The organism is Vibrio sp. D417a (assembly GCF_030248595.1).
Taxonomy (GTDB): Bacteria; Pseudomonadota; Gammaproteobacteria; order Enterobacterales; family Vibrionaceae; genus Vibrio; species Vibrio alginolyticus.
In genome coordinates this window covers 57,672-169,312 of sequence record NZ_JAHGAM010000009.1, presented here as the reverse complement: position 1 = coordinate 169,312, position 111,641 = coordinate 57,672, and the positions used below count along the sequence as shown (strand labels likewise).

Genomic DNA, 111,641 nt, shown 5'->3' with positions numbered 1-111,641 from the left:
AAGAAGCCAGCTCATTGAGCTGGCTTTTTTCGTTTCAGGATCTTGATAGCATAGTCCTACTACAACGAACCTTTCACTCCTAACCGAAACTCTGCTCGATTGAATACCTATCACAGTAAATAAGTGATCAGAAATAGCGTAGGGAAAATGCTTGAGAACAAGGCGCAGTTATCGAGTATTTTAACAAGCTAGAATGACCAGTTATTTACTACGATTGGTATAACCTATACTCAATCTCACTAAAGCAACCAACCCCATGTGAAACTCCACAAACAAAAGGCTGAGGAGCAGATCTTTACCCTACAAACAATGTACTAGCTATTTTGATTTTGTTAGTTCGTATGGCCTTAATATGAATGTTCAATATAAATAGGAAAACACTTGAGGACTTACTAGAAAAAGTGGGCTCGCAAAATTACCAAACGGACTCAATTAGTGATGTTTGTATAAAAACACGTACAAGAAATATAAATGATAGATACAAAAAATCCCGCAGGGGATGCGGGATTTTTACTAGTGACTAAATTGGTTTAAAGGTGACTAGCCTTGAATACCAACGATTAACCATGGCGCATTAGGCGCAGTCAAGTCACGCTCTAGGTGCCAGATATCTTCGATTTCTTCTTCAACACCTTCTACTGTGTCACGGTAACGACCGCTAAACTGCAGACTAAGCTGTGCTTTATTTGCATCGTAATCAGCACGGACGATCTCCGCATCAACGTACATTACGTCAGTATGCTGCTCACCGTCGAGCTTCGCGCGCTCTGCTTTTAGGTCTTCAAACAAGCTTGGAGAAACATATTCTTCAATAGTTTCTAGCTGGTTGTGATTCCACGCACCTTGCAGGATTCGATAGTGTTCACGAGAACCATTAATGAACGCTGCTTGGTCAAAACCCGGTGGGTAGTTATGTGGTACGTCTGTTTGAGCGCCAAAACCACCAAAGCCACCATTATTTGTGTTTGGTTGTTGCTCAAAGTTTTGCATGTTTGGTTGCTCAAACTTAGATGCGTTGCCACCAAATGCAGGCTGTTGACGATGCTGGTTCATACTGCCCTGCTTCGCACCTAGCATACCGCGCATTAGTTTAAAGATGACAAAGGCAATCAAACCAATAATTAGGATATCCATAAACTGGATACCTTCAAAAGCACCGCCAAAGAATGCAGCAAGTAGACCACCAGCAAGAAGTCCGCCTAGCAGACCACCCATAAGGCCTTTCTTACTTGAAGACTTTGTCGTCTGATCTTTGCCGACCGTATTGGTGTTTTGTTGCTGTTGTTTCGGTGCTGGTGCAGTTTTGTAGCTCTTACCGAAAGACTTACTGCCACCAAACTTCTTCGCTTCCGCGATAGGCGTTACAGCAACAGTAAACATCAATAAAGCAACAATAGAAAATAAACGTTTCATCGTTATCCTTAAAGTTAGCTATCTAAGATAGTGCCCCATTTTCAAGACGAAACAATCGTTGTTTCAAACAGTAGCACGCCAAAGATGATTTTTAAGTCATCATACTCTGTATACCGATTGATGAAAATAGCTTATAGAAGCTGACATGTATCAGAATATTGCCAAAAATGCAGACTGCTCACACTGCTTACAATTCAGCTGAAGGCGCTTGATCAATGTAAAAAAAGTATGGAATAAGTTCACTAATACTCCAGATTGTTTTACTTGAATTAGAATCAGTGACACAGCTCAGAATCCTACACCTTGAGGGCACTTGGACACATTGCCTTGTTGACGGTTAATAGGTAGCTGACTATCATATTGAACGATGTTCAATAAAGTAGTTTGAGAGTATGGCGCGCAGAAACGATCACACCCGAGAAGAGTTAGTGAATTTGACGTTAACAACGGTCAAAAACTTTTTAGATGAGAATTCTTACCACGAACTCAGTCTTCGTAAAATCGCTAACATGATTGGTTACGTGCCAAGCACATTGGTAAATGTTTTTGGTAATTATAATTTGTTGTTGCTTCATGTTGTCGCTCAAACTTTAGATGAGTTATCTCAAGAAGCACGCAAAGCGACTAATGACAGCAAAGACTCCCATCAAGCGCTTTTTGAACTCGCTTATTGCTACCACGATTTTGCTCAAAAACACCCATACCGTTGGCAGTTAGTGTTCGAACACAACATGAATGGAGCAGAACTTCCGGAATGGCATGCCAAACGTATCGATGGTATGACGGGAATGCTAGAGTCACTATTGGCTCAAATCGCACCACATCGTACTGAATCCGAAGTGATTCAAGCGAGTCGAGTCCTTTGGTCTGGCGTACATGGCATTACTTTACTCAGTGTCGATGATAAGTTTTTCTCTAGTGAACCGATTGATGGCAAAGAGTTGATCAGTAATCTTCTTTCCAACTACCTCACGAACTGGTAACAAAGGATTATACATGTCATCCGACAGACAGCCGTCCTTACTTACGCAGAGAAAATTCCTGCCCTATTTCATTACTCAATTTTTTGGCGCTTTCAACGACAATATTTTTAAAAACGTTTTGCTGTTGTTTGTCGCATTCGCTGGCTCCAGTGCACTGCCTATTTCGAGCAATTTGTTCATCAACCTTGCGGCAGGCTTGTTCATTCTACCGTTCTTTCTGTTCTCTGCTTCCGCTGGCGTATTAGCCGACAAATATGAAAAGTCATGGTTTATTCGTAAGGTCAAACTATTTGAAATAGCCATCATGCTGTTAGGTGCCATCGGATTCATAACCGAAAGTTATGGTGTGCTTTTATTGCTACTGTTTTTAATGGGCACACAGTCAGCATTTTTTGGCCCAGTTAAATATGCCCTTTTGCCTCAAAAGTTAAATGCTAAAGAGTTAGTGCCCGGCAATGCTCTTGTTGAAGCTGGTACCTTTATCGCCATCCTTATTGGCACCTTAGGCGCTGGGATTATAGCCTCTGCAGACAACGCAAAATACCTCGCCGCATTTTGTGTCGTGATCTTCGCATTGTTAGGCTACTTGTCGAGCCGCTCAATCCCCTTTGCTGCAGCCAGCGCGCCCAATCTCTCTTTTCGTTGGCAACCATACAAGCAAACCAAACACACGCTCTCTATCGCCAAATCCGATCGAGTTGTTTTTCAATGCATAATGGCAATAAGCTGGTTTTGGTTTTTAGGCGCCGCATATCTAACACAATTTCCGAATTTCACTAAGATTTACCTAAATGGCACCGAGAGTGCGGTGTCTTTCTTGCTCGCTCTATTTTCCATTGGTATCGCGCTAGGGTCGCTACTTTGCAATTGGATCTCAAACCATCGTATCGAAGTCGGTATTGTGCCAATTGGTGCCTTTGGCATTACGGTATTTGGGTACCTAATGGCCACTTCCATTCCCAATGATCTACCTACTTTCCATAACTTTGTAGACTTCTTTAGATATGAGCCTTTTTGGCCATTATTTTTCTACCTATTGATGATTGGCGCTTCGGGCGGTTTGTTTATCGTGCCTCTTTACGCATTAATGCAGCATCGAGCAAAGGAAACCGAACGTGCTCAAGTCATCGCAGGGCTCAACATTTTTAACTCTCTGTTTATGGTCGGCAGCGCTGTCTTAGGTATTGTGTGCCTAAGTGTAATCAAGATGACAATTCCTCAACTGTTTGCATTGTTAGCCATTTTAAATTTCTTAGTCGCCGCTTACATCTTTTTGCAAATTCCTATTTTTGTTGTTCGCTTTGTCATGTGGATGCTTACGCACACCATCTATCGAGTTAAGCATAAGAATCTACACAACCTACCCGAGCATGGTGGGGCATTGATTGTATGTAATCATGTAAGCTACATGGATGCATTGCTACTTAGTGCGGTATGCCCAAGGTTGATTCGTTTTGTGATGGAGGAAGATTACGCCAACCTACCTCCACTAAGGCGCTTTTTACGTCGAACTGGGGTAATTCCAATTTCAGCGAGTAACAGAAGCTCTATCAGACGTGCATTTAACGATGTGGAAGCTGCGCTAAGCGAAGGTCATATCGTCTGTATTTTCCCTGAAGGAAGATTAACTTCAGATGGTGAAATGAATGAATTCATGCGAGGTATTGATATCATTCTACGTCGTAGCCCAGTACCCGTCATACCTGTTGCACTTAAAGGCTTATGGGGAAGCTATTTCAGCCGCGCAAAAGGTCGCGCATGCTGTGGCTTACCGACTCGATTTTGGTCAAAGCTAGAAATTGAGGCAGGACAACCGGTGCCACCAAATGAAGCAACGGCAAAAACAATGTTCGATAAAGTGCATCAACTTAGAGGCGACTGGCGATAAATACACTTGAACACATGTTTAGGATAACTGAACATGTGTTCAAATCATTAAGACAAACTGACCACACCCAGTGCGATATACTCTCCCTTTCATTCACAACAGCGAATAAAAAACCTTGAATAGAAACTACCTCCTGTTTGGATTGGCGTTACTTTTTTGTCTAACCCCTCTTGCCTCCTCTCCCATTGCTCTAGTTATCGGTTTTCTACTCGCAAGTTTTGGTTTTGTGCCTTCCGAGCTGCCCATCGCTTCTTTTACTAAAAAGCTGCTGTCTTACTCGATTATTGGCTTAGGCTTTGGCATCAACTTTGAGCAAGCACTTGCAGTCACATCGGATGGTATCGGCCTGATCATCGCCACTATTACAGGCACACTGATCATGGGCACTCTCATTGCCAGGGTAATTAAATTGGAGCGAGTAACCGCTTACTTAATCTCATCAGGTACTGCAATTTGTGGTGGTAGCGCAATTGCTGCTGTGGCACCGGCGATTAAAGCGAAAGACGAGCAGATTGGATTAGCACTGGCAACGGTATTTGTCCTGAACTCCATTGCACTCTTTGTGTTTCCTGTGATTGGACATGCTTTAGGGCTAGATCAACACACGTTTGGCACATGGGCTGCGATTGCCATTCATGACACATCTTCTGTTGTCGGGGCTGCCTCGGCCTATGGGGAAGAAGCGCTAACTACGGCAACAACATTGAAACTCGCGCGCGCTTTATGGATCATTCCTGTTGCTTTGATCAGTGCCGTCATCTTTTCAAGAGGCCAAAAAGAGAATGGAAAGAAAAAACTAGCTATCCCTTATTTCATTTTTTGGTACTGTGCAGCTATCGCGTTTAGCGACTTCTTTCCTCAATTTGAAATGGTCTATCACGGCATTTTCATTGGAGCAAAGCAAGCGTTGGTTGTATGTCTGTTCTTGATAGGTTGCAGCATTTCAATTTCAAAACTAAAGTCAGCTGGAGCTAAGCCGCTGTTGTTTGGTGTGACTCTGTGGGTGCTAATTTCTACCACTTCTCTAAGTTGGTTACTGTTTTAGATATTGGTGGTCTGCTTATCGCGTTGAGGGGGCGGTATTTCCCGTTTGCTATTTTTGTATATAACGACCAACGCAATAGCGATCAAAAATGCCGTCAGCTCTGCAAGAGAGCGGGCTAGCCCTTCACTACTTATCGCGATACCAATTTGTAGTGCTACTGCCGCAATTAAAACTAGCTTTGCCATCCTGAACCTTATGCATTTTCTCTCCACTAAGAAGCATAATTATGATTCAGAGTTATAAGGATACGAAATTCTCTTTATGACTAATACATAGCAAAATTGACTAATGCTGAAGTGATGACAACAGCCACTCTTTCACGGCCTTACGTGAAATTTTGATCCCACCTTCTAGTAGAGTTTCTGGCATTACATGGTATTCCACTGGCCATTTAAACTTCTCTAACTTTGATTGCAAGTGCTGGTCATACTCCGACTTGCTGCGCAATCCATTGGTCTGAATCACAGCTACTGGTCTATGACCAAACTCCGCGTCTTCGACTGGAACCACTATACTCTGCACTACACCATCAATTTGGTTCAAAGCGGCTTCAATCTCTTCACAATGGATATTCTCACCACCAGAGATAAACTGATTGTCGGCACGGCCGATTATCTTTAATTCATCACCTTGCCACTCGCCAAGATCTTTGCTGTCAAACCAGCCTTTCTCATCCAGAAATGGGGTAACATGTCCTTGATGGAAATACCCTGCCGCTAATGTCTTACCGCCAACAAAAATGCGTTGGTCAACTAATTTTATCTTACGGTGCTTCAATACATGCCCAGCATTACTGGTGCAGTCAATTCTCTTTGCGGTAACGGTAGAGGCCGCCTCCGTCATCCCATAACCTAACCATGTCTCAATGCCTTGCCCTGTTGCTCGTAGTGCCAACTCGTGATCAACGTGGCTGCCGCCCAGTAGCACATGTGTCAATGACAAATGTGCATCATCATCCAATAACCGTTTTAGCTGAGTCGCAACCAAAGAAGCGTGTGATACGCCCTGAACATCATCAACAAGTTTCCCTGAACCGACCTTTAGTGTTGCTCCGACATATAGCCAACGATAGACAATCGCTAATCCAGAGACGTGATACAGCGGAAGCGATAATAGCCAAGCATCTTGCTGAGTGAAAATGAACTCCTGCAACAAGCCCTCTGCAGACGCAAGATGCTGTCGATGTGTATGAACCACAGCTTTAGGCTCCCCTGTAGAGCCAGAAGTAAATACTACTGAAGCTAGCCGGTCATGATGATAGCTATCTTCAGTCAACGAATCACTCTCTTGCTGTGATACTACAGGCGGTGAAAGCAATGTTGCCTTGAGTTTTTGTATATCATGTTCAGAAAAGGTCGAAGCGCACTCCTGAGAAAACCAGATAAACCGAGTTTGATCAGGCCTGTAAAGTGCAGCAAGCTTACCCTGCAACTTATCTAGTGGTTGTTCCATGGTCAGCGCAGCGAGCGCGCCTAACTGTTTGGAGGCAAGATAAAACAACAGTGTTTCTACTTGGTTCTTGCCAACCAAAGTCAGCACATCCCCCCGAGTTACACCCAAGTCATTCAAATAGTGAGTGTATTGGTCAATACGCTTCGAGAGTTGTTGCCAGTTTAATACTTCTGTTGATGTCTTGAGTGCAATAGAAAAAGGGCTCGTTTGAGCCCAATATTTCCATGGTGCCTTCGCAATATTGTCTACGCAGAATGCCACACAATCTCCTGGTCTTTTAGAGGAAGAACGGGAAGTTCACACTTAGGCCAGCCCTGCTCTAGTTGAGCTTTGAATAAGCCAATCGTATCCAAACCTGGAACTTCATCAGGCAGCTGCCATTGGGCAAAGCGCGCTAATTGAGTTAAACCGAGACTGGATTCAATGCTAGAGCTAATCACTGCTTTCATCCCCAGTGACTTTGCTTTCTCTATCAGTGTAATACAAAAATCCACCGAACCAATGAGTGTGGGTTTGATGATGATCGTTTTCACACCAGTTAGATCTTCAAGACGGAAATCTTCACGACGAACCGCATCTTGCAATGTTTCATCCCAAGCGATAGCAATACCAGTATTAATCGCAAAAGAGAGACTATCGCCAGGAGAGCGGCACGGCTCTTCTAGAAACGTGATTCGTTGACGCAGAGACGGAGCAATGTACTTAGCGAACTGCTGCGCTTTTTCTGGTGTCCAAGCGCGATTGGCATCGAGTCGAAGCGTTAATTGAGGGATTGATTCAAGAAAAAGGTTCACAAGCATGCCATCGCGAATTGGCTCATAAAGTCCAACTTTCACCTTAGCGACTTTCTCACCTTCCATTTCGTTCAGCTTTGGAATGAGCTCATCTGGGTCGCCAGTGCATAGTGGCGCTGTTTGGTATTTACCTTGTTGTGGTAAGCCACCAGCTAATTCAAGCTGTGCCATCGATAAACCAAACGCAACCGACGGGTACATATTGGCATAATCCACATCCAACTCTGCTACCCAACGCTCCGCCTGTTCTTGTAGCTGAACACCCGCATCTTCGGTGCTCTCTAAGCTAAAACCAGGAAGAGGAGCGACTTCTCCAAACCCTGTTTTACCATCTTCGGAAAGCGCAACAATATAACCAACACGTTCGGTTAGCTTGTTGTCACGTAGGATGACACCACTATCCATGGGCAAGCTATAACGATAAATTTTCGCTTCACGCATAATTCAAGTCCTATGTAATGCCGTATATTTGAGCGTTCTGACGAGCAATCCCACCAGCCTCCCAGAGGGCGAGGCGCTCAGGAAAAAAGGAACAGAGGAGCTAACACGCTCCTCATTTAGACGGATTATGGGTTGCGAGGGAATTTATCGAAGTCTGGGCGACGCTTCTCGTTAAAGGCGTTACGACCTTCTTGGCCTTCATCAGTCATGTAGAACATCATCGTTGCGTTACCCGCTAGCTCTTGCAGACCCGCTTGACCATCACAATCTGCGTTTAATGCAGCTTTCAGGCAGCGCAATGCCATTGGGCTGTGCTGTAGTACTTCACGACACCAACGAACGGTTTCTTTCTCTAGATCCGCTAGTGGTACAACTGTGTTTACTAGGCCCATGTCTACCGCTTCTTGAGCATTGTAGAAACGACATAGGAACCAAATTTCGCGAGCTTTCTTTTGGCCTACGATGCGAGCCATGTAAGATGCACCCCAACCGCCATCAAATGAACCCACTTTAGGGCCTGTTTGACCAAATTGAGCGTTGTCAGCTGCAATCGTTAGGTCACACATCATGTGCAGAACGTGGCCACCGCCAACAGCCCAACCCGCTACCGATGCGATCACTGGTTTTGGACAAGTACGAATATCGCGTTGGAAGTCCAATACGTTTAGGTGATGCGTACCTTGGTCATCTTTATAGCCGCCATAGTCGCCACGGATCTTCTGGTCGCCGCCAGAACAGAATGCGTCTTCACCTAGACCTGTCAGAATGATCACGCCAACACCAGAGTCGTAACGCGCACCTGCCAACGCATCAATCATCTCTTTTACCGTTTGAGGACGAAACGCGTTACGCACTTGAGGACGCGCAATGGTGATTTTCGCGATACCATCTTCAGACTTATGGTAATGAATGTCCTCGTATTTCTCGCCGCAATCTTTCCATTGAACCGGAGCGTAAAGTTCTTCTTCAGAAATGCCTACTGTTTTAGCCATGGTGATTCCCATTGTTCTCGTTACTCTCACCAAAGTGAGACTGAATTATTTGCTTGGTATGTATCGCAAACTGTTTGGGCTGCTCTTGATGGACGTTATGACCAGCGCCTTCAACTTGTCGATACGCCAACCCGCTATGTTGTGCCAGTTGGCTAAATTTTTGGTCTTTCTCACCACACAAGTAATACACTGGTATGTTCTGCTTTTGCAGTGAGGGCAACAAATATGCCTGTTTGGCTAACGATGTCGCCATCAACATATTCGCCACCGCTGAGCCAAGATTATCACTTCGCTTCGCAATGAATGTTTGTCTTTGCTCATGGTTTAGTGAAGAAAACACCGCTTGTTGGTACCAATCGTTCAAAACACGTTCAAGTGGTTCAGTTTTGAAACGCATTGCCCAACGAGCATCATTCTCTAATCTCACCTGTTTCTCTGACTCAGTTTGAAGCCCGAAGTTTCCCCCTTCAACAATCGCGCCCGCAATATTGAGATCTGGAAAGCATTGATGGGCAATACCATGCATCGCAATGCGGCCGCCCATAGAGTAACCAATCAAAATAAGTGGTTGTTGTGAGGGAAATAATAAAGATAGTGTGGAACCAAGAAGTTTGCAGCAATCATTCAGATCGCTGCAAGAAATAGATTGGCTATGCCCATGACCAGGGAGGTCAACCGTAACACGTTCATACTCGGGTAACGCGTTGATACACGATTGCCAATCTTCACCGCTACCAAGCAAACCATGCAAAAACACCAGAGTAGGCAAAGTAATACTTTGGTGCTTTTCTAATACAGGGAAACGTTCAAAGTAAAGCATTCAGACTCTTATTAAATGCCTTGAGTGTCTCAGCAGCTTGGTTAGATGGGGTTTGAACCTCGACCAGCAACGTTCCTTGGCGGTGACATAAATGCTCTTTTACAGATGATTGGAATTGCTCCAGTGTAGAAACATGCAAATACGCCAAACCAAACTGCTTTGCCGCGTGTTCAAACTGATAACCATGAGGCATTTGATAATATGTCGTCCTGCGCTCTGGTGGTACTGGCAACATATCAAAAATCGCACCGCCGTCATTATTAGTAACAACAAGTACCGCCGGCAGTTTATTGTGAGAAAATAGCGCCAGAGAATTGAGATCATAAAGTGCTGCTGTGTCACCGATATACATTAGTAACGGATTACCTCTTGCCCGTTGCACGCCTGATGCCGCAGCAAACAAACCGTCAATCCCTGATGCGCCTCGATTAGTGAAAACCTCTACACCATCCAATTTTCCGTACATATCAACAAGCCGAACAAACAAGCTATTACCCAAGAAAACATCTACGTTCTTTGTGCGCTCGTTGATGTCTGCTGCCAACGCAATTTCGTCAATGGCAGACGCTGCATCAGATAGGAAGGCTTCTTCGATACGTTGATGAACTCGCTTAACGTCATTCGCTAACCTATCAGCCCACCCAGCAAATATTGACTTCTCAAAACTAATGCGAGAAACCCACGTTTTAGGAGGCTCAACCCAGTGCATTTGCGCCAGATGATTTTGGTTATTCCGGTCCATACAAGGTGAGACATACCAATACTGAACGTCTTTACTTTGTTGATTTTTCGATACTTGTTTATCAATCCATTGGTTCAAACGTTTGGAGATGATTCGGCTACCAAATTGGATAATAAGTTCACAAGATTCAAGCTCGTTTGCGAACTCGGGAAGTTGAAGCCATACATCGTAATACGCCCAATCCGAACTGAGACCACTTTGCGGGTCTGCAAGTACTGGCCATCCCATCTTTTGTGCAAATGCCTGCGCCGACTTCGCTTGTTCAAGCGGTAAGCTGCCAATCACAACCAAGCCTTTTTTGTCTGAAAAAGGCGGGATGTTCGCCTGTGACAAATGGCTAAAACGCTGAGTATAAGTGCCGCTTCCTTTTCGCCATCCGGCGACCGAATCTAAGTAGGTTTGATAATCCGCTTTTGCGCCGTTGGAATACAAAGGCTCTGGAAATGCACAATTAATATGAACAGCACTACCCTGCAATTGCTGAGTAAACATCACTTCGTCAACAGAGGTCAGCAACCAGTTAAGCGACGTTGCTAAATTTGGGCTTGGTAAATTCAAACTGGCCGAAACATGATGTGAAAAAATACCCAATTGATTTATCGCTTGGTTTGCACCACAGCCGACAAGTTCTACTGGACGATCTGCTGTCAGCAGCACCAGCTTTTCACCAGTAAGTTTGGCTTCGGCAACCGACGGTAGTAAGTTCGCCACTGCCGTACCAGAGGTAACGATAATTGCCACTGGCTCCTGAGTAGCTTTCGCTAAACCAAGAGCCATAAAGCCCAGTCCACGCTCATCAAAATGAGTATGAATGGAAAAGTCGGACTGTTCTGCCGCTTCTAAAGTTAAAGGAGTAGAACGAGATCCGGGAGCGATACAAACATGCTTAACGCCAAATCGCTGAAGCTCAATCAATATGGTTTCTGACCAAACTCGATTGAGCACCGCTTGGTCATGACTCATGATGCGACTCCCAATGGCGGATGATCAGAAATCAGCGTAAGTAACGTCGACATTTTCTTATCAAGTTCTGCCCACTCATGTTCTGCCACAGAACCAGGCACAATACCTGCGCCCGCAAACAGTTGTACTTGATCACCGAGCACAAGCGCGCTTCTGATTGCGACACAAAACTCTGCTCGTTCATGGCTTATGTAACCCATTGACCCCGCGTACCAGCCGCGTGCAAAGGGCTCATTATCAAGAATAAACTGCATGGACTCTTGTCGGGGTAAGCCAGCAACCGCCGCTGTTGGCTGAAGCGCCGATAACAACTGAACACCATTTATCCCCGCTCTTAGACTAGCGTGAATATTTCGCTTAAGGTGCTGCACTTTTCGTAGTCTGACCAAACTCGGTTCAGCTTCCACTTCAACCATTTCAGAATGCGGTGATAGACGGTCAATGATGTCGTCCACCACATACTGGTTTTCGTTGAGGTTCTTTTGGTCTTGGGATAACCAATTCGCCAACTCCATATCTTGAGTGGCATTGTCTCCCCGACCAATCGTACCTGCTAACGCTTCGGTATGTAGCTCATGCCCTACGCGAGAATACAAACGTTCTGGCGTAGACCCCATAAAACTGTGCTTACTGTCTAAGCTCAGCATGAAATGGAAGCTATGATGGTTATTTAAGTAACTTGCTTTAAGTAGCTGTGCAGCACTTAATGTGTTATCAAGCTGCACGGTAGAGCGACGCGCTAAAACCACTTTCTTAAAATCATCATTCTCTATACCAGTCAGAACCTTATGAACTAACTCATTCCATTGAGGCTGACTTGGCGTATGAACAATAGAGCGGATGTGAGACGAAATTGGAGCTAAGGTCGCGACCTCACAAACCAGTTTATTCAACCCAGCTAGAGTTCGCGCTTTGTCTTCTGAAATATTAACTGCGAGAGACCACTGTTGGTCAAAACGAATTAACTCAATTTGAGGCAAAAAGAAAAAAGAAGGCATACAGCGACGATTCTTCTCATGCTGTCCATCAAAAGAGCGCCCGCCCCAGACTCTTTGCCCTTCACCTAGAATGGTATAAGCAGGACCTGGCTCAACAAAAGCGTGCAATTGCCCTAGTGCAACGACCTCTTCACGTGTATCGCGGGACTGCCAATAAAACTTAGGGAAAAGTGGTTGTGCATCAAGCCAATCAATAAATGAGAAATTAGGTTTCTCGCTAAGGGGCTCGACCAGACGTGTTTGATTGCCTTCCGATTGCTGAACTCGCTCGATAATTCTCTTTACGGCTTGATGGAACTGTGACAAATCAACCTCGTTGTATGTGAGGATAAATGGTAACTGACGGCTACTCTAAGTTTAGACCCAAAGCAAATCAAGGTCGTATGCGATCTTTTGCAAAATCCTGTGATAGCAAGCGAGCAAAACTTAACCAGCAGACAGATTATTTACAGATATATATTCTAATAAAAAACAAATTATTGTATTTTAATAAAGAAATTAACGAATTTTTAGGAATTAAACAATGCAAAATATCGGGATGTCGTCAAAACTCGACAATGTCTGCTACGACATTAGGGGTCCTGTACTCAAACATGCTAAGCGCATGGAGGAAGAAGGGCATAAAATCCTAAAGCTAAACATTGGTAACCCTGCCCCATTTGGTTTTGACGCCCCTGATGAGATTTTAGTCGACGTGATTCGTAATCTGCCGACTTCTCAAGGCTATTGTGATTCCAAAGGTATTTACTCTGCTCGTAAAGCTGTGGTCCAACACTATCAGCGTAAAGGTATACGCTCGCTAGATGTCGAAGATGTGTATGTAGGTAACGGCGTGTCTGAGTTGATCGTAATGGCCATGCAAGCGCTATTAAACAATGGCGACGAAATGCTGATCCCAGCACCAGACTATCCGTTATGGACAGCTTCAGTTGCACTATCTGGTGGTAAGCCGGTTCATTATCTATGTGATGAAGAGGCTGACTGGTACCCAGACCTTGAAGACATCAAAAAGAAAATCACACCAAAGACACGTGGCATTGTTCTGATCAACCCGAACAACCCGACAGGTGCGGTATACAGCCGTGACTTCCTACTTGAAGTGATTGAGATAGCACGCCAGCACAAACTGATCATTTTCGCAGATGAGATCTACGACAAAGTGTTGTACGACGGTGCAACACATACCTCAGTCGCCACACTCACTGAAGACGTGCTAGTCATGACATTCAATGGCCTTTCAAAGGCCTACCGTGTTTGTGGTTTCCGTGGTGGCTGGATGTTCCTAACGGGGCCTAAACATCTGGCTCAAGGGTACGTGAATGGCTTGGAGCTGCTTTCATCGATGCGTTTATGTGCAAACGTACCAATGCAACATGCCATTCAAACCGCGTTAGGTGGATACCAGAGTATCAATGAACTGATTTTACCTGGCGGACGCTTGTTAGAGCAGCGCAACCGAGCGTATGAACTGATCAATCAGATTCCTGGCGTTTCTTGTGTCAAACCTAAGGGTGCGATGTACCTCTTCCCGAAAATCGACACTAAAATGTACAACATCAAGAACGATCAACAGATGGTTTTAGATTTCTTAAAACAAGAGAAAGTCTTACTGGTGCAAGGTTCCGGCTTTAACTGGCCAAAACCAGACCACTTCCGCATCGTGACACTACCGCACGTTGAAGATCTAGAAATCGCCATTGGACGTTTTGAAAGATTCCTATCAACCTACAGCCAGTAATGAATCACTGGTAGTAATTAGTGCTGATCTCTCATATGCTTAGAGGAACTCCTAGTGAGTTCCTTTTTTACACCAGAAACGGAGAAAGCCATGAAAGAAAGCCATTTTTTCGCCCACCTGGCTCGAATGAAGCTGATCCAACGCTGGCCTTTGATGCGGTCCGTCTCACCAGAAAACGTTTCAGAGCATAGCTTACAAGTTGCTTTTGTCGCTCATGCCCTTGCCCTAATTAAAAACAAAAAGTTCGGCGGCAACCTTAATCCAGAACGCATCGCGATTCTGGCCATGTACCATGACTCCAGTGAAGTATTAACGGGTGATCTTCCAACTCCAGTGAAGTATTACAACCCTGAAATTGCCAAAGAATATAAGAAGATAGAATCGGCAGCGGAACAAAAATTACTCTCAATGTTACCGGAAGAGTTCCACGATAATTTTGCCCCCTATCTTCTTTCTCACTCTGCACACGAAGAGGACGCAAAAATCGTTAAGCAAGCCGATTCCATCTGTGCCTATTTAAAATGTCTTGAAGAACTAAGCGCCGGCAACCATGAGTTCGCTCTGGCAAAAAAACGCTTAGACGTCACTTTGCAAGAACGCAAAACGCCTGAAATGGATTACTTTCTCAATACCTTTGCCCCAAGTTTCGAATTATCGTTAGATGAAATCAGTTAGCTTACGGAGATAATCGTGTCGTTTGAATTACACCCGCAATGGCAAGAGCGCCATGATGATGAGCATAAAATCCGTCGAGACGACCATCGGAGCCCGTACCAACGAGACCGAGCGCGCATTCTTCACTCGGCTGCATTTCGACGCCTACAAGCAAAAACCCAAGTACACGGCAATAGCTTGGAAGACTTTCACCGCAGCCGGTTAACACACTCCTTAGAAGCGTCGCAACTCGGGACCGGTATCGTCGCCCAGTTAAAGAAAAAACAGCCAGAGTTCCGCGATCTATTACCATCAGACAGCTTAATTGATTCATTATGTTTAGCGCACGACATCGGGCATCCTCCATACGGTCATGGGGGAGAAGTCGCTCTAAACTACGTAATGCGCGAACATGGCGGCTTCGAGGGGAACGCCCAAACCTTTCGTATCGTCACTAAGTTAGAGCCTTATACTGAGCATTTCGGAATGAATTTATCACGCCGCACACTGCTTGGTTTGATTAAGTACCCTGCCCTCATTAGTCAAACACGCTCCGTCAAGTTACCTCAACCAGCCGAGCATCAACGTAAACTAAAAGCAAAAGATTGGAGCCCAGCTAAAGGCATTTATGATTGTGATAAAGACTTATTTGATTGGGTAATTGCACCGCTTTCTGACAACGACAAGGCATTGCTTAGTCTGATGCGTTCAACGCCAGAATCGGAGTTTGAGCACAGTAAAACGCGTTTTAAATCACTCGATTGCTCAATCATGGAGCTAGCAGATGATATCGCCTACGGTGTTCATGATTTAGAAGATGCAATCGTACTTGGTATGGTGACACGTCAGCAATGGCAAGAAGGCGCAGCAAGTCAATTAGCGGACTGTGGCGACCCGTGGTTTGAAGCTCATATCGATTCCATCGGACAGATGCTATTTAGCGGTAAGCACCATGAGCGGAAAGATGCCATCGGTGGTATGGTTAACGCGCTACTGACCAGCATTTCAATCAAAACGGTGGATGAGCCGTTTAATAACCCGTTACTGTCTTGGAATGCGTGTTTAGAACCACAGATGGCACGTGCACTTGACGTACTCAAGCACTTTGTCAGCACCTTCGTTATCCAAGTCCCGCAGGTCCAGATCGTTGAGTATAAGGGTCAGCAAATTATTATGGATATTTTTGAAGCGTTAACAGCAGACCCAGAGCGATTACTACCCGTTCATACAAAAGATCTGTGGTGTCAGGCGAAGAGCGAGAGCAATAAAATGAGGGTCATCGCCGATTATATTTCTGCAATGACCGATGGTCACGCGCAAAAGCTACACCGCCAACTTTTCTCTTCCATCGTTCTTTAGTAACACTCAACCTTTCAAGTAATTCTTTTCAAAAACGCCCGGAGGCATCTGGGCGATTTGGAATTCGATCATATTTTCAAAGGCATGCATAAGCGGTGTAAAGTCGCGCTCGGGTTCAAGCAAGCGAAGCGAATGATAACCAGCCTCGACTGTCGATAAGCTATTCTCAGAGGGCGCCTTACGAATGGTGTAGTGCCCTTGTAGTTGCTTAGGCAACTGCACGGTTGGGAGTGGATGTAAGTTGCTTGAGAGTTGCCACATTTTGTACGCTTTTTTCCACGTACCATCGAGCAAAATCAAACGTATTTTCTTAGATACACTATGACTCGCTTGAGTGATTTCAGAAATGCATCGTGACTCTTCTGATGGGTAAAGAACAAAATGTTGATATGACTCATCCGCTAATAAGTGATTTAAGACATCATCACAAGAAAAGTCCTCTCCTATCAAACAAATACAGTTATCTAAACTCAAATTGAGAATCCGTGCCGTACCAAGCGGACGATGTTCTTCACTCGTGTGCTGAAGAATGATAAGTTCTACCTCGCTTGCCAGCGGTACAATCCATTGGCAAATACATGCTTTTTGCGATTTTCCACAACGAGAACAATAACGAGACATAGAGTGAACCTTTATACCTTGCTGAGTATTATCAGCGTGATCTGTTTGATACTTCAATTTGAACCAATGGCAAGCCTAACCGAGTGGCACAGCTACAATATACGCCATGGTGAATGGTGGCGAATCGTAACAGGAAATCTCACACATACCAACTTTGCGCACTTAGGAATGAACCTCGCCGGATTGTGGATCATTACTTTTATTTTTCGCCCAAGCACTCGTAACTTCCTTATCGTTTTTTCAATCTTATGTGCATGTGTTGGTGCGCTGAATTTGTTTACCAACATGTCGGTGTACGTGGGTTTATCCGGGGTATTACATGGATTGTTTGGATTTTGGGCGCTCAGAGAAGTCTTTGAAAGCAGAAGAAGCAGTGTGTTGTTAGTCGGAGGGCTAATCGCCAAAGTAGCATGGGAGCAGGTCTATGGCCCATCCAGCAGTACTGCTGAGCTTATCGGTGCAAACGTTGCTATTGATGCTCATATGTTTGGCGCACTCGGTGGGTTAGTAATGGCTTTAATGGAAAAAGGCCTTCGCCGTCGTTTATTCGGATAAAAAATCCCGAACCACGAAAGAGGGGCTGGTTCGGGAAAGCAGTAATAGGGAAACAGATATTGTTCTGAATTCAGACTCAATATCTGCAATACATCAAGCTACAGTAAAATGCGGTCTTCGTTTTTCTTAACTGTCGCTTCACCTATGCCTTTTACGCTCTTCAAATCTGCTGCCGTTTTAAAAGGGCCATGTTCCTCGCGGTAGTCCACTATACTCTGCGCTTTTTTCTCACCTATACCTTTCAACATGGTCGCAATTTCTTCAGCAGTGGCCGTGTTGATATTTACAGTAATTTCAATTCCTTCATATTTGTCAGTGGCTGAATCCGCAGCCATGCTAAAAGGTGCAAAAACAAATAAGCACAATGTCAAAATCCATTTCATATTGAACATACAATCTCCAAAATAGTAGGCTAAAAACAGTCATCGAGAGCGAGTCACTATCAAGTTTGCAATGGAAAGCAATATGGTTATGCATTTAACAAACTGAGATGACCCGGAATTCACAACGGCCGCTATCACTTAAACGCGCACTAATTTAAGTAATGCCTATTGATGATTGAAGTTCATAAAGACAAAAATAAAACGGACCGCTTATGCGGTCCGTTTTATTCAACATACAAATTACACTAATTGTGCTTAGTTGCTCACAACAAAGTACTCAATGTCAGTATTTGCACGCAGTACGGCTAGTACAGATGATAAGTCTTGCTGAGAAGATGCACGCTGCATTTGCATCGCAACTTGATCTTCTAACTCACTATCTAGCTCTGCGTTTACAGCATCAAGCTCGATGATAATGATGTTACCTTCAAGATCTTTAGACTGACCGTATACTGGTTTACCATCGACTGGTTTTGCCATCGCGAATACCGTTGTTGCCAACGGAGAACGACGATCTACTGTCTCTTGTTCACCAAAGGCAAGATTGTTTTCAGCAAGCACGTTCGTCTTACCTTCTTTCAATGCCGCAACGACTTGTGTTCCAAGCTCCATCGCTTCTTGCTCACCTTTAACACGAGATAGCTCTGCAACAACCTGATCTTTCACTTCTTCTAGTGGAAGAACTGTCTCGTCACGCGCATCTTCAACACGAACAACGATAATATGCTCAGGCGCAACTTCGATAGCTTCAGAGTTTAGGCCATCTTCTTTAACTTCAGGACTTAGGATAGCTTGCATTACAGCAGGGCTACGAAGCACTTCAGGTGCATCAACCTGAGAAATAAAGTCCGTTGTCTTCACTTCTTGGTTAACCGCTTGAGAAGCATCATACAATGAGTCTGGGTATTCAAACGCTACGCGCTCAAGCTCATTTTGCAACTCGTAGAATTGATCGATAGCTTGTTGGTCAACCATCTCTTGTTTGATTTCAGCAGCGACTTCTTCAAATGGCTTCGCCACAGAATCTTTTAGCTCTTCAAGCTTGATAATGTGATAGCCAAAGTCCGACTTTACTAGACCCGACGTATCGCCAGGATTCTTCAGTGCGAATGCCGCTTCTTCAAAAGCAGGGTCCATCACATCACGCTCGATCCAACCTAAGTCACCACCGTTTTCAGCGCTGCCAAAATCGTCAGATTTCTCTTGAGCAAGCGTCGCAAAATCTGCACCCGCGTTTAGATCATCTAGGATAGCTTGCGCTTTTGCTTCATCGTCCCCTTCTACAAGAATGTGAGCGACACGGCGTTGCTCTTCTGAAGAGTATTTGTTTAAGTGCTCGTCGTAGTACTTTTTCACCTCAGCATCAGAAACATTAACTTGTTCCTTTAGCGCTTCAGCTGACAGTTCGATGTAAGAAACTTTAACCTGCTCTGGGCGTGTAAAGTTGTCTGGGTTTGCTTTGTAGTACTCTTGAATTTCTTCGTCGGTCAATTCAATATTTTTCGCGAACTCCGCTAAGTCGATCTGAATCGTGCGAATATCACGAGTTTGAGTGAACAGCTTGCCTTCTGCTTGTACTTCACCCGGCAGAATAAATTCACTGTTTTGTAGCGCATTCAGCAGTTGCTCACGAACCAATTCACGACGCATGTACTCAGCAAAAGAGTCTGGCGAAAAGCCTGCACGACGCAAAGAAGCTTGATAGATCTCTTGATCAAACTGACCATTAGATTGGAACTGAGGCATGTCTAGAATCATGCTACGCACTTGAGTATCGCTGATTCGCAGACCCAAAGCTTCAGCTTGTTGGTCAAGCAACACGTCATTGATCATTCGATCTAAAACGGATTTGCGGAAAGATTCAACATATGCAGGGTCAGCCAGCATTTGAGAGAAGTAGTCACCCAACTGAGCTTGCATACGGTTACGCTCATTTTGGTATGCCATCTCGAACTCACCACGAGGAATCTCAGTGTTACCGACTTTCGCTGCAGAGTTGTTGCTACCACCAACGATGTAGCTACCTACACCTGCAAATACGAAAGACAGGATGATAAGTCCAAGGATAATTTTGACCGCGATGCTATTCACGCCTTCGCGTAGTCGATCCATCATAATTTAACTGCTCTCCACAATTGAAGCCTACTGCTTCTATCTAATAGAAATAATGGCGCAATAATATCAGAAAAAGAAATGCGCATCAGTATGATGCGCATAATTTAAGAAAGTTCGGCTCGAAGTTTGTAAATTTTTGTTCGAAACTTATTGTTTGAGCAAAAGTTAAGCAAATGGCCGGTTACAGAAATAACGCCGTGATTAGTTACAAGCGTCTTTCAGTGCTTTACCAGCTTTGAAAGCTGGTACTTTTGCTTCTGCGATTTGGATTTCTTCACCAGTTTTTGGGTTACGACCAGTACGTGCAGCACGAGTGCGAACGCTGAATGTACCAAAGCCAACTAGAGCGACTTGATCACCAGATTGAAGAGTTCCGCTTACTGCTTCGATGAATGCATCTAGAGCACGACCCGCTGACGCTTTAGAAATATCTGCATTTTCTGCGATTTGTTCTACTAACTGAGTTTTATTCACTGTAATTTCCCCTTTGTGTCATCTGTGATTATTTTTGTGATGACTTTCGTTCCATTGTTAAGAAAATATGCTCCACCCCTTATTCATCAAGGGCTGGCAGCTATCGAAACTAACTTAGCGCCCAAAAAAAACGCTGACAAGCCTTTTTGGGCTTATCAGCGTAAACTTTTACTTATTTTTGCTACACATCACTATTTTTGAGACTCAAACTCAACGCCCGTCGGGTCTCGCTCTAGTGCGACTTTCAGTACTTCATCAATCCACTGTACAGGGATAACTTCCAGATCCGCGATAACATTATCAGGAATCTCTTCCAAATCACGCTCGTTATCTTTTGGAATTAGCACTGTCTTAATGCCACCACGGTGTGCCGCAAGTAACTTCTCTTTTAGGCCGCCGATAGGTAGAACCTCACCACGCAGTGTGATTTCACCCGTCATCGCTACTTCTGCTTTCACAGGGTTGCCTGTTAGAGAAGAAACCAATGCTGTACACATTGCTGTACCCGCACTTGGGCCATCTTTTGGTGTCGCGCCTTCCGGGACGTGTACGTGAATATCTTTCTTCTCGTAGAAGTCAGTATTGATACCTAGCTTTTCTGCACGAGAGCGAACCACTGTCATTGCTGCTTGGATAGACTCTTGCATCACATCACCAAGAGAACCCGTTTGTGTCAGCTTACCTTTACCTGGCATTGATTGAGTTTCAATCGTTAATAGATCGCCACCCACTTCGGTCCAAGCTAGGCCAGTTACTTGACCAATTCGGTTACTTTCATCCGCTTTACCGTAATCGAAACGTTGAACACCTAAGTACTCTTTTAGGTTGTCCATCGTTACCGTTACTGACTTGATGTCCTTATCCAGCAAGATGTTCTTCACCGCTTTACGGCAGATCTTAGAAATCTCACGCTCTAAGTTACGGACACCCGCTTCACGCGTGTAGTAACGAATGATGCCAATAATCGCAGAATCTTCAATGACGATCTCATCCGCTTTCAAGCCATTACGCTTCACTTGTTTATCAACAAGGTGACGTTTTGCAATGTTCAGCTTCTCGTCTTCGGTGTAACCAGATAAACGAATAACTTCCATACGGTCTAACAATGGACCCGGGATGTTCATCGAGTTCGATGTCGCAACAAACATAACGTCAGAGAGATCGTAATCCACTTCTAGGTAGTGATCGTTGAACGAGTTATTCTGTTCAGGATCAAGTACTTCTAGTAGAGCCGATGCCGGATCACCACGCATATCGGAAGACATTTTGTCGATTTCGTCCAATAAGAACAGCGGGTTCTTCACACCAACCTTCGACATCTTCTGGATCAATTTGCCTGGTAATGAGCCGATGTAAGTACGACGGTGACCACGAATTTCCGCTTCATCACGCACACCACCCAACGCCATACGAACATACTTACGGCCTGTAGCTGAAGCAATTGAACGACCAAGAGACGTTTTACCTACACCAGGAGGACCAACAAGACAAAGGATAGGACCTTTTAGCTTGTTGATACGGTTTTGAACCGCCAGGTATTCAAGGATACGTTCTTTGACGCGTTCTAGACCGTAGTGATCTTCATTAAGAACCTCTTCTGCTTTCGCTAAGTTTTTCTTAACTTTTGAGCGCTTAGCCCAAGGAACGCTGACCATCCAATCGATGTAGCTACGAACCACTGTTGCTTCAGCAGACATTGGAGACATCATCTTAAGCTTTTGCAGCTCTTGCTCTGTCTTTTCACGTGCCTCTTGAGGCATTTTTGATTCGTCAATCTTCTTCTGTAGCGTTTCGAACTCGTCTGGTGCGTCTTCCATCTCACCAAGTTCTTTCTGAATCGCTTTCATTTGCTCATTCAGATAATACTCACGCTGAGATTTTTCCATTTGCTTTTTAACGCGACCACGAATTCGTTTTTCAACTTGCAGCAAGTCGATCTCTGATTCCATCTGGCCCATCAGGAATTCCAGGCGCTCAGTGACGTCAACAATTTCAAGCACTTGCTGCTTATCCACCAACTTTAACGGCATATGAGCCGCAATGGTATCCGCTAAGCGTGCGGCTTCGTCGATACCATTAAGTGACGTTAGCACTTCTGGTGGAATCTTCTTGTTTAGCTTAATGAACCCTTCAAACTGATTAATCGCGCTGCGAACAATCACTTCTTGCTCACGCTCATCCAATTCTGGCGTGACAACAAATTCAGCTTCCGCTAGGAAGAAGTCACTCTCTTTAAAGTGATTGATTTTTGCTCGCTGCTGGCCTTCGACCAATACTTTTACTGTGCCATCCGGAAGCTTCAAGAGCTGGAGAATGGTGGCTACCGTACCTACGTCAAATAGGTCGTCAACCGTAGGCTCGTCAGTATCCGCTTGCTTTTGTGCCACAAGAAGAACTTGTTTGTTGGTTTCCATCGCCGTTTCTAGACAGCTAATCGATTTCTCACGACCAACAAACAATGGAATAACCATGTGTGGGTAGACCACTACGTCACGTAGAGGTAGTACCGGGATCTCGATACGCTCGGAACGTTCCAAGTTCATATAATTCTCTCTTCCGCTTTCACGTTTAACGTATTACTTAAGGCAGTATATGGGGGCTAATTGTTTGGATTCAATAAGAGAAATAAAAAAAGGAGGTAATTACTTACCTCCTTTTTCATTATGGCTGAATTTACTCTGCTCCAGCTGCCTGATTGTCTGCGTTACTGTAAATAAGCAGTGGTTCTGACTCGCCATTAATGACGGACTCATCAATCACGACTTTACTAACGTCTGTTGCAGATGGTAATTCGTACATGGTTTCAAGTAGCACGCCTTCAAGAATCGAGCGTAAGCCACGAGCACCTGTTTTACGCTCCATTGCTTTTTTCGCGATAGCGCGCAGCGCATCTTCACGGAATTCAAGTTCAGCGTTTTCCAGCTCAAACAATGCTGCATATTGCTTGGTCAGTGCGTTCTTCGGTTCACATAGGATCTGAATCAACGCTTCTTCATCAAGCTCAGTCAGTGTTGTTGTTACAGGTAGACGACCAATGAATTCTGGAATGAGGCCGTACTTCACTAAGTCTTCAGGTTCAACTTGAGTAAACAGCTCACCTACCGTCTTCGATTCATTCTTCGAACGAACTTCAGCACCAAAGCCAATACCTGTACCTGTTGCAACACGCTGCTCAATCACTTTGTCTAAGCCAGCAAAAGCACCACCACAAATGAACAGGATCTTAGATGTGTCCACTTGTAGGAATTCTTGCTGAGGATGCTTACGACCACCTTGAGGTGGAACCGATGCAACCGTACCTTCGATAAGTTTTAGTAGCGCCTGCTGAACACCTTCACCAGATACGTCACGCGTAATAGATGGGTTTTCAGCTTTGCGTGAAATCTTATCAATTTCATCAATGTAAACGATGCCGCGTTCTGCTTTAGCTACATCGTAATCACATTTTTGCAGAAGCTTTTGGATGATGTTTTCAACGTCTTCACCTACGTAACCGGCTTCGGTTAGTGTCGTCGCGTCTGCCATTGTAAATGGCACATCCAAGAATCGAGCTAATGTCTCCGCAAGTAGTGTTTTACCGCTACCTGTAGGACCAATTAGAAGGATGTTACTCTTACCAAGCTCCACACCTTCGCTCGTTGTATCACCATTGCGTAAACGCTTGTAGTGGTTATATACCGCAACTGCGAGCACTTTTTTCGCGTAATCTTGCCCGATCACATAGTCATCAAGGTGTTCACGGATCTGTTTTGGCGTTGGTAACGCTTCAGATTCTTTCTTAGGGAGAACATCCTTGATTTCTTCGCGAATAATATCGTTACATAAGTCGACACATTCGTCGCAAATGTACACTGACGGACCTGCGATTAGCTTGCGAACTTCGTGCTGACTTTTGCCGCAGAAAGAACAGTACAGCAATTTACCGCTGCCACTTTCTTTGCTTTTATCTGTCATTCGCTAACCTCTTAGCCTTTACTCTTCATGAATGAGTGTATATCAATTTTTGCCAAAATGCGCTGGCTAATTACTCGCCACGGTGGCTTAACACTGCATCCACGATACCGTATTCCACAGCCTGCTCTGATGACATGAAGTTATCACGATCAGTATCGCGCTCAATGACTTCAAGAGGTTGGCCTGTATGTTCTGCTAACAACTTGTTTAGCTTCTGTTTAATCGTCAGGATTTCCTGAGCATGGATTTGGATATCAGAAGCTTGACCCTGGAAACCACCCAATGGTTGGTGGATCATTACACGAGAGTTAGGCAGTACGTAACGCTTACCTGGCGCACCACCTGCAAGCAGGAAGGCACCCATTGAACATGCTTGACCCATACATACTGTGCTCACATTTGGCTTAATGAACTGCATGGTATCGTAAATAGACATACCTGCTGTTACGCTACCGCCTGGAGAGTTGATGTATAAGAAAATATCTTTATCTGGATTTTCAGATTCTAGGAAAAGTAGCTGAGCCACGACAAGGTTTGCCATGTGGTCTTCCACTTGACCCGTTAAAAAAATCACGCGCTCTTTAAGCAGACGTGAGTAGATGTCGTAAGAGCGTTCGCCTCGGGAAGTTTGTTCAACCACCATTGGTACTAGCGCGTCCATAATTGGCGACATTGCATTTTTTTCTTGGTAGCTCATATTCTTATGTCCCTAAAATAAATGGCCCGGATGATGACTATCATACGGACCATTGTTAGCAGAATAGTTAACGTTAAGTCAACCTTCTACGCAAGATATTGCTTATTAAGCAGCAGGTTGTTGTTGGTTAAGTAGCTCGTTGAAGCCTACTTCTTTCTCAGAAACCTGTGCTTTAGCGATGATCGCGTCGATTGCTTGCTCTTCTAGAGCTACGTTGCGCATGTTGTTCATCATTTCTTCGTTTTGCTCGTAGTAAGCAATAACTTCTGATGGATCTTCGTATGCAGTAGCCATTTCTTCGATTAGAGCTTTAACTTTCTCGTCGTCCGCTTTTAGCTCTTCAGATTTGATTACTTCACCTAGTAGAAGACCAACAACTACGCGACGTTTAGCTTGTTCTTCGAACAGTTCACGTGGAAGCTGAGCAGCAGCTTCTGGGTTACCACCGAAGCGTTGTGCAGCTTGTTGACGCAGAACTTGGATTTCTTGCTCGATAAGCGCTGATGGTACGTTGATGTCGTTTTGCTCAACTAGACCGTCAATCGCTTGCTCTTTGATGCGGTTCTTAACAGCTTGCTTAAGTTCGCGTTCCATGTTCTTACGAACTTCAGCTTTAAGTGCTTCAACACCACCTTCAACAACACCGAACTTAGCAACGAACTCGTCGTTTAGTTCTGGTAGTTCACGAGCTTCAACTTTGTTCACTTTGATTGCAAACTTAGCTGCTTTACCTTTTAGGTTTTCAGCGTGGTAATCTTCTGGGAAAGTCACGTCGATGTCGAATTCCATACCAGCAGTTTTACCTGCGATACCGTCTTCGAAACCAGGGATCATGCGACCAGCACCCATTTCTAGAGGGAAGTTCTCAGCTTTACCACCTTCGAACTCTTCACCGTCGATAGAACCAACGAAGTCGATGCTTACGCGTTTGCCATCTTCTGCTGCTTCTTCAACTTCAACCCAAGTTGCTTGTTGCTTACGTAGAGTATCGATCATCTCTTCTACGTCTGCATCTTTAACTTCTGTTAGTGGTTTTTCAACAGTGATGCTCTCTAGGCCTTTAAGCTCAACTTCTGGGTAAACTTCAAAAGTTGCAGTGAAAACTAGGTCTGAACCTTCTTTGTTCTCTACAGGAGCGAAAGTTGGAGCGCCAGCTGGGTTGATTTTCTCTTTAACGATAGCTTCGATGAAGTGGCGTTGCATTACTTCACCAAGAACGTCTTGACGTACTGCTTTGCCGTACATCTTAGCAACCATTTTTAGAGGCACTTTACCCTTACGGAAACCATCGAAACGACGGTTTTTAGCGATGTTGCGTAGTTCAGCTGTTACAGCGTCTTCGATGTTTGCAGCTGGAACAGTAATGTTTAGACGGCGCTCTAGGCCCTCTAGCGTTTCAACAGTAACTTGCATTATATATAAACCTCTAAAGTGGCTCGGTTTTCCGAGCGTATGAGCGAAACTCAGAGGAGCTTACGCTTCATCCTTGTGTAGTGTTCTGTCCGAACACCTAATTTAAAATCGAGTATCGATACTGGTTGTCAGTACCGGACTAATCAGTGATATCTTCGATAAAATAACCAAAGGTATCTCCTATTAGCCTCAGGACAGAATTTTTAGACGCGACATTCTAGCGATCTGTCGCAACCCTGTCGAGCCAATAGCCACTATGTGGACATTGTCTGCGCTAAATTCTCGAATGCTGACCCATTTTTTCTTCAAAAATGCGATTCAGACACCGTCTAAGCATCGCCAGCATATCTAGAATGGGGACAATAGCGACTTTTTCAAGAGAATCGACCGGTTTTTTTATCGAAAAGCCTAAAAAGAGATCTTGCTCTTGTTTTACTCCACAGAGTTGAAAACTAAATCCCTAATCCTTCCTACAAACTATTAACATTTTCTTACGTGACCAAAGGAAGTTGTAAGGAGTGTAAGGATGTCGCAAAAAAAACGGATTCTGCCGACATTTTTTGCTTTCTATTTCCTGTGCGCAATTATCGGTGGCCATTGGGTTTGGCAGACCAGTTATCAATCTCTACTTGATAAACACCAATCACAGCTTGAGCAATTTTCTGGCCATATAAAAAATAAACTCGATAAGTACGCCCATATCCCAAATCTTCTAGCTAAAGATGATCCACTTTATCAAGCGCTTCTGCACCCCAACAACAGTGCGCAACTGGAAATCACTAATCGGTATTTAGAATCCGTTAATGGCGTGATTGAAGCAGCGGACACCTACTTAATCGATCAATGGGGTACAACGATCGCAGCCAGCAACTGGCGTAAAGAGCGCTCCTTTATCGGGCGAAATTTTGCATTTCGCCCTTATTTCAAACAAGCCATTGTAGGCAAAAGAAGCCAATACTACGCACTGGGCTCAACATCTGGTAAACGTGGCTACTACTATTCTTATCCCATCATATACGCTGGCGGTGTACTTGGTGTCGTCGTGGTGAAGATGGACCTAAGTAAGATAGAGGACAACTGGCAGCAACCAAACAGTGTTTTTGTCGCCAGCGACCCATACGGAATTGTTTTTATGAGTAGCCGAAGTGAATGGCTACTCAAAAGCTTACAGCCGCTGACAAAAAAAGAGAAAAAGCAAGTTTGGGCAAGCCAACAATATCTTGATGCGCCAATTGAAACGCTTGGATTAGTGGGTAGTTTGGACGAGGTGCACTCTGAGCTTAAACAAGGTTACCCATACAATAAAGGAACCTTCGTGGTCTCTTCGCTGCCCCTTCCCGAACTCAAACTGACAATTCGTGTGCTGTCTCCTAAACAGTCGATCGTTTGGTTCACCATGGGTTACATCTTTGTACTCACTCTAGCATTCATGGTTTTATTTTTAATTGGTCAGCTTATCTATCACCGTCAACAGCGTCACTTGCAAATTGAACGAATTCAACAAGAAGCCAATCAAAAGTTGGAATATCAAGTCATGGCACGGACTGCCGAGTTGCAAGCGGAGATCGCACAGCGTATCGATACCGAGCAAACTTTACGCGTTACTCAAGACGAATTGGTGCAAGCAGCGAAACTCGCGGTGTTAGGACAAATGTCGGCCAGTATCAGCCATGAACTGAATAATCCACTTGCGGCAATTCGTAGCTTTGCGGAGAACGGCAAGCTGTTTCTAAAAAAAGAAAAATATGAGCGAGTGGAAGATAATCTCACTCGCATTTCTGCTCTCACTGACCGTATGGCAAATATCAGTCAGCAACTTCGCTCCTTCGCAAAAAAAACCAGTGGTGACGAGTTGGCTCAATCTCGATTGTTCCCTGTGATTGCCTCTGTAAAAGAACTGATGAAGCCCGCATTTAAATCAGGGCGCGTCACGTTAGAAACAAATTTGCCAGAGCATGATGTTGAAGTGCAGATCAATATTATTCAACTGGAGCAAGTGTTGGTCAATTTACTGACTAATGCGATAGAAGCACTCAAAGAACAACAAGACAAACAGGTAGAATTATCTGTAGAACACGATGAGCACACTGATTTGGTTTGGATTCATGTTGATGATAATGGCCCAGGGCTTGGCTCTTTCTCACTTTCTGATTTATGTGAACCGTTTCTAACCACTAAACTGAACGGTTTAGGTTTGGGTCTCTCTATCTCGCAACAAATCTTAGCCAGTATGAATGGAAAATTATGTGCCCATAATCGAGAACAAGGCGGCGCTCGATTCTCATTGTGTTTACCTATCACTTCTTACAACACTGAACCATCAAAAGGATAAGATCATGTGTCAGGTGTTTTTTATTGATGATGAGGCCGATCTCAGAATCGCTATAGAACAGACCTTTGAACTTGCGGATATCGACGCCAAGTTTTTTGTGGATGCAGAATCGGCTTTAATAGCGATGCAGCAAGGGGAAGAAGCTGGCGTCGTGGTCACTGATATCTGTTTGCCGGGCATTTCTGGTATGGATATGCTGACAACTTTGACTCAACGCGATGCAAACTTACCCGTCATCATGATCACTGGACACGGTGATATTTCCATGGCTGTGCAAGCCCTTCATCAAGGCGCTTACGACTTTATTGAGAAACCTTTTGCGCCAGAACATTTGGTTGAAACGGTTAAGCGGGCGATTGAGAAGCGCAAACTAACCAATGAAAATGAAAAACTGCGCCTGTCACTTAAAGCCAGTAAAACCCTTGGTCCACGAGTTATTGGTGAAACCTCTAGCATCCAAATATTACGAGAGACCATCACCCAAATCGCCGATACCGACGCCGATATTTTATTGTTTGGTGAGACCGGTACAGGGAAAGAGTTAATCGCTCGCTCTTTACATGAGCAAAGCTCTCGCCGGAACCAAAACTTTGTTGCCGTAAATTGTGGAGCGGTTCCAGAGAACTTAATTGAGAGTGAACTCTACGGCCATGAAAAAGGCGCATTCACTGGCGCCGAAAGCCGTCGTATCGGTAAATTTGAGTTTGCACAAGGCGGCACACTTTTCTTGGATGAGATCGAGTCGATGCCTATCCAAGCCCAAATTCGTTTATTGAGGGTATTACAAGAGCGCGTGATTGAGCGTGTCGGTTCAAATGAATTATTGCCTTTAGATATTCGAGTGATTGCCGCAACAAAGGTCGATTTAAAACACGCAGCTGAACAAGGTACTTTCCGTCAGGATCTCTATTATCGGCTCAATGTCGTGACCTTGGATCTCCCGCCACTACGCGAACGAAAAGAAGACATTCCCGCCCTCTTTCACCACTTTCTGTTGGTAGCAGCTTCACGTTATGGCAAAAGCTCACCTAGCTTGTCACCCCAAGATCTAGCGCAACTGATGAGCCATGACTGGCCTGGCAATGTTCGAGAACTCAGAAATGCTGCAGAGCGTTTTGTGCTATTGGGTAAGTTAATTCAGTTGGGAGAATCGAACCCAGTTGCTAAGTCTTCCTCAAGCCTTGCAGAGCAAGTGGCGGAGTTTGAGAGAGCAGCCATTGAAGGCGCTTTATTAGAAAACAACGGTAGTATTAAACAGACAATGTGCCAATTGAATGTGCCAAGAAAAACCCTTTACGACAAGATGCAGCGCTACCAAATAAATAAAGACCTTTACAAATAAAACACGTTCAAATAGCTGGCATTATATTCAACTTGAATCATAATTTTTAACAACGGATTTATCATGGTTGTTATAGATATGAACGAAAAAGTGAGAATACCGATTGTTACAGATACCGTGCTCGTAGACGGTTGCTATCAAGAAGAGAGAAGATTCGGTGAAGAGCGTCGCAAAAATAAAAAGAGGTGGCGACACTATGAACGTCGAATTAATTCAGACCCGCGCAAAACTTGTTACAAGTCAATAGACGAAGAGGTGTGAATTCTCACACCTCTTTCTACTTTCTGGCTTCCATTACTTGGTAATGATCTCCGGCCCCATCAAGGTAGTAGGCAACCAAGTCGAAACCCATGGTACATATGTGACGATAATTAGGAATAAGAACATCACTCCAACCCAGGGTAATGCTGCCTTCACTACGTTCATCATCGACATTTTGGCAACACCAGCGGTCACAAATAAGTTAAGACCCACGGGCGGCGTTATCATTCCTATCTCCATATTCACCACCATCATTATGCCCAAATGAATTGGGTCTATACCTAATGCAATCGCAATTGGGAACACGAGCGGCGCAACAATGATCAATAAGCCTGATGGCTCCATGAACTGACCACCAATCAGCAACAAGACGTTCACTACAATCAAAAAAGTGATTGGTCCGAGACCAGCCGAGAGCATCGACTCGGTGATCATTTGCGGGATCCGTTCTTCCGTTAAAACATGCTTCAAAATTAAGGCATTAGCAATGATGAACAGCAGCATGATGGTGAGTTTGCCCGCTTCATACAGGGTGTGTTTCGTGTCTTTATGAACAAAGGTTTGGAAGATTTTAACGAGCGCAGGTTTAGTGTTTTTCTTGTCTGCAAATGGCCCCATGTCTTTGTATACAAAGTTAGCAATAAAGAATGAGTACACAGCAGCAACCGCAGCGGCTTCTGTCGGCGTAAAGATACCGCCATAGATACCACCAAGAATGATGACGACCAACAACAAGCCCCAGCTTGCATCCTTGGCGGCATCAAAGGTTTCTTTCCAACCGACAAAAGGTTGTTTTGGAAGGTTCTTGATTCTCGCGGCAATGTAAATCGCGATCATCAACATGACACCCGCCAGCAAACCGGGAATCACACCACCAAGGAACATACGTCCAACTGACACATCCGTTGCGGCTGCATACACCACCATCACAATCGAAGGTGGGATCAAAATCCCTAGCGTACCTGCGTTACAAATTACCCCAGAGGCAAACTCTTTTGAGTAACCGTTTTTGATCATACCTGCGATAACAATACTACCTATGGCAACAACCGTTGCAGGTGAGGAACCTGACAACGCGGCAAACATCATACACGCGACAACCGAAGCCATCGCCAAACCGCCGCGGAACCAGCCTACAATGGCAATGGCGAAACGAATGATCCGCTTTGCTACGCCACCCGTCGACATAAAGCTTGAAGCCAATATAAAGAATGGAATAGCCAATAGCGTGTAGTGGCCCGCGAATGCATTAAACAGCGTTTGAGCAACTGACGCTAAAGAGGCATCCGAATGCATTAAAAGGAAAAGAACACTGGAAAGGCCCAGCGAAATAGCAATTGGCACGCCAACCAGCATAAAGCCAATTACCATCAAAAATAGAAATAAGATATCCATGGCTTATTGCTCCTTGTTTTTAGCGTCTTGCGAGGCCTTTGGAGCCATTACGTCTTCAGCGTCACTCATCTCAGCTTTAAGAGATTCGAGCTCTTCCTCCGCTTCATGTCCTGCAATCAAGCGATCGAGCTTACCAGTAGCGATTTGCCACGTGACTTGAACAAATCTAAACGTTAGTAGCGCCATTCCAAGTGGCAAAGCGAAGTAAGGAATAAAACGTGGCAGCTTTTCATAACGCTCTCCCTCATTTAACCAGTCGGCCATGAACTGGAGCATTTCAGGCATTGGAATATCGTCCGTTTCATACCACGCTCGGTCAGTAGCGAACGGATACCAGTAGTTCCAAGCGCCAATTAACAGCAAAATAGAGAAGGCTAAGCAACACATTGCTGCAAAAAGCGCCAGGGCTTTTCGTTTACCTTCCGGAACGATGTTAATAATGACATCGACACCAATATGAAAGTGTTTTTTCACACCATAAGATGCGCCAACCAACACCATCCATGCGAACATGAAAACGGTGAGCTCAAGCGCCCAAAGAATATTGTCGTTAAAGACATAACGAAAGATGACATTGGCAAAGGTCAGCAAGGTCATGGCACCCAAGAAGAAAGCAATCAAAGTCTCTTCAATGGCATCGGTGATTCGTCCAGCCTTGGCAAAAAAAGTCTGTTCCATAATTACATCACGTCGTCTGTAGAGGGAAAGAGCCCCCTTAGTTTGAGAGGGCTAAATGTGTTAGGTGTTATTATTTTTGGTTAGACGCCAAAGCGGCTTCGATTAGGTCAGAACCAATGTCTTTTTCGAACTTCTTCCATACTGGTTGAAGTGCAGTGACCCATTCTTGACGCTGTTCTGGCGTTAGAGTACGAACCACACCACCGGCTTCGATGATATTGTTCTTATTCGCAAGGTTTACTTTGGTTGACTCAGCATTACGCTGCGCAGTTACCTCTTGAATAATGGTATTTAACTGCTCGCGCTGAGCATCTGGTAGGTTTTTCCAGAAGTCGTTTGACGTCACAACTAAGTAATCCAAAATTCCGTGGTTCGTTTCCGTAATGCCATCTTGAACTTCGAAGAATTTTTTGCCGTAAATGTTTGACCAAGTATTTTCTTGACCATCAATAACCTTAGTTTGCAAACCGCCGTAAACTTCTTTGAACGACATTTTTTGTGGGTTAGCACCTAGCTGCTCAAACTGAGCAACGAGTACATCAGAGGCTTGAACACGGAACTTAAGTCCTTCAGCATCAGTTGGAGAAATGAGCGGCTTGTTGGCTGACATTTGCTTCATGCCGTTATGCCAAAACGCAATGCCTTGTAGGCCACGACGTTTCATTGAATTTTTCAGCTTTTCACCCGCTTCCGAGTTTTGGAAACGGTCAACCGCGTCGACATCATCGAACAAGAAAGGAAGATCGAAAAGGCGGTACTTCTTGGTGAATTTCTCAAACTTAGAAAGAGAAGGAGCAGCGAGTTGAACATCACCATTCAGTAGCGCTTCCAACACTTTGTCATCATCATACAGTGTTGAGTTAGGAAACACCTGCATACAGACTTTACCGTTCATCTCTTCGTTGACGCGCTTTTCAAGTAACGAAGCCGCGATGCCTTTAGGGTGTTTGTCCGCGTTCGTTACATGGCTAAACTTGATGACCGTTTCACCTGGGTCACAATTTGCGGCAGCATTAAAACTGGTAACAGCAAGTGCAGAGACAGATAGTAGAGTTAGAGGCTTAAACATTATTATTCTCCTTGTTGAATCACATCCCATCCCGTCCATGAGTAACTAGGTGTTAGGCGATGGGTACGGATATTCAACAAAGAGCAATTAATGGACCATGTTAAAATTTATATGTATTTCAATAAATTAACATAGCCCATTAACATGAATCCGAAGTGTAACGAGTGAATTCCACCCAAGAAAAGATATAAATGGGTGGGAAATGACCCATTTATGAAGAACAGCTTATCTCCATTTTCTTCCCCCATTCCGGCGGCAATTTCGCATAATCATCAAACTCGGGTTGCTCATCAAATGGGCGTTTTAACAGTCCGGCCAATCGGTGTAATTCGCTAAAGTCCCCTTCTTCCGCTTTATCAATCGCCAACTGAGCCAAGTAGTTACGCAAGATGTATTTGGGATTGGCTTGACGCATCTGTTTGCAACGCTGTTCGGTTGAAATCTGGCCCCCTAGTTTATCAACCTCTAGCTCACACCGAGCTAAGTACAGATCAAGCCAAGCTCGCGCAGCTTCTCGGTCGAGAAATAAATCGATTACGGCTTGGGAAGGCGCATTATCAAGGTTTGAAAGTGTTCTGAAGAAGCGAGTGTAGTCCGTTTTGTTCTGGTGAAGAAGCTCAAACATAGCTTCAAACAAACGCCCGTCTTCCGCTATCTTAGTTTTTAAGCCCAACTTCTCACGCATGAGGCGGCTGAACTGCTGGCTTAAATGAACTTCAAATTGACTCAACGACGATTCTAAATCTTCTCGTTCAACGAGTGGCGATAGCGCATGCGCCAATGCTGACAAGTTCCAAAGCGCAATTCTAGGCTGTTGATCAAATGCGTAACGACCCTGGTAGTCTGAATGATTACAAATGTATCCCGGCTCATAATCATCAAGAAAGCCAAACGGACCATAATCAAAAGTTTGCCCAAGAATTGACATGTTATCGGTATTCATCACACCATGCGCAAAACCAAAAGCTTGCCAATATGCGATCATCTCGGCTGTTTTAGTCACGATGGCGTCAAACATCGCGGCATATGGTTTCTCCGCCGATGCACAATCAGCAAAGTGCCACTCAATCACCTTATCCGCCAACAGCTTCTGCTCTGCTAACTGGTTGGTGTAAAAGAAATGCTCAAAGTGACCAAATCGAACATGGGTTTCAGCCATTCGAAGTAACAAAGCGCCCGATTCCGTTTTTTCTCGATAAACAGGTGTATCACTGACCATCATACCGAGAGCACGTGTCGTCGGAACCCCAAGGCCCGCCATGGCTTCACTGCACAGGTACTCACGGATAGTTGAGCGTAATACCGCTCGCCCATCTCCCATTCGCGAGTAAGGCGTTAGCCCTGCACCTTTGAGGTGAAGATCAAACCAAGTACCATTCTGATGCTCAATTTCTGCCAACAGTAATCCACGTCCATCGCCCAAATCTGGGTTGTAAACGCCAAACTGATGGCCTGCATATTTCATCGCAAGAGGACGAAATTGTTCGAATTCACTTAGCCCAGAAAAAACCGCCAATAACTCATCGTTTTGCTCTGCTGGTAAACCAAACTGCTGTGCAAACTCACCATTCCAAGCGACCCAGCGAGTGTTGTCCAAGGGTTGTGGCTCGACCAACGTATAGAACGCTGACGGTAATTGACTAAAGCGATGGGTGAAATTGACCCGTTGCCAAATGGACATGTAGGGTTCCTTAACAAAAAGAAGTACTGTTGTGAGTATACGTGTGAATGTCCCTGTCATTCAGCCATGAAATGGGCATGGGTATTTTGCGTGAATAACGTGAAGGCGGCAGGAAGGTATCAACCTGCCGCAGACCGTCTCCTAAACGGAGGTAGCATGTAAAAACGATCAAAGGGTTAAGCGGAAAATTCTTCACCCGTTTTTGGTGGCTGTGATGGCGTATCAAAACGAGCGCGTTCGATATCCACTACCGTTTTATAGCTCAACGATAACAATGCCAGCTGGTACGCGCCAAAAATACCATAGGCCACACCGACGAGGCTCAACATAAAGAGATTCGTAAAGTGGCTAAAGATCAGCTGACTGAGCAAGCCCGCCCCCAATGGAATTAGTCCCATCAAAATGAATACTTGTTTGTTGTATGGTCTGCTCTGATTCCACGAACGACGCAAACTGCGCGGCTGATGATCCATTGCAGTCGCTGGCAACACAAATGACCATCGCGCCATTACCCAATAGCCGGGAATGCTTGCAATCGTTGTGATAATAGCCATAGCAACAAAGTCGGCTTCACCACTTTCTGCAATGTAGATAAACGACAACACAAAGATCGGGATACCAATAACGAGCATCATCATCAGTCCAAACAGTATCCACCAGCCTATGAAACGGAATTCTCGCGCTGACAAACGAAATACATCCAACGCAGAGTGCATGTAATCGCCGGCTAAATAAATTCGATGCACACGCACAGCCGCCATAGCGGCAACAAGTGGGTACAAATAATTGTGACGAAATAAAATCCTGCGACATTGCCTTCTTGAACGTTCGCTTGATCTTGCCCCGTCATTTCAGGATACATAAAAGCAAAAATTGAGTGCACGATAATCAACGGAATACAAGCAATAACAATTGCGAGTAGATTCCTTCTCACCATCACTGCCGCTTCTCGGCATATTTCCGAAACAGAAAAGCCCTCGGTAGACATATAACATCCTTAGTTCATAAAAATCGGCCCCTAGGGTAACCGCAGAGTAGAAAAATCGCTTTAAAAATAATGAGAAACACATCTCATAAGACAATGAGAACGAAACCAAAATAGATCAGGTAAAAAATAAGCCACTCAATGTGAGTGGCTTATACCGCAATTAATACCGTTTTAGACGCGACGTCGCCAGCCTAATGTTGCAAGCAACATCAAAGCCCAATAAGAAACACTGCCGCTACCTTCAGAGTTCTTGAATGTCGTTGTCTTCAAAGAAGCAACAACCGTCACGATAACTTCCCCCGTAGCAGTGGCACCATGACCATCTGAAACCGTATATTGCAGCTTGATGCCGTCAGTAGGGCTATCCGGTGCTTGAAAACGGATTTTGCCATTCTCTACACTCGCACTTCCCACACCCGTTACGTTCTGTACGCTTTCTACAACCAGTTTATCGCCGTTCACATCCGAATCGTTGCTCGCTGCATCAATCAGAATACTTTCACCAACGGCAACGGTCGCCGTATCTGCAAGCGTAACTGGCGCTGCGTTTTTCATGGTTAAATCGACGGTAGCACTGGACGTTTCATTACTAGGATCAGTCACGGTTAAACGGAATGTCAGAACCTCACCCGCTTTTGCACCTTGAGGCACCGTAAAGCTTGTGCTAACACTGGTTGCATTGCCAAGAGAAACTGAAGTGCCAGCCAACTGCTCCCATTTATAACTCAACACATCACCATCAGCATCCGTACTATTTAACGCAGACAACGTGACTCGCTGCCCAACCGTCATGTCTTTATTATCAACATCAATCACGGCCACTGGCGCTTCGTTGCTGCCAAGCACTTCCACCTGCACATTCACGATTGAAGATGAGTACGCACCATCAACCGACAACAAACGATATTGGAAAGTGTCCAGACCAACGAAGTTAGCTTCAGGTTGGTACTGGTTGCCAGAGATGGTGCCGTGCTCAGGCTTCTGCACAATGTCCACATTGAACTGATACCCTACCGCCATGAAATCATTGTCCATCAGGTTCAGTTTGATTGGCGTATTTTTATTGGTTTGTAACGAATCAGATTTCGCTTCAACCAAGTTGCTCGCATCCACATTTAATAATGCTGCAAACGGAATATAAGAGAACCCGGCTTTTTCTAGACCAAACGTGCCAATCTCACTGTAATCACCAGTCCACATTACAGGTAGGGAGGCTTTTTCAGTTTTTAGCAAGCGGCCGAAGTCAAAGTTTGCATCAAATTGACCGCCTTCCAATTCAACGACCAATAAGTGCTGACCCGCACTCAATTGGCTTGATTGGGGGAATAAAATTCGAGATGACTTTTGGAAGTTACCTTGCTGTAAAAGCTCAGCGTTGTTTTGATTCAATATTAATCGATAGCCAATGTTTCCAGAAAATGGGAATCGCCAAACTCGATAAGTCATGTCACTTTGAGCGCTATCTCTTTGCGCATAAAGTTGAAGGCCATCAAGCTCTGTATCACTATTCAAGTCCAGTGACACCGCCAGAGTGTTACTCCCACTCGCGTACACATAACCTTGATGAAGAGAGTTCAGCCATGCTGATTTATTTGGTTCGTTTGTATGCTCAAGAGAAAAGCTACCACCGTTGGTGTTGCTGGCAATGTTGGAAATACGAACCCCAGTATCAAACCCTGTGATCGTTCTCAGACCCGGGGTCGATGTATCTGAAATGACATTGCCACCATTAGGGTATAAATCGTCAGCGTCACTCCTACCATCATTTTCTAACTCATTCAGACCATCAGCCTGCATGATTTGAACCTGCATCGCGCCAACATCATTAAAGCGGTTCTGGACATTGACCGACGTCGCCAGGATACCTTCAGCCGCCAATGCTCGGTCGTAACCGCTAAAGGTGCGATTTTCCAAGTAAACACGTGGGCCAAACTCTTTCAAGTACGGGTCGAGATACACCAGCTTGACATCGTCGTTGTTCACAGAAATAGGCGCTGGACTTTCATGAGTTACCGTTGGTACAACAAAACCAGCAGCGTGTTTGCTCCATGCACTCATGTTCACCGGAGTGTCACCAGCGTATGAATCTCCCGGTTTCTGCGCCCATGAACCGCCACCCATCACGCCCCAAGAGCCGATCGAGGCATCACTGTTCCTTGCGTACAAATCCGGTAAGCCAAGCATTAAGTGGCCAAGCTCGTGTACGATCACGCCCAACGTCGCTTGATGATCAACTTGATAGTCAGCGAACACACAATAGTCTGTGATCTTTTTACCATCTAGTGTGACATCATCGTGAGAGAATTTGTGCGGCCAAATCGCAGGACGGTTGAGAACCCCTGTTGAACGATCTCCCCCCGCAAAAATAAACATGACAGAGAGTTCTGACGGTTCTACGGTACCATTTTGATTGCTGTCGTAGGCCGAAAGATTAAAGTATGGATCCAGTTTTTGATAAGCCTCGGTGAAAACCGCATTCAACTTGGCGGTGCATGTCTTATCAGTCGAACTAGAGTGACAGTTAGGGTGGCTTTGTGCCACAGTCACATCTATCACACCGTCATTGGCGGTGCCGTAACTCTCAAGTGCAGGAACAACTTTGAATTTACCTTGAGAGTTTTTATCAAAGTAATCCACAACGCTTTGACCATTGGTATTAAATACGCGTTGCTCAAAATCATGCACCATTGCTTGGTCATCAAACGAAACTTGCACAACCAATAGGGGCTGCTGCTTCACCGTTGAACTGCTCATCGCCTGGTAACCTTGCGCCGAACGCAGTAGGTTTTTTCGTGCCATCGGCTCAATGGTTTTTAGAGAAGATAATTGCGGTTTAACTTGTAAATCCGGGCGAAACTTCGCCGACTCAGGTGGCTCACTCGACTGCGTTTTCACCACACCTGTCGAGATCAATATTGGCGTGTCTGACTCGCGCTGAATCTGCGCGAAAAACCAAACGCCGTCTTCCTGAAGTAAGGCATTGCCCTGCTTATCTTCAAACCAGTGGAAATCTGCCGTTCCACGTAGAATTGCCTCACTGGAGCTACCATCGCTCAACGCAATAGTATGCCAAACCGGCGATGGCGGAGTAGTTGCCATGCTCTTCCCTGCAAGAAGCGCAGTTAGCATAGCCATGGCGAGTGTGTTGAATTTCAAAGTACGACTCCATCTTTTCGATTCGTTCATTCATACCAAGCACAACAAACACAAAGTAACCCTATGGGCATAGAGTAAGACTGAGTGACTATTGACGAAGGCTGGTATCAATTCGCTCAGATAACACGACGTAGTTTGGTGTCACACTACAAAAGCGTCGGATTCCAAAACGCTGTTATGAGCGTAGCTTCTGAGAATATAAATTGAGTGAATGAATAGTATCGAAACGAAAGGAAGAAGAAATGAACTTCTACGAATTTATAGGTAAAACTGGGCAACATTCCACATATTCTATAAATGTACGAGCACTGCTATTAATCAATGCTCGTAGTGGTCGCGCGGCCATTGTTTAACGCTATATTAACCTGTAAGAACGGCGTCTTCTGGGTATTTGACCAAGGTAGGTTCAGGACGTGCCAACATGTAGGCAAGCGTGAGCGGCCCAATACGACCAATGATCATCACCACGATCATAATGTATTTACCAGGTTCAGAAAGTTCCGCAGTCAAACCTGCGGTGAGCCCCACTGTGGCAAATGCGGAAATGGTTTCAAACATAACTTTATCAAAGCTGGCCTTCTCGGTAAGCATCAATAAAAACATTGCGCTTGTCAGGATGGCTCCGCTCACAACGATAATTGCCAATGACTTAGTCACAGTTTGCCAATTTATGGTTCGCTTAAACATAACCACATGTTTCTTTTGGCGTAAAAAGGTCCACGTAGCCATAAACGCAACAGCAAATGTGGAAACTTTAATACCGCCCCCCGTTGAGGTGGAACCCGCTCCAATTAACATCAGAACAATCATGACCAGTAAGGCTGGCTGAGTAAACAGCGCCAAGTCAACACTATTAAACCCTGCCGTTCGAGCACTCGCAGATTGAAAGAATGCCGCCAACCATTGCCCTGTTGCAGGTAAAGACGCCATTGTGTTTGGGTTGCTTCGCTCAAGTAACCAAAACAGCATCGTTCCGACTAAGAGCAATATCGGTGTCGCAATCAGCATGATTTTGGTGTGAAGATGCAAAAAGTGGAAACCTTTGCGCCAGTTTAGCCAGATGTCACCCACAACAGTAAAACCAAGCCCGCCAAAAATGAATAGCCCCGCCAGTGTAAAGATAACCAACGGATCATTCACAAAGCTCATCATACTGTCAGAAAACAGCGCGAACCCAGCGTTGTTAAATGCAGAAATTGCATGAAACAAGGCGTAAAACATACCAGTCTGCCAGCCCATTTCAGGGACCCAGCGGATAGAGAGAAAAATAAACCCGACCGTTTCTGCAACAAGCGCGAAAACAACAATCCGCTTTACTAGTCGGTTTAGATTGACTTGCCGATCTTGCCCTAATGCTTCTTTCGCCAGCGCTTGTTGACGCAAACTCAAACGCACGCCGAACATATAGAGTAAGACCGCCGACAACGTCATCTGCCCCAACCCACCGATTTGCATTAAAAACATCAGCAAGATTTTACCCGCAAGCGTAAAGTGTTGCCCAGTATCGACAACACCAAGCCCTGTCACACTAATAGCGGACGTTGCGGTAAACAAAGCATCCGTTATCGACAGGCCCGTAACAGAAAATACTGGCAAGGTTAGCAATACCGCAGAAGGCAGTAAAACACCGAGAAAACTGAGCAATATAATTCGCGGTTCATTGCCTTTCGCTTTCTCTTGTTTACCATCTGGTGCGTAAAAAACACCTTTCTGATGAAAATACGTCATAGCGATTTTAATTTATTTGCGAGCGCATCTTGAGGGCCGACCACAATAATTAGGTCACCAATTTCTAGTGTGGTATTAAGGTCAGGTGCCTTGGTAATTTCTGGGCCCCGTTTAAACCCTAGCACTTGCACGCCATCGACTTTGCACAGAGCCAAATCACTTAGTGTCTTACCCATCCAACGAGAGCCAATCACAAACTCCGTCATAGCTAAGCCACTGCCTAATGGGTGGAACTCAAGAACCCGTTTATCGAGCATTTTACGCGCGACACGTATCCCCATGTCACGCTCAGGCATGATAATGTGGTCTGCGCCAATTTTTTGCAGAACACGAGCTTGGAAGCGGTCGTTGGCTTTAACCCATACTGACTTTACTCCCGCCTCTTTAGCAATCAATGTCGCAAGAATACTGGCATTGACATCCGCTCCGATGGCAATCATCACCATGTCGTAATCATCAAGTTTGAGCTCAGCAACCGTCTCTTCGTGAGTACAGTTAGCCACAACCGCCTGACTAACAAAACTGGCGGCTTCTTTAACTCTGTCTTCGTTGATGTCAACGGCTAAAACTTGAGCGCCTGAATCTTGTAACTCTTTACACACTGCCAAACCAAATCGGCCAAGACCAATAACGGCGAATTGCTTATCACCTGTTTTCATTTGTGCCCCATCTTATTATGCATTCATTAGCAAGCAAAAAAGTTTGCGCCCATTCCTTACCTTGTGCAAACCTGCGGACAGATAATTGACAAAAGCTTAACGCACCTTGATTCACTTTACGTGTTAAGCGTATGACACTGATTAACTTTTTTCCTCATTACCGAATAGAAACCGTCGCGATGGCTACATAATTGGATGCCTTAAAACGCAAAAAGCCGCAAGAATGCGGCTTTTAGATCATGGGATAAACTGGCTATTTTGATTCGCGCTTATCGTGCGGTTTACGTTTATTCTTAGGCACGTAATTTAAAATTGAAATTGGTACTGGCTTTCTTGGCGCAAAACCTTCAATTTCCACTCGCTCTAGCAAGTGCCCTAAACGACTTTCAATCATGCAGAGGTTCTTAAAGTCGTCTTTTGAAACCAGTGATATCGCCTCACCTTTCGCGCCAGCACGACCTGTACGACCAATACGATGTACATACTCATCCGCTGGGTAAGGTAAATCGTAGTTGATGACAACTGGCAGATTATCAATATCAATACCGCGCGCAGCAACGCCGGTTGCGACTAAGTACTGGATTTCACCCGCTTTAAACTTTTCTATTAATTCCTGGCGAACACGCTGATTACGGCCACTGTGGAATGCTTCTGCCACAATGCCACGTTTCTCAAGTTGGCTTACCAGTTTGGCTGCGCCGTGTTTAGTTTCAATAAATACCAGTACTTGCGACCAGTCATTTTCTTTAAGCAAGTGACTTAACAGCGACGACTTCATGTCTTTATCGACGGTCGTGATCCACTGTTTAATATTTGATTTTGAGGCACTGTGCTTTGCAATCGTGATCTCTTCAGGATCAATAATCGCATTTTTCGCCAAGTCACGAACAGGGTTAGATAACGTCGCTGAGAACAGCAAACTTTGCACATGTTCTGGCATACAGTCGACGATTTTGTCGATCGCATCGATGAATCCCATATCCAACATTTTGTCGGCTTCATCAAGCACTAGCATTTCCACTTCATCAAAGTGAATCGCGCGTTGACCGTACAGATCAATCAAGCGCCCAGGCGTGCTTACCACAATATCGACCCCCTCGATCAAGGCTTGTTTTTGTGGTGCATAATCCACACCACCAAACATCGCCATTGAGCGTAATGGTAAGTTTTTACCATAAGCTTCAATACTTTGATGAACCTGAAGCGCAAGTTCGCGTGTTGGCGTTAGGATAATCGCACGAGCGCGTTTTTTACGTTGCGTTTCGCCTCGACTAAGCTTTTCTAAGATTGGCAGAACAAAACTGGCCGTTTTACCTGTGCCCGTTTGCGCTGCTGCAATTAAATTGCGGCCACGCAATACGATTGGAATGGCTTTTTGTTGGATAGAAGTGGGTTTTTCATAACCTAGCGCTTTTACTGCATCAGCAATCGATGCGCTTAAACCAAGCTTAGAAAATGGCATAGAAAGGTCTCAACAGAGGAAATGGGCGCGTAGTGTATCAGAATCCCCGTGAAGTAACAGAAGGATTCATGCGCGAAAAACTAGGAACATGACACAATCTTAGCCCATGAAATTGGGCTGCAAACCTTTTTCTAATTTTTGCCTCACTTTGTAGGAAACATCATTAAGCGTGATTTTCCCCGTGTTGTGGCGATCGATACCTGCATTCTGTCGATAGGCAATTGAGCCTTGTCTGAACAAAACGAAAGACGGCGGTTTACCAATCGCAGCAGGGTAGAGAATGGCCATGTAAGCATCTTCTAAGCTATTAATTTTATTTCGATAGGGCCAATAGTACGCTTTCACATAGTCAAGTTGTTCAAGCGCGCTCATTCTCGCAAGAGTCTTTGTGTTCACTCCTAATGATTCTGCGGTAGAGGGCATAAATTGAATTAACCCTGTAGCCCCGCTTCCGGAACCATTTTTGATGCTTGGACTGAAAGTTTCAGCAGTTTCAAATGCCATGCACGCCATAAGATGATTAGGATTGATCTTTAGCTCTTTACTAATACGAATGACTTTAGATTTGAACTCTGGAGAAACTTTACCTCCCCACGCTACCGCGTTCTCGGGATCTGCAATCGAAGAGACCGTTGATGCGTCATGTTCTTCGACAATTTTAGAAAGTAGAGGAAGCGTTTGGCGTAGTCGATGGCTCGAACTCACCAAGCGAATTGATTTGGTAAGAAACTTGTCTTTTTTTTGGTGTAGTTTTTGGAACTTTACTAACTTATACAGTTGCTTATAAACCGTTTTCACAACGAAGCCGGATGTAGGGAACACTCTCAGAATGTAATCCATTTCCTACAAATTTAATATAAATATCAGCAACAGGAATTCTAGATGTGATCAATGTCACCATAAAAATTCTCAAATTCGATACACACCGATGTAAGTGGTCAATGTGTCTCCAACACGCTAGAAGTAAAAGTAAAGAGGCATTAAAAAGGTCTTACCAATTTTTTGGTAAGACCTAGGTTTACTGATTCTCGGATAAGCGAATGTATATTCTTACAGTTCAGCTTCCCGAACCAGTTCTGCAAGCGTCGACAAACGCTGCTCACTTTGTTTTACGTAAGGATTATTCGTATCCCAAGCATATCCAGCCAAAATCGCACTAATCATCTGTTTAATACGTGGGTTCGGGTTTTGATAGAAAATCACATCTTGCAACGTGCCGTTGTACCAGCCTTCCACATAAGTGCGGAATGTGTTCACTCCCACCATTAAGCGTTGCGAGTACTCTTCTTGCCAATCAACCTTTTCACCATTCAGCTGACGAACCACGCAGTCCGCTGCAAAGTCTGCCGATTTCATGGCGATAGTGACACCCGATGAAAATACAGGATCAAGAAACTCACCTGCATTACCAAGCAACGCGTAGTGCTCTGTCGCTAAACGTTTGACGTTAGCAGAATAGCCACCCAACTCGCCTGCTGGATTCGGGTAATTCGCATTTCGCAACAAAGAAGCCAAACCCGGCTCTTCATTGGCTAACTGCTGCAACGCTGCAATCTTATCTTCTGGGTATTGTTCGAAAAATTCTGGCTCACCCACCACACCAAACGAACAAGTACCATTAGAGAATGGGATTAGCCAGTACCATACGTCGTGATTTTCAGGATGAACTGAAATTAAAATTTTGTTGCGATCGTATTCCGGCTCTTGGGGAGAGATATGATCTTCGATATGGGTAAAGATCGCTTTTCTAGGCGGAAGACAAGAAGGTTCTTCTAGCTCCAACAAGCGTGGCAAAACACGCCCAAAGCCACTTGCATCCAACACAAAATCTGCTTCGATTTGATAAGCCTTCTTATTTGAGTCGAGCACTTCTAATCGAGACTTTTTCCCTTCAAACACTAGGTTGAGCAGCTCATGCTGATAGCGAATCTCTACGCCTTGCTCTTCAGCGCTATCTGCCAATACTTTATCAAAGTTGGCACGTTGAACCTGAAACGTCGTGCCCGGTCCTGGCGTGTATTTGTTTGTAAAGTCGAACTGGGTGTATACGCCATTACGACGAAATGCAGCACCATCTTTATACTGGAAGCCAAACTGCTTTACTGCATTGGTCATTCCTGCTTGTTCAACAACTTCCATACATGCAGGGAGCAGGCTTTCTCCTATGGAAAAGCGTGGAAAAGTCGCTTTTTCTAAGACAACAACATCTATGCCACGCGATTTTAATAACGCAGAAACGGTTGAACCTGATGGCCCCGCTCCTACGACAACAACTTGCTTGAGCTCTGTTTTCATTCTGAATTTAGTTTGCTTGTAGTTTTAATAAGGTATGACCAAGGCCAATATTGTCGGTTCTTTCAACGACAGATAAACCTGCCGCTTCGACAATTTCTAAGAAATCATCACTGCGATAAAAGCGACTATTACCGTTAGCTAAACAGGTAAAATAAAGAGAAGTGGCATTAAGGCTATAGGAAGCTCCCGCGTATTTTTGAGCATCCCAAAACAGCTCCAATACGTAAATAGTATCTCCCTTCGTTAACTGGGCTTTAACTTTTTTAAGGATATTGAGGATCTCAATTGGGGAAAAGCAATCCAAGAACTGGCTCATCCACCAAACGTCAGCATGCTCCGGCAATGTTTGTGCTTTATCAAGCATGTTTGCAGGGTATGGACGTACACGCTCGACGAACTGATTTTTTGAAACATTCTTCATCGCTACTTCTAATTGCTGCGGTAAATCAACAATCGTCACTTGAACGTCAGGGTCATGTTTACAACACTGAATCGCCCATTTTCCCGTATTTCCGCCAATATCCACAAGATGCTTTGGCTTGCTTGCAAATACCTCTTTAAGCAGAAGCGGGAACGAGCGATCCGAATAGAAATGATCGAACTTAAACCAGCTCTGTTTGGCTTGTTCTGGTAACGTCGATAGACCTTGATAGATGGTCTCCCAATTGCCCAACTCTTTCAAACCAGACGGTTTACCTTCTTGAATTGCTTCCGTCAAATGCATCATCGCGGCGTAACAAACATCTGCCGTAAAATCCATGTTTGCATTCGTCATACCATCATGAAGAAGGTAAAAACCAAGGTTTGCAAGCGAATAGTTAGGTCGTTCCCATAAAACAATATGCGCACTAATCGCCATATCCAACAGTACTTTAACACCATATTCTGATACTCCCGTTTTCTCGGCAATATCTGTGGCACTCATGCCTTGAGCGCCAGCGCTGTCTAAAGCGGCTAAAATACCTAAATCTCGAAGCGTTTTGGCGGTCTGGAACACGATTGGTGCAAAAGATAACTTCTGAGCTTCTGTCTTCGCTTCAAAAGCATTAAAAGGGTCATTATTTTGATTTAACACGGAAAAACCTAACTGCAATTAATAGTTTTATTGTTGAGATTGATTGCCCAACAATGCAATAGCTCGCTGAATATCAACATTCAAGTTGTTTACCCAACGATTGTAATTGCGGTGGATTTTGCCATCACTTGCTTTGAGATTTACTGAGTTGAGATAAATAATTGAGTAATATTTATTATTGTATGGGATTTTTACTTCTGCAGAGTGTTTACGAACGTGGATTTTTGCAATAAGAACACCAGGGCTTACTTCTTCGATCGTCCAGCCTCGGTTAGTTGCTGATTGCACTATGGCCATTTTTACTTGTTTATTTTGAAGATCATAAGCAACTGGAGTATCCTCCACATTCATTACAGGTTGTACTCGTCCACAACCAACAAGAAGCAAAGTTAATAATAACGAGACATACAGCTTAAAACGCGACATGATAATTTCCTTTTTATTGTGAATTTGGGTCAACCCCAATTTGTATCGAGCTGTAAAATAAACAATTTAACCCAATATGCCAAACTCGAAGATCAACATTTCGTTCAATATTGATGCGTGGACAGCGAATTCATTCGGTTTATCCGAATCCAATGAATGGAAACAATGGGCAACAGAGATAAAATGGCCAGAAGATGGCAAAATCAATGTTGCAAATATTCCTGCGATGATGCGCAGAAGAATGAGCCCACTCAGTAAACTGGCGGTACAAACTGCAATCGAAATACTTAATCAACATCAAGTTGATTACCTTGTATTTTCAAGCCGTCATGGTGAACTGCATCGCAGCGTCGCACTAGTTGAAGATATAATTAATGGAGAAGAGGCGTCTCCGATGGCTTTTTCTCAATCGGTGCACAATACCGCCGCAGGGCTTGCCACTATCGCAACTAAACAACCCATTCCCCTAACTTCTATCGCTGCGGCAGAAAACACATTCCAAAGCGCAATATTAGAAGCATGGCTGTTTTTGTCCGACAATCCTGACAAAAAAGTACTGCTTGTTGATTTTGATGAGCCTATGCCTGACTCTTACTTAGAATATGAAAACCAACAATACAAAGGGTTTGGACTTGGCTTGATACTTTCTCATGGAGACAAGTTCGCGATACAAAGCTCCATAAACGCAGAACGTTCGGGTCATCCTCTTCCTCAAGGTTTAGTATTTTTGCAACAATACTTGTTAGATAAAAGCCAGTGGACTATTTTCGCTCCGCAACAAGCTTGGGAATGGCACAAAAAATGACTCGCTTAAATCAGTATTGGCGTGTGCTAGCAACAGGCTTTTGTTTTTCAGTATTTGGGTTAGGTGGTTTAGTACTGAGTTTCATTGTTATTCCGACCATTCGTATTTTTGTTTCAGACCAAACGGAACGCGAATATAAAGTTCAGGGTGCGATTCGATATTCATTCAACACATTTTGTAAATTGATGAAGCTAAGTGGCGCAATCGATTATCAAATTATTGGTGCCGATATTCTTCAACAAGATCGTAATTGTTTAATTGTTGCCAACCACCCTAGTTTAATCGATTACGTTCTCATTGCTTCACAATTAAATCGCTGCGACTGTTTAGTAAAATCGGCAATATGGTCGAATCCTTTTATGAAGCACATCGTAAAAGCAGCCGGATATATTCCCAATGAAGCACCGGATGATTTATTAGCACTCTGTGATGAACGATTTAACAAAGGCAACGTGTTGCTTATATTTCCTGAAGGAACAAGAACAACACCAGGTGTAGAGCCGAAATTACAACGCGGTGCAGCACAAATTGCGGTAAGAACAGAACGAGATTTAAGAGTTGTCCATATTACGGTAACGCCAAGTTTCCTCACAAAAGAGAAAAAATGGTATCAAGTACCGGCAACAAAGCCCTTTTTCAGGGTTGAAGTTAAGGATAAAGTTGAGATTACCCCCTTTATAAAGCAAACTACGTCGCCGACAATAGCGGCGCGACGCTTACAACAGCACCTAGCTGAAAACATTTTTCCAGAAAACTTTTATTAATAAGCAGGTCCCAGTGGAACAGTTACACAACGACATTAAGCAACTTATTATTGATGCTTTAAACCTTGAAGATTTAACCGTAGATGATATTGAAACGGATGCACCACTTTTTGGTGATGGACTTGGCTTAGATTCTATCGACGCGCTTGAGCTTGGACTCGCAATAAAAAAACAATACAACATCGTTATTGATGCCGACGACTCAAATACGCGCGAACACTTTGCGTCTGTAGCAAATCTAGCGAAATACGTTTCTTCTCAAACTAATGAATAAGTTGTAGGTATATTCATGACTGATGTAAATAAAGATCAAGTATTTGAACAAGTTAAAGATGCGCTTGTTGAGCTGTTCGAAATTGATGCAGCCGACATTCAATCAGATGCGCACTTATACCAAGATCTCGATCTTGATAGCATTGACGCCGTTGATTTGGTCGTACACCTACAGAATGTCACTGGCAAAAAAATCAAGCCGGCAGAGTTTAGTACAGTAAGAACCGTCGACGATGTGGTTAACGCTGTTACTGAGTTATTGAAGGAAAGTTAATGCGCCAATTGCTGACTGGTCTGTCTGCAATTGTACTGTTTGCCTACCCCTTCGCCGTCTATTTCGGTATAGATAAATTTGGCTTGAACTTAGTTGGGGGCTTGTTAATTGCTGCGTTACTTTTGCGTGTTTTCGTCGCAAATAAGACCCCACTAAAAGAGTTTAAGTTCTTGGCGCTCGTTACGGGCGCTGTTGGCATTGTCCTAATTACGCTTGGCATGGTGTTTAAACAACATGGGTGGCTTCAGTTTTACCCTGTCGTTGTCAATGTATGTATGCTGTGTGTATTTGGACTGAGCTTAAAACAGCCGCAATCGATCATAGAGAGGCTTGCTCGCTTGCAAGAACCCGACCTTCCGGCTAGTGGCGTGACTTACACTCGCAAAGTGACGATGGTTTGGTGCGCCTTTTTTACGCTCAACGCTGCTGTTGCACTCTATACCTGTTTCCTACCAGTAAAAATATGGACGCTTTATAACGGCCTCATCAGCTACTTACTTGCTGGTGGCTTGTTCGCTGGAGAATGGATCGTGCGTCAATTTGTTCGAAAGGAACACTAATCGTATGAATACAACGTATTCGAGCTTTACCTCCCTAGCGACCTTGTTCATCGCAGAGAGTTCTGAGCAATCCCCAGTCTCTTACGAGCGCGACACGGTTATCACGTGGGGTGATTTCCAGCAGCACGTCGCAACACTTGCTCAGCAGTTAGAAACCCAACCAACGCAAAACATTGCGTTGTGTTTTGGCAACAGCTACCTGTTTGCCGTTGGCTTTTTTGCTTGTTGTTATGCAGGAAAATCCATTGTATTACCTGGTAATTACCAACCAGAAGCACTCAAAGAGCTCAGTGAGCACTACGATTTGTTGCTGCATGATGCCGATGTCTCGGTTCCAGAACTGGTGAGCTCGCTTTTGATCGAAGCTCAATCATTGCTAGAAACCACCGTGATTAACGAGCCAGAGGCCAAACAACCTTATTTTTGGCGAGAATTAAACCTAGCGGAAATACCGATAACGCTATTCACTTCGGGTTCAAGCGGCACACCAAAAGCCATTGCAAAAACGCTTAAACAGCTCGATATCGAAGTTTCTATTCTAGATAACCTATGGGGCGACACAGTTGCCAACACACGCGTTGAAAGCACCGTTTCTCATCAACACATTTACGGCTTGCTGTTCCGCGTATTGTGGCCTTTGTGCTCTGCACGTCCATTTTCAGCACACAACCTAGAGTTCCCAGAGCAAATTGTCCATCACGCCGATGCTGACACCACGCTAGTAAGTAGCCCTGCGTTACTTAAACGACTCAGTGAAGAGCACGATCCGGTTGCGATTCGGTGTGTATTTTCTTCTGGTGGCCCCTTGCCAAACCAAGCGGCGCAGCACAGCCAGCAGTTGTTTGGGTCACTTCCTATTGAAGTTTTTGGCAGCACAGAAACCGGCGGCATTGCTTACCGTCAGCAGCACGAAGCCAGTACTCCCTGGACGTTATTCCCTGGTGTTGAAGCCGAGCTTAACCATGAAAATTGTTTAAAGCTCCGCTCGCCACACATTGATGAAAACACTTGGTACCAAACTGCGGATGAATGCTATTTCCATGATAGTATTTCTTTTGAATTGCGTGGACGCACTGACCGAATCGTCAAAGTCGAAGAAAAGCGTATTTCCCTTGTCGAAGTGGAAAAACGTTTAGAGCAATTGCCGTGGGTTCAAGAAAGCGTGGTGATCCCAATGGAAGAATCTGGTCGCCTCACGTTAGTCTCAATCATCGTACTTAACGATAAAGGCGGTGATGTGCTTGATGAACTTGGTAAAGGCAAGTTTTGGCTTGAACTTCGCAAGGCACTGCGCAATTGGTTAGAACCGATCGCTATCCCGAGAAAATTCCGAGTGGTCGACGAAATTCCATTGAACAGCCAAGGCAAACGCCAAGTTGCTGAAATTGAAAAACTATTCCAATAAAGCTAGTAACATGGAAAAAAGAAAACCAACTATTCAGAATATTGAAGTGAGTGACCATACCGCGGAGCTGTCGCTGCGAGTGGATGCTGACATCTTAGATTTCCAAGGTCATTTCAGTCACTTTCCTCTTTTACCCGGCGTCACTCAAATTGACTGGGCGTTGTTCTACGCCGTTCAATATTTGAATACTCCCAAGGTCTTTAAAGGAATGGAAGTCATCAAATTTCAAGAGCCGATTCTGCCAAACGCCGACGTTTGCCTCTCACTCTCTTGGGACAATGAGCGTGAGAAATTGACCTTTAAGTACACATCGAAAAACGGTGAAACCTTGGTGACTCACTCGTCAGGAAAAATGAAACTGGGTGAGTCACGTGAGTGATTATCGTCCCTGCTTTTTAATTCCTTGCTACAACCACGGCAGCACAATTGCAGACGTGGTTGCGTCGTTATCCTCTTTCGCTTTGCCAGTGCTGGCCGTTGACGACGGCAGCAATGAAGACACCAAACAAGCGCTTTCTGCTTTGAGCAAGCAAGGGCTGATAAAACTGATTAGTTTGAGAGAAAACCAAGGCAAAGGTGGCGCTGTGATGGCTGGCCTACATCAAGCTCACCAACTTGGTTTTACGCACGCCATTCAAATCGACGCAGATGGTCAGCACGACCTAGAAGCATTGCCGAAATTGCTCAGCGCCAGCGAAACAAAACCAGATAACCTGATTTCGGGCCAACCGATATACGACGAGAGCGTACCCAAATCCCGTTTGTATGGTCGCTACGCTACACACGTTTGGGTGTGGATAGAAACCTTGTCACTATCTATCAAAGACAGCATGTGCGGTTTTCGCGCCTACCCAGTGGCGAAAACGGTCGCCGTGTTGAACAAGTACAGCATCGGCAAACGCATGGATTTTGATATCGAAATTCTAGTGCGAATGTATTGGGAAGGCGTCGACATTGATTTTGTTCCAACGCGCGTGATCTACCCTGAAGGTGGCATTTCCCACTTCGACGCATTGTGGGACAACGTCAAGATAAGCTGGATGCACACTCGCCTATTTTTTGGCATGTTGCCGCGCATTCCTTCGCTACTCGCCAGAAAGCACAGTCACACAGACGACAGCAATGCCCACTGGTCGAAACGAAAAGAACAAGGCACGATTTTAGGCATCAAAACCTTGCTCGCGGTTTACCGCTTGTTCGGTAGAAAAGCGTTCGACCTGATTTTAAAGCTAGTCATGCGCTACTACCACTTCACGGGTAAATCTGCCCGTGAAGCGTCTGAGGTTTACCTGAACAACTTACAGCACTACGCAGCGCAGCAGAACATCGCACTGCCAAAGCAGTTGGACAGCTATCATCATCTGCTTTCCTTTGGGCGTACCATGCTCGACAAACTGGCAGCATGGCAAGGTGACTTTAACGTCGATAACCTAACCATTCACGGCCAGCATCATTTCGAAGAGATGGCGCAGAAAAAACAAGGCGTACTCATTTTAGGCTCGCACCTTGGCAATATCGAACTCTGCCGTGCGCTTGGTCGTCGACACTCTCATGTCAAAATCAATGCCTTGGTATTTACCCAACACGCTGAACAATTTAATGCGGTAATGAAGGCGGTAAACCCAAATTCGGAACTGAATCTGATTCAAGTCAGCTCAATGGGACCAGACACCGCGATTCTGCTTCAACAAAAAATCGAGCAAGGCGAATGGGTGGTGATCGTTGGCGATCGCACTTCCACCAGCAAAGAAAATCGTGTCGTTTGGGCAGATTTTCTTGGTAAACCTGCACCATTCCCGCAAGGCCCATTCATGCTAGCCTCGGTATTAAAAGCGCCGGTTTACTTACTCTTCGGCCTACGCGACGATGAAGCGAACACTCCGCATTTTAATGTGTACTTTGAACACTTTAGTGACCAAGTCACGCTACCACGCAAGGAGCGTCAGCAGGCACTAGAACGCGTTGTTCAACAGTACGCACAAAGATTAGAACACCACACACTGCAAGCACCGTTACAGTGGTACAACTTTTTTAACTTCTGGACTTTAAGTAATCAGCCACATGACAAACAACAATAATCACAACATCACTTTTGGTGCCCAATCTTTAACCATCGAAGATGTCGTTGCCATTGCTCAAGGTGCAAAGGCAAACATGAACACCTCGCCAGAATTTACCGCGAAGATTGATCGTGGCGTGGCGTTTCTGGAACGGTTACTGAAAGAAGAAGGCGTTATTTACGGCGTAACCACGGGTTATGGTGATTCATGCACCGTGGCGATTCCACCCGCTCTTGTGGATGAACTTCCGTTGCACCTTACGCGCTTCCATGGCTGTGGCTTAGGTCAAATCCTTTCTCATGAGCAAGCTCGTGCGGTGCTAGCAACACGTTTATGTTCATTGTCGCAAGGCGTATCTGGCGTGTCTCACGATCTGTTGAACCAAATCGTTACGCTTATCAACCACGACATTGCGCCGCGTATTCCACAGGAAGGCTCGGTGGGCGCAAGTGGCGATTTAACGCCTCTGTCGTACCTAGCGGCGACCTTGATTGGCGAGCGTGAAGTACTTTACAAAGGCGATGTGCGATCAACACAAGAAGTGTTTTCAGAACTGGGCATTGAGCCAATTCGCCTAAAACCAAAAGAAGGTTTGGCGTTAATGAACGGTACATCCGTGATGACTGCTCTCGCCTGTCTTGCCTACAAACGCGTAGAATACCTAGCGCAGCTGTGCACCAAGATTACCGCAATGGTCTCTGTGGGTATGCAAGGTAACGATTTCCACTTTGATGAAGCGTTGTTTGCGGTAAAACCTCACCCAGGTCAACAGCAAGTTGCGGCTTGGCTGCGTGATGATCTCAATGCTGAACGTCCGCCACGCAATAGCGACCGACTGCAAGATCGTTACTCGCTGCGTTGTGCGCCACACGTAATTGGCATGGTGCAAGACTCACTGCCTTGGCTACGTCAATTGATTGAGAATGAACTAAATAGTGCCAACGACAATCCAATTATCGATGGCGACAACGAGCGCGTTCTCCACGGCGGTCACTTCTACGGTGGTCATATCGCAATGGCGATGGATACGTTGAAAGTGAACATTGCCAACTTGGCTGATTTGCTGGACCGTCAGATGGCGCAACTGATGGATTACAAGTTCAATAACGGCCTGCCGTTTAACTTAACCGGTGCAGAAGGCGAGCGTAAACCGATCAACCACGGCTTTAAAGCGGTTCAGATTGGTATCTCAGCTTGGACGGCAGAAGCGTTGAAAAACACCATGCCAGCGAGCGTTTTTTCTCGCTCAACCGAATGTCACAACCAAGACAAAGTGAGCATGGGCACCATTGCGGCTCGTGATTGCTTACGCGTACTTGAGTTAACAGAGCAAGTTGCTGCGGCTTCACTCCTAGCAAGCGTTCAAGCGGTTGAGATTCGTCGTCGTCATAACGAATTGGACGAACACCACATGAGTCAGAGTTTGCGAGTAATTCGTGACGCCGTGCTGAGCGAGTTTGAGTTTGTGATTGAAGATCGCCCATTGGAACAAGATTTGCGTCATTTCATTGAACGCATTCAGCAACGTCATTGGCCACTCTACGCGGAGGTATAATGCAAGAGCAGGTTCTCTACCCATTAGAAGCGGAGGTGACTATGGTCACCTCATTCCAAGATGCTGACCCGATGGGCGTGATATATCACGGCAACTTCTTTCGGTATTTTGAAGAAGCGCGTCGTGTGCTGATGGAGAAGATCCAATACAGCTATCGCGATATGCAAGACTCTGGGTACATGTGGCCGATCATCGACACGCGCGTTAAATACGTCAAGGCGATTCCGTTTAATCACACCATTCGCATTACCGCGCAACTCACTGAGTGGGAAAACCGCTTACGTGTGGATTACGTGATTTACGACGCCGAAACGAATCAACGTATGTGCAAAGCGCATACAACGCAAGTCGCCGTATCCATTGAAAAGCAAGAGATGTGCTTTGTGTCTCCAGCAGTCTTTTTAGATAAAGTAGAGCAATGGCACAACCATGGGAGCCGGAACTAATGCAAAAGTGGTTACTCTCTTTTTTGTTGATATTTTCTGTTCCAGCACTGGCCACACCGACAGCAAACGTAACGGATTTGGCATCGCTTCAACAGCAGTTGTCTCAGCATGAAATCGTACGCGGAGATTTTACGCAGCAGCGTCATCTGGAAATGTTTAGTCAACCTTTAACCTCTAAAGGTCAGTTCACACTGAGCAAAACACATGGCTTGTTGTGGCAACAAACAGAACCTTTCGCAGTCAATTTGGTATTGACGGAAAACAAACTTCGTCAGACTTTTGCCGACCAAGCTCCGAAAACGATCTCTGCAGAAGAAAACCCAATGGCGTTCTACTTTAGCCATGTGTTTTTATCCGTGTTCCACGGGGATACTTCTGCACTGCAAGAACAATTCACACTCGATTTTTCAGTTGAGAACAATCAGTGGCAGCTCGTTTTAGTGCCCAAACAGTCGCCATTAAATGCGGTGTTTAAAGCCATCACCCTTTCCGGTAAAACGCATATTGATCGCCTAACCCTGCAAGAGCTGCGCGGCGATAAGACCGAAATCACGTTTACAAACCAGACCTCTCTACCTCAGGAACTCACGGATGCCGAAGACGCTCAATTCCGTTTCTAAACTCAGTCTTGGCACTCATACCTTTGCTCTGGTTTGGCTCAATCTCGTTGTTTTAGCGGGCGCGTTGCTACTCAAACAATGGGTTTGGAGTGCAGAATCTCCGATTGAGACCAACATTTTAAAACTGTTGCCGAAGAACCAACAAAACCCAGTGGCTGAGCAAGCCTTTGAGTCGGTCTCGGCAAGTATGAGCGACAAAGTCATTTTCGTGATCACAGCGCCGGACAAAAATGCCCTTTTTGCAGCGGCCACTGAATTTGATAAGGGGTTACGACAAAGTAATCATTTTCGCGATGTGGTGGGAAAAATCTCACCTCAAGAGCAGCAAGCTTGGGCGAGTTACTACTTTAAGCACCGTTTCCAATTGCTGACGCCTGAACAACGAGAGCGTTTAAGCAAAAATCCAGAGCAGCAAGTGCAGAATGTGATTCAGTCTCTGTACAACCCGTTTTCTGGAGTGACTGGGCAAGAGTTACAAAATGATCCTTTCTTGCTATTTCGTGATTATTTAAGCCAAGTTACCCAGCAATCGTCCTCTTTCCGATTGGATAACGGCTATCTGTTCGTCGAAAAAGACGGTGCTCAATACTTGCTTATTACTGCTGAGCTAAAAGACTCGCCTTATAGCCTAACTGGGCAGCTTGCCGTCCCTGACATTCAAGCGCTAGAGCAAAGCGTCGCGCAGAAATATGGCGCTAAAGTGGCACATACTGGCGTTCTATTTTACGCCAACTTTGGTACGCAAAGTGCCAAATCGGAGATCAGTACCATCGGTGTGTTCTCTCTGCTCGGTATCATTGCATTGCTCGTGTTGGTCTTTCGTAGTGTGATGCCACTGTCTCTGGCACTGCTTTCCATCACCATTGGTTTGCTCGTTGCTTTGTCCGTTACGACGTGGATTTTTGGAAAAGTCCATCTGTTCAGCTTAGTGTTTGGTGCAAGTTTAATCGGCGTGTCTATCGACTACGCATTCCACTACCTAACCGAACGTCTTGCGGCGGGAAATGAATGGGATAGCGAGCAAGGATTAAAGCATATTTTCATAGCTATCACACTTGGCTTAATCACCAGTTTGATCGGCTATTTGGGCATGTTAGTGGCACCGTTTCCAGGTTTGCAGCAGCTTGCGCTGTTTTCATCCATTGGTCTGATTGCTGCTTACATCACCGTGGTGGCTTGGTATCCGATACTGGCTCGTAACCCATCGCGATCCATTTCGAACTTACCAGGACAATCACTGTTGGCGAAATGGTTAACGCTTTGGAATCAACCTCGAATTAAAGTCGGATTACCGATGTTATGTGTGGTTGCGAGTGGCTTTTTCTTGCTGCAATTGAACTACGATGACGACATTCGTCTGCTGCAAACGATGCCGAAAGATCTCAAGCAGCAAGAAACCTTGATTACGACGCTCAGTGGCATGCAATCTTCGCAGCAAATGTTGGTCGTTACCGCCGACGATGACGAAAGCCTAATGAAAAAGCTGGAGTCTTTGACACCAACTTTAGAAGCGTGGAAAGCGGACAGCACCATCGAAAGCTACCAGAGCCTGAGCCGCTACTTGAGCTCAGTGGAACGTCAGCAACAAGACTATCAATTGATTCGCGATCTTTACGCGACACAATCCAGCCCACTTACTTCCGGGCTGGGCTTAAGTAAAAAGCCCAAAATGGACGCCGACTTTATCCCTGTTACGGTTGAACAGTACTTGCAAAACCCGGTATCAGCGCCTGTACGTTTTCTTCATTTGGGTAAGATCAAAGGAAAATCGGCAACGGTAGTGGTGTTAAACCAATTGCAAGACTCCGCTGTTGTTAAGGCATTTGCCAAATCACAGTCTGATGTTGTTTACCTAAACAAAGCTGAAGAAATATCCGCCCTATTTGGTGAATACCGAATCAAAATCATGGAGCTATTGGCAGCCGCCAGTGCTTTGATCTTTCTGGTATTAATCAAGCGGTACGGTCTGCAACACAGTTGGCGAGTTATACTGCCATCATTGATTGCTTGCGCCTGCGGTCTTGCAACTGCTGTCGCGATGGGAACAACATTAAACCTGTTCAACTTGCTTGGCTTGGTGCTCATTCTTGGTATCGGGATCGATTACACTCTGTTCTTTGCCGAGAAAGCCCGCAGTGTGAGCACACTATTGGCGATCACCCTTTCGGCAATGACCACTGTGTTGTCATTTGGGTTGCTGTCACTCAGCCAAACTCACGCGATTCACAGTTTCGGCATTACGGTGTTAAGTGGTATTTTTGTCGCTTGGCTGCTCTCTCCGATTGCAATTAAAACAGAGGAAACGACGTCATGATTTTCAATCACGCCTTTCGCTGCGCGACGTTATTCGCACTGAGCCTGTTTTTAAGTGCATGCAGCGTGGTCCCTCACCAATCGACGCCTCAGGTCGACATTGCCGAGCACACCCAAGTTAGCTTACCCACTCCCGCAAGCTTGGGCTATCAGTTGTCTGCCAGTCAGTTAATTACGGCTTCTTGGGCAATAGATGGTAAAACCACATCTGAGCAACTTCCGGTACAACTGCAAGTGACCAACAACGAAGTGGTGCTGGCAGGCTTCTCATCCTGGGGGACAAGAGTACTCTCACTGTCTTACGATGGAGAACAAATTCAAACCGAAGTGCTCAATGGTTTACAAGGTTCGCTACCGCAGCCAGAACAGGTATTATTTAACCTGATGATCACGCTCTGGCCGAGTTCCGCTTGGGAAGGATCGTTAAATGAGGTAAGGTGGCGAATTATTGATAAAAATAATTCTCGCGCCATCTTTGATAGCGACGGTGAAAAGATCATTGAGATTCAATACAGCTCTTCTAACAAGTTAGAGGGTAAGATTGATTTTCATCACCTCAAACATCAGTTTTCAATTTCTATTCAAACACTGCAACATCAGATTAATTAAGAACAATTTAGAATAACAATATGCCTATTCGCTCTTCTCAACCTTTGTATATTCAGGCCTGTGGCTTTCACTCTGCCATGGGACAAGATGATGCGCTCATCCACCAGTGTTTATCGGGAGCGAAGCCATCCAACATGGTGGTTGACCAAGATATTTTAAATTCAGGCCGCCAAACAGTAATCGGTCGAATTGCACAGACGTTACCGCAATTACCACCCGCACTCAGCCAGTTTGATACGAGAAACAACCGCCTCGCACTTTCGGCTTTGCAGCAAATCGAAGGCGACGTGCGTGACGCCATTGCTAAATATGGTCGTGACCGTATCGCGGTCGTGATCGGCACCAGCACATCTGGCATTTCAGATGGCGAAATCGCATTTGGTGAAAAGCTGGCAAACGGTAATTTTCCTGTCGACTACCATTACACCAAACAAGAGCTTGGCAACTGCAGCGATTTTATTGCCGCCTACTTTGATTTGAGCGGCCCACATTACTCAGTTTCAACCGCCTGTTCTTCTAGTGGTCGTGTCTTTTTAACCGCGCAACGCCTGATTCGCTCTGGCATTGTTGATGCGGTCATTGTGGGTGGTGTGGATAGCATTTGTCGCCTCACACTAAACGGCTTTAACGGTTTAGAAGCTCTATCCGATACTCTTTGCAAACCGTTTGACCAACATCGTAACGGCATCAATATCGGCGAAGCCGCAGCATTAATGTTGCTAAGCAAAACACCTGCGCCCGTTGCTCTTCTCGGTGCTGGCGACAGCTCAGACGCACACCATATTTCCGCACCACATCCAGAAGGGTTGGGCGCAGAAGAAGCGATGAAAAAAGCGTTGGCCAATGCAGGACTTACAGCGCAAGACATTGGTTACATCAACGCGCATGGCACAGCAACGCCGTTAAACGATGCGATGGAAAGCAAAGCCATTCATCGCTGCTTTGGTGACTCCGTTCCCGTCAGCTCGACAAAGCCACTTACCGGACACACATTAGGCGCAGCAAGTGCAACGGAAGCCGCGATCGCTTGGCATATTCTCAAGTACAACCTTGATTTGCCAATACAGCACTGCGAAACCAAAGCAGACGATATCCATATATCGTTAGTTGAGACGCCAACCAAACTCGGTAACAAAGCGATTCTCAGCAACTCTTTTGCTTTTGGTGGCAATAATATTAGTCTTATTTTTGGTTACTCTCATGACTAAACTTCCTCCCATCGAACAACTTTTGCCACACGACAAACCAATGATCTTGGTCGATCGTGCTTTGGATGTTCAACAAGATACGATTCACTGCCAGGTTGATATCGCAGAACACAACCCGTTCTTCGACTCGACCTCTCAAACCGTGCCAGCTTACGTTGGCATTGAGTTTATGGCGCAATCTGTCGCGGCGTGGTCTGGTTACCACGCATTAATGAAAGAACAAGCGCCACCGATTGGCTTTTTGCTTGGTAGCCGTCGATACACGTCTGAATGCGATACGTTTTCTCGCGGACAGGTGCTCGATGTGTATGCTGAAAAAGTTATGGAAGATAACGGTATGGCGGTTTTTTCAGCCCGTATTGAGCTACAAGGAACTGTTGTAGCGACTTGCCAATTGAACGTTTACGTTCCATCAGAAGAAAAATTACAAGAAATGAAAATCAGGAGTCAACAATGACCCGACAAGTCCTCGTTACAGGTGCCAGCAAAGGCATCGGTAAAGCCATTGCCGTTCAATTAGCCAAAGATGGTTTCCAAGTCATTGTCCATTACATGGGCGATCAACAAGGCGCGCAAGACACCCTAAACACCATCGAACAGCATGGTGGTAGCGGTCGTCTTATCCAATTCGACATCAGTGACCGTGCAGATTGTCGTGAGAAGCTAGAAGCCGATATCGCCGAACACGGCGCTTACTATGGCGTCGTAAACAACGCTGGCATCACAAAAGATACCGCTTTCCCTGCGATGACCGAAGAAGAATGGGATGGTGTGATTCATACCAACTTAGATAGCTTCTACAACGTTCTTCACCCTTGTGTTATGCCAATGGTGCAAAAGCGCAAAGGCGGCCGAATTGTTACGCTTGCATCAGTCTCTGGCCTAATGGGGAATCGTGGTCAAACTAACTACAGCGCAGCGAAAGCGGGCGTAATTGGTGCAACAAAATCACTCGCGCTTGAACTGGCAAAACGCAAAATCACCGTCAACTGCGTTGCTCCAGGGCTTATCGACACAGGCATGGTAGACGAACACGTGAAAGAACATGCGATGCCGCAAATTCCTTTGCGCCGCATGGGAGAGCCAGAAGAAGTTGCTGGTTTAGTCAGTTACCTTATGTCTGACATCGCAGGCTATGTAACTCGCCAAGTCATTTCGGTAAACGGAGGCCTAGTATGAACCGTCGAGTCGTTGTAACCGGAATGTCGGGCGTGACTGCGTTTGGTAACAATTGGCAATCTGTCGAGCCAAAACTGCGTGACTGCCAGAACGCGACGCAATACATGCCTTCTTACGAACAGTATGATGGTTTGAACACCAAGCTCGCGGCACCAATTTTAGATTTTGAACTGCCAAAGCACTACAAGCGCAAGCAAGTACGCGGCATGGGGCGTGTTTCTAAATTGGCGACCGTCGCAACAGAAAACGCACTGAGCCAAGCAGGTTTGATTGGTAACGACGTACTCACCAATGGTCAAACGGGTATCGCATACGGCTCATCAACAGGCAGTACTGACGCAATCGGCGCATTTGGTGTCATGCTGAATGAGAAAACCACTAAAGCGATCACCGCAACGACTTACGTGCAGATGATGCCGCATACCACGGCAGTGAACGTTGGTCTATTTTTCGGTTTGAAAGGCCGAGTGATCCCAACCAGCAGTGCATGTACCTCTGGCAGCCAAGCAATCGGCTACGCCTACGAAGCGATCAAGCACGGCTACCAAACGGTCATGGTTGCTGGTGGCGCTGAAGAATTGTGCCCAACGGAATCCGCTGTCTTCGATACCCTTTTTGCCACCAGTCTAAAGAATGAAGACCCGAAAAGCACACCAAGACCTTATGACTCCGATCGCGATGGTTTGGTGATTGGTGAAGGTGCGGGAACGCTAGTTCTGGAAGAGTACGAACACGCCGTCGCTCGTGGCGCGAAAATCTATGCAGAAATCATCGGTTTTGCCAGCAACTGTGATGCCGCACACGTCACTCAACCACAGATGGAAACCATGCAAATCTGTATGGAAATGGCTTTGCAAAACGCGGGGATTCCTGCTGAGAAGATCGACTATGTATCTGCTCACGGCACTGCCACCGACCGCGGCGATATTGCGGAAAGCAACGCAACAGCGAATGCTCTGGGCAAAGTGCCAATAAGTTCACTCAAGAGCTACTTTGGCCACACACTAGGCGCCTGTGGCGCGATTGAAGCGTGGCTAGGTTTAGAAATGATGCACACAGGCTGGTTCAACCCAACGCTCAACCTAAAAAACCTCGACGAGCAATGTGGTGATTTAGACTACATCGCCGGACAAGGCCGAGAGCTGGACGTGAAATATTTGATGAGTAACAACTTCGCCTTTGGCGGCATCAACACCTCCATCATCTTTAAAAAGATGTAATGCCCTTAGTAAATGCAAAAGCGCTGGTTAACCAGCGCTTTTTTGTTGGTTGCCTATCAGGTTCATATATCACGCTGTAACGGCAAACAAGACATTACCATTCCGCGATACAAAGGCGACTTTTAACACCACGAATTTGTAATCCCATCGCTTCAAAGACATGCTCAAAATCTTGACAAGATGCAGGCACATTAGGTAGCGACAATGAAGCCTCGGTAAAAAACGTCCGACTCAAATTATCCGTCTCTCCCCAAGCTAACTGCCACCAATCCAAAATTCGCGGCTTGGATGCGTTTAATCGATAGCTAGCAGGAATACGATCACGCTTGTTTAGGTTTTCAACCTTAGATGTTGGTAGTAAGTTCCACTTATCATTGTTGGGCCAATAAGCAAATGGCAAACAGTGATCAACGTGATACTCATTTCGTAATTTGCTTCCACTCCATACACTGACAATGTCGCAATGGCTGAGCTTCAACTGTTCAATTCTCTTTCGCACGACTCGCGTATCATGGTCTTTATCAATCCAGACCAAACAATCATGATACGTTTGCAGTGGAATACCCCGCTCTTGATTAGACCGAAATCGTTGCATTTCCATAATCCATTGGTTGACCACCAGCGGCTCAATCCAAGAGTTATACAATCGAAAACAATCCCAAAGGCTTTCATCCAACACAAACAGCCCATAACCTTCGAGGAACTCGCTATCCACAACAATTGAACGTTTTGGCTTCTTAGCTGAACGAATCATTTCAAAGTAAGGGTTTGATTTATCACCTTGATAGGTAAAAGTGACGGGACCATCTTTTATGGTTTTTAAGCTGTCTTTTATCGCTTTATCAAGCGCCACTGCATCTTCACCAAAAAATGTCGTGCCTATAGCAAGATCATCAGGACTTAAATGGGAAAGTCTGCCCCAGCCATCGGGCTTTATAAAACCTAGCCCTTTAGACGAGTTCGAGCTTTGCTGGATGTTCTCTTTATCGATTAAACGCTTAAATTGACGAATCCAATATAAGCCAACTAATCCTAATGGGATTGCAACTTTACCTTCGCTGCGATCAACCACTGCACCAGAATGAGCGTCTGCAATACGTAGTAAAGTACGTAGTAGTGCGAGCTTATAGGTAGCCGATTTGGAATCATTGACGATAATGTGGCGAACCTTATTCAGATCACCGGAACCATCATCAGGCAAAGACATCACTACAGTTTGCCAAGATACACCCGTTCGCTTTAACTGATCGTCATCGAGAGATACGTTTCTCACCATTAAAGCGCTATTCTTTGCAAACTTTTCGAGCTCTTCAACCGATACGGGATAAGCTTTACGACCGTCAGAAAAGTCACCGTGACGAAGGCTAATCACCAATCGACCATTAGGCGCTAACAAATTTGCAAGTTTGCGAAATGCACGTTCACGGTGCGTAGGCGCAAGATGCATCCATACCGCACTGACAAGAATTAAATCGAAGCGAAAGCCAAGATTAATGGTTTTCTCAAGCTTAGGTAATGCATCTTCAAGCCAAGTAACGGAATCGCCACAGTAAGACTTACCAAGCCTTAGAAGTGCTTGAGCAGGCTCAATCGCAACAACTTCACACCCATGCTCAGCCATCCATTTCGCGTCTCGACCAGAGCCCGCGCCAACATCTAACACACGATCTCCAGCCTGGGGCCAGAAGACTCTCCAACTCGCGTGGACATCCTCAAACTGGATCGATGTGTATTGCTTCGCGAAAGAGTCGGCGTGTCGGTCATAAAAGTTAGAAGTGGCAGGCATAAAGGTTAACGAAAGGTAATTAATATGCGTCCATATTAATTGCTAGAAATTGCAATGGCTAGAATGCCATTCAAAAGTTGTAGATAGAGTGGCAATTACAGCCAAAAACCTAAAAACGACAAAGCCCCGACAACTCAAAGAGTTATCGAGGCTTTTGAATAAATGGCACGCCCTATTGGATTCGAACCAATGACCACATCCTTAGAAGGGACGTGCTCTATCCAGCTGAGCTAAGGGCGCGCTACAGGGACAGGATTATACGAGTTCAAACGGGTAAATCAACGGGTTTTCATAACATTCTGATCTGAATGCCTAAAAAAAGTCCATTAAAACGCTTAATGTTCAAAAACACCACAAAGCAAACGTTTGCGTATGGATGTTGATAAGAAATTCTGCGACAATGCGCCGCAGATAATCTGCCTTCTTAATTTATAAGGAAAGTCATGACTGCTCAAAATATAGACGGAACTCTCATTTCCCAAACTGTTCGATCTGAAGTGGCTGCACGTGTTAAAGCACGTGTTGAAGCTGGGCTACGTGCTCCTGGTTTAGCAGTGGTTCTAGTTGGTGAAGATCCTGCTTCTCAGGTTTATGTCGGTAGCAAACGCCGCGCATGTGAAGAAGTTGGGTTTGTTTCTAAGTCTTTTGACCTTCCTGCGTCTAGCTCAGAAGAAGAGTTACTAGCGCTGATTGATGAATTAAACAACGATGATGAAATTGACGGCATTCTAGTGCAATTACCCCTTCCTGCGGGCATAGACACAACACATGTTTTAGAGCGCATTCACCCAGAGAAGGACGTGGATGGCTTCCACCCTTATAACGTTGGCCGTCTTGCGCAACGTATTCCAAAGCTTCGCTCTTGCACGCCAAAGGGCATAATTACCCTACTCGACCGTTACAACATTGAGCTACGTGGTAAACATGCGGTTGTGGTTGGCGCATCAAACATTGTTGGTCGTCCAATGACACTTGAGCTGCTGCTTGCGGGCTGCACAACAACAACATGTCACCGTTTTACCAAAGACCTAGAGAGTCATGTGCGTCAAGCTGACGTTGTCGTGGTTGCGGTTGGTAAGCCTAACTTCATCCCTGGTGAGTGGATTAAAAAAGGCGCAGTGGTGGTCGATGTCGGTATTAACCGTCTTGATTCAGGCAAACTAGTTGGTGACGTGGAATACGACAAAGCACGTGAAAGTGCGAGCTTTATTACTCCTGTTCCTGGTGGTGTTGGCCCAATGACCGTCGCAAGTTTAATTGAGAACACAATGCTCGCTTGCGAACAGTTCCACACAGACAAATAGCGTAAAACTTCAGATACGAAAAAGGCTCCGCAAGGAGCCTTTTTGCTAATTGTTGATATCTATTTCAATTACAGACTTAAAATCACGCCCGCAATCGAAGCGCTCATTAAGTTCGCCATGACACCAGCGATAATCGCACGGAAACCATGCTTAGAAACAAATGCACGCTTTTCTGGTACCAAAGAGCCCAACCCACCAATCAGCATCGCCATGCTTGAGATGTTTGCAAAGCCACACAAAGCAAACGTCACGATTGCTTGTGAGTGTTCACTAAGTTGAGACTTCACTTCTGCAAGCTGGATGAAAGCGACGAACTCATTCACCACAATCTTGTTACCAATCAGCGAGCCTGCTGTGGTTGCCTCTTGCCATGGTATACCCAACAACCAAGCGACTGGCGCAAACACAAAACCTAGGATGAGCTCAAAACTTAAGGGGGTCCCAATCAGATCACCTATCCAGCCTAACATTCCGTTTAGCATTGCAATGACACTAATAAACGCCAGTAACGTACCACCGACCGATACCGCAATGCGTACTCCCGCCATGGCACCATCGGCTAATGCTTCTACTACGTTGGTTGCACGTGGAATTTCAACTTGGCTAATGTCGATATCTGCTGCTTTATCCGTATCTTCTGGCATTAAAATTTTTGCCATCAACAAGCCGGCAGGTGCAGACATAAATGCAGCAGCAATAAGATAGTTGAGGTCGACACCCAGTGATGCGTAACCAACCAACGTTCCGCCAGCAACTGACGCTAAACCACCTGTCATAACTGCAAAGAACTGCGAGTCAGTCATGTGTTTTAGGTAAGGCTTTACCATCAATGGTGCTTCAATAGTGCCAACAAAGATATTCGCCGTAGCAGACAAAGACTCAGCACGACCGATACCAAGCAGCTTTTGAATACCACCACCGATAAAGTTAATGATTTTTGGCATCACACCTATGTGATAAAGACCTGAGATAAGAGAGGAGAAGAAAACGATGATACCCAGAACATTGATCGCAAAGGTGAAGCCCCCTGTCGCCAAATTACCGAATAAAAACGCAATGCCCTCTTGACCATAGTTGATCAAATTCGACACAACGCTGCTCACTGAATTCAGCGCATCTCGTCCTGCTGGTACATATAAAACCAACAACGCAAACAGTACCTGCAAAGCAAACGCAAACGACACCGTTCTCAGCTTTATATTTTTTCTATTTGTAGAAAGTAGCCATGCTAGGAATAGTATGGCTACGATACCAATAATTGAGTTCATAAAATGAATCCGACAGAAGGGGGATATGGAAGGCACCGGATTGTATAGCGGACTCAAAATGCTGCAAGTTGAGGATGTTAACAGTGTGAAAAGTTTAAGCGACCAATAACTGACCAACAAAATAACCAATTGAATTTATTGAAGATAAACGTTTGCCTATTTTAATTATTTCCATATGGAAAATATGTTTCTGATTCAGGAAAAATTTTTGTGAAGTGAATCACCTTATGTGTCGTTCTACAACGTCATTGATCCTGTTATTTAGGAATAGAGATGTAAGGCGCCAAACGTTGGTCCCAATGACAAGGGTTGCCGATCTTCTGTTTGATAAAGTTAATCACTGCGGATATTTTTTTTGGCATATGCTGGCGGCTTGGGTATACCGCATAAAACGGCATCGACTGGCTGGCTTTCCAATCAGGTAACAGCTGTATTAACTTACCCGTTCTGAACTCATCACCCAGCAAGTAAGTGGCAAGGTAGGCAATACCCCAACCTGCAATAGCAGCATCCCGGACGGCTTCTGCCAGATCCACTGAATAGTTACCCGAGACTTTTACATTCAATTCTTGCTGATCTTTGGTAAACGCCCACCCCGTATAGTCACGCTCCCAGCTTCTGTATATGAGGCAGTTGTGAGCAGATAGGTCATCCGGTTCTGTTGGCGTGTCATGTTTCAATAAGTAATCTGGCGATGCCGCAACAACAAACTGGCAATCCGTCAAACGCTGCGCAATGTAACCTTCAGGCAAATGCTCGTTGTTGGTTACCCATAAATCGAGCCCTTCGGCTAACATATCGACCTTATAGTCAAACAGATGTACTTCCACTTGAAGTTGAGGATACAGTTCGCGTAACTCTTGAATCGCTGGAATAATGTGTAAGGTACCAAATGATTGCGACAACCCAAGACGTACCAAACCTGCTACTTCATCCCGCTGGGTTTCCATCTCTAATGTGGCGCTGCTCACCGCTTGTACCACTTGCTCACAGTGATGAAAAAAGGTTTTCCCTGCCTCAGTCGGCGTAAAGCTTCGCGTAGTGCGTTGAACAAGCTTGATACCAAGAGACGCTTCTAACTGACTTAACTGTTTACTCACATGAGACACCGACACGCCTAAGCTCTTTGCAGCAGCTGTGAAGCTTTTGTGTTTAAGAAGAGCGGAGAAAATCACCATTTGTGCGGCACGTTCAGATAACACGCTTTACCTCGATTTGGTTATAGAAAAAACAAAGGGCTCCGAAGAGCCCTTGTATTGAAGACTGGATGCCAAATTGTTTGATGGCAGATCAGTATTTAATGCGGTCAGCCAAGTGACTCACAGCAAGTGCGAAGTAGTAAGAGCGGTTCCACTTCATCAATACGTTATAGTTATTGTAAACCAGATACGTACGACCATTCTCGTCGTCCGGCATGATCAACCATGCTTTGATGTCTTCATCCAGTTTTGGCAACGGGCTACCGTCATATTTTGTGATACCTAATTGGCTCCACTCTTGAAGGTATTTGCCTTTTTCAGCCGTGCGCCCTTCTAGGCTGCGATCAATATTTTTAGGAACCTTAACTTGGCGACCCCAGGTATATTTATCATCCCAACCAGACTTGCTCAAATAGTTAGCGGTTGATGCAAACACGTCCGCTTCAGATTGCCATATGTCTTTTTTACCATCCCCGTTGCCGTCAGCAGCAAAACGAAGGAAAGAGCTTGGCATAAACTGGCATTGACCCATAGCACCAGCCCATGAGCCTTTAAAGTTCTCTAGCTCAATATGGCCTTGATCGAGGATCTGCAGTGCCGACATAGTCTCTTTACGGAAAAACTCTTCACGACGGCCTTCAAATGCCATTGTGGATAGTGCATCAATCACTTTAAAGTTGCCGGTAAACTTACCAAAGTTACTTTCAACTCCCCAAAGTGCCACAATAAAGCGCGGGTGGACACCGTACTCATCGCCTATACGCTTTAGCTCGGTGTAATGCTCTTTGTAGAGTTGTCTGGCTTGCTTCACCTTCCATTCAGGCACCGCGCGAGGAATGTACTCATCCAATGTCAGTTTCTTTTCTGGTTGGTTTCGGTCCGCTTTTACTGCTCGGGGCTTGTACTCAACATTAGCAAAAGCAGCACTAATGACCTGCTCTGAGATACCTTTATCACGAGCTTCAGCACGCAGCTTATTCAAGTATTCATCAAAACCCTCGCTACTTGCAAAAGCCGAGGTACACATACCAACGCTAAGCATGGTAGCCAGTATCTTTTTCATATTGCCCTCCTTGAGCAAGGCAGAAATCCCAGATGAAAAACGATGACGTTATTCGCCTTTCTGCTGGGCTTTTTGTTCTTTGTACTTTTCTAATAGGTTCTCCGGCGGCGGTGGAACCTGAAGAAAGAAGCCATCATTTTGTAATGAAGCCTTCACTTTTTCGATATCAACTTGTGCCAATTTACGGCCATCAAGTTTAATCGTCATGACAGCGATAGGCTTACCGAACATCTGCATTAAGGTGTCAGGAACCTGTGAAAAATCATCCTTTTTCGGAATATAGAGATAAGTACCTTCTTTTTTCGAGCTTTTATAAATAGAACAAAGCATGACACGCCTTTTATGCTGATTTAGCCGCGTTGAGTGCGGATTAGGTTGAAAACGTCAAATTCTCGCAAACTTAATAGCAAATTTGAGATTAATTCACCTATTTGCCCACGAGAGAACTTGCTGCGTCAAAGGATGAAATATAACATGACATACCTAGTTTAAGGCAACGCTCTTTCAATAAAGGCAAGAAGTCCACGATGACCCATTCACCAGACCTTAAAGGTAGCAGTTTTACATTGTCAGTTTTACACCTTTCTGACAATGAGATCGCAAAGACTGTCGAATTTTTGCAAGAAAAAGTTTCTCAAGCACCTTCTTTTTTTGCATCCGCGCCTTTGGTAATCAATATAGCAAAAGTACAAGGCGACATTGATTTCCCTAAGCTTAAACAAGGCATCTCAGATGCCGGTTTTATTCCGGTCGGTGTAACGGGCTGTAAAGACAAGCGTGTACAAAACCTTGCTTCCGAAGCTGGCTTCGCCATTATGTCGGCGAGCAAATCGCCAAGCCAAGCACCTGCCAAAATGGCACCAACGAAAGTAGTTCGTACGCCTGTCCGCTCAGGACAACAGATCTACGCAAAAGATGGTGATTTGGTGGTGCTAGCGCACGTAAGTGCAGGTGCTGAAGTCATTGCTGACGGCTCTATTCATATCCATGGCACACTTCGAGGTCGTGCGATTGCAGGAGCAAGTGGTCAGCAGGAAGCGCGTATTATTTGCCACGATTTACAAGCAGAACTGGTATCCATTGCGGGTGACTACTGGTTAAGCGATCAAATTGAAAGCGAGTACTGGCAAAAGAAAGTAATGATCAGTAAAGCCGATGAATCATTACATTTAGAAGTTCTCGCGATTTAATCTAAAAAGGAAAAAAAATGGCACGCATTATTGTAGTAACGTCTGGTAAAGGTGGCGTTGGTAAAACCACTTCAAGCGCAGCCATCGCCTCTGGTCTAGCTCTTAAGGGAAAAAAGACCGCGGTGATCGATTTTGACATCGGTTTGCGTAACCTCGATCTAATCATGGGCTGTGAGCGCCGCGTCGTGTATGACTTTGTGAACGTCATTAACGGTGAAGCGACATTAAACCAAGCGCTGATCAAAGATAAGCGCACGGACAACCTATTTATTCTTCCTGCTTCTCAAACTCGTGATAAAGACGCACTGACAAAAGATGGTGTTCAGCGCGTATTCGGCGAACTTGATGAAATGGGCTTTGATTTCATTATTTGTGATTCACCAGCAGGTATCGAGCAAGGCGCGTTAATGGCCTTGTACTATGCCGATGAAGCCATTGTCACAACGAACCCAGAAGTCTCTTCTGTGCGTGACTCTGACCGCATTCTCGGTATTTTAGATTCCAAGTCACTGCGTGCAGAACAAGGGCTAGAGCCAGTAAAACAGCACCTTCTACTGACTCGCTACAACCCATCTCGCGTCACTCAAGGCGAAATGCTAAGCGTTGAAGACGTTGAGGAGATCTTACATATTCCACTTCTGGGCGTGATTCCAGAAAGCCAAGCCGTGCTTAACGCGTCAAACAAAGGTGTGCCAGTCACTTTTGACGATAACACCGATGCGGGTATGGCTTATTCTGACACCGTTGATCGCTTATTAGGCAATCAGGTTGAATTTCGTTTCCTTACTGAGGAGAAGAAAGGACTCTTTAAACGACTCTTTGGAGGCTAGACATGTCATTATTAGAATTTTTCCGTCCACAGAAGAAAACTTCTGCGAATCTAGCTAAAGAGCGTTTGCAAATCATTGTCGCAGAGCGCCGCAGCCAAAATGATCCTGCGCCGTCTTACTTGCCTCAATTAAAAGAAGACATCTTGAAGGTGATCAGCAAGTACGTGGCAATTGATCCAAATATGGTTGACTTAACATTTGAGCACAAAGACGACGATATCTCAGTTCTTGAGCTGAATGTGAAGCTACCAGACGAAGAAAAGTAATCAGTTTCTCTCGCAAGACGAATGCTCTAATTAGAACGAAAAAGGTTGGCATCGAGGCCAACCTTTTTCATCTTTCATTACTTTAATGCTTTGTTCATCTTGTCGCCGAGTAAATCCAAACGCCACCCTTGCATCAAATCAGGCAATACTTCTGGGTCACGATCTTTTTTCCAAACCCAACTGATCAACTGATTGATCTGCTTTTTAGAGGCAAGGAACTCCGTGGCTAAACCTGACTTCTGCGAAGCCGATTTCACCAAGTCTTTCATATTTTTGAAGACCTGCTTGTAACCCGGATAGTCCATTAAACGCTCAATTTTCGCAGGATACTCTTCAGAAGGTGTTTGCTTCGCTTGTTTAACAATCGCGGCAATCTTCGCGCCATGGCGGTTAATCGCTCGGATATCAATATCTTCTGCTTCCATCTTCTTAAAGTTCGTTAAACCAAGACGAGCGACCGTTAATAGATCACCTTCTTTGAAGATAAAGTTCAGCGCTAAATCTCGTTTGATTGCTTCACGATAACGCCACGTCGCCAATGGCTTTAAAATCGCCAGCTCAGAAGGTTTTAATTGCCAAGCGCCCTTAATATCAAGGTAGGCATTCTCTTCATTGGTTACGCGAATACGTTTCGAAACGAGTAAATCACTTTCTTGCTGTACAGCTTCCCACCAACCTGCTTGCGTCACCTTATCGAACAGCTTTTCGTATAACGGTAACAAGTAATGAACATCTGCGGCAGCATAATCTAATTGCTTTTGTGTCAGTGGACGAGCCATCCAGTCGGTACGTGATTCACTTTTGTCGAGCTCTACGCCTAAATATTCTTCCACCAGCGATGCGAAGCCTGTCGATAGGCCGTGACCGAGAAAAGCGGCCATCAGCTGCGTATCCACCATAGGGAATGGTGTACAACCAAAAGCGTTTTGGAAAACTTCTAAATCTTCACCACATGCGTGCAGCACTTTTAGCACAGAAGTATCTTTTAATAGCGCTACAAACGGCGTCATATCCGTTAATTCAGTCGGATCAATCAGCGAGAGGCGATTACCATCGAAAAGCTGAATCAGACCTAACTGCGGGTAGAAAGTGCGAATACGAACGAATTCGGTATCCAGCATCACTACGTCTGCCTCTCGGGCATGAGTGCAAACCTCTTCTAGGTCTTTGTTTTTAGTAATAATTTGATAGTTCACATACTTCTCGCTATAAAAAATGCCAGCAAAACGCTGGCATTCTATCATTTTTTAAATCTCTCGACTCGACGAAATCGGCTTATGCGCTTTTCTTCGCAAGTTCAGCGTCATTCTCTTCGCGTAAAACACGACGCAAGATCTTACCGACATTGGTTTTAGGTAAGTCTTCGCGGAACTCAACCAACTTCGGAACTTTGTAGCCAGTTAAGTGTTCTCGACAATGCGCGATCACTTCGTCTTTGGTCAAGCTCGGATCGCGTTTCACGACATAAATCTTCACTAATTCACCAGACACTTCATGCGGCTGACCAATAGCAGCAACTTCAAGTACTTTGCCGTGTAGTGCTACAACGTCTTCAATTTCGTTCGGGTAAACATTAAAGCCTGATACTAAGATCATGTCTTTCTTACGGTCAACGATATGCAGAAAGCCTTCGTCATCGAACTTAACGATGTCGCCAGTTGATAGCCAGCCGTCTTCGTTAATCGTATCTTTCGTTGCTTCAGGTCGTTGCCAGTAACCTTGCATAACCTGAGGACCACGAACTTGAAGTTCACCAGTTTCAGTATTCGCAAGAGCGTTGCCTTCTTCGTCCACGATACGAACTTCTGTTGATGGTACCGGCAGACCAATAGAGCCATTGTATTCAACAAGATCATGCGGATATGCCGCCACCAACGGAGAACATTCTGTTAGACCGTAACCTTCGAGCAAATAGCAACCCGTGGTCTTTTGCCATCTTTCTGCCACTGAGCGCTGCACTGCCATGCCGCCGCCAACGGCTAAACGTAGATTACTGAAATCCAACTCGTGGAAATCTTCATTATTGACCAATGCATTAAATAAGGTATTCACGCCCGTAATCGCAGTAAACGGATGCTTTTGTAGCTCTTTCACGAACCCTGGAATATCTCTAGGGTTGGTAATAAGTAAGTTACGACCACCCATTTCGACAAACAGCAGACAGTTTACGGTAAGAGCAAATACGTGATACAGCGGTAATGCTGTCACGACTAATTCACGCCCCGGAGATAAAACCGGTCCGTACGCGCCTTTTGCCTGTAGAACGTTCGCAATCATGTTGCGGTGAGTCAGAATCGCGCCTTTCGCGACACCTGTCGTCCCCCCCGTATATTGCAGGAATGCAATGTCATCCCCAGACATAAACGGTTTAACGTATTGTAGACGACGACCTTTACGTAGAGCCTGACGCATTGAGATTGCACCAGGTAAATCGTACTTAGGCACCATGCCCTTAACGTACTTCACGACAAAATCGACAATCGTACCTTTCGCTCGTGGCAGCATTTGACCAAGACTGGTTAACACTACGTGTTTGACTGGTGTTTTATCGACGATTTGTTCTAGCGTATTCGCAAAGTTAGACACAATCACAATCGTCGTCGCACCTGAGTCATTCAATTGGTGTTCAAGTTCACGAGGAGTGTAAAGTGGGTTAACGTTTACGGCGATACAACCTGCACGCAAAATACCAAATAATGCTACTGGGTATTGCAGTAAGTTTGGCATCATCAGAGCAACGCGGTCACCCTTTTGCAGTTTTAACTCGTTTTGCAGATACGCTGCGAATGCGCGACTACGCTCTTCCAATTTACGGAAGGTCATAACCGAGCCCATGTTCATGAATGCTGGTTGGTCTGCATATTTTTGTACAGACTGTTCAAACATTTCTACCAAAGACTCATATTGCTCTGGATTAATGGTTTCAGGTACGTCACTTGGATAACGTGAAAGCCATGGTTTATCCACGATGTTACTCCTCGTTTATAACTGGCTAAAAAATAGCGTCCTTTTTATTTTGAAAGCTATTACAGCACAGCGAACGTGCTTGAGCACGCAACTCTCAAACACTTGTTTAAATTTTGTTAACTACACCAAGAATTCGCGTTGCGACCTCGAGTATTTGCTCTAAATGACAGTGATGACCACCCTTGACAGAAACCACTTGCGGTGGGTTCTCTCCCCAATCAGCTTGGTTAGATGGTAAATTCTGAAATCCTTGATCGCCTAATACAATCAAATGAGGACAACGTATTTGGCTGGTAATCGAGTTAGCATGCGCTTGCGCCATTCGGTAAAGCGACGCACATTTTAACTTGGCGTCATGCCGCCAATACCATTTATCTCCTCGCTGCTCTGTTCCACGCTCGACTATCGGTAGAAGCTGCTCAGCGGTTAATTGGTTGGCTTGCATGCGTAATTTTAACGCCAGATCGAAGGAGGCAATGGCTCGCTCTGGCTTGTTTTGCTGTCTTATTCGACTTAAAACGCCATCGCGAAGACGAGGCAAACTGTTAATAGGATCCTCATGAAGAGGTCCTGCTCCCTCAATTTGCACAAGAGCTTCAACCTGCTCTGGAAACGCTGCACTATAGCAACTTGCGATTAAAGCACCAAGTGAATGCCCTACTAATATCAGTCTGTTTGGTGATAATTCGTCCAAAAACTGATACAAATCGGCAATATAGTCGTGAAAGGGGTAATAATTATCGTGAGATTTATGACTCGATAAACCGTGACCAAAATGATCGATGGCGAGGAGGTGTAAGTGAGGATTAAGTTGATTCAACTGCTCCATGAGCGCTTTAAAGCTGCCCGCATTATCTAACCACCCATGAAGAAAAACGACTGACAAGTCAGCCGTTTTCTCGTTCCCTATCTCAAGGGCTGCCATTTTGCCGGCAGGAAGCTCGAATTGACGCTCATGCATCGCAGATTATTTGACCTGTTTTATCACTTTACCGTCTTGCGGGAAATCATTACGCCACATGCGGCAGTTAATCGAGTAACATGGGTAAAAGTAGGTTGGCGAGTCATACATGCGTACACGTTCTTCAATTTTCCATAAACGGTACCCTTCCCCCTTAATTACCGGGAAGATGTAACCGTGCTCACCGATCTTTCCTTCTTCTTCCCCTGCTCCTTTGCCTACAACCGTCACCAAACGGCCTTCACTAAAGGCGACAGGCTCTAAATAGCCATCAAAATAGGCGACAAAACGCCCCGTAGGCTCTTCATCAATATCAGGTTTACCAGACTCACTGATAGGAAGGTTTACAATCTCTAGACGCGTTTTATCTTTAAAGTTATCCACTTTAGCGATGATTCCACCAAGGCGAACATCTTCACTCACTTGCCCCTGAGACTCAGCAAACGCTTTATAGTCTGTAACGACCAATTCTGTGCTTGCATTTAGCTCCTCTGGCAAAGAGCTACACGCAGACAAACCAACCGTAGCAAATAATGCGAGAAAAAACCGTCCAAAAACCTTCATAAACCACCTTTCAATATTAGTAACCCCAAGCTGGGGAGATCTCACACGTAAATATCGACACCAAGTAATTGAGCCAGTTCCTCTTTTTTAGCTCGATTCATGACATCCATGTACTGCTCCATTGCTTTACGTGCGCCCCCTTCAGGAAGGTCATATTGCACTTGAGCTCGGTGAATTTGGGACTCATCCACGTGTTTTATGGAGTGCGCCACGGCGTTAGCAACCTTTGAAGGCTGACCTACAGGCTGCTTTGTTTGTGATTTATTTACCTGCTTCTTTTGACTGGCTTTATGAGTGCGATTTGCACCGGGAATCAAAGAAGGAGGCAAGCCATTAATCGACGCCATAGCACTCCATAAAAATACAGGGCAAACGCCCTGCTTTTTGTCAGGTTAATGAAAAACGGACTATTCGCGACCAGGAAGTTTTTTCCATGTCACATTATCACGTAAATAAACAGGGCTCGAATCTTCGACCGGCACGGTATTACCCTTTTTAAATTCTTGTTCAGCAAGAATCACGATGTCTTGTGAATCAGGGTACAGAACGTCACTATGCGTCAAATTAAACGGTAGGTCTGCTAATACTTCTTGGTAAGCATCCCAACCAGTACCTGCTGTCGTCCACGTTTTGTCGTCTGCTTGTGCTTCTTCAACGAGACGTGCTGGTGGAATTACGCACTCTGCATCCATCTCTGCCCACTCACCGTTTGCTTGGCGAGTGTAACGTGCCCAGTAAACTTCACCCATACGTGCATCAATGGCCACAGCGACATCGGTCACACCATGTAAGCGATAGCTACCTTGAGCCATTGCAGCCAGCGTTGAAACGCCGATCATAGGTAAGTCAGCACCGAACGCCAAACCTTGTGCGATACCAATACCGATACGAACGCCAGTAAAGCTACCTGGACCACGTCCAAACGCTAACGCATCCAGCTCTTGTAGAGTCAGGCCAGCTTCTTTGAGTACTTCATCAACCATTGGCAGTACTTTTTTGGTGTGATCGCGTGGTGCAACCGCGCTACGTGAAATCACTTGATCATTAGCCAACAACGCAACTGAACAGTTTTCAGTCGCTGTATCGATAGCAAGAATTTTTGCGCTCATTTAACTCTCTACAACTCTCATTTATTGGGTTATGCCTCAGCACTTGCGTCTGTGACAGATTGTTCTGCTTTCAGGAATGCTTTGATTCCATCTAAGTCTCGCGTCCTTGGGATAGGTGGTAGACTTCCGAGGAAAATACCACCATAGTCTCGCGTGACGAGGCGATTATCACAAATGATCAACGCACCGTGATCCTTCTGATCTCGAATTAATCGCCCGACTCCCTGCTTTAACGTAATCACTGCATCCGGGATTTGTACTTCAGCAAATGGTTCACCGCCACGTAATCGACAATCCTCGATACGGGCTTTGAGTAACGGATCGTCAGGGGCGGTAAACGGTAATTTGTCGATAATAACACAGCTCAGCGCATCACCTCTAACATCAATCCCTTCCCAGAAAGCGCCCGTCGCCACGAGTAAAGCGTTACCCAGTTCCATAAACTCCGCCAAGGTTTTCTGCTTACTCATCTCCCCTTGCATTAACACAGGCAGCTCAAGTACTTCTCGGAACTTCTCACCTAGTTCACGCATCATGCTGTGCGAGGTACATAAAAAGAAGCAGCGACCATCATTTTCTTCAATCACCGGAGCAAGCATTCGGACTAACTTATCCGCTAAGCCGTTACTGTTTGGCTCTGGCAAATACCTTGGCACACAAAGGCGCGCTTGTTTTTGATAATCAAAGGGGGACGGCAGAGAAAATTGCTTTGTAGGCTTGAGGCCAAGGCGCTCAGTAAAGTGCTTGAAGTCGCCCGATACAGCTAGGGTTGCTGACGTGAAAATCCACGCGCCTTGTTTAATCTCTATTTGCTCATGGAACTTGTCCGCGACAGAAAGAGGCGTAATGTGCAGAGCGAAATGACGAGGCGAGGTATCGTACCAGTATGAGTAACCGGTAATATCGACATCACAGACGCGGTCGATGCGGCCTTTGATCAAATTGGCTCGTTCAAAAGCGGTATCCAGTAATTGACTGCGCCCTAAAGCTATTTTGAGTACATCAATCGCCAATTCGAGGCTGTCAGTTAAGCGCAATAATTCTCGCTTAATAGAACCTGATTGCAACGCCTCACGCCAGTTGCCACGAAAGCCTGGCTCACCCAATACAATCCGCATGTCCATTGCGCTTTGCATGAGTTTGTCGCCCACTTTTTGCAATTGACGCATATCTTTGGCTTCGGTGCGGTAGGCTATTTCAATGTCTTTGGCAAGATCGTGAATTTGGCGGCTTGAAACTGACTGGCCGAAATATTCGCTCGCAATATCTGGCAACTGATGAGCTTCATCAAAAACAAACACATCGGCTTCTGGAATCAGTTCACCGAATCCTGTTTCTTTGATCGCTAAATCAGCAAGAAACAAGTGATGGTTCACTACAACAATGTCGGAATCCATGGCTCGCTTACGCGCTTTCAATACAAAGCAATCAGTGTAGCTCGGACATTCTTTACCTAAACAGTTATCATTGGTTGAGGTGATGGTCGGAATGATCATGCTGTCTTCTGGTAGATCATCACAATCCCCAAGGTCACCTGTTTTGGTTTCTGATGACCAAGCACGCACTTTAACCAGTTGAGTTAATAACGTCGGGTCAGATTCATTAGTGTGGCTTTCGACCATTTGGCGGCTCAAACGATCCAAACACAGATAATTAGAACGCCCTTTTAATAACGCCACTTGACCATAAAAACCAAGCGCATTGACCATGAGCGGTAAGTCCCGATGGTACAACTGCTCTTGCAAGTTTTTCGAGCCTGTACTGATGATCACTTTTTTACCGCTCAACAGCGCAGGGACTAGGTAGGCGAAGGTCTTACCAGTTCCGGTTCCTGCCTCCACCACCAACTGGGTTTGATCTTTGATCGCACTGCTGACGGCTTCCGCCATATCGATTTGTGGCTGACGAGCTTGAAAGCCAGGAATGGCCTTACCTAACGCGCCATCAGAGGAAAAAGTTTTTGCGATCATGCTTGGTATTGAGTTTGAAAAATTATCGAGAGTATATCAGAGGAATAGGAGTGACATCAGCCCACAATCTGACCAGCTTGCGGCGACACGCGGATATTTTGTTGAAACCAACGTAAGAATAGATTATTTATGGTGAAACATGGCAGTACAGTTACACCCGCCAGGGAATAATAACAAATTCGTACGCTAAAATATTAATGCATGGAAGTACCTGATTTATGGAAAAGAAAACACTGTTGACCCACTGTTCTGACGCCCCGGGTCTCATCTCGAAAATTACTAATATCTGTTACAAGCACCAACTCAACATCGTTCACAATAACGAATTTGTTGATAATACCAGTGGCCACTTTTTCATGAGAACGGAGCTAGAGGGATACTTCAACGATCAAACGTTTCTTGCCGACTTGGACCAAGCTCTCCCGCAAGGTGCTAAGCGTAAATTGGTTGGCTCTCGCCGTAAGCGCATCGTCATTCTCGTCACAAAAGAAGCGCATTGTTTAGGCGATATTCTGATGAAAACCTACGATGGAAGCCTAGATGTTGAGATCGCCGCTGTGGTGGGGAATTACGACAAACTGCAAACTCTCACTGAGCGCTTCGACATTCCTTACCACCACGTGACCCATGAAAACCTTAGCCGTGAAGAACACGAGCAGAAGATGCTAGAAGTGATCGATCAATACGATGCTGACTTTTTGGTGCTAGCTAAATACATGCGCGTATTGACGCCGGCGTTTGTTGAGAAATACCACCACAAAATCATTAATATTCATCACAGCTTCTTACCTGCTTTTATTGGCGCGAAGCCATATCAACAAGCTTACGATCGCGGTGTGAAAATCATCGGTGCAACAGCACACTTCGTGACTAATGATTTAGATGAAGGGCCGATCATCAAGCAAGACGTAATTCCTGTCGACCATACATTCAATGCCCAAGATATGGCGCAAGCGGGACGGGATGTAGAGAAGAACGTATTGAGTAAGGCTTTGAATAAAGTGATCAATGACCACGTCTTTGTTTATGGGAATAAGACCGTGATCCTGTAATCCCTCCGTACTAGTTACAACGATAGTGAAACCCGTCCAACGTGGCGGGTTTCATCTTTTCAGAAGATCCCCCCCTCCAATTCTAACCATCAAAGTTAAACCGATACGTTATAATTTTTCATTTCTCTACAACTATTTACTGAGAGAATGATTCCGTTTATCATTTGTCCTTCTTATAATAAACCACGTTAATATTACGGAATTAAAATGAAAAAAACGTTAGTGGCTTTTCTGATTGGGCTGACTTTACCAGCAACCACAATCGCAGATACTCTTGAGCCTGTTCAGAATGATGTATCCACTCGCATTATCGGCGGCGAACCTGCCAACACTTCCGACTGGAAATTTATTGCTTCACTGGTACGTAAAGGACAACCTACATCTATTGGTCACTTTTGTGGTGGCAGTTTCCTAGGTGGAAAATACGTATTAACTGCTGCGCACTGTGTGGAAGGTCTTAATGCGGACGATCTGGATATCGTTCTTGGTCTTTATGACAAAAACAGAGAGTCTCAAGCACAGCGCATCGCCATTAAAAATATCTATTCACATGATGAATATAACAACATAACAACGAACAATGACATCGCTCTTATTGAATTAGAACGCAATATCGATAGCGCAACTATTGACCTGGCAACGCCAGAACTTTTAGATAGCGTACGCGTAGGAGACAAGTTGCACGTGGCTGGATGGGGAAATACGTCCACGACAGACCGAATATACCCAACCGTTTTACAACAAGTAGATTTGGAATACGTAGATCGAGCTACCTGCCAAAACCTACCAGGAAACTACTCTAATGTATCAGATGACGGTATTTGCGCCGGATACTATTGGGGAGGTAAAGATAGCTGCCAAGGAGATAGCGGCGGTCCACTCATCGTTGATGATAACGGTATCAACAAATTGCTAGGCGTGGTCAGCTGGGGGGATGGATGTGCTCAACCAAACGCTTATGGTGTTTACGCCAACGTCGCTCATTTTCAACACAATGGATGGATAGATAGCCATCGCAATACTATCAGCTTCACTAAGTACCGAGATCTTCGTTTCGTTGAGCGAAAAGCGCAGCAAGAGACCTTTACTATTCGTAATGACGATACTATCCCATTCAACATCTACCAAAGCACAATATCATACGGAAGTACCATCGAGAAAAGCACTTGTACTGGTACCTTAAAGCCTTCGCAAAGCTGTCAAATTACCGTCGGCTACCAACCTAGCTATTCGGGATCAGAAACAACGATAGAGCTCTTTACCGATCATCCGAAACTGTCCAGACTCACAACAACTTTCGAGTATTCAGGTGTAGATAAAGCAAGCAGATCAGTGCGTAATGCCATTCCGCTAGCAGACGCAAATGTTTATACCGGTCAAAACGCTTGGACGGCTGAAAATGGTGAACTGCAATCAGCGGATATGGGAGCTTATCCTGGTGTATCTGAGCTGGTTTTGACCGATCTTCCGAAGGGCAAACTTACCATGGATCTCAAAGTAATGTCCGATGGTTTTGATTACTTGTTCATCTTAGTTAATGGTGAAATTTACGATAGCACCAACCAACTCCTCGATTATAAAGAGATCCAGATCGATCTTTACAAAGCATCTAATACGATAACGTTTGAATACGTCCAACACCCGTTTTCAAGTGGCATTTACAGCGCGCAAGCATTTGTTCGCAACATAAATATGTCAGTCAGCACAGATAATACGGGCGATGCTGGTAACGACGTTAATAAAAAGTCTAGTTCAGGCGGCAGTTTATCTATTGGCCTACTGGTGTTAATGGCTGCAGGTTCATTCGTACGACGCAAAAAAAGGTAACGAGATGAAACATAGACTCAAGATATTCCTACTTGGTTTGGGCACTATCAGTTTAACTGCATGTTCAGCAAACGCAGGACTGCAAACAAACCAGACGTCTGAGCACCAAGCAATGATGGTAGAGACTTATAGGACAAGTGAGAGTCAAATTTCATTTATCACAGAGTCTAACGGCTGCAGTAAGAACGATGATTTTAGCCTAAAAATAGAGCAAAGCTCACAGACAGAAGCTCTTATTACTATCGTTAGAGACAAGGCGGATCATTGTAAACGAATGCCGTTTGCCAAAACTTTTACACTGCCTTTAGATGAAGAGTTGAAAGGCAAAAAACTTTCCATTACCAACCCAAAAAGCAAGTCACTGGCTAAATAGTGATTCGCTTACGAAAGGGAGCCTCGGCTCCCTTTTTGCCTATCGCAACTCAGCAATTCTCACCCTAGCGTTTTACGCCTGCTCAGACTCCACAATACGCTTAAGTGAATGCGGGTGCAGTTTGATACAAATGCCTTGGTACTTAAACGCCACTGTTGGGTTATTCAAGCGTTCGCCATCCCCTTTCGGGCTCGACAGTTTGATCTTCACACCCAGCTCTTCTAACTCATTAAAGCGTGCGCCAAACGCTGGATAAGTGTGTCTCAAATCAGCAAGAAACTCATCTGCGGTTTCGGCATGAGACGGAATCACAAACTCCACATGTTCCCAGCTTTCAGTTGGGTAGATTTTGCCTTCCGCAGGGTATGGCAGCTCCAGACACTCAATCTTCCAGCCACGACTTTCCAACGCTTTATCGAACTCAATAACAATAATTGGGCGACCGTTGATTTTCGCTTGTGAAATCACCTTTCCGTATTGACTCCAAGCCTCATGCGCAGCTTTTGCGGTATCAGTATCGTTAATACGCAACGCAATATGGTCAGCTTGAGCAAAGCTCAGATCCAGTTTTAACAGGGATGCAAACTCTTCAATCTTCGCCATAAATGCATCCAAATCTTGGATCATCAATTCAGGCGCTAGGCGTTTTTCAACTAGTTGAGTCGTCATTGTGGTTCTCTTTTGGGGCGATTTATCTCATTACTCTGAGCGCAATAGTAAACGCAAACCAAACCACATTTCCATTCAATCGAAAAAGTATAAATTTCCCCAATTCCTCTCTGTATGAAAAGCAATAAAGTTGTTATCATTAGCCCCATTTTTGTGAACTCCAACAGAACTCGGCACTTACTTCGCCGAGTTCTTCGTCCTTGAATTGAAGGAAACGCGTGTGAATATCCAAGCACTTATTAATGACAAAGTATCTCAGGCTCTAGAAGCCGCTGGCGCACCTGCAGGCAGTCCTGCGGCAGTACGCCAATCAGCAAAGCCACAATTTGGTGACTACCAAGCAAACGGCGTAATGGGCGTTGCTAAAAAACTGGGTACTAACCCACGAGAATTTGCACAGAAAGTACTGGATGTTCTAGACCTAGATGGTATTGCGAGCAAGACAGAAATCGCTGGCCCTGGTTTCATCAACATTTTCCTAAGCGAAGAGTTCCTAGCAAAACAAGCGGAAGCAGCACTGGCTGACTCACGTCTTGGCGTTGCAGAAGACGAAGCTCAAACTATCGTTGCTGACTACTCTGCACCAAACGTTGCTAAAGAAATGCACGTTGGTCACCTACGTTCAACCATCATCGGTGATGCGGTAGTACGTACTCTTGAGTTCCTAGGTCACAAAGTGATCCGTGCGAACCACATCGGCGACTGGGGTACTCAGTTCGGTATGCTTATCGCAAACCTTGAGCGTGTACAACAAGAGTCTGGCGAAGTTTCTATGGAACTTGCGGACCTTGAAGGCTTCTACCGCGAATCGAAAAAGCTGTACGACGAAGATGAAGACTTCGCAGTAAAGGCGCGAAACTACGTTGTGAAACTGCAAAGCGGTGACGAGTACTGTGCAGAAATGTGGAAAAAACTCGTTGATGTAACCATGATCCAAAACCAGCGCAACTACGACCGTCTAAACGTGTCACTGACTCGTGACGACGTGATGGGCGAGAGCATGTACAACGACATGCTTCCTAAGATCGTTGCAGACCTAAAAGAACAAGGTCTTGCCGTTGAAGATGATGGCGCGCAAGTTGTATTCCTAGATGAATACAAGAACAAAGATGGCGAACCAATGGGCGTTATCGTTCAAAAACGCGATGGCGGTTTCCTATACACAACAACAGACATCGCATGTGCAAAATATCGTTATGAAGAGCTAAGCGCAGACCGTGTGCTTTACTTCATCGACTCACGTCAACACCAGCACCTAATGCAAGCTTGGACAATTGTTCGTAAAGCAGGCTACGTGCCAGAGTCAGTATCTCTTGAGCACCACGCGTTCGGCATGATGCTTGGTAAAGATGGTAAGCCATTCAAGACTCGTGCGGGTGGTACCGTTCGCCTTGCCGACCTTCTAGATGAAGCAGAAGTTCGTGCAGCACAACTGATCGAATCTAAAAACCCTGAGCTAGATGCGGAAGAAAAAGAGAAGATCTCTAAAACAGTTGCAATGGCAGCGGTTAAATACTCTGACTTATCTAAACACCGTACGACTGACTACGTGTTCGATTGGGACAACATGTTAGCGTTTGAAGGTAACACAGCACCATACATGCAATATGCATACACTCGCGTAGCTTCTATTTTCGCTAAAGCTGGTGTTGCTATGGACGCTCTCCAAGGTGACATCAAAATCACTGATGAGAAAGAGAAAGCACTTATTGCTAAGCTTATGCAGTTCGAAGAAGCGGTTCAATCTGTCGCTCGCGAAGGTCAACCACACATCATGTGTAGCTACCTATTCGAACTAGCAGGTCAGTTCTCTAGCTTCTACGAAGCGTGCCCTATCCTAGTTGCTGAAGACGAAGCTGTGAAACAAAGCCGTCTGAAACTAGCAGCGCTAACAGCGAAGACCATCAAGCAAGGTCTGTCTCTACTAGGTATTGATACTCTAGAGCGCATGTAAGCGATTCGAGAATCGAGAATCGAGAATCGAGAATCGATAATCGATAATCGATATGATTTCAAAAGGTTGGCGTGAAAGCGTCAACCTTTTGTTTTATCTGGCGTATACTGATGTCATTCAATTCAAATCGGATAATATAATGAGTTTTGAACTGCACCCTCAATTGGCAAAAGACACTACCGTTATCGGTCACTTCCCACTGTGTGTGGCACTTCTGCATAAAGACAATGCCGTGCCATGGGTTATTTTGGTACCTAAACGTGCAAACCTAAAAGAGCTTCACCACTTGCCAATGAAAGAACAGCAACAGTTTTTGCTAGAATCTCAGGCAGTAAGCCAAGCACTGGAAGCAACATTCCGTCCAGACAAGTTAAACCTTGGCGCACTAGGTAACATGGTGCCACAGCTGCACATTCACCATATTGCTCGCTTCAAAGATGACGTCGCATGGCCGGGACCGGTTTGGGGTAACACCAAAGGTGAATTCCGTACAGAAGAAGAGCAAAACGAATTACTTGGTCGCATTAAAAACGTGTTGTCACTGAGCTCTATTTTCCAAAAAGCATAAGAACTGCAAGCGAAAATAATTCGCCTTTGAATACGGCTGAAATAGACAGAGAAAGATTAATACGTATTTGTAACAATCTTTCTCATTTTTCTGGGATTATCACTAAAATAAAACTTGTTTAGACTACCAGCTCAGTTAGAGAGGGTCATCATGAAACAAGTCTTCAACACATTCCGATACGTCAGCTGGATCGCCATCATCTGTTCCATGGCTGCTTCATTCTTGCTTTTTCTTATGGGTGCAGCAAAAACCTATTCGGCATTTGCGGTCTTCATTCTCAATCAAACACCTCCAGAAGCACTCGCACATTTAGATAAAGCAGACATCGCGATCGCTTATTTGATCAAGTCACTGGATACGTTTCTTGTCGCACTAGTTTTGTTCATCTTTGCTCACGGCATCTACACACTATTTATTTCCAACAAAGCTAAAGCGAAAACACAAGAGCAGTCGGTTTTGCATTGGATCAGAACCCCGAACATCGGCCATCTAAAAAACATTTTGGCTGAAGTCATCATCGTGATCTTGTTTGTGAAGTTCTTAGAGCTCGTGCTGATTAACTTCGACAGCTTAGATTGGACGATCTTAACATTACCTATTTCGATTTTAGTTTTAAGTCTTGGTTTGAAGTTCCTAGGGTTAGGCGCGACTAAACACTCTGAAGAACATTAATTTCGCTGTATTCACAAACAATAACCAGCAAAATAAAAGCCGCATCATTGCTGATGCGGCTTTGTCGTTTTTACGTGATAATTTTTAGGTGACTAATTTTGATAGTCGCTACATGGTGACTGTCAGAGACAAACCATCTTGTTTAGTCACTGAGTAGCGAACACGAGTCACGTCATGAGCTTTATTAGTGTCGACTAGGCGGCTAATTTTGCCCTTCTTAATCCACACGTTTAACATCGCGTCGGCGCCATCTTCACTCATCCCAAACTGTTTAGCCAGATCTGACTGGGAGACGGTTCCTTTGTCTGCAATGTATTGATAAAGCTCTTTTAAAATCATGCTACTTGCGCCTCTAATGCACCGTTTTGTTTCTTACCAACTTGTTTGAACACACGGTAGGTACCAAAGAAGATAGCAACGATCACAGCCATCCAAATGCCACTTGTCACTGGGCTATCTGCGAAATGCGTCAATTGGTTGTAGAACGTCGCACATAGGTAAGCCAAGCCCATTGTCCAAACCGCAATAAAGCGTGCGAACTTATGACCAAACTCACGTACGTAAGCCCCCATCGCCGCCACACAAGGTGTGTACAGTAGGATAAAGATTAGGTAAGCAAATGCGGCATTGCCAGAAGCAAACTGAGATTTAATGTTACCGAAGATAGAAGCATCGACTTCTTGTTCTTCGGCAACGGCATTTGAGTCAGTTAAGTCACCCACTTCAATGCCTAGTGGATCTGAGTAGCTCAAACCGGCTAGGTTTTCAGGGATACTCATTACTGCCTCTTCTAGGCTGCCCATTAGATCAAATTCTGCGTCTTCACCGTCGCTTGGCGTCGTGTATAGACTGTTCAGCGTACCAACTACCGCCTCTTTTGCGAAGATACCAGTAATGATACCTACCGTCGCTGGCCAGTTGTCTTCTTGAACACCGATTGGTGAGAATACTGGAGTCACTACTTGCGCTGCTTTAGAAAGCACAGAGTTTTCGCTGTCTTCGTTACCAAAACTGCCATCAGTACCCAATGAGTTGAAGAAACTCAGAATAGCAACAACGATAACGATGGTTTTACCTGCACCAAGTACAAAGCGCTTTAGCTTTTGCCAAGTTTTGATCACCACGTTTTGTAGCGTCGGAAGTTCGTAATCAGGCATTTCCATTACTAGGCTGTCACTGCTACCTGGGTAAAGCGTGTGCTTAAGGAAAAGACCTGTGAAGATCGCTGCTACAATACCAAGTAGGTAAAGTGCGAATACAATGTTCTGACCAGAACCAGGGAAGAATGCTGCAGCGAATAGTGCGTATACAGGCAGACGAGCACCGCATGACATAAATGGCGCCATAGATGCAGCCAGTTTACGCTCACGTTCTTGGTCTAGAGTACGAGTCGCCATGATTGATGGTACGTTACAGCCAAAACCAAGAACCAACGGTACAAATGCTTTGCCCGGTAGACCGATCTTCTGCATCACTTTATCTAGTACGAATGCTGCGCGAGCCATGTAACCTGAGCTCTCAAGTACCGCTAGGAACAGGTACAAACACGCGATAACCGGAATGAAGGTTGCAACCGTCTGGATACCACCACCGATACCATCAGCAAGAACCGTCACTAACCACACAGGCAAATGACCGTCTAACAAGTGGTGACCACCATCAACCAACAATGCGCCCACACCAATGTCAAAAAAGTCGATAAATGCACTACCGATGTTAATCGAGAACATAAACATCAGGTACATAACAACAAAGAAGAAAGGAATTCCAATCCACTTGTTCAAAATAAACTGGTCGAGTCTTTCAGTCACACTACGACTTAACTTGCCTTCGCTTCGGCGAACTTTTTTACACTGTTCATGCAGATGCGTGTACTTAGTATCCGCGACATGCAAATCGATATCCAAATCTAACGTCGTAATGACTTCCAAGACTTTGCTTCTATCGATATCAGAAAGACTATTGAGCACCATTGTGTCTTTTTCAAGCGCACGAATCGCTAGTGCACGATGAGCGACGGTTTGGTCGTTAAAAAGTGCGGAAACCGTTTGAATTGCCGACTCCATCTTCTCACCATAATGCAAAGACAATTCTTTAAGTGGCACTCCTTGAACGATGGATTTATGGAGCTTTTCTTTAAACTCTGCCACTTGAGTTTTATTGGTTGCAGATAAACTGACAACCGGACAACCTAACGTTTTCTCAAGCTCTGCAACGTTAATCATCTGACGTTCACGCTTTAGCGCATCCATCTTGTTGAGGACAACAATCATAGGGCGACCAAGTTCGCGAAGTTGCAGCGTCATATATAAGCTGCGCTCTAAACTTGTAGCATCCACCACGTTAATAATGAGATCAGCAGGATGAGTTAGAACCGCACGCGATGCGATGGATTCATCAATACTATTACTATCATTACCACTGTCTAATGAGTAAATACCCGGAAGGTCAGTGAGCAAAAACTCATCCCCAGCATGCTTGAATTGTCCCGTTTTCTTTTCAACCGTGACGCCTGCCCAGTTACCAACTTGCTGTTTTGCGCCAGTTAAACCATTAAATAGCGTCGTTTTACCACTATTAGGGTTACCTACAGTTAGCACTTGATATTGCATTACACTCGCTCCACTTCAATTTTCTGAGCAATTGTTTCTCGCAATGCGACAGACACACCACGGACTTCGACTTGTAAAGGATCGCCCATTGGCGCACGTCGAATCACTTTGACTTCTGTATTGGGAAGCAGCCCCATTACCATGAGTTTCTTTCTGATATCTGATGAAAGACCATCTAACAACCGAATCGTCACCGTATCGCCAGGATTAATCTCTGATAACTTCATAGTGGCCCTTAAGAGTATTGCTAATGAGAAATATTATTATTTAATAAGTTTAGGTTGCCAATATTACTCCCCTATACCCCTTCAATCCTTGTGTGAAATCAAAGATTCCGTAAATGTTTTCACGCTTTCAAACGTTAACTTCGTAAATTTCCTCTCGTTATTTACGTCAAAATTAACATTTAAAAATGACACCTAACGAAACAAAAATGTCACAAACCAAGATAGAAAACAAAAAATGCAAATTAAAACAATTGGTTAAGTAAAAAACCAAACGTTGTCGCTTTTCTCATATAAACATGGCGTTATTTTTATAAGAAAAATAAGTAACCTCTCGTATAGTTACTCCACCGAGAGGGCAACCTCTCTAATAAATTCCAGAGGTGGCATGGCAACATGTCACTCCGGCAGCAAGCGAAGGTGTCCTTGACACCCGTGGTATAGTCCCCCCGGCTATACCACGATATTTTTTTTCACCTCTTTCAAAACTTCTTTACCTTATTCATCTTTTCAACACAGTTTTCGTTTTCACGAATGTCGCACACCATCATTCACCCAAATGAACAACGCTCTTTTGATACAGCAATACAACTGTCATTTATTTGTTGCAACTATCAATAAATCATTCTCTTGAAGCCATTTATGCTTATTGCTATGAACATCGCGACTAACAGATAGAACGTGATCGTGCTTACGTGTTGAGAATAGATTTGTAGGCTAGATGTGATGAAGAAACAATGAAACTCACTGCGTTAGCAACTGCAGCAATAATAGAGCACTGCATGCAGCTCCCCAGCATCTTAACTATTAACTAGGGAGCGTATAATGAAGGTTTTCTAGTTAATTTCTTGGCTTTCTTGAGTCAAAGCAAACTTGGACGGGGGCAAACCAAAATGTAGCTTAAACTTTTGGCTAAAGTAAGATGGATCATTAAAGCCACAGTTAAAGGCGACTTCACTGATTTTCTCACCCGCCAATAACTGTTCACACGCCGTTTCCAAACGCACCTCTGTGACATAGTCTTTTAACGTTCTTGACGAGGCAGATTTAAAACGTCTCTGCAAAGAACGTTCAGACATATACAGCATTTTAGCGGCTGACGCAGTGCCAAATTCAGGATCATGGTAATGCTCTGCCACTAATTGATAGACTTTTTGCAACCACTCTTTCTCTGGTGTGACTTGATCTTCTGCAATAGTTACAGGATTGAATTCTTGCTGCGGTTCATCCAAATAACTCCTTTCCTTCGCAGATGGCCATGTGATCTCGACTTTGTTCTGAGCATCAGAAGAGAAGACAGCCAAATAACCACCACTCGTTGTCACTAGTTGGGCAAGGTGGTCAATACTCAACTCAGAGTGATTTAAGTTAGATGGAAGCCCAGTCGCGACTTTATTAGGTAATTGCGTCCCGTAATCAAGAAAGCTCAATGACACAATATCATGCCCCTTTTCTAGCATAATTCTAACCGTTTGACCCCGGAAAGAGCGCTTGATGATATTGGCAAAAATGCTATTGAAAATAACATCAAGATTAAAACTTTCCAGAGCAACCCGGCTCTGCTTGCTCTCATCTTCTAGCTCTACCAAAATACCCGCTTTTGCAAAGTCATCTTGCCATACATCAACCACTGACTGAGTTATCTGACTCAAGTTGTAGTTCTGACTCCCACCACTTACATCACTTGGAACGCTTTTGAGTTCATTTAACTGCCAATTCGTTTTAGCCAAATGATCCTCCGTCGCAGTATCCAGAGGCATAGGTAGTTTCGCCACAATAAAGTCGACGCTTGATTTTATGGATAGAGCTACATGGTCTACGAGTAGGTTTCTAACTTGAATCTGTTTACGTAATTGCTGGTTGCTCGTAAGCAACACTCTACTTTGATGTCTTAACTGATTCGTTTTGAGAGTCACTTGAGCTGCTAGATCACGGTTAGCCTGTACAACGTAGCGAGAGCGCCAGAAAACAAGTAATGCGACGACCGCAATACTAGCTACGACAAAGCCTAAAATAGCAAATCGCGATAGATACCAAGGATGAAGGACGATAAAGTGAGATTCTAAACCAACGACTCCAGTGACAACTTGAGACTCATTACTGACCTGCAAGTGATATTCACCGGAACTAAGGTGCTCGAGTGTCAGTTGGCCCCCCTCTAACGTTTGCCATGGGTCATCGTTGTTCAATCGATAGTACAAATTTTGACTGTCTGGTTTTGGCATCACACCGAATAAAAAACTCAGCGAAGATCCATATGGCAGTGTGAGCCCATTCAGATCGGCACTACCAACTTGCAGAACTTCATTTTCAAGCACAACTTGGCTAACAATAAACATAGACTCTGGGGGATTAGATACAAGCAGCTTGGATGCTTCTGCTTTTACGAGTCCGTACTTCGACCCCAGAACAAGCTCTCGCTCACCAATTTCTGTCTGCTGTATAACGCTACAAATACCAGGGAGGAACTCATTGTTCATTAAGCCTGATGATGATGAGTAATGTTTCACTAACTCACCCGAAAGGTGGTAATAGCTTAAACCGACAGAGGAAGCTAACCATACACCTTGCCTGTCTCTGATCAAGCAAGCAGGTCTGGCGTTGGGCTCACTCATTTCAACAACACGTTTTTCATCGCTTCGTGTATCAGTTTTAAACACACCATAAGATGAAGCAAACCACTGGCTGCCATCAACCGCCGTGGTCATGTCTAATGATTCACCAAACTTTTCTGAAAAACGGATAAACTGGATGTTGTCATTACTGTATTGGTATACGCCATGATCGGTGCCTATTAATAGGGCATCTTCAGTATCATATAGGCGCGTAACCTTAGCAGGCAAATACTGACTTACTAGCCACTCACTTCCAAAGTTTCGTACGCTTCGTGCAGCAGTATCAACATTGTAAAGATGGTATCCGCTTGATACCCAAAGACGGTCATCACCATCAACGGTCACATGCTCTACGGCATGTCCGGCCATAACCTGTAAATAAGGAAATGTAATCTTGTTGAGACCATTTAGCTCAAATATTTCCAGCCCTTTTGAGGTCGCAAGCCAAAGCATACCGTTTTGAAATGCAAATTCATTGATCTGCGACTCCAACTCTAAGACTTGGTTAATCCCACTCTTTCCTGAACGATAAATCTTTCGGTCATCAGCAAACCAAAGCGCACCATCAGGACCTTCAATAGTTTGCCGAATTCGTCCTGATAGGGTGTGTGAGTCATAACTACTAAAGGTCACTCGTTCAAATTTTTTACTAAATAGCGAGTAATAACGAATACCTTGGTTAGTCGCAATCCACATCCCTCCCATATTGTCGCTCAACAACGAATAAATCTTCGTGTTATCTAACTCTAACTCAAGAAAACTTGCAGGCGCGACTTCGGTGACCTCACCTGAAAAAAATGAGTACAAATAAAGACCATGCTCGGTCCCCACCCAATACTCTTGATTTGTCTCTGCGAATGTCAAAACATGTGAGCCGCCAATTCTAATCACTTCTTTATCAGGCTGGTAAATGTTGAAAATTAAAGCGCCACGCAAAGTACCTATCAAAATTTCTCTTCGCGTGTGTGAATAATAGACTTTCTCAATGTAGTTTTGACCTGAGGCTGCGACATGGTCAAACTTATCACCTTCAGAAAGATAGAAGCCGGAAGTCGTTGCTAGTGCCCACTTCGTTTCAACTAGCACCGCATCATTAATGTAAACGTAGCTATTATTACTATGTTGATAGAGCTGCAATAGAGAGAAAGAGTTTAATTCGCTAGTGTCGATATTGTAGGTATAGAAATGCGCGCCATCACTCACCCAAATATAGTTCTTTGAAGACCCTATTTTTCTTATTTGTGAGCCTGGATTTAAACTAAAGACTAAACGTCGTTCCTGATTTGGATAGGTTCGATAGACCTCATTTTCAATAAAGGTCCAAAAAGCACCTTTATGATAAGCCAACTGCTTAGCCGACGTTTGTAGGAAGCTACCTGATTTAGGTAATATAGTTTGACCATCGTAAAACAGGACTCGTCCGTGTACGTCATGAATCCACAAACCGCCCTTTTCACCCAAGAACAACTTTTTAGCCGCGATAAAAGTACCCTTTGCCTGAGTTGGCAAAGGGTAAAAGATTGCATTTGCATTATGAAGCGCAAATGCTTGGTAGGATAAGACAAAGCCCAACAGAGCAAGGGCTAATTGGCGTAGCAAGACGAAAACCTTTTGTATCAATTTGTGCTCGGAAAGTGACCGTTCATCGTTTGTAAAGCATGGATTGATACGGTTATTTTGAGCTGATAATTATTGGTAATGATATCTCAATTACTTTCTGAGAAAAGGCTCGCCTTACCAAAGGTTGTAATTCTTACTACTGGATCACGTTAAAAAGACTACTCCTACATTACGACAGCACTTAATCTGACTTTTTGTTCAAGCATTGCTCAAAACTATTCGCCATATTGTTGAGAAAAGTAAAGTAACTGCCAGGTTTTGCTTCAATTGTACTCCCTAACGGGTCAAGCTCGCCTTTAGCGACGTCACTGCCTCTCATTACGCTCTGAACGACAGCCGGGGTAAACTGAGGTTCAGAAAATACACAAGCCACATCTCCACCACTTAGCTTTTGACGAATTTGAATTAAGGTCTTCGCTCCTGGCTTTCGTTCTGGGCTCACAGTAAAATGCCCCATTTGATTTAGTTCATAACGATCTTCGAAATAACCGTAAGCATCATGGAATACAAAGTAACCTTTGTTTTTTACTGGTGCCAGCTTCTGCTTTATCTGTTGGTCAGTGTCTTTTAGCTCGAGTTCAAACTTTTTGAGGTTCGCTTGATATTGAGCTGCATTTTCCGGATCAAGTGATACAAGTTGATTCACAACAGCCTTGGCCACTTGTTGTGCTTGGCTTACACCTAGCCAAAAGTGCGGATCATGTGAGCCATGATCGTGCCCATCATGGTCATGGTTGTGCTCACTATCAAATTCACGCAATTCTAGATTTGGAATTTGACTAATAGTCAAAGTATTCGATCTATCCGAAACAACTTTCTCTAGAAACGGTTCAAGATCATGTCCGTACCAAATAACCAAATCAGCCGAAGCGACCTTTTTAACATCCGATGGACGCAAAGCATAGTCATGGGGTGATGTGTTAGACTGCAATAGCACGTCTGGTGAAGTTACTCCTTGAGTAAGCTCTGTTACTAACAACTGAATAGGTTTGATACTCGTCAGTACCGTTACTGCCTGTGCTGGAAGTGTTAACATTGCTGAGGCAGCAAGAATTAATGCTCTTTTCATAGTTTTACTTGGGATATGGCGTGGAAAGTGAGATAATGTTACATTATAACATTATTGATTTGCAAATGAGTTTCATTCATGTCTTCCTTAGTCCATCTTGAGCAGTTATGCGTCGAGTTCGATGGCCGCAGAGTTCTCGATAACATTAGTATGGAATTAGAAAAGGGCAAAATAACTACCCTAATTGGTCCCAATGGAGCGGGAAAATCAACGTTAGTCAAAGTTATCTTAGGTCTTCAAAAGCCAACTAGCGGCAAGTTGAACCGACAAAGAAAACTGAAAATTGGTTACGTTCCTCAAAAGTTGAAGCTCAATGACTCCCTTCCATTGAATGTAACCCGCTTCCTAAATTTAGCAGGAAAATACAGTAAGCAGGAGTGCATTGATGCATTAAGGCTTGTTGGCGCTGAACATTTACTTAATAGTAATATGCATCGCTTATCCGGTGGTGAAAACCAACGAGTGTTACTGGCGCGCGCTCTGCTTCAGCGTCCTCAGCTGTTGGTATTAGACGAACCAGCTCAGGGTGTGGATATCCAAGGTCAAATCGATCTCTATGACTTAATTGAGAGCATTCGTCACCGCTTTGATTGTGGCGTATTTATGGTGTCGCATGACTTACATTTAGTGATGGCGAAAACGGACGATGTTATTTGTCTGCATCACCATGTTTGCTGCTCAGGTTCACCTGCCACTATTACTCAGCACCCTTCTTACATCGCACTATTTGGCAATGCTGCGAGAGAGTCTCTCGCGTTTTATCATCACGACCATGAGCATCATCATCACGATTTATCCGGAACGCCAGTAAGCGGTGATGCGATATCATGCTCCCACCATAAACACGGACATCACCATCATGATTGAGTTTCTCCTACCTTCTATTCTTGCTGGTATTGGTATCGCGATCATTGCCGGTCCGCTTGGGTCATTTGTCGTTTGGCGTAAAATGGCTTACTTCGGAGATACCCTAGCTCATGCATCATTAATGGGCCTAGCGCTGGGTTTTTTGCTCAATGTAAATCTCTACCTTGCCCTACTCGTCTGCTGTTTAGCTCTGGCCGTTTTGCTTGTCACTCTGCAAAAGCAACAACTTGTGGCTACAGACACGTTGTTAGGTATCTTGGCACACAGTGCACTCTCTATCGGTTTAGTATCGGTTAGCTTTTTGGAAAACGTGCGCGTCGATTTAATGAGCTACCTATTTGGGGACTTACTTGCCGTCTCTCCACAAGATCTGATGTTTATTTACGCAGGTGTTGTTGCGGTAAGTGCGTGTTTGTACGTCTTCTGGCGCCCACTGCTTTCTAGTACTGTTAGTGAAGAACTTGCCGCTGTTGAGGGCGTGAATACAGACTTAGTTAGATTGGTGTTAATGCTAATGGTGGGTGTAGTAATCGCAGTAGGTATGAAGTTCGTTGGCGCGTTGATCATGACTTCGCTCCTAATTATCCCAGCAGCAACAGCACGTAAAGTCTCTTCATCACCAGAGCAAATGGCATTGTTCGCATCCATTATTGGCTCAGTGGCAGTACTGATGGGGCTTAGCCTATCATGGCACTTCGATACACCGGCCGGCCCTTCCGTAGTGATCAGCGCAACATCCTTATTTATGCTGAGCCAGCTGATTAAAAGCAAAGCATAATCGCATTGAGCATTAAACGCGAAAGACCTTGCTAACAACAAACATAAATCCACGGAAACGGAAAAAGAAAAGCCTGCGAAATCGCAGGCTTTTTAATACTTATTAAGTAGTGTGGTCGATTACCAACCCGTCACTTCACGTAGACCTTGGCCAATCTCTGCTAGAGATTTCACAGTTTTAACGCCAGCCGCTTCTAGTGCAGCAAATTTGTCTTCAGCAGTACCTTTACCACCAGAGATAATCGCACCAGCATGGCCCATACGCTTACCAGGAGGCGCAGTTACACCAGCAATGTAAGAAACCACTGGCTTCGTTACATTTTCTTTAATGTATGCTGCTGCTTCTTCTTCTGCAGTACCACCGATCTCACCGATCATAACGATCGCTTCTGTCTCAGGGTCTTCTTGGAACAGTTTTAGGATATCAATGAAGTTTGAACCCGGGATTGGGTCACCACCGATACCAACACAAGTAGACTGGCCGAAACCTTCGTCAGTGGTTTGTTTAACTGCTTCGTAAGTTAGAGTACCGCTACGAGATACAATACCTACTTTGCCTTTCTTGTGGATGTGACCAGGCATGATACCGATCTTACACTCATCAGGAGTGATAACGCCCGGACAGTTAGGACCAATCATGCGAACGCCAGTTTCTTCTAGCTTCACTTTTACGTCGATCATATCTGTAGTAGGGATACCTTCAGTAATCGTTACGATTAGCTCGATACCCGCGTCAATCGCTTCTAGGATTGCATCTTTACAGAAAGGTGCTGGTACGTAGATGACTGTCGCTGTTGCGCCAGTCGCTTCTACTGCTTCACGAACTGTGTTGAATACAGGAAGACCTAGGTGAGTTTGGCCACCTTTACCTGGAGACACACCGCCAACCATTTGCGTACCGTATGCGATAGCTTGCTCTGAGTGGAAAGTACCTTGACCACCAGTGAACCCCTGACAGATTACTTTAGTGTCTTTGTTAATTAATACAGACATTATTTAGCCTCCGCAGCAGCAACAACTTTCTGAGCAGCATCAGTTAGCGACTCAGCAGCAATGATATCAACATCAGAATTAGCAAGAACTTCGCGACCTAGGTCAGCGTTAGTGCCTTCAAGACGAACAACAACAGGTACGCTTACGCCTACCTCTTTAACCGCGCCGATAATACCTTCTGCGATCATGTCACAACGTACAATACCACCGAAGATGTTAACAAGTACCGCTTTCACATTGTCATCAGATAGGATGATCTTGAATGCTTCAGCAACACGCTCTTTCGTCGCGCCGCCACCTACATCTAAGAAGTTAGCTGGTTTGCCGCCGTGTAGGTTTACGATATCCATCGTACCCATTGCTAGGCCTGCACCGTTAACCATACAGCCAACGTTACCGTCTAGTGCTACGTAGTTCAGCTCCCACTGAGCTGCGTGTGCTTCACGCTCATCTTCTTGTGAAGGATCGTGCATTTCACGAAGCTTAGGCTGACGATACAGTGCGTTTGAGTCGATGTTGATCTTACCGTCAAGACATAGCAAGTTGCCTTCACCAGTAATCACAAGTGGGTTGATCTCTAGCAGAGCAAGATCGTACTGAGAAAACATAGTGCCAAGACCCATAAAGATCTTAACGAATTGTTTGATTTGGTCGCCTTCAAGACCAAGTTTGAACGCTAGCTCACGACCTTGGTAAGCTTGTGGACCTACTAGTGGGTCAATTGCTGCTTTGTGGATGAGTTCCGGCGTTTCTTCCGCAACTTTTTCAATTTCCACACCACCTTCGGTAGAAGCCATGAAAACGATCTTACGGCTAGCACGGTCAACTACCGCACCTAGGTATAGTTCGTTCGCAATATTTGAAGCTTCTTCAACAAGGATTTTTGTTACTGGCTGACCGTTAGCGTCAGTTTGGTAAGTCACTAGGTTTTTACCTAACCACTTCTGTGCAAACTCTTTAACGCCTTCTTTTGTATCGTGTAGCTCTACGCCACCCGCTTTACCACGGCCACCAGCGTGAACCTGACATTTAACTACTTTCTTGGCTGTACTAATACGGCCTGCGGCTTCAAAAGCTTCTTGTGGTGTATCACACGCGTAGCCTTCTGGCACAGGCAAACCGAATTCTGCAAACAGCTGTTTGGCTTGGTATTCATGCAAATTCATTTCGATATTCCGTTTGTTTTTCCCTTAAGGGATTTATTATTTCCATAACGCTGCAGTCTTGGCTGCTTGTACGTCTGTAGGGTCTTCTCAAATCAATCCTTCATCATGAGTTCTCATACTGAAGGATTCAAATGAAGGCCAAACGTTGAGCTAGTCTAGCCATTGAAATTTTTAACGTCTAGCTACCTACGATAACTAGACGTTTTAGCGATATTAAACGTCTAATAGGAGACGTGCTGGGTCCTCTAGTAACTCTTTAATCGTTACTAGGAAGCCAACTGATTCACGACCATCAATTAGGCGGTGATCGTAAGATAACGCTAGGTACATCATCGGCAAGATTTCAACTTTGCCATCCACTGCCATCGGACGCTCTTGGATCTTATGCATACCAAGAATCGCTGATTGAGGTGGGTTGATGATTGGTGTAGACATTAGTGAACCGAACACACCACCGTTTGTGATAGTGAAGTTACCGCCCATTAGCTCGTCTACCGTTAGCTTGCCATCACGACCTTTAATAGCCAGCTCTTTGATGCCTTTTTCAACATCAGCGAAACCAAGCTTGTCACAGTCTTTTAGGACAGGTGTAACTAGACCACGTGGAGTTGATACCGCCATGCTAATGTCGAAGTAGTTGTGGTAAACAATGTCATCGCCATCAATCGAAGCATTTACTTCTGGGTAACGCTTAAGCGCTTCTGTTACTGCTTTCACGTAGAAAGACATGAAGCCCAAACGAATACCGTGACGCTCTTCGAACTGATCTTTGTACTGCTTACGAAGGTCCATGATTGGTTTCATGTTCACTTCGTTAAACGTCGTTAGCATTGCCGTGTTGTTCTTCGCTTCTAGCAGACGGTTAGCGACTGTCTTACGAAGGCGAGTCATTGGAACACGCTTCTGACTGCGAGCCGCTGCCGGCACGTCAACCACTGCTGGCGAGTCTTCTTTTGACGCAGATTTAGCGTTCGCAAGATGCGCTTCAATATCTTCACGCGTAATACGACCACCAACACCAGTGCCTTTCACTTGGCTTGCTTCTAAGCCATGTTCAGCCAACAAACGGCGCACTGCTGGGCTTAATGCGTCATTACTTTCTTCGCTAAGCGCAGCTTTGTGACGCTTATCAGGAGATGCTTCAGTACCTTCTGTTTTGTCTGCAGTTGGTTCACCTGCAACTGCGCCTGGCTTCAATTTAGCAATGATTTGTTTAGAAAGTACTGTCGCACCTTCTGCTTCAACAATAGCTTCTAAAACGCCAGCTTCCGGAGCTGGAACCTCTAGCACAACTTTGTCTGTTTCGATGTCAACCAAAACCTCGTCACGCTCTACTGCGTCGCCTGGTTGTTTGTGCCATGTCGCTACGGTTGCGTCAGCAACTGATTCAGGTAAATCTGGAACCAGAATTTCAATTGTCATATCTGTTTCTTCCTTTAACTTCTAATTCTTAATTCGAAGTTTTTGAGTTCACGTTCAGAGCGTCTTCAACCAACGCTTTTTGTTGTTTCAAGTGCACCGACATGTAGCCAACTGCTGGCGAAGCAGAAGCTGGGCGACCTGCGTATTTAAGATTTGCACCTGCAGGAATAGCGGCACGGAAGTTATGTTGGCTACAGTACCAAGCACCTTGGTTCTGAGGTTCTTCCTGACACCACACGAAGTCTTCAACGTTAGTGTATTGAGCAATTGCTGCTTGTACTTCTTCCATTGGGAATGGGTAAAGCTGTTCAATACGCACGATAGCAACATCGTCTTGCTCGTTGTTACGGCGCTGCTCTAGTAGGTCAAAGTAAACCTTACCAGCACAGAACACGACACGTTTCACTTTGCTTGGTTCTAAATCATCTACTTCTGGAATTGCAGATTGGAATGTACCATCCGCCAAGTCTTCAATCGTTGAAGTACATAGAGGGTGGCGCAGCAAAGATTTCGGCGACATAACAATGAGAGGTCGACGCATTGGGCGTACAACCTGACGACGAATCATGTGGTACACCTGAGCCGGTGTTGAAGGAACCACAACCTGCATATTTTGCTCAGCACAAAGCTGAAGGTAACGCTCTAAACGTGCAGATGAGTGCTCAGGGCCTTGACCTTCATAACCATGAGGTAGAAGCATAGTAAGACCGCACAAACGCGCCCACTTTTGCTCGCCTGACGAGATAAACTGGTCGATAACAACTTGTGCACCGTTGGCAAAATCACCAAACTGTGCTTCCCAGATAGTTAAACCACCTGGTTCGGCTGTTGCGTAACCGTATTCAAACGCCAACACAGCTTCTTCTGACAATACTGAGTCAAAGACTTGGAATGGCCCTTGGTTGTCATGAATATTCGCTAATGGAATGTAAGTGCTTGCATCGGTTTGGTTATGAAGAACCGAGTGACGGTGGAAGAAAGTACCACGACCCGAGTCCTGACCAGAAAGACGAATACGCTTGCCATCGTCAACCAATGTAGCATACGCCAATGTTTCAGCCATACCCCAGTCAATGGCTTTTTCACCGGTCATCATTGCTAGACGATCGTTGTATAGCTTATTAACACGGCTTTGCAGTTTATGGCTTTCTGGGTACTGACACAGACGATTGCCTAGCTCAATAAGGCGTGTCTTGTCGTATTTTGAATCCCACTCCATATCCCATTCGTGCCCTAAGTAAGGGGACCAGTCTACAGAGTGCAACGCCATTGGACGCCATTCTTTAACAACCACTTCACCGCGATCTAATGCATCGCGATACTCATTGACTAACTGAGTCGCTGTCTCGATATCTGATTCATTTTTATCGATCAGAACATCTGCATACAATTTGCGTGGTGTAGGATGCTTTTTGATTTTCTGGTACATCAAAGGCTGAGTCGCATTTGGCTCATCCGCCTCATTGTGGCCGTGGCGACGGTAACATACAAGATCGATCACGACATCGCGCTTGAACTCGTTACGGTAATCCAATGCAATGCGAGTAACAAAAGCAACTGCTTCTGGGTCATCTGCATTTACATGGAAAATTGGCGCCTGCACCATCTTCGCGATATCGGTACAGTACATCGTAGAACGCGTGTCACGAGGATTAGACGTCGTAAAGCCTACTTGGTTGTTGATGACGATACGTACCGTACCACCAACTTGGAACCCACGAGCAAGAGACATGTTGAACGTTTCGGCAACCACACCCTGACCAGCGATTGCAGAATCACCGTGGATGGTGATAGGAAGCACTTTGCTACCTTGATTATCACCCAAGCGATCTTGACGTGCTCGAACTGAGCCCATGACTACTGGGTTTACGATTTCTAGGTGCGACGGGTTAAATGCAAGTGCTAAGTGAACATCACCGCCAGGAGTCGCAAAATCAGCAGAGAAACCTTGGTGATATTTCACATCACCCGTACCCCAAGTTTCGTCGTGTTTACCGGCGAACTCATCAAACAGGTCTTGAGGTTTCTTACCAAGTACGTTCACCAGCATGTTCAAACGACCGCGGTGAGCCATACCGATAACCACTTCACGCATTCCACTTGTACCCGCATGACGGATCAACTCTTTCGTCATCGGAATCAGCGCATCACCACCTTCTAAAGAGAAACGTTTTGCACCTGGGAATTTCGCCCCGAGGTAACGCTCCAAACCTTCAGCGGCTGTTAGCTCTTCTAGGAATGTGCGCTTCTCATCTTTGTTGAATGATGGCTGGCCTACGACAGACTCAAGGCGTTGCTGAATCCAACGCTTTTGCTCTGTGTCAGTCATGTGCATGTATTCAGCACCGATGGAACCGCAATAAGTTTTGTTGAGGGCTTCATAGATATCTTTCAACTTCATGGTTTCTTGCCCAACAGCAAAAGAACCTACGTTGAAAGTTTCTTCGAAGTCATCTTCGGTAAGATTATGAAAAGCAGGGTCTAACTCCGCCACTGTTGGGCGTTGCCATAGACCTAGTGGGTCTAATTCTGCAGCTTCATGCCCGCGGAAACGGTATGCGTTGATTAGCTGTAGAACTTTTACTTGTTTTGCATCGACATCTGGGTCACTAACTTGGACATTGTAATGCTTTGTTTCTCTAGCGAGTCGTCGGAAGTAGTCACGGACACGTGAATGTGGTTGTTCTGCCACTTCTTCTGATGGCTTAGGCAAGCCTTCAAAAACACGTTTCCACTCCTCACTTACCAGATCGGGATCACTTAGATACAGTTCGTAGAGGTCCTCTACATACGTTGCATTGGCGCCAGCCAAGTGTGAAGACTCGAGCCATGCCTTCATCACGCCGTTGTGCATATTTTCCCTTAACCAGTAGTTTTCACGTTTGCTTCGGTCTTTGCCGAGCTATAAGAGCCGACTAAAAATACGGTCGGCAATTTTTGTATTCTTTACTCGAATATTACTGAAGCAGTGAAGCGGTCATATCGGGTGATCCGCAACACTGCGACATTCCTAAGAGCGAGTAAATTAAACCGAACGATTAACCAACATCGACTTAATGTGACCGATGGCTTTCGTCGGATTTAATCCCTTAGGACAAACACTTACACAATTCATGATGCCATGGCAACGAAAAACGCTAAATGCATCATCAAGATCAGACAAACGTTCATCTGTTGCCGTATCGCGGCTATCAATTAGCCAACGGTACGCTGCGAGAAGACCAGCTGGGCCGATGAATTTATCAGGGTTCCACCAGAATGATGGGCAAGACGTTGTACAACATGCACACATGATACATTCGTACAATCCATCTAAATGCGCACGATCATCAGGCGATTGTAGGTTCTCACGTGATGGTGGTAATGCACCATCATCAATCAAGAATGGTTTAACTTTCGCATAGTTATCATAGAACTGCGTCATGTCAACGATAAGATCGCGCACGACAGGTAACCCTGGTAGTGGACGAATAACTATCTTATCGCCTTGTAGAGCAGATAACGGTGTGATACACGCTAGGCCGTTTTTACCATTCATATTCAAACCATCAGAACCACATACCCCTTCACGGCATGAGCGACGGAACGCGATGCTTGGATCTTGCTCTTTTAGCAGAATCAATGCATCAAGCACCATCATGTCTGAGCCTTCGTCTACCTCAAGGGTATACTCTTTCATGTAAGGCTTGGTATCCACATCCGGATTGTAACGGTATAAAGAGAAGTTTAATTTCATAGTCGTATCCTCCCTTTAGTATGTACGTACTTTCGGCGGGAAAGCTTCACGATGCGTTGGCGTCATGTTCACATCACGCTTAGTCATCGCTTCTGTTTCCGGATTGTAGATAGAGTGGCATAGCCAGTTCTCATCATCACGCTCAGGGAAATCGAAACGAGCATGTGCGCCACGACTCTCTGTACGGTAGTTTGCTGCAACGGCAGTTGAAAACGCGGTTTCCATCAGGTTATCAAGTTCTAGACACTCAATACGCTGCGTGTTGAACTCTGAAGACTTGTCCGCTAGATGCGCATCTTTCAAACGTTCGCGAATCACTTTCAACTCTTCTAGACCGGTTGCCATCGCATCGCCTTCACGGAATACCGAGAAGCTGTTTTGCATGCATGCTTGTAGGTCTTTACGAATCTGAACTGGATCTTCACCACCAGTGCTGTTTTCCCAACGCATAGTACGCGCTAGAGACGCTTCAATATCAGATTCTGTTGCAGGACGAGCTTCTGCTTGCGCTGCTAGCGTTTCGCCAAGGTGCAAGCCAGTAGCACGACCAAATACGACCAAGTCTAGTAATGAGTTGCCGCCCAGACGGTTAGCACCGTGTACCGATACAGAAGCAATCTCACCACATGCGTAAAGGCCTTGTACTTCCATCTCGCTACCGTCGGCCTTCTGCTTAATTGCTTGGCCAGAGACTTGAGTAGGTACACCACCCATCATGTAGTGACAAGTTGGAATTACTGGAATTGGCTCTTTCACTGGGTCAACGTGTGCAAATGTACGAGACAGTTCACAGATACCTGGTAGACGTGATTCAAGTACTTCTTTACCAAGGTGATCAAGTTTCAACTTGATATGTGGACCCCAAGGACCATCACAGCCGCGGCCTTCACGAATTTCAATCATCATTGAACGAGCAACCACGTCACGACCAGCAAGGTCTTTCGCGTTTGGTGCGTAGCGCTCCATGAAGCGTTCACCATCTTTATTTAGAAGGTAACCACCTTCACCACGACAACCTTCCGTCACTAGAACACCCGCGCCAGCAATACCTGTTGGGTGGAACTGCCACATTTCCATGTCTTGCATTGGAACGCCTGCGCGAAGTGCCATACCAACGCCATCACCCGTGTTGATGTGCGCGTTAGTGGTCGATGCGTAAATACGACCTGCACCACCTGTAGCTAGAATGGTTGCTTTCGATTTGAAGTAACAGATTTCACCCGTTTCCATACAAATCGCAGTACAACCCATGATTGCGCCGTCTTGGTTTTTCACAAGATCCAAAGCGTACCACTCCGAGAAGATGGTTGTTTTGTGTTTTACGTTTTGCTGGTAAAGCGTGTGAAGAAGTGCGTGACCAGTACGGTCTGCAGCAGCGGCTGTACGAGCAGCCTGCTCACCACCAAACTCTTTAGATTGGCCACCGAATGGACGTTGGTATATGGTACCGTTATCAAAACGAGAGAATGGAAGACCCATTTTTTCAAGCTCGATAACTGACTCAGGACCATTTTTACACATGTATTCAATCGCGTTCTGGTCACCGATGTAGTCGGAACCTTTAACGGTATCGTACATGTGCCATTGCCAATCGTCTTTGTGCGAGTTACCCAGAGCAACGGTAATGCCGCCCTGTGCAGACACAGTATGAGAACGTGTTGGAAATACTTTTGACAACAAAGCACATGATAGGCCTTGCTCTGAAATTTGTAGTGCAGCGCGCATACCTGCACCACCAGCGCCGATTACTACGGCATCAAACTCACGAACTGGAATAGACACTTACGCACCCCACAGAATAAATAGACCAGAGAAGACATAGCCGAATAGCACGGCAATAACACCAAGTTGTAGTGCGCCACGTAGTTTCGCGCACTTAATGTAATCAGTTAATACTTGCCACAAACCAACCCAAGCGTGAATCAGGATCGAGACAAGTGCCAACATGGTGAATACTTTAGTGAAGGTACCACCAAAGAATTGGGTCCAAGATGCGTAAGAGATATCTGAAAATGCACAGAAGCTAATCAGATAAATCGTGTATAGCGTCATAATGATTGCAGTTGCACGAATTAGTAGGAAATCGTGTACACCATTACGACCAAATGAAGATACGTGTTTTACCATACCAAGATCCCCGCCAATAATGATAATACTGCTGTTGCACCAAACGCGACTTTAGCGCTCATCGTGCCTGAATCTAGTTCTTCAAAGTGACCTAGATCCATCAATAAGTGACGGATACCACCTGCGATGTGGTAGGCAAGTGCAGTAAGAATTCCCCACAGGATGAATTTTACGAAGAAGCTATCGACGATGTCAGCGGCTTCCATAAAACCCATTGGGGATGACAGAGAAATGGATAGTAACCACAGTAATATACCCACCGCAACAAACGTAATTACCCCAGACACACGGTGTAGGATGGATGCGATTGCTGTGATAGGAAAGTGGATGGTCTGTAAATCTAAATTAACAGGTCTTGACTTTCTTTCTTTCACGGGCTTGCTCACTCAGCTCCATTGAGCATTTATTGTTATAACCAATTTCAGCTTCCAAACGTACAAAAGTTAACATCTATTTAACAAATATCGCGAGTAACCACTCAGATAATTGTAAACAAGTTGTTAACAAACGGAATCCAGCAACAAACCTCACTCTTTGTTTCTAGCCCCGAATTTATAAGGATTTAACTAAAATTTTCTTTGCCAATATACGGCGAGCAACATTCTAATACAATTGGTGTAACAAATTATGCTACATAGAACAGATTTTTAACGATTTTCATGAGAAAAATCATAACAAGTGCACACAAAGATGGAGAAAAATTGACTTTAAGCTTTAACAACAGTACAAAAATGGCACATAAACATCCTGGACGGATTAAATAATAAACAAAGGAGATTGTTATGGCGGATAAGAAAGCGACCCTTCATGTTGAAGGTCAAGCGCCAATCGAACTGCCAATTATGGACGGTACGCTAGGTACACCTGTAATTGACGTTCGTAAGCTGGGAGCCAATGGTTACTTTACTTTTGACCCAGGTTTTCTTGCCACTGCATCTTGTGAATCATCAATCACGTACATCGATGGCGGCAAAGGTATTCTTTTGCACCGCGGTTTCCCGATTGATCAATTAGCCAATAACGCAGATTACTTAGAAGTATGTTACATCCTTCTTTATGGTGAAGCCCCTACCCGAGAACAATACGAGCAATTCAAAACGACCGTTACTCGTCACACAATGGTACACGAGCAAATCGCAAGCTTTTTCCATGGCTTCCGACGCGATGCTCATCCAATGGCGGTAATGTGTGGTGTAGTTGGAGCACTTGCAGCCTTCTATCACGACTCTCTTGACATTAACAACGACGAACACCGCGAAATTGCAGCGTACCGTCTGCTGTCAAAAATGCCAACACTGGCGGCGATGTGTTACAAATACTCTATCGGTCAGCCATTTATTTACCCTCGTAACGACCTTAGCTACGCAGAGAACTTCTTGCATATGATGTTCGCAAACCCTTGCGAAGAGTATGAAGTAAATCCTGTGGTTGCCCGTGCGATGGATAAGATTTTCACTCTACACGCGGATCACGAACAGAATGCGTCGACATCAACTGTTCGCCTAGCTGGCTCTTCTGGTGCGAACCCATTTGCATGTATTGCCGCTGGTATTGCATCCCTTTGGGGGCCTGCTCACGGTGGCGCAAACGAAGCCTGCTTGAGAATGCTAGAAGAGATTGGCAGCGTCGATAACATCCCTGAATATGTAGACCGCGCGAAAGACAAAGATGACCCATTCCGCTTAATGGGCTTTGGTCACCGCGTTTACAAGAACTACGACCCACGTGCGACAGTAATGCGCGAAACGTGTCATGAAGTTCTCAAAGAGCTAAACATTCAAGACCCTCTGCTAGACGTTGCAATGGAACTTGAGCGCATTGCACTTTCTGATGAGTACTTCGTGTCTAAGAAGCTGTACCCGAACGTAGACTTCTACTCAGGTATCATTCTTAAAGCGATTGGTATTCCAGTTTCTATGTTTACGGTTATCTTCGCGATTTCTCGTACCATCGGCTGGATTGCTCACTGGAACGAAATGCACAGCGATCCACTGAACCGCATCGGTCGTCCTCGTCAGCTATACACTGGCGAAACACAACGTGAGTTTTCTCCACTTCACGAACGTGAATGATCTTTTAGTACGAAGATAGACAAACAAAAGGGTTGAGATTTTCGTCTCAACCCTTTTTTCTTTTTTGCGTTTAACGTTATTAATGGAGAACGCTAAACCGGATTATCAATATCGATAAACTCCACATGTAGGCCATATTCATCCGCTAGCCATTTGCCTAAGGCCTGAACACCATAACGCTCAGTAGCATGATGACCTGCAGCAAAGTAATGAATGTCCATTTCACGAGCAGTATAAGTGGTGCGCTCTGAAATTTCTCCAGAGATAAATGCATCCAGCCCGTGCTGTACAGCAAGTTCAATGAAATCCTGCCCTCCACCAGTACACCAGCCGACTGTCTCAATCATCTTATCAGTATTCTCTGGAGCGATATGCAGAGGCTCTCTTTCAAGAACTTGGTTGATCTTACTCGCAAATTCAACACCAGACATCGGCTTTTTCAAGCGCCCAAACATAACAACTGACTGAGGGTGCCCTTCAAGCCCACCTTCTACTTCGATTTCAAGTAAGCGAGCTAATTCAGCGTTGTTGCCTAGCTCTGGATGAATATCTAGAGGAAGGTGATAACCATATAAGTTGATATCATTTTTGATCAGGCTACGAATTCGTTTACCTTTCATGCCACGAATTGGCTCAGGCTCACCTTTCCAAAAATAGCCATGATGAACAAGCAATGCGTCTGCATTAAGCTCAATCGCTTTATCGATTAAGGCTTGAGAGGCGGTTACGCCAGTGATAATACGCTTTACGGCTGGCGTCCCTTCTACCTGTAACCCGTTTGGTGCGTAATCTTTAATTAACTGCGGTGACAGTTTGTCATTAAGAATCTGTTCTAGCTTTAAGTTATTCATTATTACTTCCAATTTCTAGCGCATGTAAACCTAAATAACCTCTCGATGAAATCAGACCGAGAGTGTGCAACCTAGTTGATACAACAACGTTTTGACATCTGGCACCTTGATATCATTTAGGTATTTAAAGTGTATCTCGAACCCTAATATCGATGCTAGCCACCCTACCCTCAAAAGCAAATTTAGTTACAATAACAAAGCTTGTCGCCTCACCATACATTTAGGGATACGGATGAACCAACTGCAACGCTTTTACCAATGGATCGCCACTTCACCTCCTCTTTTCAAGTTACGCCCTCCGTTTGCAACCTTAGAGGATCTTACGGTAACGCCTTTAAAGAACACTGAGCAATACAATGGTAATCCAAGATTGGGCTTTTTATATCAGCACTTATGCACTGCAGTTCTCTCTAGTTCAGAACGATATCAGGTTATCGCGGAAGAGGTTCAGTTAAACGACATCGAAGGTAAGACCATTGGTGCTATAGATTTGGTGTTGCGGAATACAGAATCAAATCAAATAGAACACTGGGAAGTGGCGATTAAGTTTTATCTTCTTTATAACGGCGTTTGGTATGGTCCGAATGCTCACGACCAGCTGCATACAAAACTGAATAGAATGCTTACTCATCAATTGAAAATGAGCGATCGCCCGGAATTTCAAAAAATAATTCCGTTAAACGACGCCCCACAAGAGCGCCTAATGATGCAAGGACGACTCTATATTAATCCGTTTATTCCAGAGCCACCCCCTAAGGAGTGCTTGGGTTATGAATTAAATCCAAGTCAGATTAGTGGTTACTGGTGCTATCAAAGTCAATGGGATTTAATTGGTAAACCCCTTTATCATTTACATAAACCATGCTGGGCGATCGGTACAGACGATTTCTCTCAACCTATTGAAAAGCCTTTAGATCGATTCATACACGCACAAACGGAAGACGGTCAATTCTGGTTTGTAGTACCAGATTCATGGCCCGGAGATAAAGCGGTTCGGGGCACTTAAACATGAAAGGGTTGATGTTTTCACATCAACCCTTTGCTAGATACATTGACCATTGGGTGTTTTACAAACCAGCGGCTGCAAATACTTGATTAACTATTTCTTGTGCTTCAGCTTCGATTTGTTTCAGATGTTCTTCACCTTTGAAGCTTTCACAGTAAATCTTGTAGATGTCCTCTGTGCCTGATGGACGAGCAGCGAACCAACCGTTAGCTGTCGTTACTTTAAGGCCACCAATCGCAGCACCATTGCCTGGTGCATGCGTTAGACGAGCAGTGATCGCATCACCTGCTAGAGTTTCAGCCGCAACCATTTCTGGTGACAACTTCTTCAATACGTCTTTTTGTGGGCCATTTGCTACAGCTTGAATACGGTTGTACTTCGACTCACCGTGCTTCGCCGCTAGCTCTTCATAGTAATCTTGAGGGTTCTTACCCGTTACCGCAGTGATCTCTGCTGCTAGAAGGCATAGCAAGATACCATCTTTGTCTGTTGACCAAGGCGTGCCATCTTTACGAAGGAAAGACGCACCAGCACTTTCTTCGCCGCCGAAACCAAACTTACCAGTGTACAGACCGTCTACAAACCATTTGAAACCAACAGGCACTTCACATAGCTCACGACCTAGATCCGCAACAACACGGTCAATCAGCGCACTTGAAACTAGTGTTTTACCAACAGCGACGTCTTTACCCCACGCGTCACGATGACGGTACAAGTAGTCAATACAAACGGCTAAGAAGTGGTTCGGGTTCATCAAACCTTTTGGCGTAACGATACCGTGACGGTCGTAGTCAGGATCGTTACCAAATGCTAAATCGTATTCGTCTTTCAGTGCCAATAGACCCGCCATTGCGTAAGGAGAAGAACAGTCCATACGCACAACGCCATCTTTATCTAGCGACATGAATTGGAAAGAAGGATCGATCGATTCACTTACTAGCGTTAGGTCTAGGTTGTATGCCTGACCAATTTGACGCCAGTAATCGATACCGCTGCCACCCAATGGATCTACACCAATCTTCAGGTTCGCTTTTTGGATTGCTTCCATATCGATAACGTTCACCAGGTCATCAATGTATGGCTTCACCAAGTCCATCTCTACAAACAGATCCGATGCTTTTGCTTCTGCTAGTGGTAGGCGTTTAACACCTTGTAAACCTTCAGCAATCAATTCGTTCGCACGATCTTCGATAGCTTGAGTCAACTCAGCTTCTGCAGGACCACCATGTGTCGGATTGTATTTGATACCGCCGTCTTGTGGTGGGTTATGTGATGGGGTAATAACGATACCGTCTGCTTTTTCATCGTGTTTGATGTTGTAAGTCAGAATCGCGTGTGAAATACCCGGTGTTGGCGTGTAACCGTTGTCTTGCTGGACAATCACTTTCACACCATTTGCAATCAATACTTCAATCACACTTGAAAAAGCAGGCTCAGATAGCGCATGCGTGTCTTTACCCACAAACAACGGGCCAGTTGTGCCTTGCTCAGCACGAACTTCTGCTACCGCTTGAGCGATCGCTAAAATGTGGTTTTCGTTAAAAGTGTGCTTGTCTGCAGTACCGCGGTGGCCAGAAGTACCAAATTGAACTTTGTGTTCTGCGTTTGCCGCGTCTGGTTGAAGTAAGAAGTAGTTAGCAACGAGTGCTGGGATATTGTGAAGATCTTCCTGCTGCGCTTTTTGCCCAGCACGAGGGTGCATAGCCATGTTTGACATCCTTTCTTTCAATACAAATAAAATTAAAAAAGCCTCATAATATCCGCTCACTGCGACGCATTATGAGGCTTCTATCAGGTTTCTTAGATTGAACCTGTTACTTTTTCTATTAAGTCAGGTTGGAACCCCATGTGTGCCATCACTTGTTCAACCATCTGTCTTTTACGACTTGTATTGTTATTCGTGATAACCCAAAACGGTGTGCCAGGAATGGCTTTTGGCTTGGTCGTATTACCGTTTGCTAGCAAGGTTTCTTCATTATCTGCAAAGTACACGCGTTTGCGTCCTTTTACATTCGTAGCCTGGGCGAAACCTTCTGGATTCAATTTATGTAAGGTCGATAATACCAACATAAAGCGATCAATCGCTTTTTTTAGACCGGCAAACTCATCAGAAATAAGCAGCGAACGCATTTCTTTCACTACATCAACAGATTCCGTTTTACCCGCATCTTTACTTACTACAATCCCTTGTGGCTTCTCTACTACAGGCGCGGCTTTAGCTTCCTGCAACTGACCATCAAGGTTTAAAAGGCGTCGCAAAATATCCGAGGCGCTTTCACCGATATGCTTAGTTTGACTAGCTATATAACGGTATAGATCCTCATCAACCTCAATTGTTTTCATTCGCTTTTCACATTCTCAATGTTTAAACTCTGGGGGATTATAACGAGATCCACGCGGATACTCCACGTTAAACCCATCACGAATAAGATAAAATGTCAGCATTACTCAACTATAAGCAGGAAGGCCAAGGCCAAACAGTTGTTTTGATTCACGGATTGTTTGGTAGTTTAAGTAATCTGGGTCTACTCGCCCGCGATCTTATTAAAGATCACACGGT

At 44.9% G+C, this 111,641-nt stretch carries 101 protein-coding genes and 1 tRNA gene (1 of these 102 only partly in view); 42 read left to right on the top strand and 60 right to left on the bottom strand.

The features are described 5' to 3' along the window. Positions 1–540: 540 nt before the first annotated feature. Positions 541–1,413 carry a Tim44 domain-containing protein gene (locus KI742_RS10935; RefSeq protein ID WP_005384268.1) on the bottom strand — a complete coding sequence of 291 codons (873 nt, stop codon included), beginning with the start codon at positions 1,411–1,413 and terminating at the stop codon, positions 541–543. Positions 1,414–1,805: 392 nt separating this feature from the next. On the opposite strand from KI742_RS10935, the gene KI742_RS10930 reads away from it, so the two are divergent. The 3 genes from KI742_RS10930 to KI742_RS10920 all read left to right on the top strand — a co-directional run bounded on the left by KI742_RS10930 (position 1,806) and on the right by KI742_RS10920 (position 5,329). Then, positions 1,806–2,396, top strand: coding sequence for a TetR/AcrR family transcriptional regulator (locus tag KI742_RS10930; RefSeq protein ID WP_005382308.1), 591 nt, complete (start codon positions 1,806–1,808; stop codon positions 2,394–2,396). A 13-nt stretch (positions 2,397–2,409) separates the two neighbouring features. Further along, positions 2,410–4,284 (top strand): MFS transporter, encoded by a 1,875-nt coding sequence (locus tag KI742_RS10925; RefSeq protein WP_005384269.1) that lies wholly within the window; start codon positions 2,410–2,412, stop codon positions 4,282–4,284. 115 nt (positions 4,285–4,399) lie between these two features. After that, the gene (locus tag KI742_RS10920) at positions 4,400–5,329 is read left to right on the top strand and encodes a YeiH family protein (protein ID WP_005384270.1); all 930 of its coding nucleotides are present in this window, start codon (positions 4,400–4,402) and stop codon (positions 5,327–5,329) included. Here KI742_RS10920 and KI742_RS10915 read toward each other — a convergent pair. From KI742_RS10915 to KI742_RS10885, 7 genes are all read right to left on the bottom strand, one after another. Then, positions 5,326–5,514 carry a hypothetical protein gene (locus tag KI742_RS10915; protein WP_031780888.1) on the bottom strand — a complete coding sequence of 63 codons (189 nt, stop codon included), beginning with the start codon at positions 5,512–5,514 and terminating at the stop codon, positions 5,326–5,328. The genes KI742_RS10920 and KI742_RS10915 overlap by 4 nt on opposite strands. A gap of 100 nt (positions 5,515–5,614) precedes the next feature. Further along, positions 5,615–7,042 carry an o-succinylbenzoate--CoA ligase gene (gene menE, locus KI742_RS10910; protein ID WP_213901039.1) on the bottom strand — a complete coding sequence of 476 codons (1,428 nt, stop codon included), beginning with the start codon at positions 7,040–7,042 and terminating at the stop codon, positions 5,615–5,617. Next, positions 7,027–8,016: an o-succinylbenzoate synthase gene (gene menC / locus KI742_RS10905; RefSeq protein ID WP_005384273.1), complete on the bottom strand. Its 990-nt coding sequence runs from the start codon at positions 8,014–8,016 to the stop codon at positions 7,027–7,029. Before menC ends, menE begins: the two co-directional genes overlap by 16 nt. A 125-nt stretch (positions 8,017–8,141) precedes the next feature. Continuing rightward, positions 8,142–9,008 carry a 1,4-dihydroxy-2-naphthoyl-CoA synthase gene (gene menB, locus KI742_RS10900; protein WP_285385200.1) on the bottom strand — a complete coding sequence of 289 codons (867 nt, stop codon included), beginning with the start codon at positions 9,006–9,008 and terminating at the stop codon, positions 8,142–8,144. Continuing rightward, positions 9,001–9,828: a 2-succinyl-6-hydroxy-2,4-cyclohexadiene-1-carboxylate synthase gene (gene menH / locus KI742_RS10895; protein WP_206958148.1), complete on the bottom strand. Its 828-nt coding sequence runs from the start codon at positions 9,826–9,828 to the stop codon at positions 9,001–9,003. The genes menB and menH overlap by 8 nt, the downstream gene beginning before the upstream one ends. Then, positions 9,815–11,533 carry a 2-succinyl-5-enolpyruvyl-6-hydroxy-3-cyclohexene-1-carboxylic-acid synthase gene (gene menD, locus KI742_RS10890; protein WP_285385201.1) on the bottom strand — a complete coding sequence of 573 codons (1,719 nt, stop codon included), beginning with the start codon at positions 11,531–11,533 and terminating at the stop codon, positions 9,815–9,817. Before menD ends, menH begins: the two co-directional genes overlap by 14 nt. Continuing rightward, positions 11,530–12,837, bottom strand: coding sequence for an isochorismate synthase MenF (locus tag KI742_RS10885; RefSeq protein WP_171344887.1), 1,308 nt, complete (start codon positions 12,835–12,837; stop codon positions 11,530–11,532). The genes menD and KI742_RS10885 overlap by 4 nt, the downstream gene beginning before the upstream one ends. A 217-nt stretch (positions 12,838–13,054) precedes the next feature. Here KI742_RS10885 and KI742_RS10880 point away from each other — a divergent pair, with 217 nt between their 5' ends. From KI742_RS10880 to KI742_RS10870, 3 genes are all read left to right on the top strand, one after another. Then, positions 13,055–14,269, top strand: a complete 1,215-nt coding sequence (locus tag KI742_RS10880) for a pyridoxal phosphate-dependent aminotransferase (RefSeq protein ID WP_005384283.1) — start codon at positions 13,055–13,057, stop codon at positions 14,267–14,269. 90 nt (positions 14,270–14,359) lie between these two features. Continuing rightward, complete coding sequence (gene yfbR / locus KI742_RS10875) at positions 14,360–14,944, top strand: 5'-deoxynucleotidase (protein WP_285385203.1); 585 nt, start codon at positions 14,360–14,362, stop codon at positions 14,942–14,944. Between the two features lie 15 nt (positions 14,945–14,959). Further along, complete coding sequence (locus tag KI742_RS10870; RefSeq protein WP_115385831.1) at positions 14,960–16,282, top strand: anti-phage deoxyguanosine triphosphatase; 1,323 nt, start codon at positions 14,960–14,962, stop codon at positions 16,280–16,282. 6 nt (positions 16,283–16,288) lie between these two features. Here the strand turns inward: KI742_RS10870 and KI742_RS10865 are convergent, their stop codons facing one another. Further along, on the bottom strand, positions 16,289–16,903 hold the full coding sequence (locus KI742_RS10865; RefSeq protein WP_053350466.1) for a tRNA-uridine aminocarboxypropyltransferase: 615 nt from the start codon (positions 16,901–16,903) through the stop codon (positions 16,289–16,291). 3 nt (positions 16,904–16,906) lie between these two features. On the opposite strand from KI742_RS10865, the gene rrtA reads away from it, so the two are divergent. Then, positions 16,907–17,458, top strand: a complete 552-nt coding sequence (gene rrtA / locus KI742_RS10860; RefSeq protein ID WP_165401728.1) for a rhombosortase — start codon at positions 16,907–16,909, stop codon at positions 17,456–17,458. Positions 17,459–17,556: 98 nt separating this feature from the next. Here the strand turns inward: rrtA and KI742_RS10855 are convergent, their stop codons facing one another. The 7 genes from KI742_RS10855 to tig form a co-directional block, all read right to left on the bottom strand. Next, entirely contained in the window at positions 17,557–17,841 is a 285-nt protein-coding gene (locus tag KI742_RS10855) for a helix-hairpin-helix domain-containing protein (protein WP_031777211.1), read from the bottom strand. A gap of 255 nt (positions 17,842–18,096) precedes the next feature. Then, on the bottom strand, positions 18,097–19,956 hold the full coding sequence (gene ppiD / locus KI742_RS10850; protein WP_171344885.1) for a peptidylprolyl isomerase: 1,860 nt from the start codon (positions 19,954–19,956) through the stop codon (positions 18,097–18,099). Between the two features lie 201 nt (positions 19,957–20,157). Continuing rightward, positions 20,158–20,430 (bottom strand): HU family DNA-binding protein, encoded by a 273-nt coding sequence (locus tag KI742_RS10845; RefSeq protein ID WP_005382341.1) that lies wholly within the window; start codon positions 20,428–20,430, stop codon positions 20,158–20,160. A gap of 191 nt (positions 20,431–20,621) precedes the next feature. Then, positions 20,622–22,973, bottom strand: coding sequence for an endopeptidase La (gene lon / locus KI742_RS10840; RefSeq protein WP_005382343.1), 2,352 nt, complete (start codon positions 22,971–22,973; stop codon positions 20,622–20,624). Between the two features lie 130 nt (positions 22,974–23,103). Further along, positions 23,104–24,384, bottom strand: a complete 1,281-nt coding sequence (gene clpX / locus KI742_RS10835) for an ATP-dependent protease ATP-binding subunit ClpX (protein ID WP_005382345.1) — start codon at positions 24,382–24,384, stop codon at positions 23,104–23,106. 70 nt (positions 24,385–24,454) lie between these two features. Then, positions 24,455–25,081 (bottom strand): ATP-dependent Clp endopeptidase proteolytic subunit ClpP, encoded by a 627-nt coding sequence (gene clpP, locus KI742_RS10830; protein WP_005382347.1) that lies wholly within the window; start codon positions 25,079–25,081, stop codon positions 24,455–24,457. 105 nt (positions 25,082–25,186) lie between these two features. Then, the gene (gene tig / locus KI742_RS10825; protein WP_005382251.1) at positions 25,187–26,494 is read right to left on the bottom strand and encodes a trigger factor; all 1,308 of its coding nucleotides are present in this window, start codon (positions 26,492–26,494) and stop codon (positions 25,187–25,189) included. Between the two features lie 526 nt (positions 26,495–27,020). On the opposite strand from tig, the gene KI742_RS10815 reads away from it, so the two are divergent. The 3 genes from KI742_RS10815 to KI742_RS10805 all read left to right on the top strand — a co-directional run bounded on the left by KI742_RS10815 (position 27,021) and on the right by KI742_RS10805 (position 30,429). Then, positions 27,021–28,826, top strand: coding sequence for an ATP-binding protein (locus tag KI742_RS10815; RefSeq protein WP_213867084.1), 1,806 nt, complete (start codon positions 27,021–27,023; stop codon positions 28,824–28,826). Between the two features lie 4 nt (positions 28,827–28,830). Beyond that, positions 28,831–30,168 carry a sigma-54 dependent transcriptional regulator gene (locus KI742_RS10810; RefSeq protein WP_213867083.1) on the top strand — a complete coding sequence of 446 codons (1,338 nt, stop codon included), beginning with the start codon at positions 28,831–28,833 and terminating at the stop codon, positions 30,166–30,168. 78 nt (positions 30,169–30,246) lie between these two features. Next, a complete protein-coding gene (locus KI742_RS10805) occupies positions 30,247–30,429 on the top strand; it encodes a hypothetical protein (RefSeq protein WP_021034161.1) in 183 nt (60 codons plus the stop codon). Between the two features lie 33 nt (positions 30,430–30,462). On the opposite strand, the gene KI742_RS10800 is transcribed toward KI742_RS10805, so the two are convergent. The 14 genes from KI742_RS10800 to KI742_RS10735 form a co-directional block, all read right to left on the bottom strand. Beyond that, complete coding sequence (locus KI742_RS10800; RefSeq protein WP_005382255.1) at positions 30,463–31,824, bottom strand: TRAP transporter large permease; 1,362 nt, start codon at positions 31,822–31,824, stop codon at positions 30,463–30,465. A 3-nt stretch (positions 31,825–31,827) separates the two neighbouring features. Then, complete coding sequence (locus KI742_RS10795; RefSeq protein WP_005382256.1) at positions 31,828–32,502, bottom strand: TRAP transporter small permease; 675 nt, start codon at positions 32,500–32,502, stop codon at positions 31,828–31,830. Between the two features lie 70 nt (positions 32,503–32,572). Continuing rightward, positions 32,573–33,571, bottom strand: a complete 999-nt coding sequence (locus KI742_RS10790; RefSeq protein WP_047102866.1) for a TRAP transporter substrate-binding protein — start codon at positions 33,569–33,571, stop codon at positions 32,573–32,575. A gap of 211 nt (positions 33,572–33,782) precedes the next feature. After that, positions 33,783–35,252 carry a protein adenylyltransferase SelO gene (locus tag KI742_RS10785; protein ID WP_205390767.1) on the bottom strand — a complete coding sequence of 490 codons (1,470 nt, stop codon included), beginning with the start codon at positions 35,250–35,252 and terminating at the stop codon, positions 33,783–33,785. Positions 35,253–35,428: 176 nt separating this feature from the next. Then, positions 35,429–35,998, bottom strand: coding sequence for a sugar transporter (locus tag KI742_RS10780; protein WP_250157927.1), 570 nt, complete (start codon positions 35,996–35,998; stop codon positions 35,429–35,431). Then, positions 35,980–36,240, bottom strand: a complete 261-nt coding sequence (locus KI742_RS10775; protein WP_285385207.1) for a hypothetical protein — start codon at positions 36,238–36,240, stop codon at positions 35,980–35,982. The genes KI742_RS10780 and KI742_RS10775 overlap by 19 nt, the downstream gene beginning before the upstream one ends. Positions 36,241–36,411: 171 nt before the next feature. Beyond that, positions 36,412–39,396, bottom strand: coding sequence for a M6 family metalloprotease domain-containing protein (locus tag KI742_RS10770; RefSeq protein ID WP_213867082.1), 2,985 nt, complete (start codon positions 39,394–39,396; stop codon positions 36,412–36,414). Positions 39,397–39,756: 360 nt separating this feature from the next. Continuing rightward, positions 39,757–41,124, bottom strand: coding sequence for a TrkH family potassium uptake protein (locus KI742_RS10765; protein ID WP_203346033.1), 1,368 nt, complete (start codon positions 41,122–41,124; stop codon positions 39,757–39,759). Further along, entirely contained in the window at positions 41,121–41,783 is a 663-nt protein-coding gene (locus KI742_RS10760; protein WP_005388291.1) for a TrkA family potassium uptake protein, read from the bottom strand. Before KI742_RS10760 ends, KI742_RS10765 begins: the two co-directional genes overlap by 4 nt. A 253-nt stretch (positions 41,784–42,036) precedes the next feature. Further along, positions 42,037–43,245: a DEAD/DEAH box helicase gene (locus tag KI742_RS10755; protein WP_005382264.1), complete on the bottom strand. Its 1,209-nt coding sequence runs from the start codon at positions 43,243–43,245 to the stop codon at positions 42,037–42,039. A 99-nt stretch (positions 43,246–43,344) separates the two neighbouring features. Further along, positions 43,345–44,085: a transglycosylase SLT domain-containing protein gene (locus KI742_RS10750; protein WP_213867081.1), complete on the bottom strand. Its 741-nt coding sequence runs from the start codon at positions 44,083–44,085 to the stop codon at positions 43,345–43,347. Positions 44,086–44,295: 210 nt separating this feature from the next. Further along, on the bottom strand, positions 44,296–45,540 hold the full coding sequence (locus KI742_RS10745; RefSeq protein ID WP_213867080.1) for an NAD(P)/FAD-dependent oxidoreductase: 1,245 nt from the start codon (positions 45,538–45,540) through the stop codon (positions 44,296–44,298). A 7-nt stretch (positions 45,541–45,547) separates the two neighbouring features. Beyond that, positions 45,548–46,615 (bottom strand): class I SAM-dependent methyltransferase, encoded by a 1,068-nt coding sequence (locus KI742_RS10740; RefSeq protein WP_033906896.1) that lies wholly within the window; start codon positions 46,613–46,615, stop codon positions 45,548–45,550. Positions 46,616–46,642: 27 nt separating this feature from the next. Further along, positions 46,643–47,041 carry a hypothetical protein gene (locus KI742_RS10735; RefSeq protein WP_005382272.1) on the bottom strand — a complete coding sequence of 133 codons (399 nt, stop codon included), beginning with the start codon at positions 47,039–47,041 and terminating at the stop codon, positions 46,643–46,645. Positions 47,042–47,117: 76 nt separating this feature from the next. On the opposite strand from KI742_RS10735, the gene KI742_RS10730 reads away from it, so the two are divergent. From KI742_RS10730 to KI742_RS10650, 17 genes are read left to right on the top strand one after another with little or no spacing between them, the layout of a single operon-like run. Beyond that, positions 47,118–47,846, top strand: a complete 729-nt coding sequence (locus tag KI742_RS10730; RefSeq protein ID WP_033906897.1) for a beta-ketoacyl synthase chain length factor — start codon at positions 47,118–47,120, stop codon at positions 47,844–47,846. Then, positions 47,843–48,610 (top strand): 1-acyl-sn-glycerol-3-phosphate acyltransferase, encoded by a 768-nt coding sequence (locus KI742_RS10725; RefSeq protein WP_005388305.1) that lies wholly within the window; start codon positions 47,843–47,845, stop codon positions 48,608–48,610. Before KI742_RS10730 ends, KI742_RS10725 begins: the two co-directional genes overlap by 4 nt. A 13-nt stretch (positions 48,611–48,623) precedes the next feature. Continuing rightward, entirely contained in the window at positions 48,624–48,884 is a 261-nt protein-coding gene (locus KI742_RS10720) for a phosphopantetheine-binding protein (protein ID WP_005382278.1), read from the top strand. A 15-nt stretch (positions 48,885–48,899) separates the two neighbouring features. After that, on the top strand, positions 48,900–49,157 hold the full coding sequence (locus tag KI742_RS10715) for an acyl carrier protein (protein WP_025766966.1): 258 nt from the start codon (positions 48,900–48,902) through the stop codon (positions 49,155–49,157). Beyond that, the gene (locus tag KI742_RS10710; RefSeq protein ID WP_132936505.1) at positions 49,157–49,717 is read left to right on the top strand and encodes a hypothetical protein; all 561 of its coding nucleotides are present in this window, start codon (positions 49,157–49,159) and stop codon (positions 49,715–49,717) included. Before KI742_RS10715 ends, KI742_RS10710 begins: the two co-directional genes overlap by 1 nt. A gap of 4 nt (positions 49,718–49,721) precedes the next feature. Next, positions 49,722–51,122, top strand: a complete 1,401-nt coding sequence (locus KI742_RS10705) for an AMP-binding protein (RefSeq protein WP_213867079.1) — start codon at positions 49,722–49,724, stop codon at positions 51,120–51,122. Between the two features lie 10 nt (positions 51,123–51,132). Beyond that, positions 51,133–51,501 carry a 3-hydroxyacyl-ACP dehydratase gene (locus KI742_RS10700; protein WP_005460551.1) on the top strand — a complete coding sequence of 123 codons (369 nt, stop codon included), beginning with the start codon at positions 51,133–51,135 and terminating at the stop codon, positions 51,499–51,501. Further along, positions 51,494–53,200 (top strand): glycosyltransferase, encoded by a 1,707-nt coding sequence (locus tag KI742_RS10695; protein WP_213867078.1) that lies wholly within the window; start codon positions 51,494–51,496, stop codon positions 53,198–53,200. The genes KI742_RS10700 and KI742_RS10695 overlap by 8 nt, the downstream gene beginning before the upstream one ends. Beyond that, a complete protein-coding gene (hutH, locus tag KI742_RS10690; RefSeq protein WP_213867077.1) occupies positions 53,184–54,737 on the top strand; it encodes a histidine ammonia-lyase in 1,554 nt (517 codons plus the stop codon). The genes KI742_RS10695 and hutH overlap by 17 nt, the downstream gene beginning before the upstream one ends. Beyond that, positions 54,737–55,183 (top strand): thioesterase family protein, encoded by a 447-nt coding sequence (locus KI742_RS10685; protein WP_206970925.1) that lies wholly within the window; start codon positions 54,737–54,739, stop codon positions 55,181–55,183. Before hutH ends, KI742_RS10685 begins: the two co-directional genes overlap by 1 nt. Further along, positions 55,183–55,803: an outer membrane lipoprotein carrier protein LolA gene (locus tag KI742_RS10680; protein ID WP_025534207.1), complete on the top strand. Its 621-nt coding sequence runs from the start codon at positions 55,183–55,185 to the stop codon at positions 55,801–55,803. Before KI742_RS10685 ends, KI742_RS10680 begins: the two co-directional genes overlap by 1 nt. Further along, positions 55,775–58,117, top strand: coding sequence for an MMPL family transporter (locus KI742_RS10675; RefSeq protein WP_213867076.1), 2,343 nt, complete (start codon positions 55,775–55,777; stop codon positions 58,115–58,117). The genes KI742_RS10680 and KI742_RS10675 overlap by 29 nt, the downstream gene beginning before the upstream one ends. Next, positions 58,114–58,725 carry a DUF3261 domain-containing protein gene (locus tag KI742_RS10670; RefSeq protein WP_213867075.1) on the top strand — a complete coding sequence of 204 codons (612 nt, stop codon included), beginning with the start codon at positions 58,114–58,116 and terminating at the stop codon, positions 58,723–58,725. Before KI742_RS10675 ends, KI742_RS10670 begins: the two co-directional genes overlap by 4 nt. Positions 58,726–58,745: 20 nt before the next feature. Then, the gene (locus KI742_RS10665) at positions 58,746–59,933 is read left to right on the top strand and encodes a beta-ketoacyl-[acyl-carrier-protein] synthase family protein (protein WP_213867074.1); all 1,188 of its coding nucleotides are present in this window, start codon (positions 58,746–58,748) and stop codon (positions 59,931–59,933) included. Further along, positions 59,926–60,390 (top strand): hotdog family protein, encoded by a 465-nt coding sequence (locus tag KI742_RS10660; protein WP_005388322.1) that lies wholly within the window; start codon positions 59,926–59,928, stop codon positions 60,388–60,390. Before KI742_RS10665 ends, KI742_RS10660 begins: the two co-directional genes overlap by 8 nt. Then, on the top strand, positions 60,387–61,112 hold the full coding sequence (fabG, locus tag KI742_RS10655; RefSeq protein WP_005388326.1) for a 3-oxoacyl-ACP reductase FabG: 726 nt from the start codon (positions 60,387–60,389) through the stop codon (positions 61,110–61,112). Before KI742_RS10660 ends, fabG begins: the two co-directional genes overlap by 4 nt. After that, a complete protein-coding gene (locus KI742_RS10650) occupies positions 61,109–62,332 on the top strand; it encodes a beta-ketoacyl-ACP synthase (RefSeq protein WP_206953998.1) in 1,224 nt (407 codons plus the stop codon). Before fabG ends, KI742_RS10650 begins: the two co-directional genes overlap by 4 nt. A 94-nt stretch (positions 62,333–62,426) precedes the next feature. On the opposite strand, the gene KI742_RS10645 is transcribed toward KI742_RS10650, so the two are convergent. Together KI742_RS10645 and KI742_RS10640 are read right to left on the bottom strand one after the other, a co-directional pair. Next, entirely contained in the window at positions 62,427–64,118 is a 1,692-nt protein-coding gene (locus tag KI742_RS10645) for a class I SAM-dependent methyltransferase (protein WP_005382296.1), read from the bottom strand. Positions 64,119–64,281: 163 nt separating this feature from the next. After that, positions 64,282–64,358 (bottom strand) — tRNA-Arg (locus tag KI742_RS10640). A gap of 203 nt (positions 64,359–64,561) precedes the next feature. Here KI742_RS10640 and folD point away from each other — a divergent pair. Beyond that, complete coding sequence (gene folD, locus KI742_RS10635; RefSeq protein ID WP_005382297.1) at positions 64,562–65,422, top strand: bifunctional methylenetetrahydrofolate dehydrogenase/methenyltetrahydrofolate cyclohydrolase FolD; 861 nt, start codon at positions 64,562–64,564, stop codon at positions 65,420–65,422. 68 nt (positions 65,423–65,490) lie between these two features. Here folD and KI742_RS10630 read toward each other — a convergent pair whose 3' ends face one another. From KI742_RS10630 to KI742_RS10615, 4 genes are all read right to left on the bottom strand, one after another. Beyond that, positions 65,491–66,690: a NupC/NupG family nucleoside CNT transporter gene (locus tag KI742_RS10630; RefSeq protein ID WP_005382298.1), complete on the bottom strand. Its 1,200-nt coding sequence runs from the start codon at positions 66,688–66,690 to the stop codon at positions 65,491–65,493. Between the two features lie 257 nt (positions 66,691–66,947). Beyond that, entirely contained in the window at positions 66,948–67,892 is a 945-nt protein-coding gene (locus tag KI742_RS10625) for a LysR family transcriptional regulator (protein ID WP_017634801.1), read from the bottom strand. Positions 67,893–67,980: 88 nt separating this feature from the next. Continuing rightward, complete coding sequence (locus KI742_RS10620) at positions 67,981–68,952, bottom strand: lytic transglycosylase domain-containing protein (RefSeq protein WP_005388330.1); 972 nt, start codon at positions 68,950–68,952, stop codon at positions 67,981–67,983. A gap of 48 nt (positions 68,953–69,000) precedes the next feature. Continuing rightward, on the bottom strand, positions 69,001–69,282 hold the full coding sequence (locus KI742_RS10615) for a YcgL domain-containing protein (RefSeq protein ID WP_005382303.1): 282 nt from the start codon (positions 69,280–69,282) through the stop codon (positions 69,001–69,003). Between the two features lie 197 nt (positions 69,283–69,479). Between KI742_RS10615 and minC the strand changes: the two genes are divergently transcribed. Genes minC through minE form a run of 3 tightly spaced genes read left to right on the top strand, consistent with a single transcriptional unit; the run spans position 69,480 to position 71,238 of the window. Beyond that, entirely contained in the window at positions 69,480–70,142 is a 663-nt protein-coding gene (gene minC / locus KI742_RS10610) for a septum site-determining protein MinC (RefSeq protein WP_005382304.1), read from the top strand. A 17-nt stretch (positions 70,143–70,159) separates the two neighbouring features. Further along, positions 70,160–70,972 (top strand): septum site-determining protein MinD, encoded by an 813-nt coding sequence (gene minD / locus KI742_RS10605; RefSeq protein ID WP_005388331.1) that lies wholly within the window; start codon positions 70,160–70,162, stop codon positions 70,970–70,972. Between the two features lie 2 nt (positions 70,973–70,974). Beyond that, a complete protein-coding gene (gene minE / locus KI742_RS10600; protein ID WP_005388332.1) occupies positions 70,975–71,238 on the top strand; it encodes a cell division topological specificity factor MinE in 264 nt (87 codons plus the stop codon). 77 nt (positions 71,239–71,315) lie between these two features. Here the strand turns inward: minE and rnd are convergent, their stop codons facing one another. From rnd to KI742_RS10565, 7 genes are all read right to left on the bottom strand, one after another. Continuing rightward, positions 71,316–72,434, bottom strand: a complete 1,119-nt coding sequence (gene rnd, locus KI742_RS10595) for a ribonuclease D (RefSeq protein ID WP_031777213.1) — start codon at positions 72,432–72,434, stop codon at positions 71,316–71,318. 79 nt (positions 72,435–72,513) lie between these two features. Then, complete coding sequence (gene fadD, locus KI742_RS10590; protein WP_005382216.1) at positions 72,514–74,205, bottom strand: long-chain-fatty-acid--CoA ligase FadD; 1,692 nt, start codon at positions 74,203–74,205, stop codon at positions 72,514–72,516. Positions 74,206–74,311: 106 nt separating this feature from the next. Then, a complete protein-coding gene (locus KI742_RS10585; RefSeq protein ID WP_213967013.1) occupies positions 74,312–75,166 on the bottom strand; it encodes an alpha/beta fold hydrolase in 855 nt (284 codons plus the stop codon). A gap of 6 nt (positions 75,167–75,172) precedes the next feature. Then, the gene (locus KI742_RS10580; protein ID WP_017819941.1) at positions 75,173–75,730 is read right to left on the bottom strand and encodes a Slp family lipoprotein; all 558 of its coding nucleotides are present in this window, start codon (positions 75,728–75,730) and stop codon (positions 75,173–75,175) included. A 41-nt stretch (positions 75,731–75,771) separates the two neighbouring features. Beyond that, positions 75,772–76,077 carry a hypothetical protein gene (locus tag KI742_RS10575; RefSeq protein WP_017819942.1) on the bottom strand — a complete coding sequence of 102 codons (306 nt, stop codon included), beginning with the start codon at positions 76,075–76,077 and terminating at the stop codon, positions 75,772–75,774. Between the two features lie 60 nt (positions 76,078–76,137). After that, positions 76,138–76,839, bottom strand: a complete 702-nt coding sequence (gene tsaB / locus KI742_RS10570) for a tRNA (adenosine(37)-N6)-threonylcarbamoyltransferase complex dimerization subunit type 1 TsaB (protein ID WP_017819943.1) — start codon at positions 76,837–76,839, stop codon at positions 76,138–76,140. 29 nt (positions 76,840–76,868) lie between these two features. Further along, on the bottom strand, positions 76,869–78,809 hold the full coding sequence (locus KI742_RS10565) for an ATP-dependent DNA helicase (RefSeq protein WP_053303287.1): 1,941 nt from the start codon (positions 78,807–78,809) through the stop codon (positions 76,869–76,871). A gap of 218 nt (positions 78,810–79,027) precedes the next feature. Here KI742_RS10565 and purU point away from each other — a divergent pair, with 218 nt between their 5' ends. The 3 genes from purU to KI742_RS10550 all read left to right on the top strand — a co-directional run bounded on the left by purU (position 79,028) and on the right by KI742_RS10550 (position 82,061). Beyond that, the gene (gene purU, locus KI742_RS10560) at positions 79,028–79,861 is read left to right on the top strand and encodes a formyltetrahydrofolate deformylase (protein ID WP_151514591.1); all 834 of its coding nucleotides are present in this window, start codon (positions 79,028–79,030) and stop codon (positions 79,859–79,861) included. A gap of 207 nt (positions 79,862–80,068) precedes the next feature. After that, positions 80,069–81,688 carry a trypsin-like serine protease gene (locus tag KI742_RS10555; RefSeq protein WP_005382202.1) on the top strand — a complete coding sequence of 540 codons (1,620 nt, stop codon included), beginning with the start codon at positions 80,069–80,071 and terminating at the stop codon, positions 81,686–81,688. A 4-nt stretch (positions 81,689–81,692) separates the two neighbouring features. After that, a complete protein-coding gene (locus KI742_RS10550; protein WP_005382200.1) occupies positions 81,693–82,061 on the top strand; it encodes a hypothetical protein in 369 nt (122 codons plus the stop codon). 72 nt (positions 82,062–82,133) lie between these two features. On the opposite strand, the gene KI742_RS10545 is transcribed toward KI742_RS10550, so the two are convergent. Then, a complete protein-coding gene (locus KI742_RS10545; RefSeq protein WP_025766980.1) occupies positions 82,134–82,730 on the bottom strand; it encodes a VOC family protein in 597 nt (198 codons plus the stop codon). Positions 82,731–82,950: 220 nt separating this feature from the next. Here KI742_RS10545 and argS point away from each other — a divergent pair, with 220 nt between their 5' ends. The 3 genes from argS to KI742_RS10530 all read left to right on the top strand — a co-directional run bounded on the left by argS (position 82,951) and on the right by KI742_RS10530 (position 85,924). After that, positions 82,951–84,684 carry an arginine--tRNA ligase gene (gene argS, locus KI742_RS10540; protein ID WP_054576704.1) on the top strand — a complete coding sequence of 578 codons (1,734 nt, stop codon included), beginning with the start codon at positions 82,951–82,953 and terminating at the stop codon, positions 84,682–84,684. 139 nt (positions 84,685–84,823) lie between these two features. After that, entirely contained in the window at positions 84,824–85,252 is a 429-nt protein-coding gene (locus tag KI742_RS10535; RefSeq protein WP_005446436.1) for an HIT domain-containing protein, read from the top strand. A gap of 150 nt (positions 85,253–85,402) precedes the next feature. Next, positions 85,403–85,924: a YqhA family protein gene (locus KI742_RS10530; protein WP_042523163.1), complete on the top strand. Its 522-nt coding sequence runs from the start codon at positions 85,403–85,405 to the stop codon at positions 85,922–85,924. Positions 85,925–86,032: 108 nt separating this feature from the next. On the opposite strand, the gene KI742_RS10525 is transcribed toward KI742_RS10530, so the two are convergent. From KI742_RS10525 to znuA, 5 genes are all read right to left on the bottom strand, one after another. After that, positions 86,033–86,263 carry a FeoC-like transcriptional regulator gene (locus KI742_RS10525; RefSeq protein ID WP_005382192.1) on the bottom strand — a complete coding sequence of 77 codons (231 nt, stop codon included), beginning with the start codon at positions 86,261–86,263 and terminating at the stop codon, positions 86,033–86,035. Next, on the bottom strand, positions 86,260–88,536 hold the full coding sequence (gene feoB / locus KI742_RS10520) for a Fe(2+) transporter permease subunit FeoB (protein ID WP_213903602.1): 2,277 nt from the start codon (positions 88,534–88,536) through the stop codon (positions 86,260–86,262). The genes KI742_RS10525 and feoB overlap by 4 nt, the downstream gene beginning before the upstream one ends. Further along, entirely contained in the window at positions 88,536–88,763 is a 228-nt protein-coding gene (locus KI742_RS10515) for a FeoA family protein (protein ID WP_005382190.1), read from the bottom strand. Before KI742_RS10515 ends, feoB begins: the two co-directional genes overlap by 1 nt. 833 nt (positions 88,764–89,596) lie before the next feature. Then, the gene (locus tag KI742_RS10510; protein WP_285385213.1) at positions 89,597–92,974 is read right to left on the bottom strand and encodes an AraC family transcriptional regulator; all 3,378 of its coding nucleotides are present in this window, start codon (positions 92,972–92,974) and stop codon (positions 89,597–89,599) included. 202 nt (positions 92,975–93,176) lie between these two features. After that, a complete protein-coding gene (gene znuA / locus KI742_RS10505) occupies positions 93,177–94,064 on the bottom strand; it encodes a zinc ABC transporter substrate-binding protein ZnuA (RefSeq protein ID WP_033906913.1) in 888 nt (295 codons plus the stop codon). A gap of 78 nt (positions 94,065–94,142) precedes the next feature. Here znuA and znuC point away from each other — a divergent pair, with 78 nt between their 5' ends. Together znuC and znuB are read left to right on the top strand one after the other, a co-directional pair. Beyond that, positions 94,143–94,931 carry a zinc ABC transporter ATP-binding protein ZnuC gene (znuC, locus tag KI742_RS10500; RefSeq protein ID WP_017634809.1) on the top strand — a complete coding sequence of 263 codons (789 nt, stop codon included), beginning with the start codon at positions 94,143–94,145 and terminating at the stop codon, positions 94,929–94,931. Continuing rightward, positions 94,924–95,709 (top strand): zinc ABC transporter permease subunit ZnuB, encoded by a 786-nt coding sequence (znuB, locus tag KI742_RS10495; protein ID WP_005382183.1) that lies wholly within the window; start codon positions 94,924–94,926, stop codon positions 95,707–95,709. Before znuC ends, znuB begins: the two co-directional genes overlap by 8 nt. A gap of 119 nt (positions 95,710–95,828) precedes the next feature. Here the strand turns inward: znuB and sucD are convergent, their stop codons facing one another. From sucD to sdhC, 8 genes are all read right to left on the bottom strand, one after another. Further along, positions 95,829–96,701: a succinate--CoA ligase subunit alpha gene (gene sucD, locus KI742_RS10490; RefSeq protein WP_005382181.1), complete on the bottom strand. Its 873-nt coding sequence runs from the start codon at positions 96,699–96,701 to the stop codon at positions 95,829–95,831. After that, positions 96,701–97,867, bottom strand: coding sequence for an ADP-forming succinate--CoA ligase subunit beta (gene sucC, locus KI742_RS10485; RefSeq protein WP_005382179.1), 1,167 nt, complete (start codon positions 97,865–97,867; stop codon positions 96,701–96,703). The genes sucD and sucC overlap by 1 nt, the downstream gene beginning before the upstream one ends. 213 nt (positions 97,868–98,080) lie before the next feature. Next, positions 98,081–99,289 carry a 2-oxoglutarate dehydrogenase complex dihydrolipoyllysine-residue succinyltransferase gene (odhB, locus tag KI742_RS10480; RefSeq protein WP_005382177.1) on the bottom strand — a complete coding sequence of 403 codons (1,209 nt, stop codon included), beginning with the start codon at positions 99,287–99,289 and terminating at the stop codon, positions 98,081–98,083. Positions 99,290–99,317: 28 nt separating this feature from the next. Continuing rightward, positions 99,318–102,143 (bottom strand): 2-oxoglutarate dehydrogenase E1 component, encoded by a 2,826-nt coding sequence (sucA, locus tag KI742_RS10475; protein ID WP_005382176.1) that lies wholly within the window; start codon positions 102,141–102,143, stop codon positions 99,318–99,320. A 171-nt stretch (positions 102,144–102,314) separates the two neighbouring features. Further along, complete coding sequence (locus tag KI742_RS10470; RefSeq protein ID WP_005382174.1) at positions 102,315–103,025, bottom strand: succinate dehydrogenase iron-sulfur subunit; 711 nt, start codon at positions 103,023–103,025, stop codon at positions 102,315–102,317. A 15-nt stretch (positions 103,026–103,040) separates the two neighbouring features. After that, entirely contained in the window at positions 103,041–104,807 is a 1,767-nt protein-coding gene (gene sdhA, locus KI742_RS10465; RefSeq protein WP_005382172.1) for a succinate dehydrogenase flavoprotein subunit, read from the bottom strand. Further along, positions 104,808–105,152 carry a succinate dehydrogenase, hydrophobic membrane anchor protein gene (gene sdhD, locus KI742_RS10460; RefSeq protein WP_005382169.1) on the bottom strand — a complete coding sequence of 115 codons (345 nt, stop codon included), beginning with the start codon at positions 105,150–105,152 and terminating at the stop codon, positions 104,808–104,810. It lies immediately after the preceding gene. Continuing rightward, positions 105,146–105,538: a succinate dehydrogenase cytochrome b556 subunit gene (gene sdhC, locus KI742_RS10455; RefSeq protein ID WP_017634811.1), complete on the bottom strand. Its 393-nt coding sequence runs from the start codon at positions 105,536–105,538 to the stop codon at positions 105,146–105,148. The genes sdhD and sdhC overlap by 7 nt, the downstream gene beginning before the upstream one ends. 396 nt (positions 105,539–105,934) lie before the next feature. On the opposite strand from sdhC, the gene KI742_RS10450 reads away from it, so the two are divergent. After that, a complete protein-coding gene (locus tag KI742_RS10450; protein ID WP_005382163.1) occupies positions 105,935–107,224 on the top strand; it encodes a citrate synthase in 1,290 nt (429 codons plus the stop codon). 92 nt (positions 107,225–107,316) lie between these two features. On the opposite strand, the gene KI742_RS10445 is transcribed toward KI742_RS10450, so the two are convergent. Next, complete coding sequence (locus KI742_RS10445; RefSeq protein WP_285385215.1) at positions 107,317–108,075, bottom strand: Nif3-like dinuclear metal center hexameric protein; 759 nt, start codon at positions 108,073–108,075, stop codon at positions 107,317–107,319. A gap of 232 nt (positions 108,076–108,307) precedes the next feature. Here KI742_RS10445 and KI742_RS10440 point away from each other — a divergent pair, with 232 nt between their 5' ends. Beyond that, positions 108,308–109,081 carry a DUF1853 family protein gene (locus tag KI742_RS10440; RefSeq protein ID WP_285385216.1) on the top strand — a complete coding sequence of 258 codons (774 nt, stop codon included), beginning with the start codon at positions 108,308–108,310 and terminating at the stop codon, positions 109,079–109,081. Between the two features lie 61 nt (positions 109,082–109,142). Here the strand turns inward: KI742_RS10440 and pgm are convergent, their stop codons facing one another. Next, on the bottom strand, positions 109,143–110,789 hold the full coding sequence (pgm, locus tag KI742_RS10435) for a phosphoglucomutase (alpha-D-glucose-1,6-bisphosphate-dependent) (protein WP_025766986.1): 1,647 nt from the start codon (positions 110,787–110,789) through the stop codon (positions 109,143–109,145). A 92-nt stretch (positions 110,790–110,881) separates the two neighbouring features. Continuing rightward, positions 110,882–111,424, bottom strand: coding sequence for a replication initiation negative regulator SeqA (gene seqA, locus KI742_RS10430; RefSeq protein ID WP_005382149.1), 543 nt, complete (start codon positions 111,422–111,424; stop codon positions 110,882–110,884). Positions 111,425–111,516: 92 nt separating this feature from the next. On the opposite strand from seqA, the gene KI742_RS10425 reads away from it, so the two are divergent. After that, positions 111,517–111,641, top strand: the 5' portion of a protein-coding gene (locus KI742_RS10425; RefSeq protein WP_285385217.1) for an alpha/beta fold hydrolase. Its footprint extends 643 nt past the window's final position; 125 of the gene's 768 nt are visible here — the first part of the coding sequence; its start codon is at positions 111,517–111,519; its stop codon lies beyond the right edge, outside the window.

What these genes read in the sequence shown, in the direction of transcription:
- KI742_RS10665 (WP_213867074.1), top strand. Translation starts at nt 58,746, where the DNA reads ATGCCTATTCGCTCTTCTCAACCTTTGTATATTCAGGCCTGTGGCTTT.
- hutH (WP_213867077.1), top strand. Translation starts at nt 53,184, where the DNA reads ATGACAAACAACAATAATCACAACATCACTTTTGGTGCCCAATCTTTA.
- KI742_RS10765 (WP_203346033.1), bottom strand. Translation starts at nt 41,124, where the DNA reads ATGACGTATTTTCATCAGAAAGGTGTTTTTTACGCACCAGATGGTAAA.
- KI742_RS10550 (WP_005382200.1), top strand. Translation starts at nt 81,693, where the DNA reads ATGAAACATAGACTCAAGATATTCCTACTTGGTTTGGGCACTATCAGT.
- KI742_RS10630 (WP_005382298.1), bottom strand. Translation starts at nt 66,690, where the DNA reads ATGAACTCAATTATTGGTATCGTAGCCATACTATTCCTAGCATGGCTA.
- KI742_RS10580 (WP_017819941.1), bottom strand. Translation starts at nt 75,730, where the DNA reads ATGAAGGTTTTTGGACGGTTTTTTCTCGCATTATTTGCTACGGTTGGT.
- folD (WP_005382297.1), top strand. Translation starts at nt 64,562, where the DNA reads ATGACTGCTCAAAATATAGACGGAACTCTCATTTCCCAAACTGTTCGA.
- KI742_RS10935 (WP_005384268.1), bottom strand. Translation starts at nt 1,413, where the DNA reads ATGAAACGTTTATTTTCTATTGTTGCTTTATTGATGTTTACTGTTGCT.
- lon (WP_005382343.1), bottom strand. Translation starts at nt 22,973, where the DNA reads ATGAACTTGGAACGTTCCGAGCGTATCGAGATCCCGGTACTACCTCTA.
- clpX (WP_005382345.1), bottom strand. Translation starts at nt 24,384, where the DNA reads ATGACAGATAAAAGCAAAGAAAGTGGCAGCGGTAAATTGCTGTACTGT.
- menC (WP_005384273.1), bottom strand. Translation starts at nt 8,016, where the DNA reads ATGCGTGAAGCGAAAATTTATCGTTATAGCTTGCCCATGGATAGTGGT.
- minE (WP_005388332.1), top strand. Translation starts at nt 70,975, where the DNA reads ATGTCATTATTAGAATTTTTCCGTCCACAGAAGAAAACTTCTGCGAAT.
- znuC (WP_017634809.1), top strand. Translation starts at nt 94,143, where the DNA reads ATGTCTTCCTTAGTCCATCTTGAGCAGTTATGCGTCGAGTTCGATGGC.
- KI742_RS10525 (WP_005382192.1), bottom strand. Translation starts at nt 86,263, where the DNA reads ATGATTTTAAAAGAGCTTTATCAATACATTGCAGACAAAGGAACCGTC.
- minC (WP_005382304.1), top strand. Translation starts at nt 69,480, where the DNA reads ATGACCCATTCACCAGACCTTAAAGGTAGCAGTTTTACATTGTCAGTT.
- KI742_RS10440 (WP_285385216.1), top strand. Translation starts at nt 108,308, where the DNA reads ATGAACCAACTGCAACGCTTTTACCAATGGATCGCCACTTCACCTCCT.
- KI742_RS10645 (WP_005382296.1), bottom strand. Translation starts at nt 64,118, where the DNA reads ATGCCTGCCACTTCTAACTTTTATGACCGACACGCCGACTCTTTCGCG.
- KI742_RS10750 (WP_213867081.1), bottom strand. Translation starts at nt 44,085, where the DNA reads ATGGATTACATTCTGAGAGTGTTCCCTACATCCGGCTTCGTTGTGAAA.
- tig (WP_005382251.1), bottom strand. Translation starts at nt 26,494, where the DNA reads ATGCAAGTTACTGTTGAAACGCTAGAGGGCCTAGAGCGCCGTCTAAAC.
- KI742_RS10855 (WP_031777211.1), bottom strand. Translation starts at nt 17,841, where the DNA reads ATGAAATGGATTTTGACATTGTGCTTATTTGTTTTTGCACCTTTTAGC.
- KI742_RS10755 (WP_005382264.1), bottom strand. Translation starts at nt 43,245, where the DNA reads ATGCCATTTTCTAAGCTTGGTTTAAGCGCATCGATTGCTGATGCAGTA.
- KI742_RS10800 (WP_005382255.1), bottom strand. Translation starts at nt 31,824, where the DNA reads ATGGATATCTTATTTCTATTTTTGATGGTAATTGGCTTTATGCTGGTT.
- KI742_RS10705 (WP_213867079.1), top strand. Translation starts at nt 49,722, where the DNA reads ATGAATACAACGTATTCGAGCTTTACCTCCCTAGCGACCTTGTTCATC.
- menH (WP_206958148.1), bottom strand. Translation starts at nt 9,828, where the DNA reads ATGCTTTACTTTGAACGTTTCCCTGTATTAGAAAAGCACCAAAGTATT.
- KI742_RS10815 (WP_213867084.1), top strand. Translation starts at nt 27,021, where the DNA reads ATGTCGCAAAAAAAACGGATTCTGCCGACATTTTTTGCTTTCTATTTC.
- KI742_RS10715 (WP_025766966.1), top strand. Translation starts at nt 48,900, where the DNA reads ATGACTGATGTAAATAAAGATCAAGTATTTGAACAAGTTAAAGATGCG.
- KI742_RS10545 (WP_025766980.1), bottom strand. Translation starts at nt 82,730, where the DNA reads ATGACGACTCAACTAGTTGAAAAACGCCTAGCGCCTGAATTGATGATC.
- KI742_RS10700 (WP_005460551.1), top strand. Translation starts at nt 51,133, where the DNA reads ATGGAAAAAAGAAAACCAACTATTCAGAATATTGAAGTGAGTGACCAT.
- sucD (WP_005382181.1), bottom strand. Translation starts at nt 96,701, where the DNA reads ATGTCTGTATTAATTAACAAAGACACTAAAGTAATCTGTCAGGGGTTC.
- znuB (WP_005382183.1), top strand. Translation starts at nt 94,924, where the DNA reads ATGATTGAGTTTCTCCTACCTTCTATTCTTGCTGGTATTGGTATCGCG.
- KI742_RS10880 (WP_005384283.1), top strand. Translation starts at nt 13,055, where the DNA reads ATGCAAAATATCGGGATGTCGTCAAAACTCGACAATGTCTGCTACGAC.
- ppiD (WP_171344885.1), bottom strand. Translation starts at nt 19,956, where the DNA reads ATGATGGATCGACTACGCGAAGGCGTGAATAGCATCGCGGTCAAAATT.
- KI742_RS10810 (WP_213867083.1), top strand. Translation starts at nt 28,831, where the DNA reads ATGTGTCAGGTGTTTTTTATTGATGATGAGGCCGATCTCAGAATCGCT.
- KI742_RS10930 (WP_005382308.1), top strand. Translation starts at nt 1,806, where the DNA reads ATGGCGCGCAGAAACGATCACACCCGAGAAGAGTTAGTGAATTTGACG.
- KI742_RS10865 (WP_053350466.1), bottom strand. Translation starts at nt 16,903, where the DNA reads ATGTCTCGTTATTGTTCTCGTTGTGGAAAATCGCAAAAAGCATGTATT.
- pgm (WP_025766986.1), bottom strand. Translation starts at nt 110,789, where the DNA reads ATGGCTATGCACCCTCGTGCTGGGCAAAAAGCGCAGCAGGAAGATCTT.
- KI742_RS10790 (WP_047102866.1), bottom strand. Translation starts at nt 33,571, where the DNA reads ATGTTTAAGCCTCTAACTCTACTATCTGTCTCTGCACTTGCTGTTACC.
- KI742_RS10710 (WP_132936505.1), top strand. Translation starts at nt 49,157, where the DNA reads ATGCGCCAATTGCTGACTGGTCTGTCTGCAATTGTACTGTTTGCCTAC.
- KI742_RS10925 (WP_005384269.1), top strand. Translation starts at nt 2,410, where the DNA reads ATGTCATCCGACAGACAGCCGTCCTTACTTACGCAGAGAAAATTCCTG.
- tsaB (WP_017819943.1), bottom strand. Translation starts at nt 76,839, where the DNA reads ATGAGCGCAAAAATTCTTGCTATCGATACAGCGACTGAAAACTGTTCA.
- KI742_RS10450 (WP_005382163.1), top strand. Translation starts at nt 105,935, where the DNA reads ATGGCGGATAAGAAAGCGACCCTTCATGTTGAAGGTCAAGCGCCAATC.
- KI742_RS10915 (WP_031780888.1), bottom strand. Translation starts at nt 5,514, where the DNA reads ATGGCAAAGCTAGTTTTAATTGCGGCAGTAGCACTACAAATTGGTATC.
- minD (WP_005388331.1), top strand. Translation starts at nt 70,160, where the DNA reads ATGGCACGCATTATTGTAGTAACGTCTGGTAAAGGTGGCGTTGGTAAA.
- KI742_RS10670 (WP_213867075.1), top strand. Translation starts at nt 58,114, where the DNA reads ATGATTTTCAATCACGCCTTTCGCTGCGCGACGTTATTCGCACTGAGC.
- seqA (WP_005382149.1), bottom strand. Translation starts at nt 111,424, where the DNA reads ATGAAAACAATTGAGGTTGATGAGGATCTATACCGTTATATAGCTAGT.
- menB (WP_285385200.1), bottom strand. Translation starts at nt 9,008, where the DNA reads ATGGCTAAAACAGTAGGCATTTCTGAAGAAGAACTTTACGCTCCGGTT.
- sucA (WP_005382176.1), bottom strand. Translation starts at nt 102,143, where the DNA reads ATGCACAACGGCGTGATGAAGGCATGGCTCGAGTCTTCACACTTGGCT.
- KI742_RS10685 (WP_206970925.1), top strand. Translation starts at nt 54,737, where the DNA reads ATGCAAGAGCAGGTTCTCTACCCATTAGAAGCGGAGGTGACTATGGTC.
- KI742_RS10795 (WP_005382256.1), bottom strand. Translation starts at nt 32,502, where the DNA reads ATGGAACAGACTTTTTTTGCCAAGGCTGGACGAATCACCGATGCCATT.
- menD (WP_285385201.1), bottom strand. Translation starts at nt 11,533, where the DNA reads ATGAGTCATGACCAAGCGGTGCTCAATCGAGTTTGGTCAGAAACCATA.
- KI742_RS10775 (WP_285385207.1), bottom strand. Translation starts at nt 36,240, where the DNA reads ATGTCTACCGAGGGCTTTTCTGTTTCGGAAATATGCCGAGAAGCGGCA.
- KI742_RS10725 (WP_005388305.1), top strand. Translation starts at nt 47,843, where the DNA reads ATGACTCGCTTAAATCAGTATTGGCGTGTGCTAGCAACAGGCTTTTGT.
- purU (WP_151514591.1), top strand. Translation starts at nt 79,028, where the DNA reads ATGGAAAAGAAAACACTGTTGACCCACTGTTCTGACGCCCCGGGTCTC.
- KI742_RS10585 (WP_213967013.1), bottom strand. Translation starts at nt 75,166, where the DNA reads ATGCATGAGCGTCAATTCGAGCTTCCTGCCGGCAAAATGGCAGCCCTT.
- KI742_RS10515 (WP_005382190.1), bottom strand. Translation starts at nt 88,763, where the DNA reads ATGAAGTTATCAGAGATTAATCCTGGCGATACGGTGACGATTCGGTTG.
- odhB (WP_005382177.1), bottom strand. Translation starts at nt 99,289, where the DNA reads ATGACAATTGAAATTCTGGTTCCAGATTTACCTGAATCAGTTGCTGAC.
- KI742_RS10730 (WP_033906897.1), top strand. Translation starts at nt 47,118, where the DNA reads ATGCCAAACTCGAAGATCAACATTTCGTTCAATATTGATGCGTGGACA.
- KI742_RS10615 (WP_005382303.1), bottom strand. Translation starts at nt 69,282, where the DNA reads ATGCTTTGTTCTATTTATAAAAGCTCGAAAAAAGAAGGTACTTATCTC.
- clpP (WP_005382347.1), bottom strand. Translation starts at nt 25,081, where the DNA reads ATGAGCTACCAAGAAAAAAATGCAATGTCGCCAATTATGGACGCGCTA.
- yfbR (WP_285385203.1), top strand. Translation starts at nt 14,360, where the DNA reads ATGAAAGAAAGCCATTTTTTCGCCCACCTGGCTCGAATGAAGCTGATC.
- KI742_RS10650 (WP_206953998.1), top strand. Translation starts at nt 61,109, where the DNA reads ATGAACCGTCGAGTCGTTGTAACCGGAATGTCGGGCGTGACTGCGTTT.
- znuA (WP_033906913.1), bottom strand. Translation starts at nt 94,064, where the DNA reads ATGAAAAGAGCATTAATTCTTGCTGCCTCAGCAATGTTAACACTTCCA.
- KI742_RS10745 (WP_213867080.1), bottom strand. Translation starts at nt 45,540, where the DNA reads ATGAAAACAGAGCTCAAGCAAGTTGTTGTCGTAGGAGCGGGGCCATCA.
- KI742_RS10680 (WP_025534207.1), top strand. Translation starts at nt 55,183, where the DNA reads ATGCAAAAGTGGTTACTCTCTTTTTTGTTGATATTTTCTGTTCCAGCA.
- feoB (WP_213903602.1), bottom strand. Translation starts at nt 88,536, where the DNA reads ATGCAATATCAAGTGCTAACTGTAGGTAACCCTAATAGTGGTAAAACG.
- KI742_RS10575 (WP_017819942.1), bottom strand. Translation starts at nt 76,077, where the DNA reads ATGGCGTCGATTAATGGCTTGCCTCCTTCTTTGATTCCCGGTGCAAAT.
- sucC (WP_005382179.1), bottom strand. Translation starts at nt 97,867, where the DNA reads ATGAATTTGCATGAATACCAAGCCAAACAGCTGTTTGCAGAATTCGGT.
- KI742_RS10735 (WP_005382272.1), bottom strand. Translation starts at nt 47,041, where the DNA reads ATGTCGCGTTTTAAGCTGTATGTCTCGTTATTATTAACTTTGCTTCTT.
- KI742_RS10620 (WP_005388330.1), bottom strand. Translation starts at nt 68,952, where the DNA reads ATGAAAAAGATACTGGCTACCATGCTTAGCGTTGGTATGTGTACCTCG.
- KI742_RS10445 (WP_285385215.1), bottom strand. Translation starts at nt 108,075, where the DNA reads ATGAATAACTTAAAGCTAGAACAGATTCTTAATGACAAACTGTCACCG.
- KI742_RS10760 (WP_005388291.1), bottom strand. Translation starts at nt 41,783, where the DNA reads ATGAAAACAGGTGATAAGCAATTCGCCGTTATTGGTCTTGGCCGATTT.
- KI742_RS10470 (WP_005382174.1), bottom strand. Translation starts at nt 103,025, where the DNA reads ATGAAATTAAACTTCTCTTTATACCGTTACAATCCGGATGTGGATACC.
- KI742_RS10565 (WP_053303287.1), bottom strand. Translation starts at nt 78,809, where the DNA reads ATGATCGCAAAAACTTTTTCCTCTGATGGCGCGTTAGGTAAGGCCATT.
- KI742_RS10660 (WP_005388322.1), top strand. Translation starts at nt 59,926, where the DNA reads ATGACTAAACTTCCTCCCATCGAACAACTTTTGCCACACGACAAACCA.
- KI742_RS10675 (WP_213867076.1), top strand. Translation starts at nt 55,775, where the DNA reads ATGCCGAAGACGCTCAATTCCGTTTCTAAACTCAGTCTTGGCACTCAT.
- KI742_RS10785 (WP_205390767.1), bottom strand. Translation starts at nt 35,252, where the DNA reads ATGTCCATTTGGCAACGGGTCAATTTCACCCATCGCTTTAGTCAATTA.
- KI742_RS10535 (WP_005446436.1), top strand. Translation starts at nt 84,824, where the DNA reads ATGAGTTTTGAACTGCACCCTCAATTGGCAAAAGACACTACCGTTATC.
- fabG (WP_005388326.1), top strand. Translation starts at nt 60,387, where the DNA reads ATGACCCGACAAGTCCTCGTTACAGGTGCCAGCAAAGGCATCGGTAAA.
- KI742_RS10530 (WP_042523163.1), top strand. Translation starts at nt 85,403, where the DNA reads ATGAAACAAGTCTTCAACACATTCCGATACGTCAGCTGGATCGCCATC.
- sdhD (WP_005382169.1), bottom strand. Translation starts at nt 105,152, where the DNA reads ATGGTAAAACACGTATCTTCATTTGGTCGTAATGGTGTACACGATTTC.
- KI742_RS10555 (WP_005382202.1), top strand. Translation starts at nt 80,069, where the DNA reads ATGAAAAAAACGTTAGTGGCTTTTCTGATTGGGCTGACTTTACCAGCA.
- KI742_RS10805 (WP_021034161.1), top strand. Translation starts at nt 30,247, where the DNA reads ATGAACGAAAAAGTGAGAATACCGATTGTTACAGATACCGTGCTCGTA.